This window comes from Saccharothrix coeruleofusca, assembly GCF_017876325.1.
GTDB classification, from domain to species: domain Bacteria; phylum Actinomycetota; class Actinomycetes; order Mycobacteriales; family Pseudonocardiaceae; genus Actinosynnema; species Actinosynnema coeruleofuscum.
The window spans coordinates 2,007,447-2,120,074 of the sequence record NZ_JAGINV010000001.1 but is presented as its reverse complement, the minus strand read 5'-3'; the positions used below and the strand labels follow the sequence as shown (position 1 = coordinate 2,120,074).

The following is a 112,628-nucleotide window of genomic DNA, read 5'->3' as shown; positions in this document are numbered from 1 at the left end:
CCCCGAGGACGGCTCGGTGGTGCACGGCGGCAACTTCTTCGGCCAGCCCGCCGCGTTCGCCGCCGACGTGCTGGCACTGGTGACCGCCCAGGTGGGCAACCTCGCCGAGCGGCAGCTCGACCTGCTGGTGGACCCGGCCCGCAACGGCGGCCTGCCACCGATGCTCGCGGCCGGTCCCGGCCAGCAGCACGGGTTGCAGGGCGTGCAGCTGGCCACCACGGCGTTCATCGCCGAACTCCGCCGCACCGCCACTCCCGCGAGCACGCAGAGCCTGCCGACCAACCTGCACAACCAGGACGTCGTGCCGTTCGGCACGCAGGCCGCGCTGCGCGCCTACGACGGCGCCGCCCTGCTGCGCCTGCTGTGCGGCTCGCTGGCGCTGGGCCTGCGGCAGGCGGCGCACGTCGGCGCTCGCCGCCCCACCGCGCCCGGCTGCGCGCGGCTGCTGGACGCGCTGGTCGAGGCGATCCCGCCGGTCGACCCGGACCGCCCGCTGGACGCCGAGGTCCGCAGGGCCGCCGAGCTGGTCACCGCGCTGGACGCCCGGCTCGCGCCCGCGAGCACCACTCGGCCCGCCCGGTGACCGCCTCCCCGGCGACCCGGACGCGCGACTCAGGGTGCGCGAACGCGCGACTCGCGGTGTCCGGGCGCGCGACTGGCGAGCTTGCCACCGCGAGGAGCGGGGACCTGCGCGACCCCTGGCAGGCGGATGGTGAACTCCGCGCCGCGACCGGGGTGGCCGACGGCCTCCACCGTGCCGCCGTGGCTGGTGACGACCTCGCGGAGCAGGGCGAGGCCCAGCCCGTACCGGCGCTCCCCGGCCCCTGGTCCGCGGTGGAAGCGGTCGAACAGCCGGTCGGCCCAGGCCGGGTCGAACCCGTCACCGGTGTCGGCCACGGTCAGCGCGACCACTCCCCCGGCCCGCCCCATGCTCAGCGCGACCCGGCCGCCCGGCGGGGTGTGCCCGACCGCGTTGGCCAGCAGCTCGCCGACCGCGCGGCGCAGGGCCGAGTCCACGCCCCTGACCAGCAGGGGCCCGTCCGGGCGGTCGACGGTGAGGGTGAGCTGCCGCTCCGCCGCGCGCTCGGCCTCGGCGGCCACCGCGGACTCGGCGACCTCGGCCAGGTCGACCGGTCCGCGGTCGGCGTCGGCGGGGTCCGCGGTGAGCCGCGCGGACAGCAGCAGGTCGTCGATGATCTCGCCGAACCGGCGGATCGAGCCCGCGAGCCGGTCCAGCCCGGCCAGGTGCTCCACCGGCAGGGCCGCCGCCACCGCGCGGCGGCTGAGCACCTGCACCCTGGTGTACGCCCTGGCCACCGGGGTGCGCAGCTCGTGGCTGGCGTCGGTGATGAACCGGCGCTGCTTGGCCAGCGCCTCGGCCAGCGGCGCGACCGCCCGCCTGCCCACGACCACGCCGGTGACCACCGCGGCGAGCAGGCCCACCAGCTCGCCGACGGCCAGCGCGGCCAGCAGGAAGCGCCGGTCGGCCAGCTGGTAGCGCAGGTCGGCGACGGCCTGGACCGCGCCGCCGTCGCGGGCCTGCGTGCGGACCGCGTACGAGGTGCCGTCGCGCTCGACGGTGCGCTCCACGGCCGACCGCGAGGCGCGCACCGCTTCCAGGTCTTCGCGCAGCGGGAACCCGGCGGGCCCCCGCGCCGGAGCGTCGTCGAGCGTGAACAGCCACGTGCACGGGGGCGGGGCCGCCGGGTCGCCGCGCTCGGCGTTGTAGCGCAGCTCCCGCCACACCCGGTCGTCCTGCCGGTGGACCAGCACGCCGTAGGCGATGCAGCCGACCAGCGCGACCACCGCGGTGATCACCAGTCCGGTCAGCGCGCCGACCTTGACCCCCGCCCGCCGGACCGCGGCCCGCTCGGCCTGGGCCCACGACCCGCTCACAGCGCGCCCAGCCGGTAGCCCCGGCCGTGCACCGTGCGCACCACCTGGCGGCCCAGCTTGCGCCGCAGGTAGTAGACGTAGGTGTCCACTATGGAGGGTGCGGGCGCTTCGTGGAAGACCTCGCGGCGCAACCGCGTCCGCGAGTGCACTGCCTCCGGTCGGCTCGCCAGCACCCGCAGCAGCTCGAACTCACGCTGCGCGAGTCCCACCCGCTGCCCGTCGGGCAGCACGACCTCGCGCAGGCCGAGGTCCAGGTGCGCCGCGCCGACGCGCAGCACGCCGGTGGCCTCCAGCGCACGCCTGCTCAGCGCCCTGATCCGGGCGCTGAGCTCGTCCAGGTCGAACGGCTTGACCAGGTAGTCGTCGGCGCCCGCGTCCAGGCCGTCGACCCGGTCGCGCACCGTGCCCATCGCGGTCAGCAGCAGCGCCCTGGCCCGGACCTCCTTGGAGCGCAGCCGGACCAGCAGGTCCAGCCCGCCCAGCACGGGCAGCCCGCGGTCGATGACCACGACGTCGTAGCGGCGGGTCAGGCCCAGGTGCAGTCCCCGCTGACCGTCCGTGGCCACGTCCACGTCATAGCCCTCGTCGCTCAGCGCGCCGCTGAGCAGTTCCACGAGTTCGTCGTCGTCCTCGACCAGCAGCAGCCTGCAAGGGCCGGGTGGTCTTCGTCCGGTGGCCAGCACACCGTCAGAATCCCACCGGACTTGATCTCGTCAAGCGACGAATGGATCACTGTGCGTGATTGACAGCAAACTCCGAAGTTCGGCCTCCCCGCGCCGCCCGACGATCGCGGGGAAGATTCCTCCGGGCCGCTGTCCATTCGGCGGTGTCCCGTTCGTGGTGATGTCGTGCGGCGGCCCCGCCGCACGACAGCGGGACACGACCCTGGGAGTCAGACCGTGAAGTACATGCTGCTGATCATGGCCGGTGCCGTCGACGAGAACGGCGGCGCGGCCGGGTGCTCGGTCGAGGACTGGGTGGCCTACGACAAGCAGGTGCGGGAGGCCGGGATCTTCGTCTCCGGGGAGTCGCTGGCCGACCTGGTCACCGCCACCACCGTGCGGGTCGGCCAGGACGGCGGGCGGATCGTCACCGACGGGCCGTTCGCCGAGAGCCGGGAGCTGCTGGGCGGCTTCTACGTGATCGACGTGCCGGACCTGGACGCCGCGCTGGACTGGGCCGCGCGCTGCCCCGGCGCGCGGGACGGGGCCGTCGTGGTCCGCCCGGTCGCCGGGTTCGGGGGCTGAGCGCGGTGGACGAGCGGACCGCCGGGTCGCCGGTGGCGTCGGTGGAGGCGGTGTTCCGGGAGGAGCGCGGCAGGCTCCTGGCGGCCCTCGTCCGCCGCTTCGGCGACCTGGACCTGGCCGAGGAGGTCACCTCCGAGGCGGTCGAGGCCGCGCTGGCGCGCTGGCCGGTCGAGGGCGTCCCGCCCAGCCCCGGCGGGTGGCTGATGACCACCGCGCGCCGCAAGGCCGTGGACCGGCTGCGGCGCGACCAGGTCCTGGCCACCCGGCTGGCCCTGTTGCGGGTGGAGGCGGAGCGGGCGGGCCCGGTCCCGGCCGCGGAGGCGGGGGCGGGCGGCGAGCTGCCCGACGAGCGGCTGCTGCTGTTCTTCACCTGCGCCCACCCGGCGCTGGCGGCCGAGGACCGGGCGGCGCTGACCCTGCACTGCCTGGCCGGGCTGACCACGCCCGAGGTGGCGCGGACCTTCCTGGTGCGGCCCGCGACGATGGCCAAGCGGATCACGCGGGCCAAGAGGAAGATCCGCGAAGCCCGCATCCCCTTCCGCGTGCCGGGCGCGGACGAGTGGCCCGAGCGGCTGCCCGGCGTGCTCCAGGTGGTCTACTCGATCTTCACCGAGGGCTACGCGGCCAGCGCGGGCCCGCACCTGCAGCGGCTCGACCTCGCCGAGGAGGCCATCCGACTGGCCCGCATCCTGCGCCGGTTGCTGCCCCGCGAGCGGGAGGTCGCGGGGCTGCTCGGGCTGGTGCTGCTGGTCCACGCCCGCCGCGGCGCCCGCACCGGCTCCGACGGCGAACCGGTGCTGCTGCACGAGCAGGACCGGGCCCGCTGGGACCGCCCGATGATCCAGGAGGGCCTGGGGCTGGTGCCCGTGGCGCTGACCGGCGGCCCACCCGGCCCGTACGGGGTGCAGGCCGCGATCGCCGCCCTGCACGACGAGGCCCCGTCGCTGGAGGCCACCGACTGGCCCCAGGTCGTCGCGCTCTACGACGTGCTGCTCGCGCTGGCGCCTTCCCCGGTCGTCGCGCTGAACCGGGCGGTGGCGGTGGCGATGCGCGACGGCCCGCGAGCGGGCCTCGCGCTGCTCGACGAACTGGCGGGCGAGCCGCTGCTGCGCGACCACCACCCCTACCCGGCCGCCAGGGCCGACCTGCTGCACCGGCTCGGCCGCCACGCCGAGGCCGCCGAGTCCTACCGCGAGGCGCTGGATTTGGCGGGCACCGAGCCCGAACGCGCGCTGCTGCGGCGCAGGCTGGAGGCGGCGCGGCGGCGCGAGCGGTGAGCAGGAGGCCCGCTCACCGCAGGCGGGGGGCGAGCAGGAGGCCGGTCACCGCGTCGGTGAGCGCTTCGCCGACGAACGCCCAGTCCGCGGGCACACCGGTGCCTGCGGCGACGCGCTCCTGCTGGGCGCAGGTGTGGATGATCGCCAGCCGCGCCGCCTGGGTGCGCAGCGCCACCTCGGCGGGCGGCAGGTCGGGGGCGAGGGCCCACACCGCGGCCAGGCTCTCCTCGACGTAGGGCACCAGCAGTGGGTCCGCGCGCACGCCGCTGTCCAGCGCCGGGTCGGTGGCGACCTGGGCGGCGAACCGGGCGTACCAGCTGGGCACGCCCAGCTCGGCGAGGTGCTCGGTGTGCGGCAGGACCAGGCAGGCGATGTGCTCGCGGGGATCGGCGGACCCCCTGGTCGCCTCGACCCTGCGCCGCAGGCGTCGCCCGATCGGTTCGGCGTGGGCGAGGGCGATGGCGCGGATCACGTCGGCGCGGGTGCCGAAGTGGTAGGTCAACGCGGAGTTGTTGGCCTGCCCGGCGGCTTCGACGATCTGCCGGTTGGACACCTGCGCGAGCCCGCGTTCGGCGTACAGGCGCTCGGCGGTGCGTAGCAGCAGCGCGCGAGTGGCCTCCGCCTGCTCCTGACGCGAACCCGGCCGCGAAGACGACGTGTCGCTGTTCACGCCGGTCATCCTCTCCCCACCCGGCCCAGCGGTCGCGATGACCTATCTATACAAGGAGTTACGGGGATGCATCCTAAAGTAAGCAGACAATCATCTGACTTAATCAGTACGGTGGAACGCACCCCTCCCGAGGAGCCGACGATGACCACCGCGGAACCCAGGCCCTACCCGTTCACCCCACCGGACCGCCTGGAACCCGACCCGCAGCTGTCGACGCTGCGAGCCCGGCAACCCCTGGTCCGGGTACAACTGCCCTACGGCGAACCGGCGTGGCTGGCGACCCGGTACGAGGACGTCCGGACCGTCCTCGGCGACCCCCGGTTCAGCCGGGCCGCGGCCGCGGGCCGCGACCAACCACGACTGCGCCCCCACCCCACCCCGCCCGACAACATCCTGAGCCTGGACCCACCCGACCACACCCGGCTGCGCAGACTGGTCGCCAAGGCGTTCACCACCCGCCGGGTCGAGCGGCTGCGCCCACGGGTCCAGCGGATCGCCGACGAACTGGTCGACTCGATGCTCACCCAGGGCCCACCGGCCGACCTGGTCGAGGACTTCGCCCTGCCACTGCCCATCACCGTCATCTGCGAACTGCTCGGCGTGCCCCTCCACGACCGGGCGGACTTCCGCACCTGGTCCGACGCCGTGCTGTCCACCACCAAGTTCACCCCCGAACAGATCCGCGACAACGTCGGGAAACTGCGCGGCTACGTGCGGGACCTCATCGCCCAACGCCGCCGGACCGCCACCGACGACCTGCTCAGCGGCCTGGTCGCCGCCCGCGACGACGAGGACCGCCTCTCCGAGGACGAGATGCTGTCACTGGCCGAGACGCTGCTCGTCGCGGGACACGAGACCACCGCCTCGCAGATCCCCAACTTCGTGTACGTGCTGCTGACCCACCCCGACCAGCTGGAACGCCTGCGCGCCGACCCCGGACTGGTACCACTGGCGGTCGAAGAGCTGATGCGCTACGTCCCGCTCGGCGTCGGCGCGAGCATCCCCCGCTACGCCCTGGAGGACGTCGAGCTCAGCGGCGTGCTGGTGCGCGCGGGCGAACCCGTCCTGGCCTCGCTGAACTCCGCCAACCGCGACGAATCCGCCTACACCGACCCCGACCGGCTCGACCTGACCCGCCAGCAGGCCTCCCACGTGGGCTTCGGCCACGGAGCACACCACTGCCTGGGCGCTCCGCTGGCCAGGGTGGAACTCCAGATCGCCCTGCGAGTCCTGCTGCGACGGCTGCCCGGCCTGCGCTTCGCCGAAGACCCCGACGCCTGCGTCGAGTGGAAGCAGGGCCTGTCCCTGTCCGGCCCCACCCGCATGTCGATCACCTGGGACTGACCACCAGGCACCACGCCCCCCGCCGGGCACGGTGCCGGACACGGGATCACCAGGCACCCTGGAGACCTCGGACGGACGAAAGGCGCTCACATGACATCGACCGCGCTCCCCGGCGGGACCTTCACCATGGCCGACGACCTGACCGTCACCAGGGTCGGATACGGCGCGATGCAACTGGCGGGCCCCGGCGTGTTCGGCCCGCCCGCCGACCGCGACGCCGCCGTGGCCGTGCTGCGCGAAGTCGTGGAACTGGGCATCACCCACATCGACACCAGCGACTACTACGGCCCGCACGTCACCAACCAGATCATCAAGGAGGCACTGCACCCCTACCCCGACGACCTGCGCATCGTGACCAAGGTCGGATCGGTGCGCGACGCCCAGGGCGGCTGGCCACGCGCGCTCGCCCCCGAGCAACTGCGCCAAGCCGTGCACGACAACCTGACCAACCTCGGCCTCGACGCCCTCGACGTGGTCAACCTGCGCGTGGGCGGCCTGGACCGCCCCGAACCCGGCTCGATCGCCGAACCCTTCTCCGCCCTCGCGCAACTGCAGCGCGAAGGACTGGTCAAGCACCTCGGCCTGAGCACCGTCAACGCCGAGCAGATCGCCGAAGCGCAGTCCATCGCACCCGTGGTCTGCGTGCAGAACTTCTACAACATCGCCCACCGGGAGGACGACGCCCTCGTCGACTCCCTCACCGCGCAGGGCATCGCCTACGTGCCCTACTTCCCGCTCGGCGGCTTCTCCCCGCTGCAGTCCGAGGAGCTCGACGCGGTCGCCACCCGCCTCGACACCACCCCGCTGGCCGTCGCGCTGGCGTGGCTGCTGCGGCGCTCCCCGAACATCCTGCTCATCCCCGGCACCTCGTCGGTCGCCCACCTGCGCGAGAACGTCGCGGGCGCGGGACTGACCATCCCCGAGGAGGAACTGGCCGCGCTGGACCGCATCGCGGGCTGAGCCGACCCGAGCCCACCCGGCGTCGCGGCGACCCACCACACCGATCAGCGCGGCTCCGCCAGCCGCCGGACCACCCGTGCGCCCAGACTGCCCTCGACGTGCTCGCGCATGATCCGGGTCGCGCCCTCGGCGTCCCCCGCGACCACCGCCTCCAGCAGGGCGGCGTGCTCGCGATCGGCGCGGGCCCGCCGCTCCGGGTCGGGCTCGGTCTCCAGCGCCAGCCTGCGGTAGCGGTCCGCCTTGTCCCACAACCCGTCCAGCGTCTGCGTAAGCAGCGCGTTGCGCGAGGCGTGGTAGATCGCGGCGTGGAACCGGCGGTGGGCGGCCAACGCCTCGTAGGCCGGGTTGCCGGGCAGCGCGCCGAGCCCTCCCGCCGCGTCCCGCATCCGCCGGATGTCGTCCTCGGTGCGCCGCCCGGCGGCCAGGCCCGCCGCGAACGGGTCCAGGGACAGGCGCATCTCCAGCAGGTCGCGGGCTTCCTCCGCGCGCAGCGGCGCCACCCGCGCGTCGCGGTGCGCGCCGAGCTCGACCAGCCCCTCGGCCTTGAGCCGCTTGAGCGCCTCGCGCAGCGGCGTGGTGCTGATGCCGATGGCCTGCGCCAGCGGCCCCTGGTTGATCACCGAGCCGGGAGCCAGCTCACCGGACAGGATCCTGCGCCGGACGTCGTGGTAGGCGAAGTCGCTCTTGGTCTCGATCAGTCCCACGGGTTCGATCACGGCCACCGCCCTCACTGGCCACGGCCAGAGCACCTCGGCATCGGAGGCAGAGATTATAGTCTATGTCGATCTTTTGGCGTCTTCTCGCCGACCAGCCTCCCCATTGGTGTATTTATTCCACACTGAAGTAATAGAGTGATTTGAGGTACTCCTCGTGCTCCGTCGCGCCCTGAGCCGTTCTACGGTTGGGCCAGCTGACGGGAGTGGCTCATGGTGCGGTTGGACCGCCTGGTGAACGTGCTGGGTGGCTACGGGGTGCGGCTGGCGTGCTGCCCGGTGTCGCGGTCGCTGGAACTGCGCAGCGTGGCCGTGCGCGAGCCGGGCGCGGTGGGCGGTGACGTGTTCCTCGCCGTCGGCGCCGAGTCGGTGCACCAGGCGGTGGCCTGGGCGGTGGCCGCGCGGGCGGGCGTGGTGCTGGTGCACGGCGGGGCGGAGGTGGACCGGGAGGCCGCGGCCGTCGGCACCGCCGAGGGGGTCGCGGTGATGGTGGTCGACCCCTCGGTGCCGTGGAGCCAGCTGGCCGGGGTGGTCTACGGGCTGGTGCTGGAGGGCCGGGAGACCGCCTCCGGGCGGGGGCCGACGGACCTGTTCGCGCTGGCCGACAGCCTGGCCGACGCGGTCGGCGGCGCGGTCACCATCGAGGACCGGTCGTGGCGGGTGCTGGCGTACTCGCGGTCGCAGCAGCGGGCCGACGCGGCCAGGTCGGCGACCATCCTGGGACGGCAGGCGCCGCAGCGGCTGCGGGAGCTGTTCGACGCCCGCGGGGTCACCGCCCACCTGGCGGCCTCGGACGAGCCGCTGTTCGTCGAGCGGGACGCCGAGCACGGCCTGACCGGCCGGACGGTGGTGGCGGTGCGCGCGGGCCGCGAAGTGCTGGGGTCGGTGTGGGTGACGTGCGGCGGACCGCTGGAGGGCGCGCGGCGGGCCGCGCTGGTCGACGGCGCCCGCACGGTGGCGCTGCACCTGCTGCGCTCGCGGGCGAGCGCGGACCTGGAGCGGCAGGTGGAGTCGGACCTGGTGATCCGACTGCTGGAGGGCACCGCGGATGCGGCGACGGTGGTCAGCAGACTGGGACTGCCACCGGGGCCGCTGCGGGTGATCGCGGTCCGCGCGCACGTCGGAGCGGAGCGGCACGCACCGCTGCTGCTGGCGTTCGAGCGGGCCACCACCGGCTTCGGCTGGTCGCGGCCGGGGCGCAGCGCACTGGCCGGCAACACGCTCTACACGGTCCTGCCCGGCGAGGACGTGGCGGCGGCACGCGGGTGGGTGGACGCGCTGCGCGCCGCGCTGCCCGCCGAAGTGGCGCTGTGGGCGGGGATCGGCGGGATGGCGGGCGCGGCCGACCTGCCCGCGGGCAGGCAGGAAGCCGACGAGTGCCTGGCGCTGCACGAGGCTCGCGCCCAGGACGCGCCGCCGCCCTCCTACGACGAGTCGTGGGACGACATCCTGCTGCAGCGGCTGCGGGCCGCCGCCAGGGCGGGCCGGACCCCCGCTCGCGGTCCGGTGGCCGAGCTGCGCAGGCACGACCGCGAGCACGGCACGCACTACGCGGCGACGCTGCGGGCGTGGCTGGACGCCCAGGGCGACCCCGCCGAGGCGGGCGAGCGGCTGGGGGTGCACCAGAACACCGTGCGCTACCGGCTGCGCAAGATGGCCGAGGTGACCTCACTCGACCTGGGCGACGCGCGCAAGCGGCTGGCCATGATCATCGACCTCGCGGCCACCGAGGACGTTGTGGAGGACGAACAGAAACCTCCGCCCCGACTGTAGGGAACGGACAACAACCGCCGCCGGTGCGCGGTCCACCCTGGTGCCTACGGGGTTCCGGGTCTGGAGGTGGTCATGGTCGGCGTCGGGCGCAGCGACAGCGGACCGCGCACGGCCGTCGTGGTCGGCGCGGGGGTCGTGGGCCTGTCCACCGCGTGGTTCCTGCAGGAGCGCGGGGTCGAGGTGACCGTGGTCGACCGGACCGGGGTGGCGGCCGGGGCTTCGTGGGGCAACGCCGGGTGGATCGCCCCCGGACTGGCGATCCCGCTCAACGAGCCGAGCGTGCTGCGCTACGGCCTGCGCTCGCTGCTGGACCCCACCGCCGCGCTGCACGTCCCGCTGACCGCCGATCCCTCGCTGTGGGCGTTCCTGGCGCGGTTCGCCGCCCACTGCCGCTGGTCGTCGTGGACCCGCGCGGCGCGGGCCAACCTGCCGCTCAACGAGGAGTGCGCGGAAGCCTTCGACGTGCTCACCGCCAACGGCGTGCACGCGCCCACGGTCGACGCCCCGATCACCGCGGCGTTCCGGACCCCGCAGCAGGCCCAGGGCTTGCTGCGGGAGTTGCGCAGGCTCGCCGACGCGGGCCAGGGCGTCGCCCACACCGAGCTGTCCGCCGAGGAGCTGCGCGAGCACGTGCCGCTGGCGTCACCGGCGCTCACCGCCGGGGTGCGCGTGGAGGGGCAGCGCTACGTCGACCCCGGCGGGTTCGTCCAGGCGCTCGCCCGCGCCGTCGTCGCCCGCGGCGCGACCATCCGGCTGTTCGAGGCCGTCGACATCCGCACCTACAGCAGGGGCGTCACGGTCCACCCGCGCGAGGGCAGGGCCGTCGCGGCCGACGTCGCGGTAGTGGCCACCGGCGCGTGGCTGTCCCGGCTGGCCCACCGGTGGGGCGTGCGGGTGCCGGTGCGGGCGGGTCGCGGGTACTCGTTCAGCGTGCCCGTGGACCGCCCGGTCCCCGGTCCGGTCTACCTGCCCGGCGTCCGGGTGGCGTGCACCCCGTACCAGGGCAGGCTGCGGGTGGCGGGCACGATGGAGTTCCGCGATCCCGACGCCCCCGGCGTGCCCGCCCGGCTGGACGCGATCATCGCGTCGGCCCGCCCGCTGCTGGACGGCGTGCGCTGGGAGGAGCGCGACGACGTCTGGGTCGGTCCGCGCCCGGTCACCCCCGACGGCAGGGCGCTGATCGGAGCGGTGCGCGTGCCGAACGTCTACGTCGCGGGCGGGCACGGCATGTGGGGGTTGGCCCACGGCCCGGTCACCGGGCGACTGCTGGCCGAGCAGGTCACCACCGGCAAGCAGCCCGCCGCGCTGCGCGAGTTCGACCCGCTGCGGTGAGGGGCGCCGCGATGAGCGACACGCACGGCGACCTGACCGACGACGAGCGCGCCGAGCTGGACTGGCTGCGGGCGGAGAACGCCTTCCTGCGGGTCCAGCGCGACGTGCTGATGCGCGTGGCCAGCGGCTACGCCCTGGACATGGAGGCGCTGCTGCGGCGCGGCGCCCCCTCCAGCCACCTCCCCAGTCTGTGAGGCCCGGAGCAGATCAGCGCCCGGACCCCACGGACCCCCCGCCGTCAGGGCGGCCCCTCCTCCGGCCGCCCTGACGGCACCCCTACCCACAACGGAGACGACCATGACCCGCACCTGGCTCACGCCCCAGGCCCACGAGCGGCTGCGCGCCGAGCTCGTCGCCCTGATGACCCCGCACGCCGCCGACGGCCACGACGAGCACGCCACCCTGAACCGGCACCAGCGGGAACTGCGCATCCGGCAGATCCAGGACCTGCTGACCAAGGCGGTGGTCGGCCAGGACCCGCCCGACGACGGGGTCGCCGAGCCCGGCATGGTGCTCACCGTCCGCTACGACGACACCGGTGAGACCGAGACGTTCCTGCTCGGCGCGCGCGACGCCGAGCACGGCGAGATCGAGGTGTACTCCCCGGACTCGCCGCTGGGCACCGCGCTGACCGGGGCCCGCCGCGGCGAGCAGCGCCACTACCCCGTCCCCAGCGGCCGGACCGTGCGGGTCACCCTGCTCGACGCGGTGCCGTACACGCACTTCCTAGAATCGGTGGAACCTGCCAGGCCGTAGCGAGCGAGGGGGCGAGGCGGTGCCGAACGACGAGGGTGGCTCCCCACCCGTCCGCGAGCAGGGCGGCGACCCGGTGTGCTGGCTGGAGCGCGTGTGCCCGGAGTGCGGGCTGTTCGTCGAGGACGAGCCGCCCGCGGTGTGCGGGCGGTGCGGCGCGCCGATCCCCGAGGAGGACGCGCGGTGACCGCCGTGGCGGCAGGCGCCCTGTTCACGTGGCTGGGCATGGTGCTGGCGATCTCGTTCCTGGAGGCGCCGCTGAAGTTCCGCGCGCCGGGCGTGACGGTGCCGATCGGCCTGGGCATCGGCCGGATCGTCTTCCGGGGGCTCAACGCGGCGGAGGCGGTGCTCGCGGCCGTGGTCGTCGTCGCGGTCGCGGCGGGCGACGTGCCCGGTCGGGTCGTGGTGGCGATCGGGGTCGCGGTGGGCGTGCTGGTGCTGCAGCTGGCCGCGATCCGCCCGGTGCTCAACCGCCGCTCCGACCGCGTGCTCGCGGGCGAGACGCCGCCCCGGTCCCGCGCCCACCACGCCTACGTCGCCGCCGAGGTGGTGAAGGTCGCCGCACTGGTCACCTCCGGGGTGCTGGCGCTGTCCGCCGTGTGAGGCGTCCGTTCACAGCAGCACGCCCGGTCAACACGACCCCGCTTACGGGTCTGGTGGCACCCGGCCGCTCCTGGTTGCTTGGAACGCGGGGAGTTCTCTGCCCACGACGCTCCCCGCACCCTGCACACGAGGAGACGACCATGATCGTGCGAAAGGCCGCGCGCGTCGCCGTGGCCGCGCTGGGACTGCTGCTGCCGCTGGTCGGCGTGGCCGCGCCCACCGCGGCGGCACAGCCGCAGGCGCTGGCGCGCACCCTGTACTACGACACCAGCCAGGCCCAAGAGTTCGCCGCGGACTGGGACAAGGCCGCCGCGAACTGGAACAGCTCGGTGAGCAACGTCCGGCTGGTCAAGCGCGGCTCCGGCACGCCCACCAACATCCGCGTCCTCGCCGACGACGGCTGGCCGCGCGCCTACGTCAGCTCGCTGGGCAACGGCACCGTCTACATGGGACGCCAAGCCGTTGAGCAGGGCTACCACCGGCCCCGGATCACCACCCACGAGATCGGGCACATCCTCGGCCTGCCCGACCGGCGGACCGGCCTGTGCGCGGACCTGATGTCCGGGTCCAGCGCCCCGACCTCGTGCCGGAACGAGCTGCCCAACGCCGCCGAGCGGGCCCAGGTGGAGCGGAACTTCGCAGGCAGCCTGGCTGGAGTCGAGGTCCGCGCGGCGGGCTACTCGGGCGTGGAGTGCTTCGTGTACTGACGACCCGCGCGCCGGGACAGCGGCCGACACCGCGCCGGTGTCGGCCGCGCCGCCGGGCGGCGCGCGGTTCAGGCGGGTTGCAGGACGAAGTCGTACCGGGCCTGGACCCACGGCACGGCGGACTCGCCGCCGTCCGGGGTGGGGCCCGGTTCACGCGGCTCGAAGGCCACCACGAGCTCCTGCTTGGTGCCGAACACGACGTCGCTGTCCAGGTACTGCGCGCCTTCCTGGAACAGGTGGGTGATCAGCGGCCGGTACCCGTCCACGGCGAGCAGGAAGTGCACGTGGGCGGGCCGGAAGTGGCTGATCCCGGTCTGCCGGATCAGGTCGCCGACCGGGCCGTCCATCGGGATCGAGTAGCCCTTGGGCGTGATGGTGCGCACGCAGTACGCGCCGTCGGCGCGGGTGCGGTACTTCGCGCGCAGCCGGGCTTCGTCGACCTCCCCCAGCTGGGCTTCGTAGTTGCCGTCGGCGTCGGCCTGCCAGACGTCCAGCACCGCGTCGCCGACCGGCGTGCCGTCCAGGGATCGCACGGTGCCGGTGATGTAGAGCGGCGTCCCGGCCACGCCGTCGGACATGTCCCCGCCGAACCCCAGCTCGGGCGAGCCGTCGACGTGGAACGGCCCCAGCACGGTGGCGGGGGTCGCGGCCGGGTCGAGGCGGTGGTTGAGCTGCACCACCAGCATGCTCAGCCCGAGCACGTCGGAGGCGAGGATGAACTCCTCCCGCTTGTCGTCGCTGATCTGCCCGGTCGCGGTCAGCCACCGGATGGCGGCGGCCCACTCGGCCTCGGTGAGCCGGACCTCGCGGGCGAACGCGTGCAGGTGCCGGACCAGGGCGGTGAGCAGCTCGCGCGTGCGCGGGTCGCGCGCGGTGGCCCAGCGCCGGACGGCCAGTTCGGTGATGTTGTCCTCGGTGACCAGCTGCATTGCTGTCTCCTGCGGTTCGGTCCGGGCGGGTCGTCAGGAAGGGCGGTAGGGGTCCGGGTCGACGGAGGCGTTGTTCAGGTCCACGGACAGGAAGATGTCGTTGCCCACGGGGTGGCGCAGCTCTTCGGCGAGCTGCCCGATCAGTCCGGCGGTGCGGGCCAGCAGCGCGAACCCGCGCAGCAGTTCCAGCGGCAGGCCGAGATCGGCCAGCGCGGCACCGCACACGCCCGCGCCGTTGAGCGGCAACCGCTTGCCGAGCACCCGCGGGTGCACGCGGCCGATCGCCGCGAACAGCGCCAGGTGCGGTCCGAACAGCCCCTCCTCGGCGGCGATGGCCATCAGCCGGGGGGTGCGGGGGTCGCCGTCCTTGTGCACGTGGTGGCCCAGCCCCGGCACGAACCGCCCCGCCTCGCGCCGCGCGCGCACCGTGGCCAGCGCGAGCGCGTCCCAGCCCGCGTCGTCGGTCGGCGGCCCGCCCTCGGCGCGGGTCAGCACGTCGTGCAGGAACCGGCCGCAGTCCTCGGTCACCCCCAGGAAGCGGGAACCGCCGCCGAGCAGGCCCGCCGCGAGCGCGCCCTGCACCGAGTCGGGGGCGGACAGGTAGGTCAGCCGGGTGACGATGGCGGTCGGGGTGAAGCCGTGGTCGGCCAGCGCGGCCAGCACCGCCTCGAACACCCGCGTCTGGCCCCTGCTCGGGCGGCGCTGGGTGGCCAGCCAGAACGCCAGCTCGCCGAAGCCGACCTCGCCCATCACCTCCCGCGCGAGGTCGTGGCCGAGCAGGGTGATCCGGTCCGGGGACGACGCCCCGAGCGCGGTCCGGTAGACCGGTCGGTCAGCCACGGCGCTCCTCCCTCGGAGTGCTCAGCCACGCGCGCAGCTCGGCGCCGTGCTCGTCGAGGTCGGGCGGGGGCAGCCGGTAGACGGCGGGGGTCTCGGAGAAGCGGATCGGGTGCCGCGTGGTCGGCACCGCGCGCTCGCCCTCGCCGACCACGACCACCGGGTCCAGCTCGAACCGCTCCGCCATGGCGAACCCCCCGTCGATGGTGTTGATCGGCCCGCAGGGCACCCCGGCGGCCACGAGCAGGTCGAACCACTCGACCGCGCCGCGCGTGGCCAGCCGCTGGACCAGCACCGGGCGCAGCTGATCGCGGTTGCGGGTGCGGTCGGCGTTGCGGGCGAAGCGCGGGTCGTCGGGCACCTCGGGCAGCCCCAGCACCTGGCACAGCTTGCGGAACTGGCCGTCGTTGGCCGCGGCGACGATCAGGTCGTGGTCGGCGGTGGGCAGCGGCTCGTACGGGAAGACGCTGGGGTGGGCGTTGCCCATCCGGTACGGCACGGTGCCGCCCGCCACGAACGCGGAGCTGTGGTTGACCAGGCCGGTCAGCGCCGAGGACAGCAGGTTGACCTCGACGTGCTGGCCCCGCCCGGTGGCCTCGCGGTGGCGCAGCGCGGCCAGCACGCCGATGGCGGCGTGGTTGCCCGCCATCACGTCGAACACCGAGATGCCCGCGCGGTAGGGCGGTCCGTCGGGGTCGCCGGTGAGGCTCATCAGCCCGGAGATCGCCTGCACCATCAGGTCGTAGCCGGGCACGTGCCCGCCCGCACCCGAGCCGAACCCGGTGATCGAGGCGTAGACGGCGGCCGGGTTGTCCGCGCGCACGCTGTCGTAGTCCAGGCCGTACTTGGCCATGCCGCCGGGCTTGAAGTTCTCGATCACCACGTCCGCGCGCCGCACCAGCTCGCGGGCCAGGCGCGCGTCGGCATCCTCGCGCAGGTCCAGCACGATGGAGCGCTTGCCGCGGTTGACGCCGAGGTAGTAGGTGGAGACTTCGTCGCGCACCGGGGGCACCCAGGTGCGTGTCTCGTCGCCGCGCGGCCCCTCCACCTTGACCACCTCGGCGCCCAGGTCGGCCAGCAGCATGGTCGCGTAGGGGCCCGCGAGCACCCTGGAGAAGTCGGCGACCAGGATTCCCGCGAGCGGTCCCGCGGTGGTTGGGGCAGCACTGTTGTCCGTCATCCCGATCCGCACTGTTGTCCGTACAGCGGACGATCGTCCGTTGAATTGAGCATCGGTCAGCCCGTGGGCGGCGTCAAGACCGGTCAGCCCTGGCCGTGAGTGGTCGCGCTGCGGTAGTCGGTGTAGGTGTAGGGGTTGTCGAGCACCTCGGCGGTGGGGACGTCCGGGTTCATCCCCTTCCGCCACGCCTCCTCGCCGAGTTCCGCGCGCAGGTGCTCGACGGTCCGCTCCACGCGCGAGCGGACCGCCGCCAGGTCGACGCCCACCAGCCGGTGGTCGCGCTTGACCACCCGCCCGTCGACCAGCACCGTGTCCACGTCGCCGCGCTGGGCCTGGAACACGACGTGGCCGTACGGGTTGAGCAGCGGGAACATCACCGGCGACCGCTCGTTGCGGATCAGCACCAGGTCGGCCTTCTTGCCCACCTCGACGCTGCCCAGGTCGGCCTCGCGGCCCAGCGCCCGCGCCCCGCCCAGGGTGGCCCACTCGACGACCTGCTCGGCCCGCAGCGCCGAGTGCGTGACGGTCTCCCCCTCGGCGTGGGCCGCCAGGTGCTCGCGGGCGCGGTCGGCGCTGAGCGTGGCGCGCATGGCGGAGAACAGGTCCCCGCTCCACCACACCGAGGTGTCCATCGACAGCGACACCGGGATGCCGTGGGCGCGGATGGCCCAGGTGGGCGGGTAGCCCTGGCCCGCGCTCTGCTCGCTCTCGGTCGACACCGACACCGAGCCGCCGGTCGCGGCGATGCGGTGGTAGGAGTCGGCGGACAGCGAGGCCGCGTGCACGTAGACCGTCCCCGGCGTCATGAAGCCGTGCTCGTGCATCAGCCGGATGCCGTCGTCCCCGGTGGCGCCCCAGACGCCCGCGTGGGTGGTCACCGCCAGCCCGAGGTCGCGGGCCACCTCGAAGGCGGGCTTCTCGGGGAAGGCCGGGTCGCCGGTGACGTCGAAGGCCAGCTGGAAGCCGAGCATGTCGTCACCGGTGGTCCGGCGGGAGAAGAAGTCCCGGAACTCGGGGGTGGCCGTCCACGACGCGGGCGCGTCGTGGATGTTGCCGTAGGCCAGCACGAACCGGCCGGGCACCGCGCGCAGGGCGTCCACCGCGGCGTCCGCGTGCTCGGTGGTCCGCAGCCCGTGCGACCAGTCGACCGTCGTGGTCACGCCCGCGTCCAGCGCCTCGACCGCGCCCAGCAGGTTGCCCGCGTAGACGTCCTCCGGGCGGAAGACCCGCCCCCACTCCAGGTAGTACCAGACGAAGTACTGGGTCAGCGTCCAGTCGGCGCCGTAGCCGCGCATCGCGGTCTGCCACAGGTGCCGGTGGGTGTCGATCATGCCCGGCATGACGATGCCGCCGGTCGCGTCGATCTCCACCGCGCCGTCGGGGGCAGGCAGCCGCGGTCCGACCGCGGCGATCCGGTCGCCCACGACCAGCACGTCGTGGTCGGGCAGCACCTGGCGCCCGGCGTCGAGGGTGAGGACGGTGCCCCCACGCAGGACCAGGGGGCGGCGGTCGTCGGCGGGCTCGCTCATCCGACTACTCCTCGGCATCGTCGCACGGTCGAGTGACCACGATGCGGACAATCGTCCGCAGGCGCAGTGTTCAACCTCGGCCGGTGCGCGTCAACCCCCGGCGCTCAGGCGACGGTGACCACCGCGTGCGGCGCGGTGTCCAGCCGCGCGAAGTCGGCGCTGATCTCGCCCGCGGTGTGCAGCAGCAGGGGCAGGTGGTGCTCCACCATGCGCTCCACCGAGGTCTCGGCCGCGTGGCAGGTGACGTTCACCCCGGCGACGACCCGGCCCGCGCCGTCGCGCAGCGGCGCGGCGATGGAGCGGATGCCGGGGGCCAACTGCTCGTCGGTCAGCGCCCAACCGCGCGCGCGGACCTCCCGCAGCACCGCGTCGCGCTCGGCGCGGTCGGGTCGCCAGCGCGGCACCAGGCCGGAGCGGGTGGGCTGGGCGAGCACCGCGTCCAGCTCCGCCTCGGGCAGCGCGGCCAGCTGCACCTTGCCCAGCGAGGTCTGCAGCGCCGGGAAGCGGGTGCCGATCTGCACCGCCAGCGAGACGATCTTGGGCACCGCCACCCGCGCGACGTAGACGATGTCGGACCCGTCGAGCTGGGCGATCGAGCACGACTCGTTCGTCCTGGCGACCAGGCGCTCCATGTGCGGCCGCGCGACGTCCCACAGCCCCATCGACCGCACGTAGGCCACGCCCAGCTCGAGCACCCTCGGGGTCAGCGCGAAGCCGCCCTCCCCCTGGCGGACGTAGCCCAGTTCGGCGAGGGTCAGCAGGATGCGCCGCGCGGTGGGCCGCGCCAACCCCGTCGCGCCCGCCACGTCGCTGAGCGACATCACCGGGCGGTGCGGCTGGAAGGCTCGGATCACGTCCAGGCCCCGCGCCAGCGCCTCGATGAAGTCCGGACCGGTGTCGGGACGGGGTGCCATGGCAGACCTCTCGCGTGTGCAGGCCGCGCCACCGCGAGGACGACGCGGCCAAAGACCGTGCGCCCAGGGTAAACGGGCGACCACCGCGCCAGCCGCGCTGCGGGTGCCGCGGAACCCGGCCACCCCGGCTTTGCATGGTCATACAGACGTGTGCATATACTTTCAACCGTGTCCAAGGTACTCACCTCCCTGCCTGTCGGCGAACGCGTCGGGATCGCCTTCTCCGGCGGCCTCGACACCTCGGTAGCGGTCGCGTGGATGCGCGAGAAGGGCGCGGTGCCCTGCACGTACACCGCCGACATCGGCCAGTACGACGAGCCCGACATCGGCTCCGTGCCCGGTCGCGCCACGGCGTACGGCGCGGAGGTCGCCCGGCTGGTCGACTGCCGGGCCGCGCTGGTGGAGGAGGGGCTGGCCGCCCTGGCCTGCGGCGCGTTCCACATCCGCTCCGGCGGCCGGGCCTACTTCAACACCACCCCGCTGGGCCGGGCGGTCACGGGCACCCTGCTGGTGCGCGCGATGCTCGAGGACGACGTGCAGATCTGGGGCGACGGCTCCACCTTCAAGGGCAACGACATCGAGCGGTTCTACCGCTACGGCCTGCTGGCCAACCCCTCCCTGCGGATCTACAAGCCGTGGCTGGACGCCGACTTCGTCAGCGAGCTGGGCGGCCGCAAGGAGATGTCGGAGTGGCTGCTCGCGCACGGCCTGCCCTACCGGGACAGCACGGAGAAGGCCTACTCCACCGACGCCAACATCTGGGGCGCCACGCACGAGGCGAAGGCGCTGGAGCACCTCAACGCGGGCATCGAGATCGTCGAGCCGATCATGGGCGTGCGGTTCTGGGACCCCGAGGTCGAGATCGTCCCCGAGGACGTCACCATCGGCTTCGAGCACGGCAGGCCGGTGACCATCAACGGCAGGGAGTTCGCCTCCGCGGTCGACCTGGTGCTGGAGGCCAACGCCATCGGCGGCAGGCACGGCCTCGGCATGTCCGACCAGATCGAGAACCGGGTCATCGAGGCCAAGAGCCGCGGCATCTACGAGGCGCCGGGCATGGCGCTGCTGCACGCGGCCTACGAGCGGCTGGTCAACGCGATCCACAACGAGGACACCCTGGCCAGCTACCACAACGAGGGGCGGCGGCTGGGCAGGCTGCTCTACGAGGGCCGCTGGCTGGACCCGCAGGCGCTGATGCTGCGCGAGTCGCTGCAGCGCTGGGTCGGCACGGCGGTCACCGGCGAGGTGACCCTGCGGCTGCGGCGCGGCGAGGACTACTCCATCCTCGACACCTCCGGGCCCGCGTTCAGCTACCACCCGGACAAGCTGTCCATGGAGCGCACCGAGGACTCCGCCTTCGGGCCGGTGGACCGCATCGGCCAGCTGACCATGCGCAACCTCGACATCGCCGACTCCCGCGCCAAGCTGGAGCAGTACGCGGGCATCGGCATGGTGGGCAGCAAGCACCCGATGCTGATCGGCGCCGCGCAGGCGGCCTCCACCGGGCTGATCGGCGCGATGCCCGCGGGCGGCGCCGAGGCGATCGCCTCCCGCGGCGAGGCCCCGGCGGACGAGCAGCTGCTCGACCTCGCCGCGATCGAGTCCGGCAACGACTGAGCGAACCGGGCGGGCGGCGTGGTGCCGCCCGCCCGTCACCGCTCGCGTCGGTCCACAAACGCCCGCAGGGCGGCCATCTCGCGGGCAGGCGCCGAGCGCGAACGGGGCCGCGGGGAAATCCGCTCACGTGTTCGTCCGAGCAGGGGTATAACGGTCCGCCGGAGACAAGGAGCAGCGCGATGGACCCCCGCCTCGGCTCTACCGGCGAGTTCTGCTGGATGGACCTCAAGACCCACGACGTCCCCGGCACGGCCGACTTCTTCTCGGGGGTACTGGGTTGGCGGTTCGCCACCGAGGAGGTGGATGGGCGTCCCACGACCACGATCTTCATCGACGATCACCGGATCGGCGGGATGAGCGACCTGGCGAACCCGGTCTACCCGCCCGGTACCCCCGCGCACATCGCCTACTACCTCGCGGTCGACGACGTCGACGGCGCCACCGCGACAGCGGTGCGGCACGGCGCGAGGCTCGTGGTCGGTCCCTTCGACGCGGGCGGGCTGGGTCGTGTGTCCACTCTGGTCGATCCCGTCGGCGCGGCCTTCTCCTTGTGGCAGGCGCGGGAGTTCAGCGGGTGGGCGTTCCCGCCGAACGCGACCGGCGTGCCGGAGCGCATGGTCCTCGCTTGCGCCGATCCGGTCCGGGCGCAGGAGTTCTACCAGCGGGTGCTCGGCACACCCCCGCGCGCCGCGGAGTTCGCCGCCGAGTCCACCTCGGAGTTCACCGCTCCTCGGTGGGAACTCGCCCTCACCGTCGCCGACCTCGACCGCGTCGCCGCTCGCGCACGCGGCCGCGGCGTCCTCTCCCAGTCGCGACACCCGGACCGCCCCACGCTGCGACTGAGCAGCCCGGAGGGCTTGACCTTCCGGCTGCGCTCCCCCGATCCCCGCCCAACGCCCTGACCGACCGCCACGCCCGCGGATGTCACAGCGCCAGCGCCGCCCTGGTCACGTCCTCGGGATACGGGGAGCGCGCGAGGGCTTCGCCGTCGGTGAGCTCCCCCGCCGCGACGGCGGTCCTGAGCGCGACGAGCCGGGCGAGCCCGTCGCGGTGCCGGGCGACGAAGGCCGCGTCGACGGGGTCGCCGTGCCCGGCGACGACGACGCGGGGCGAGAGCGCCAGGAGCGCGTCGAGCGCCGCGGGCCAGTCCGCGAGGTGCGCGTCGACGCCGAAGGACTCGGCGGTCCAGCCGTGCGGGCCGTGCTCGACGACGTCGCCCGCGAAGACGACGCCCACGTCGGGCACGTGCACCAGCACGTCGTGATCGGTGTGGGCGGGGCCGGGGTGGACCAACCGCACCACCCGGCCGCCGAGGTCCAGTTCGGCGTCGGTGCGCAGGAGGCGGTTCGGCGGGGTGATCGTCGTGTTCCGCAGCGCGTCGGCGATCCCGGTCTTGCCCTGGGCGCGGTAGTCGGCGGCCCACTTCAGGCGCGAGGTCTCGCCGTGGGCCGCGAGTTCACCCGCGCAGCCCTGGTGGGCCCAGACCTCGCACGGCAGGAACGGGGTCGTGCCGAAGCAGTGGTCGAAGTGCGCGTGGGTGTAGACCAGGGTCCACGGCAGTGCGGTGATCCCGCGCACCGCCGCGGCGAGTTCCGCGCCTTGCGCCACGTCGCCCCTGCTGTCGACCACCAGGCAGGCGTCGTCGCCGACCACCAGCCCGACGGTGAGGTCGAGTTCGCCGTAGCGGCGCGCGTGCACGTGGTCGGCGACCTCGATCCAGCGTCCGTCGGTCATCGGTGCTGTCTCCTCTTCTGCCGGGATGCGGTGGTGGGCTGATCCGAAGATAGGCGTGGGACCGGTCCCGCCGCGCGAGGCCACTGTGGGCACGAAGTCCGCGGTGCTCGCGGGGACCGGACGGCCCCTGGCAGCCGCGACACCACCGGATCAGGAGGACCTGTCGTGACAAGACTGCTGCGCGCGCTGGCGAGCCTGTCGTTCGCCGCGGGGGTGGCCGCCGTCGCCCTGCCCGGCACGGCGGCGGCGGCGGAGACCGCTCACCTGACCAAGACCCAGCACCTGGCGGCCATCCCCAACAGCGGTATGCCGAGGTCGTGCACGGAGCGCCACCTCTACCTGCGCGAGGGCCGCTACGACTGGGGTCTGCGCATGAACAGCACCACCAGGAGCACTCGCCCCAACCTCGAACTGGGCTCCGGCTGGTACACCTGGGACACCTGCCTGAAGCCCGAGTACGGCTACTACATCCAGACTTCCGTCCTGGACCCGGACACCCCCGGTTGGGCGGACGCGATCACCAGCACGACCTGGACGATCCACTCGTCCACCACCTACACGTGGGGCACGTTCCTCGACCCGCACTTCTAATACCAGGGCGCCGGGTCCGCGCGACGACCGCGCGGACCCGGTGAAACGACCGCCCCCGCCACGGCGATTCCTTCCGGGGCGGTCACCGCTCGCGCGGCGGGTCCGGCCACCCCGTCGGAGTCGTGACACGGCCCCGGCAGGGGGCGATCATGTTCACTCGCGCTCGTTGGTGGGGGTACCGATGGCTGAGAACCCGTTCAACCCGCCCGGCAGGCACCGAGCCGTCGCGCTGGTCCGCGAGTTCGCCACCCGACCGGAGCCGAAGGGCTACCCGACCACCCGCCGCACCCCGGTGCTGATCTTCACCGGCCCGAAGGGCTGCGGGAAGACCGCGCTGCTGGACGCGGTGGAGAGCCACCTCCGGGGCAAGGTGCCCTACGCGCGCGTGAACTGCGGCGCGCTCAAGAGCAGCACCGCGTGGGAGGTGCTGCCGCTGCTGGCCTTCGACCTCAACCGCAACTGCGCGGGCTACCGGGCGATCCCGTTCCCCCGCTTCGTCACCGCCCAGGTCGCCATCTCCGCGCAGGTCGACTCCCCCGGCCAGGCCGCGCGCCTGCGGGTCCGCGAGGCGCTGGAGAACGCCCGGCGGGTCGACCAGCTGCGCACCTTCCTGGACGAGCTCGCGCAGGACGTCAGCGGCGCGGTGCCCGCGGTGACCGGGGTGCCGGGGGCGGTCGCCGCCGCCCGGTACGCGTCGAAGCTGCTGCTGGAGGGCCTGGTGTCGTGGCGGCGGGGCCGTCGCGTCGTGCTCGGCGAGGGGCTGGAGTGGTACGGCTCCGGCAACCAGGCCTACGACGAGCTGGTCCGGCTCAACCTGCTCACCCGCGAGGACGCGACCGAGGCGGACCGCAAGGAGGCCACCGAGCTGCTGTGGGCGGCCTTCCTGGCCGACCTGCGGGCCGCGTTCGCCAAGGGGCGCGCCCGCACCTGGTCGATGAACTGCGTGCTGCTGCTGGACGACCTCGACAGCAGGCCGGGCAGGCTGCTCTACCGCGCGCTCGCCGACGCCCGCCGCGGCGAGCCCGACCCGCTGACCGCGGTGGCCACCAGCGCGGGCGGCGTGGCCTGGCACGTGGCGCCGGACGAGGAGATCCCGTTCGCCGAGGAGGGGAGCTACCAGGACTACCTGGAGCGCAGGCAGGGCGAGTACGAGAGCGACTCCTACCCGGTGGCGCTGCGCGACCTGACCTCGGACGAGGTCAGGGACATGGTCGCCGACGTCGCGGGGCCCCGGCTCAACGCGCGCCGCGCGGTCGCCGCCGAGGTCTACCGCTTCACCAGGGGCCACCCCGCCGCGACCGCCGTGGTCGTCAAGGCCGTCGGCGACAGCACCGGCGACACCCCGCCGCTGAAGCGGCTGCTGGCGGCGCGCTGGCGGGGACCGGTGGACGAGGAGCCGGTCACCGTCGGGGAGCGGCTGCTGCGGGAGCTGCTCGGCTCGCCGACGCCGGAACTGCTGGCCCGCTTGGAGACCTGCGCCGCCGCCAGGGACGTCGAGCAGGCCGACGAACTGGCGCGCAGCGGCCTGGTGCCGCGCCAGCACGGCGGTGTCGAACTCGTGCCCGCCGAGTTGCGGGTCCGCGATCCCGGCACCGGCCGCCAGGTCATGCTGCCCGCCCTGCGGCACCTGCTGCTGCGCCGCCTGGCCGCCGAGCCGCAGCGGTGGACGGCCGCGCACACCTGGTTGCGCGACAACGGCAGGGAGTCCGACCGCTCCTACCACGCGCTCGCGCTGCGGGACGTCGACGCGGTCGTGGAGGGGTTGCAGCGGCGATTACCCGACTCACGGGCGTGGTTCGCCGAGCTGGAGGCGGTCACCACCGCCCCCAACGACCTCGACACCGACGAGAGCGACCCCGCGCGGGTGCTGGCCGCGGCGGGCCGCACCGGTCCGGCGCAGGAGCCCGGTCGCACCACGGCCCGCGTCGTGGCGGCGCTGTGGATCGCGAACGACCCGCTGTCCACAGCGGACCGCGCGGAGCTCTACAACAGCGCGGCGTGGGACCTGCGGACGCTGGCCCAGCAGCCGGGTGTGGCGCGCAACGACTTCCTGAAAGCCGCCGCGCTGGTGGAGACCAAGGCCGAGGCGGGGGACACCGCCGTGCCGGGCCGCCCCCGGCGCCAGGTCACCGCTCGGGAGCAGGCGCCGCCCGACTTCACCCCTCCGGTCCCCAAGCGCGCGTTGCGCCGCAAGCGCGTCCGGCTGGTGGCGGTCGCCGCGGTGCTGGCGCTGGTGGTGGGCGCCGCGGTCGTCGTCGGGGTCAACCTGTTCACCCGCTGCGGCGCGGGCGTGCAGAACCGGGGCGGTGAGTGCGTCGGCGTCACCGACGGCTCGTACGTCTTCGACGACCGGCTCGCCGCGGTGCAGCGGCGGATCCTGGAGGAGAACCGGCGCGTGGAGGCGCTCCCGCACGTCACGGTCGCCCTGCTCACCCCGCTGCTGCCCACCGACGTGGGCAGCGTGACGTGGCAGCGGGTGCGCGCCCAGCTGGAGGGCGCCCACGTCGCCCAGCTGGCGGCGAACGAGGACAAGCGCGAGCCGAAGGTCCGGTTGCTGCTGGCCAACCCCGGCAGCGCGCAGCAGGAGTGGCGCGCGGTGGTGGACCAGCTGGTGGACTCGGCCGAGGCGCAGCGGCTGGTCGGGGTGATCGGGGTCGGCCAGAGCACCACCAACGCCCAGCAGACCGCCCGCGCGCTGTCCGCGGCGGGCATCCCCATGGTGGCCTCCGTGGTGACCGCCACCGGGTTCCACGTCGAGCCGCCCGCGCAGCCGGGCGAACCCGCCCGCTACCTCAAGGGTTTCGCCCGCGTCAGCTCCACCACCGGCAACCAGATCGCGGTGCTGTCGGACTACCTGGCCGAGCAGGGCGTCAGCAGGACCATGCTCGTCTACGACATCAACGAGGACGACCTGTACACCGGCACCCTCTACGACGAGTTCAAGGCGGCCGCGGCGGCGGGCAGGCTGTCCATCGCGGTGGAGAGCCGGTTCGACACCGAGGCGGCGCTGGACACCCAGTTCCGCGAGATCATGAAGGACCTGTGCGGCGACGGCGCCCCGGACACGGTGCTCTACGCGGGGCGGGCGGTGCTGCTCGACGACCTGATCGACAACCTGCGGCAGCGCGGGTGCGCGCGGGAGCGGCGCATCACCCTCGTCACCGGCTCCGACGCGTCGATGCTGCGCACCAGGCCGGACCTGCGCCCCAGGGAGGACCAGCCCGACTTGGCGGTGGTCTACACCCCGCACGTCGACCCGGACGCGGCGCGGAGGATGGGGATCACCGAGTTCGACCGGCTCACCGCCGAGTTCGAGCGGCTCGGCTTCGACACCGCCGACCTCGCCGACGGCTGGGGCGTCATGATGCACGACGCGATGCTGGCGACGACGGAGGCGATCAGCCGCTCCGCCATCGGGGCGAAACCGGGCGAGCTGCCCACCCGCCAGGGGGTGCGCGCCGCGCTGGAGCGCTCCGACCGCGAGCGCAACCAGGTGCTCGGCGCGGGCGGCGCCTTCACGCTGGACGCCACCACCGGCAACGCGGTCGGCCGCAGGCTGCCCGTCATCGAAGTCTCACCCGACGGGGCGTTCCACGTGAAGGCGATCATGCCGGTGCGCTGAGCCGCGCGGCAGCCGTCTCAGCTGGGCTCCGCTCTGGCCCGCACTGAAACTTTCTGCCACGATGTCGAAAGCTTTCGATCCGCCGCCTGGTCAACGAGGATCACGGAGGAAGCCAGTGAAGCACCTGCTCACACGCTTGATCGCACTCGTGGCGCTGACCGCCGGAGCGGCACTGCCCACCACCATCACCGCCACCGCCGCCCACGCCGAGACCGCCGCCGCGGTGCGCGTGATGCCGCTGGGCGACTCGATCACCGACGGCTTCAACGTGCCCGGCGGCTACCGCGTGGACCTGTGGCAGAAACTGGTCGGCGGCGGCTACAGCATCGACTTCGTCGGCTCGATGGCCAACGGTCCCGGCAGCCTCGGCGACCGCGACCACGAGGGGCACTCGGGCTGGACCATCGCCCAGATCGACAGCAACATCACCAACTGGCTGCGCACCCACAACCCGCAGACCATCCTGCTGCACATCGGCACCAACGACATGTACGGCGGCAACCCCGGCGGCGCGCCGTCGCGGCTGTCCACCCTGATCGACCGCATCACCACCCAGGCGCCCGAGGCGCACCTGTTCGTGGCCACGATCGTCCCGCTGTCCTTCGCCGACTCGACCGTCCGGACGTTCAACGCCGCGATTCGCCCGATCGTGCAAGCCAAGGCCGACGCGGGCAAGCGGGTGCACCTGGTGGACATGTACAGCGCGCTGACCACGGCCGACCTCGCCGACGGCGTTCACCCCAACGCGCGCGGCTACAGCAAGATGGCCACCACCTGGTACGACGCGCTGCGGTCGGTGCCCGGCAGCATCAGCGCGCCCTGAGCGCGTCGCGACAAGTCCGGCCACAGCGAGTTCGGCCACAGCGCGGTTGACCGCGCCTCACCGGTCGATCCCAGGGGTGCGGAGCGATCCGCGCCTACCGGATGAGTTCGACCGAGAGGACATCCCCATGGCACGGGCAGTGGGCATCACCGAGCGCGGCGGCCCCGAGGTGCTGGCCGTCGTCGACCGCGACGTGCGCGAACCGGGCGAGGGCGAGGTGCGCGTCGCCGTGCGCGCCGCGGCGGTCAACCCGACCGACGTCGGACTGCGCGAGCTGGGCACCCCGGACCTGCCGCCTCCGTGGGTGCCCGGCATGGACGCGGCGGGAACGGTGGAGAGCGTCGGCCCCGGCGTGCGGCGGCTGCGCGTCGGCGACGAGGTGATGGCGGTGGTCTCGCCGCGCCGCCCCGAGGGCGGGGCGCAGTCGGAACTGCTGGTCGTGCCGGAGGCGTCGGTCGTGCCGATCCCGGAGGGGGCCTCGCTGCCGCAAGCCGCGACGCTGCCGATGAACGGGCTCACCGCCCTGCTCGGCCTGGAACTGCTGGGCCTGCGGCCCGGCGACGTGCTCGCGGTGACCGGCGGGGCGGGGCTGCTCGCCTCGTACGTGATCCCGCTGGCCAAGCGGGCGGAGCTGGTGGTGGTCGCCGACGCCAAGCCCGAGGACGAGGAGCTGGTGCGCGGCTTCGGCGCCGACCACGTCGTCCCGCGCGGCGACGGGTTCGTCCAAGCGGTGCGCGAGCACGCCCCGGACGGCGCGGACGGCCTCTACGACACCGCGCTGCTGCACGAACGGGTGTTCGGCGCGATCCGGGACGGCGGCGGCATGGTGGTCGTCCGCGGCTGGCGGCCCGAGCGGACCGAGCGCGGGATCACCGTCCACCGGGTCATGGTGGGCGAGGCGCTGACCCGCACCGACTGGTTGGAGCGGCTGCGCGAGCTGGCTTCCTCCGGTCGGCTGCGGCTGCGCGTGGCGGGTGAGTACCCGCCCGAGCGAGCCGCCGAGGCGCACCGGCTGATGGAAGCGGGCGGCCTGCGCGGCCGAGCCGTCATCACCTTCTGACCCCACCACGTCGGCAAGTACTACCCGACGCCTCCGCGTGGGCCGCTGACCACTACCCGGTGTTCCGAACGCTCGGTTCGCGGACTGCCCCGGTCAGGGGGTGCGCTGCGCGAGGAACACGAATTCACGACCGGGGCGGTCGGGAGCCTCGCGCACGTCCCGCACCCGGTAGCCGTGCGCCACCAGGCTCGCTTCCACCTCAGCGCGGTCGCGGAAGCGCAGCGTCGAGTCCGAGGTGAGCACCTCGCCGTCGGGGAACCGGTAGGTCTGGCGGAAGGAGACCAGCGGCAGGCTCACGTCGGTGACCTCGCGGTGCTGCGCCACCGGTCCGATCCCCGGCACGTCGAGGGTGAGCCAGGCGGGATCGGCGGCCCAGTCCAGCCAGGCCCGGCGTTCGGGACGTCTGGTCTCGAACACGAGGTGGCCGCCGGGGCGAAGGGCGGCGCGGACCGCGCGCAGCGTCCGGGCCCACTCCTCGTCGGTGAGGAAGACCTGCGCCACGTTGCCCGTCATCACCGCCAGGTCGGCGGCGAGGGCGGGCACCGCGGTGGCGTCGCCGCGCACCCAGGTGATCCGCCCGGCCGGGTCCTTCGACCTCGCGATGTCCAGCGACGCCCCGGCCGGGTCGACGCCCACGACCTCGCGGCCGCTGCCCGCGAGCAGGACCGCCAGGCTCCCCGTGCCGCAGCCGACGTCGAGCACGCGCCGCGCGCCCAGCTCGTCGGCAATGCCGAGGTAGGCCGCCAGGTCGTCGCGCTCCCCGTCGAAGGCGTCGTAGACGGCCGCCAGGCGGGGGTGGGCGAAGATCGCGTCAGGCACGGTCGGCAGCCGGGAGCAGCCGGTAGACCGACACGTGCGAGCCGGATTCCCCGGTGAACTCCGCGCCCGCCCAGTCCGCGTGCCTGCTCTCCAGCTCGAACCCGGCCAGCTGGGCCATCAGGTCCATCTCGGCGGGCCAGATGTAGCGGTGCGGGCTGCGGAACAGACGTGCCTGCCTGCCCTCGCCGAAGCGGAAGTGGTGGGAGACCAGGTGCTGGTTGAGCACGTCGTAGGTGTCCAGTCCGATGTACCCGTCCTCGGTGTGCCAGACCGTGGCCCGCTGCCCCGGCGGGAGCGTGCGCAGGTCCGGCACCCCCAGCTCGACGACGAACCGGCCGCCGGGCACGAGGTGACGTGCCGCGTTGCGGAAGCACTCGACCTGCTCGGCCTGGGTCAGCAGGTTGGAGATGGTGTTGTAGACGAGGTAGACCAGGGTGTGCTCGCCCGGCGCGGTGGCGGTGGCCATGTCGCCGACGACCACCGGCACGGTTGCCTCGTCCACCTTCTCGCGCAACTGGGCGATCATCGGGCGGGACAGCTCGATGCCCGCCACGGGCACGCCGCGCTCCGCCAGCGGGACGGCGACCCGACCGGTCCCGATGGCGAACTCCAGCGCTCGGCCGCCACCGGCGAGTTCGGCGAGGCGGTCGACCATCGGTGTCAGGACCTCGGGGGCGAACACGCCCGTGCCGGGGGTGTCGTAGTTCTCGGCCGCTTCGACGTCCCAGATCTCGTCCTGGCGCATGGCGCCGATCCTGGTGCCGGGCGCGCGTCCGCGTCCAACGGTTATCGACGCGGGCCCGATCAGCCCTCTGTTAACCTCGCCCGCGATGGCTGCCACTCCCCCGTCCTCCCGACGCCTGCCGTTCGTGGTGGCCTTGGCCGCGCTCGTCTTCGTCGTCGACCAGGCGACGAAGTTCTGGGCCGAGTCCGCGCTCTCCGACGGTCGGCGCATTCCGCTGATCGGCGACTTCCTGCGGTTCCGGCTGCTCTACAACCCCGGTGCGGCGTTCTCCATCGGCACCGGCGCGACGTGGGTGTTCACCGTGCTGGCCGCGGTGGCGGTGGTCGTGCTGGTCCGCATGGCGACCCGGCCGCAGCCTCGGGGCTGGCCGCTGGCGCTGGGCCTGCTGCTGGGCGGTGCGACCACCCACCTGTGCGACCGGCTGTTCCGCGCCCCCGGATTCGCGCGGGGGCACGTCGTCGACTTCATCGACTACAACGGCTGGTTCGTCGGCAACGTCGCCGACATCGCGCTGACGGTCGGCGCGGGCGTGCTCGTCCTGCTCAGCCTGGTCCCGCGAGCCGAACACCGGTGACCCCCGCCCGCCGCGGCCAGGCGATGTCCACGGCCCGCGCGAGCACCGCGTCCAGCATCGCCTCGGTGAGCACACCGGTGTTGGTGTTCTGCCTGCTGGGGTGGTAGCTGCCCAGCAGCACCAGCCCCGAGTCCAGGCGGTGTTCGACACCGTGGCCGAACCGCGGCTTGGGCCGCGCCCCGGCCCACCGCGCCACGGCGTCCCACGCGAACCCGCCCAACGCCACCAGCACCCGCAACTCGGCCAGCGCCGCCACCTCCTCCGACAGGTGCGCCAGGCAGGTGTCCCGCTCGACGGGCGTCGGCCGGTTGCCCGGTGGGGCGCAGCGCACCACCGACCCCGCCCACGCCCCCTCCAGGCGCAGCCCGTCGCCGCGGTGCCGGGAGGTCGGCTGGTTGGCCAGCCCGGCCCGGTGCAGGGCGCGCACCACCCAGTCCCCGGTGGGGTTGCCGGTGAAGGCGCGACCGGTGCGGTTGCCGCCGTGCGCGGCGGTGGCCAACCCCAGCACGCAGATCCGCGCGCGCGGGTCACCGAAGCCGGGCACCGGTCGGGCCCAGTACCTCTCCCCCGCGTGCCGGGCCGGTGGCGCGTCGGCGACCTCCCGGCGCCACCGGACCAGCCTCGGGCACAGCGCGCACGACGCGATGCGCTCGCCGACGCGGGTCAGCGCGATCGCCCCGTCCTCCGATCCGGTCACGGATGACAGTGCACCACGACCGGCGGGCGGCTGCCCGCGAGGTCGCGGCTACGCCCCGTTCGAGGTCCGCCGGTCGCGGGCGTGCGGGACACCTCTGACCAGCGCGAGCAGGTCGTCGTGCAGCAGGCCGTTGGTGGCCAGGACCGTCCCGTCGCCGCTGAGCACCGGGTCGCCGTTGAGGTCCGTGATCCGACCGCCCGCCTCCCGCACGATGACGGGCAGCGGGGCCAGGTCCTCGTAGCCCACCGGCGCTCCGGCGACCACGAACGCGTCGAGCTCACCCGCCACCAGGCAGGCGGTGTCGCCGAGCGGGAGGAGGAAGACCTCGCGGTGCAGGGCGAGCAGCAACTGCTCCGACCACGTGCCGGGGTTGGCCGCCGCCGTCCGGGCACCGCCGAGCACGGCCCGGTCGCTGACCCGCACGGGCACCACCCGCGCACCGACCGACCGCAGGCAACCGCGCCCGCGGCCCGCGAACGTGGTCCGCCCGGTGACCGGCTCGTGGATGACGCCGACGGCGGGGCCGTGCTCGTCCTCGACCGCGAGCGTCGTGCTGAACAGCGGGATTCCGCGCGCGAAGCAGTAGGTGCCGTCGATCGGGTCGATCACCCAGCGGCGGCCCGAGGTGCCCTCGCTCGCACCGCCCTCCTCGCCGTGGACCCCGTCGTCGGGGACCTGCCTGGCGAGTTCCGCCCGGATCAGCTCCTCCACGGCCGCGTCGGCCTCGGTGACCTCGCTGCCGTCCGGCTTGAGCGAGACCCGCGCTCCACCGCCGAAGAACCGCTCGGCGGCCAGCGCGCCCGCCCGCTCGGCCAGGTCGACGGCGAAATCCAGGACTTCCCGGTCCACAGGTGGAGCACCGCTGGGGCTCATACCGAGGGGACGCGCGGGCGGTCGCCGGGTTGCCACCACGGGCAAGGGGTCAGGCGTCACCCGTGCGCACGGCGGTGATCACCTTCGTGGCGTAGCGCGCCGTGAAACCTCCGCCCACCTCGTCGACAGCGGCCCCGACGGCTTCCAGCACCCGCGCCAGCCCGTCCGCCGGGAGCCGGGTGAAGACACCGGAGGTGGGCAACTGGTCCAGCCACTCGTCACGGGTGTAGGTCCGCTCCCAGTCGAACCGCCACCGCTCGGGCGCGCCGAACCCGCCCGCTGCCCGCATCCCGTCGGCGGCCCGGTCGAGCAGCGCCTCGTACGCCTCCTCCCGCCGCGTCGCCCGCGGGTCGAGCGGCAGGTCGGGCAGCGCTTGCCGGTAGGCCGCGGCCAAGGCGTCGGTCACCTCGGCGGGCAGCTCGAAGGCGTGCCAGAACGCGGCCAGCCTGCCGCCGGGGCGCAGCACCCCCACCGCCTTGGCCGCGCCCGCGACCGGGTCCACCCAGTGCCACGCCTGCCCGGCGACGACCGCGTCGAACCGCCGGGCTCCGGCGTCCCAGTCCTCGAACGTCGCCACCTCGACCGCGATCCCGCCGCGCCGCGCGAACTCCGCCATCCGCGCGTCGGGCTCGACGCCCAGCACGTGGCAGCCCGCGTCGCGGAACTGCCGGGCCGCTATGCCGGTGCCGCAGCCGACGTCGAGCACGGCTTTCCCCGGACTGGCGGTGACCACGCGCCGCACCAGCGCCTCGGGATAGGGCGGGCGGGTCCGGTCGTAGCGCTCGGCGTCCACCCCGAAGGACTCCGCCATCCCCCGCTGCCGGTGCGGTTCGGGGGGAGGGGACTGCTCAGGAGGTAAAGTGGGCATGTGCCCACCCTAGTGGGCACATGCCCACTCGACAACGGGCTGGCTCACGAGGAGGGAACACGGTGCCGACCGGGGTGGCCATCCGCGATGTCCGCGAGCAGCTGTTCGGCGCCGCCGAGCGCGTCCTGCTCCGGGCCGGGCCCAGCGCGCTGACCAGCCGGGCGGTCACCGAGGAGGCGGGCTGCGCCAAGGGCGTGCTGCACCGGCACTTCACCGACTTCGACGCCTTCCTCGCCGAGTTCGTGCTCGACCGCGCGCGCCTGCTCGACGCCGGGGCCGCCGACCTGCGCGAGCGCGTGGGCACCGGGACCGTCGTGGACAACCTCGCCGAGTTCCTGCCCGCCCTGTTCGGCTCGGTCGCGGTGGCCGTCGTCCCCCTGATCACCTTCCGGGACGAGCTGCGCGCCCGACTGCGCCGGACCTGGCCCGCAGGCGTCCCCGTGCTGACCGAGGCCGTGGGGATGATCGCCGCCTACCTCACCGCGGAGCGCGATCTGGGCCGCATCGCCGCCGACGCCGACGTCGACGGCCTCGCCCCCGCCTTGATCGGGGCCGCGCACCTGCTGTTCGCCGACCGGACCGGCACCGCGCCGACCGCGCAAGCCGTCCGCCGGACGGTCGTCACCGTCATCGGCGGCGCGGTACGCGATCCGCGCTGACTCCTGACCACCACTCGAGGCGGCGTCGCAGGCGTGCCCGTCCAACACTCCCCCGGCTCCGCCCGTGGAGTGTTGGATGGGGAGCATGAGCAACGTCGAGGTCGATCCCGTCGAACTGGTGTGCGCGCACCGGCCCGGCACCGCGACCGTGCTGGAGCCGCGCGAGGTCCCGCTGGGCGGGCCGCGCGCCATGCGGGTCCGCCGGACCCTGCCGCAGCGGGAGCGGTCGCTGATCGGCGCGTGGTGCTTCGCCGACCACTACGGGCCGAACGAGGTGTCCGCCACCGGCGGCATGGACGTCGCACCGCACCCGCACACCGGTCTGCAGACCGCCAGCTGGCTGTTCAGCGGCGAGATCGAGCACCGCGACAGCCTGGGCACCCACTGCCTGATCCGCCCCGGCGAGCTGAACCTGATGACCGGCGGCCACGGCATCGCGCACTCCGAGGTCTCCACGCGGGCCACCACCACGCTGCACGGCGTGCAGCTGTGGATCGCGCTGCCCGACGCGCACCGGAACACCGCCCGCGACTTCCACCACCACGTCCCGGAGGTGGTCGGACCGCCGGGAGCCCGCCTCCGCGTCTTCCTGGGCAGCCTCGCGGGCAGCACCTCCCCCGTGCCGACCTTCACCCCGCTGCTGGGCGCCGAGATCACCCTGGACGAGGGCGCACGCCTGGCGCTCGACGTCGACCCGTCCTTCGAGCACGGCGTCCTGCAGGACACCGGGTCCACCACCGTCGGCGGCGCCGAACTGCGGGGCGGCCAACTGGCCTACCTCGCGCCGGGCCCCGCGCGGTGGGAGCTGGTCAACACCGGCCGTGGCCCGGCGCGGGTGCTCCTGCTCGGCGGCACGCCGTTCACCGAGGAACTGGTCATGTGGTGGAACTTCGTGGCGCGCAGCCACGAGGAGATCGCCGCCTACCGCGAGGAGTGGCAGGCCGGGTCCGCGCGGTTCGGCCGGGTGGAGGGCTACCGCGGCCGGACGGCCCGCCTGCCCGCGCCCGCGCTGCCGCACGCCCGCATCCGGCCCCGCCGCAACCCGCCCGCGTCCGACGCCCCTCGTCCCTGAGCGCCGCGCCGGTCCCGGTCAGGGGGCGCAGGCCGCGGTCAGCGCCGCGACCTGGTCGGCCTTGACCCGCACCCACTCGGCGGGCCTGCCGACCAGGTCCTGCACCGTCACCTCGCGCAAGGTGGTGGCGAGGGCGGCGATGGCCTCGTTCACCGTCGTGTCGGCGGCCCGCGAGGCCAGGTCGGTCAGCGTGACCGCGGCGTCGTGCGCCTGGTCCACGGCCCGTTCCGGTGCGGCGGTGTCGAGGGCGGCCGTGGCCCCGGCCAGGGCGTCCGCGCACACCTGGACGGTCGTCGCGGTGTCGGCCACGGCGTTCGCCGTGTCGGCGGCTTCCTGGACCGCGCCGCAGGCGCTCATGGCGACGACCGCCGTGCAGGCGGCGGCGATGGCGGTGAGACGGATCGGGGTGCGCATGGTGGGTCCTCCCGGTTCTCCAGCGAACCGGAGGTCTCCCCTACCACCGGTGGCCGGTGGCGCCGTGACCGAACCGCTGCCGAGCGGTCGTAATGACGATCACGGGCTGGGTGGGTACTCCCCTCCGCACCTCCAGGTTGGCAAGACACCGCCCTGCTGTCAAGCGAGCCGCGTCCTCGCGGGATGTCGTCGGTTCCCGAGGTCGCGCGGGTTACAGTGCCGCGCATGAGCGAGACGCGGAGATCCGCTTCGGGCGACGTCAAGGTCGTCGCGCAAGCCGCCCTGCTGCCCTTCGGCACCGGGTTGACCGTCCTGGACGGCTACGTGCTGCTGGGCGTCGGCGGCGTGTTCCTCTCCCTCTTCGCCGTCGTGATCTTCCTGACCGCCTGGCGGTCGCAGAAGAAAGCGTTCTGCTCCCCCGAGGTCTCCACGAGGGCCGTGATCACCCTCGCCGTGTGCGTCGCGGTGCTGGCGCTGATCCTCGTCGGGATGACCTGAGGCCACCCCGACGAGGTCTCTCACGGGATGCGCGCCACGCCGCCGTAGCCGAGCGGGGCCGCCACGCTCTTCTGCTCGACGAGGTTGTCCGGACGCCAGTCCGGCAAGCGGACCAGACCCGGCTCGACCAGGTCCGCGCCCTCGAACCAGCGGAGGATCTCGGCGTGCGTGCGCACGTGCACGTACTCGTCCGCCGCGGCGTAGGCGTCCACCAGCCTGCCCACCTCGGCCTGGAGCTCGGGGGCGGCCTGCTCGCTGGCGATGTGCGAGATCGCCAGGAAGCTGCCGGGCGCCAGCCGCTCCCGGTAGGCCGCGATCAGCTCGGCGGGCCGGTCCTCGTCGGAGATGAACAGCAGCACGCCGACCATCAGCAGCGCGACCGGCTGGGAGAAGTCGATCAGCCGCCGGGTGTCGGGGTGCTCCAGGACCTTCTCCGGCGCGCGGATGTCGGCCTGGATGATGGTGGCGAACGGGTGGCCCGCCAGCAGCTGCTTGGCGTGGGCGTAGGCGACCGGCTCGTAGTCGACGTACACCACGCGGCACGCCGGGTCGGTCTGCGCGGCGATCTCGTGCACGTTGCCCACGGTGGGGATGCCCGAGCCCAGGTCGAGGAACTGGCGGATGCCCTGGTCGAGGCAGAACTCGACCACTCGGCGCAGGAACGACCGGTTGAGCCGGGTGACCGCGGGCACCGAGGGCGCGATCCGCAGCACCTGGTCGGCGAACTCGCGGTCCACCGCGAAGTTGTGGGCGCCGCCGAGGAAGTAGTCGTAGGCGCGGGCGGCGGAGGGCACGCTGAGGTCGACGTCGCTGCGTGGCTCGGAGGGTGAGGAGGGCACGGGCGCTGAACCTTCCGGGGACGGGGTGGTGCGGGTCACCCACCTTAGGACGCGCGGTGCGCCCCGAGGCGCTCAGGGCTGCCCGGCGTGGTCCAGGCGGCGCACCAGTTCGTCGTCCAGCTCCAGCTCCAGCGCGCCCAGGCACTCGTCGAGCTGGGCCACCGAGCTGACGCCCAGCACCGGCAGCACCGGCGGGTCGCCGCGCAGCAGCCAGGCCAGGACCACCTGGTTGCGGGTCGCGCCCAGCTCGTCGGCCACCTCGGCGAGCACCGCCAGCCTGCGGGTGCTGTCGGCGTGGTCGTACTGGTCGGGCAGCGGCCGGTCGACGCGGGTGTAGGCGCCCGACAGCAGCACCGAGTAGCCGAGCACCGCCAGGTCGGGCTCTTCGCGCGCGTAGTCCAGCAGCTCGTCGCTGATGTGCGGGTTCACGCCGAACTCCGCGCCCGGTCGCGGTCGCAGGTAGGTGTGGCGCTGCTGGACGCAGGTGAAGCGGGGCAGCCCGGCGGCACTGGCGATCTCGCGCGCTGCCGCGACCCGCCAGGCCGCGTGGTTGCTGCACCCCACCACCCGCACCAGCCCTTCGGTCACCAGCGAACCGAAAGCGGCCGCGGTGGCTTCCAGGGGCGTGCGGCGGTCCTCGATGTGCGCGTAGTAGACGTCCAGGTGGTCGGTGCCCAGGCGGCGCGCGCTCGCGGCGAACCCGGCCCGGACCACCGCGTGGGACAGCCCTTCCGCGTGTCGCGGCCAGGCCGCCCCCGGCGGGTCGGGCAGGGCGCCGACCTTGGTGGCCAGCACGACCCGGTCCCTGGCCCGGCGGGAGGCCAGCCACCGGCCCAGCAGCTCCTCGCTCTCCGCGCCCGTGCCTCCTGCCACCCAGAACGCGTAGGTGTTGGCGGTGTCGATGAACGTGCCCCCCGCTTCGGTGAACCGGTCGAGGATCGCGAACGCGCTCCGCCGGTCGACCTTCGTGCCGAAGTGCATGGTGCCCAGGCACAGCGCGCTCACCGCGAGTCCGCCACCCGCACCGGCCAAGGTCCGCAGCTCCACATCAGCCTCCGCTCTGTCCGTGTGCGGACGACGGTAGGCGCGGGCGGTCCGGTCCTATGATCCATTCGCGTGACGGAATCCCGGACCAATCTGGCGTGGGAGGTACTGCTCGACCTCACCGGCTCGGGTGCCAAGCACGAGCGGCTGACCCGCGCGCTGCGGGCGGCGATCCGCTCGGGGCGGCTGCCCACGGGCAGCGCGCTGCCGCCCAGCCGCGCCCTGGCCGCCGACCTGAGCTGCTCGCGCTGGGTCGTCACGCAGGCGTACGGGCAGCTGACCGCCGAGGGGTACCTGCGGACGCGGGTGGGGTCTGCCACCAGGGTCCGCTGGACCCCGGACACCGACACCGCGCTCCCCGACGCCGACGGCCCGCCGGTCCCGCCGCCGCGCTTCGACCTCACCCCCGGCCTGCCCGACCTGAGGGCCTTCCCGCGCGCCCGGTGGGGTGCGGCGGTCCGCGACCGCGCCCGCCGGACCCCGTTCTCGGACCTGGGCTTCCCGCCGCCGGGAGGGCACGCCGAGCTGCGCCGGGTGCTGGCCGAGCACCTGCGCCGCGGCCGGGGCGCCGTGGCCGACGCGGACGCGGTCGTGGTCGCCACCGGCGTCACCGACGGCGCAGCCCGGCTGTTCCGGGCGCTGCGCGCCGAGGGGATCGCCCACCTGGCGGTCGAGGACCCCGGCTGGCCGCGGCTGCACCACGTGGCGCGGGAGGCCGGGCTGACCGTCATGCCGGTGCCGGTGGACGAGCACGGCATCCGGGTGGCCGAGCTGGACCGCGTCCCGGAGGTGCGGGCGGTGCTCACCACGCCCGCCCACCAGTTCCCGACCGGGGTCGCGCTCACCGCGCGGCGGCGCACCGCGCTCGTGGAGTGGGCGCGCCGCGTGGACGGCGTGGTGGTGGAGGACGACTACGACGCCGAGTTCCGCTACGACCACCGCCCGCTCGGCGCGGTGCAGGGGATGTGCCCGGAGCGGGTGGTGCTGCTCGGCTCGGTCAGCAAGACCCTCTCCCCCGCCCTGGGCATCGGCTGGGTGCTGGCCGCGCCGCGGTGGCGACGCGCGCTGCGGACCAGCGGCACCGCCCGCTCCGGCCCGCCCGTGCTGGACCAGCTGGCGTTCGCCGACCTGGTGCGCACCGGCGGCTACGACCGGCACCTGCGGTCGGCGCGGCAGCGCTACCGGGCCCGCAGGGCCGCCCTGCTCGCCGCGTTGCGCGCCCGGTTGCCGGGGTGCCGGGTCACCGGGTCGGCCGCGGGGCTGCACCTGGTGGTGCACCTGGGGGACGGCGTCGACGCTTCGGGCGTCGTGGCGGCGGCGGGCGCGCGGGGCCTGGCCGTGGTCGACCCGCGCGTCTACCGCGTGTCCTGCCGGGAACCCGCGGACGGCCTCGTCCTCGGCTACGGCAACCTCGCCGACGGGGCGGTCGAGGAGGCGGTGGCCGTGCTCGCCGCGGCTGTGGCCGACAGCCGCCCCGACCGCGCGGGGCGGCCGGGAGGCCGTTGAGCAGGCGGTGGCGGCCCATCCGGTGGCCGCCTACCCGGTGACGGCCCGCTCCGCGCCGTCCAGCTCCTCCAGCCGCCGCAGCAGCCGCTCGGCGTCCTCGTCGCGCTCCAGGTCCCGGTACAGCGCCAGCGCCTCCCGCCACACCGCACGGGCCTCGTCGCGCAGGCCGAGGGCGGCGAGGGGCAGCCCCACGTGGTCGAGGGCGCCCGCGACCATCGCGGGCGGTGGCGTGGTCGCCGAGCCGGGCCTCGTACCAGCCCACCTGGTCGAGGGAACGCGCTTGCCGCACCGGCTGTCCCAGCTCGCGGTAGAGGTCCAGGGCGTGGCGGGCGTGCTCCAGCGCCCGCCGGTCATCGCCCCGCCACTCCCGGACCAGCGCCAGCAACCGGTGGGTGTGCCCGCGCTGGAGGGGGTCGTTCTGCCGCTCGGCCAGCGCGAGGGCCTGGTCCAGGTGCCCGATGGCCTCCTCGTGGCGCCCGAGGTCGGCGCAGGAGTGGCCGAGGGTCCGGTGGGCTCGGCCTCGGCCCTGGCGGCGAGGATGCCCAGCGCCAGCGGGAAGCCGTCGCACAACGCGATCAGCTCGTCCACCGCCTCCCGCTCGGCGGTCACCCGCCCGGCGCCGAGCCTGCCGGTCAGCAGGGCGCGGGCCTCCTCGTCGGTCAGCACGTCAAGGTGCAGCTGGTGGGCGCCGTGCCCGGTGACCAGGCCCGGCAGCCGGTGGCGGCTGGTGACCAGCACGGCGCAGCGGCTCCCGCCGGGCAGCAGCGGGACGACCCGGGCGGTGTCGGCGGCGTTGTCCAGCACGACCAGCACCCGCTTGTCCGCCACCAGGCTGCGGAACAGCGCGGCCCTGGCGTGCGGGTCGGCGGGCACACGGCCGGGCGCGACCCCCCAGGGCGTCGAGGAACCCGCGCAGCGCCACCTCGGGTGGCATCGGCGCGCTGTCCGGGCTGAACCCGCGCAGGTCCACGAACAGCTGACCGTCGGGGAACCGCCCGGCGTGCCGGTGCGCCCAGGTCACCGCCAGCCAGGTCCTGCCGATGCCGCCCGCGCCGTCGCGCGGCGCGGCGGGGTGCACGGCGTCCAGCCGGGCCAGCTCGGCCGTGCGCCCGGTGAACAACCGCGGCGCGGCGGGCAGCTGACGCGGCACCGGGACGCCCGCCCGCGCGGGCGGTCAGCTCGGGTAGCAGCGCGTCGTGCCGCCCGAGCCGCAGGGCGAGGTCCACCCGGTCGGTGTCGGCGGCGAACCGCTCCCGCTCCAGCCCCTCGCGCAGCTCGGCCAGCCACGGCGTGTCCAGGCAGGCGAAGGCCGCACCGCGCCACAGCCCGACCGCCCGCTCCAGCAGCTCCAGCGCCTTCGCCCGGTCGGACTCGGCACGGGCGCGGACCACCAGGTCGCGGAACACGTGCAGGTCGACCTGCCCCAGGTCCACCAGCAGGGCGTAACCGCCGCCGCGCCGCCGGATCTCCACGCCGCTGCCCGCCAGCGACCGCCGCAGCCGCGACACGTAGCTGCTGACCACGCCCCGTGCCCGGTGCGGCGGGCGGTCCGCCCACACGCGGTCGAGCACCTGCTCGACGCCGACCACCCGGTTGGCCTCGGCCAGCAGCACCGCCAGGACGCACCGCTGCCGGTCGTGCCCGAGGTCGACCGGCGTGCCGTCGACCCACGCCTCGACCTGGCCCAGCACCCGTAATCGCGTGGACATGACCTGACCGTAGCGCCCGCGCAGTCCTGCCGCGTTCCAGCGGCAGAACCGGAGCGGCGGTCGTCCCCTCCCGCCTGCGCGAGCACCGCCGCAGCTCAGTCCATTGAGGACGTAGTACTCGGTCGTCCTCTTAGGACAGGCCGGACATCGTCACCTCACTGAAGGAGGTCACCTCCGGGAGCGGGCCGGTGTCCGGAGCAAGCGGGAGGCCAGCGCGGTGAAGCCGGCGGAACGCCGGTTCCGGGCAGGCAGGCCGCCCGCGACGGCGTCGGCGATGAGCGAGCCCACCGTCTCCCTGGCGCAGGCCCGGTTGGCCCCGATGCCGCCGCTGGCCCCACGCTTGATCCAGCCGACGACGTAGGTGCCCGGCAGTCCCCGCACGCGCCCGGCGGAGTGCGGGACGGTGCCGGTGCGCTCGTCGAAGGGCAGGCCGAGCAACGGCTTCCCGCGTTGGCCGACCGCCCGGACGAGCAGCCCAGCCGCGATCTCGACCTCGCCGGACGGGCCGGTGGCGCGCAGCCCGCGCACCCGGTCGTCGCCGACGACCTCCACGGGCTCGGAGTGGAAGCGCAGCACGACGCGCCGCTTTCCGGGCGCGGGCGGGGCGGACCAGTCGACGGCGCGCCGCGTGAGGCCGCGCAGCAGCCCCGCCTTGTCCGCGGGCGCGGCGGCGTCGATGGCCCGCAGCGCGCGGTGGTCCTCGGCGTCGACCACCACTTCGACGCCGTCCCGCTCGATGAGGGCGAGCAGTTCCGACCTGGTGCAGGCGGCGGCCTCCGGGCCGCGCCGCCCCAGCAGCACGATCTCGCGGACCTCGCTCGCCCGCAACCGGGCCAGTGCGTGCGGCGCGATGGCGGTGCCCGCCAGCGCGGCCGGATCGGCGGTGAGGACGCGGGCCACGTCCAGGGCGACGTTGCCGTTGCCCACCACGACCACGCGCCCGGCCGACAGGTCCACCGCGTCGGCGGGCACCTCGGGATGGCCGTTGTACCAGGCCACCACGGTCGTGGCGGCGAGGCTGCCCGGCAGGTCCTCGCCGGGCACGCCGAGCGCGCGGGGCGAGGGCGCACCGACGGCGTAGACCACCGCGTCGTGCCGCGCCGCCAACTCCTCGGGGGTGACGTCCCGGCCCACCTCCACGCCCAGTCGCAGGCGCAGCCGGGGGTGGTCGTGGAAGCGGGCGAAGCTCTCGCCGATCTTCCGCGTCGCCGGGTGGTCGGGCGCCACGCCGTAGCGGACCAGGCCGCCCGCGGCCGGCAGGCGGTCGATGAGGGTGACCCTGGCGTTGGTGTGCAGCAGCAGGTCCTGCACGGTGTACATGCCCGCGGGCCCGGAGCCCACCACCGCCACGTCCAGCGGCGCGAAGTCGGCGGGGATCGCGCGGGCGAACACCGGTGGCCCCCAGGCGTGGAAGTTCGGCGCGGGGTCGGCCGCTTCCGCGATCGGGTCGCGGTCGGCGTAGTAGTCGGCGTTGAGCCGCGCGTAGGTCTTGAGCGGCCCGGTCAGCGCGTCCACGGGGAGGATCGCGTCGACGGGGCAGGCGTCCGCGCACGCGCCGCAGTCGATGCAGGCCCGCGGGTCGACGTGGAGCATCTCGGTGGTGCCGAAGTCCGGCTCGCCCGGCGCGGGGTGGATGCAGTTGACCGGGCAGACCGCCACGCAGGAGGCGTCGCCGCAGCAGTTCTGGGTGATCGCGAAGGCCATGGCCGCTCAGATCAGGTTGGCGCGCTTGTAGAACCAGGTCGCCGCCCTGGTGAGCAGACCGGCGGAGGCGAGGAAGTCCATCAGTCCCGCGCAGCTGGACCGCAGCATCGACTTGTGGTGCTCGTTGGCCCTGGCCTCGCGCAGCGCCCGTGCGGTGTCGAGCCCGGCGTTGGCGTAGACCTTGGCGCTCACCATGTTGGTGACGATGCAATAGGCGGCCATGGCCACCACCAGTGCGTTGAACCGCCTGCGCAGCGGACCCGCTCCACGCAGCCGCTCCCTGGTCTCCGCGCGGGCGAACTTCATGTGCCGCGACTCCTCGACCACGTGGATGTTGTTGATGGTGCGCACGAAGGGCGCCACCCGCTCGTCGCGCATCCAGTCCCGCTGCATGACGTCGAGGACCTCCTCGGCGACCAGGATCGCCGCGTAGGCGGCCTCCCCTCGGGCGAGGGTCTTGAACGCGCGGCCCAGTTCGACCGCGAGCCTGCGCGGCCGGTAGGCGGGAGCGCCCAGCTTCGCGGCGCCGCGCGCGAACATGATGGAGTGCCTGCACTCGTCGGCGACCTCGGTCAGCGCCCACTGGAAGGCCGGGTCGGTCGGGTCCTTGGCGTAGAAGTCCCGCAGCACCATCTGCTGCAGGATCATCTCGAACCAGATGCCGGTGCAGGCGACCGAGGCCGCCTCCTGGCGGGTCAGCTCGCGCTGCTGCTCGGGGGTCATCTCGGCCCAGTAGGACGTCCCGTACAGCGTGCTCCACTCCGGACTCGTGCCGTGGTGGCGCGGGTCGAGCGGGGTGTGCCAGTCGACTTCGCGGACCGGGTCGTAGGACAGCGCCCGCGACGAGTCCAGCAACCTGCGCGCCATCGCCCGGCGCTCGGACGCGCCCGCTCGGTCGTGGGTGTCGGCACTGGTCATGACGGCTCCCTGAATTAATGTTACCTGCCGTAACAGTTACCTAAGGTAACATCAATCATCCGTTCGCGCACCACCCGTCGCACAGCGGGCGGGCGCTCCGCCGGGGGTTGACGCGCACCGGGCGCGTTGGCATGGTCTGAACCAGTTGGTGAGAGCGCTCTCAGCACCTGTTCGGGCGCGCGCGGCCATCAGCCCCGCGCGCCCCCCCTGCGAACGGAGGTACGCGAGCTCATGGCAACGTTGACACGAGTCGTCGCGGTCGCCGCGCTGCTGATCGGCACGGCCACCGCGCAAGCCCCCGCGGCCGGGGCCGCCCCCGAGCCGTCCCCCCAGCTGTCCCCCGGCCTGGTCTCCGCCATGCGGACGGCGTTCGGGCTGACCGAGCAGCAGGCCCTCACCCGGATCGCGAGAGAGGCCAGGGCCACCCAGCTCGCCCCCGCCGCCCAAGCGGCGGCGGGCAGCGCCTTCGCCGGGAGCTGGTTCGACCAGGACAGCGGCGAGCTCGTGGTCGCGGTGACCGACCACGCCGCCGCCGAGCGCGTGCGGGCCCGCGGCGCACGGGCGCACCTGGCGCCCAGGACCGCCGCCGAGCTGGACGCGGTGCAGGACAAGGTCGACGCGCTGTCGGCCGCGGGCGGCGTCCCCACCGCGGTGTCCAGCTGGCACCCCGACCCGCGCACCGGCGAACTGGTGGTCAACGTCCAGGAGGGCGAGCAGCCCTCCGAGGTGGCCCGGTTCCTGGACCGCGCCAAGGAGTTCGGCCCGATCCGGGTCAACACCGAGGGGGTCGCGGCGCCGGTGCCGTTCGCCGCGGGCACCGTCGGCGGCGACCCGTACTACACCGGCAACGTCCGGTGCTCGATCGGCTTCTCCGTGCACGGCGGCTACGTCACCGCGGGCCACTGCGGACGGCCCGGCTCCCAGGTCTACGGCTGGGACCGCTCCTGGCAGGGCGAGTTCGTCGGGTCGTCCTTCCCCGGCAACGACTACGCGTGGGTGCGCACCGGCGGCGGCTGGTGGAACGTGCCGGTGGTGCTCGGCTGGGGCAAGGTGAGCGACGCGCTGGTGCGCGGCTCCTGGGAGGCGCCGGTGGGCACCTCGGTCTGCCGCTCCGGGTCGACGACGCAGTGGCACTGCGGTGTGATCCAGAGCCGCAACGAGACCATCCACTACGCCGAGGGCGACGTGCACCAGATGGCGGGCACCAGCGTGTGCGCCGAGGGCGGTGACTCGGGCGGCTCGTTCATCACCGGCGACCAGGCCCAGGGCGTGACCTCCGGCGGGTACGGCAACTGCTCGTCGGGCGGGCGGACCTGGTTCCAGCCGATCAACGAGATCCTGTCCACCTACGGCCTGACCCTGCTCACGGCCTGATCACGTGTCCGGGGTGGTCCTCGTCGTCGGGGACCACCCCGGACCGTACGACCGGGGCCGTCGGGAGGCCGTCAGGTGGACACCAGCCGCACCGCGGCGATGGCCTCGTCCACCGTCGGGTGCAGCGCGAGCGTCCCGTCGACCTGGCTGACCCGCAGCGGGCGCAGCACGCTGCGGGTGTTCGCCACGACGGCGAAGGCGATCCCCAGCCTGTTCGCCCGGTGGTGGGCGTTGATGAGCACGGCGATGCCCGACGAGCCCATGAAGTCCACGGCGGTCAGGTCCAGCACGACCGCGACCGGCTTGCGGGCGAAGGCGGATTCGACCTCGGCCGAGGCCGCCCGGTGGGTTTCCGCGTCGAGCACGCCGGACACGCGGATCGCCAGGATGGGGCCTGGCAGCTCGTCGGTGGTGGCGCGAAGGGGGATGCGCTCGTTCAAGTCGGGCTCTCCTCGTCGGTGGAGACCACGGCGTACATCATTCGAGCACAATGCCTGACCCGAATACATCTCCGCAGCTGTCGGCATTACGCCGGGTGCGCAACCGACCTTACACGGGGTGGTCGCCCTTACCCCGTAATCGGTTTTTCAAACCCACCGTCGGCTGAGGGACGCCTGCCGCTCAGTCCGGCGGTTCAACCGCACCGGCCTCCTCGGTGACGTCCTGCGAGGTCGGCGTGTCCCGCGGCACCGCGGGCACGTCAACGTCCAACTGCTCCAGGTGCGGGGTGCCCGGTGGACGCGGCGCCTCGGGGCTCAGCGGCGCGTCGTCGGATTCGGTCATGAGGACGGTCCACCTCCTGCTTCGCGATGACGGTTTCCCGGCCCCCGCGGTGTCACGCCGCGGTTTCCGGTGCGCAGTCCTGCAAGGTGTGTCGGCCCAGGACGGTCACGACGTCCTCCAGGCTCCCCCGCCGACGCAGCGCCCGCCGCTGCCGGACGGCGCCGTTGCCGTCGTGCAGCACCCTGGTGAGCAGGGTGTTCACCTCGCGCAGTTCCCCGGCTTCCCGCAGCACCGGCCGGACGTGGCGCAGCAGCGCGCGCAGCAGTTGGACGGTCGGGACGCGGCGGCTGGCGAACAGGTCGATCCCCTTGCCCCCGATGCCGTCGCGGGCCGCGCGCCAGTAAGCCGCGCGCAGCGCCGCGTCGCTGATCGGCAGCGCCGTCTCGCCCCGGCCGACGGCCCGGACGGCGGTGGTCACCAGCGCGCGCACCAGCGCGGCCAGCAGCACCGACTCGTCCACCGTGGCGGGCACGTCGGCCACCCGGACCTCGACGGTGGGCAGGTGCGCCGAGGGCCTGGCGTCCCAGTAGAGCATCCCCGCGTCCAGCAGCGTCCCGCTGTCCACGAGCATGTCGAGCACGGCGTCGTAGTGGTCGGCGCTGGTGAAGTAGGGCGGCGCGCCGGAGCAGGGCCACCGGCCGGTGAGCACCGAGCGCCAGCTGGCGTAGCCGGTGTCCACGCCCTGGTGGATCGGCGAGTTGGCGGTCAGCGCCAGCAGCACCGGCAGCCAGGGCCGCAGGTGGTTGCAGACCTGCACGGCGGTCTCCCGGTCCAGCACGGCGACGTGCACGTGGCAGCCGCACACGCCGTGCTCGGCGGCCAGCAGCCCGTACTCCTGGCCGATGCGGCGGTAGCGCGGGGTGGCGGTGAGCGGCTGGCGGGCGGGCCCGGTCGGGGGAGCCCCGACCGCCAGCAGCCGCCCACCCGCCCGCAGCGCCGCCGCCGCGGCCGCCGAGCGGGCCGCCAGCAGGTGCTCGCGCACGTCGCGCGTCCCCCGGCACACCGGGGTGTTGCTCTCCACCTGGACTCGGGTCAGCTCGGGCTGGAGGTCCACGCCGAACCCGCGCGCCAGCCCGACGACCTCACCGCCCAGCGGCAGGGGCAGACCGGTGTCGGGGGCGACGACGAGGAACTCCTCCTCCACCCCGATGGTCGGCAGGTCGGCGGCGCGGGTGGTCGGGGAACCGGAGTCGGTCATGCTGTCCTCATGGGTTGACGTGGGGTGCCCGCCCGTCCTCGGGCGGCTCACCGGGACGAGGTCGCACCTGGTCGGAAGAAGGCGGCGGGACCGCCCTGGAAAGGGGTCCGCGCGGGCGGACCCGCCCGAGCGGGACACGGCCCGCGTCGGTCAAGCCGTCGGGCCGGGGTCCGCCCAGGAGTCGTCCACCAGGACTTCGACGATGTTCGCGGCGTCCAGCACGACCACGCTGCGGTCGGGCCTGCGCACCGGCACCCAGTGCCGCGCGGTCTCCGGGTCGACCACGGGCGTCCCGCTGATCACACCGCGCAGGAAGGGGGCCGGGTCCAGCACGTCCGGGTTGAGGTAGGTGACGATCGCGCCGCGGGCGGGGCGAGGGGTGGGAGCCATGGGCGAGGTCCTTCGTGCACCGGGGAACCGCGCCGACTGCTTGACGCCCCGGTCGAGTACCCGCACCGCGCCGCCGCAACCGCCCGTCCCCGGATGAAAGGGACGGATGTTCCCCCTCGGGATGCGAAGTGCTGTCACGTGTTGTTATGTTGCGATTCCGGTGGGTCGGGTCCAACAGCGTGGCGCGCCTCGTCATCGCTACGACCTGTGGGGAAACTTCATGGCCTTTGCTTCCAGGGTGCTGCGGGTCGCTCCGGAACCGGCGGTCCGCTCGTCCGTCGCCGTTCTGGTGGTGATCGGCGAGATCGACGCCGTGACCGTCGACTCGTTCCGGCACGAGCTGATCTCCTTCGTCGACGCCCACGATGACGACGTGATCGTGGACATGAGCGATGTGCGGCTCATCGTCGCGGCCGGGGTCCGGGCGCTGCTGCGCACCGCCGACCACCTGTCCGGCAGCGGTCGGCGGCTGCGGCTGGTCTGCGGCCCGGAGGTGCAGCGCACCCTGCACGCGGCACGGGTCGCCGACGTGCTGGAGGTCTTCGAGCGCCGCAGCGCGGCCGTGGGCGCCCAGCACGCCGCCCTGCACCGCGCCGCCGCCTCCCCGGTCCTCGACGGGCAGCAGCCCGAGGAAGTGGACCGGCTGCGCCGCGAGGTCGCCGACCTGCGCGCCAAGCTGCGCACCCGCCCGCTGATGGCGCACGCGCTGGGCATCCTCCGGGAGCGCTACCGGCTGGCCGACGAGGAGACCGCCCGGCGGCTGCTGGGCGAGTCCTCGCAGCGGTTCAACGTCAAGATGCGCGTGCTGGCCGACGCGCTGGTCAACGCACCGCGTCCGACCTCGGTCGACGCCGCGCTGTGGTTCCCCGGCCGCACCAGGCTGCCCGCTCCGCGCTCGGTGCTCACCCCGGTGGACCGGGGGCGCGGTCTGACGCCCCGGACGCTGCTGGCGTCGCTGCTGGACGCGGCGCTGTCGTGCACCGGGGCCACGGCGGGCTGCGTGCACCACGTCGAGCACGGGACCGAGGAGCTGCGACTGGAGCGGCACCAGGGGTTGACCGCCGAACTGGTCGAGGTTCTCGCCCACGTCCTGGGCGGGGAGGTGCCGTGCGCGGTGGCGCTGCGCGACCGGTCATCCGTGGTCGTCCCCGACGTCGCCGCCCATCCCGCTCTGGCGGGCCACCCCGTGCAGGGGCTGATGGTGCGGGCCGGTGTCCGGGCGGTGCGCAGCACACCGGTGCTCACGCCCTCCGGGCAGTGCCTGGCCGTGGTGTCCACCTGCCATCCCCGAGCGGGTCACGTCCCGACCGCGGACGAACTGGCCCGCCTGGAGGCCCTGGCCGCCGAGGCGGGTCGGTGGTTGCAGTGGCACCAGCGCACCACCGTCCTGGACGCGCTGGAACACCTGCACCAGCGCGCGCGGGAGCAGGCGGAACCGGCCGCTCCCCCGCCGCGGCGGGTCGGCTCCACCGTGCACCCGCCGCGACAGCGCCGCCCCGACCACAGCTCGGCCCACCACCGCCTCCCCACCCCCGAAGCACCGGCAAGTACTATCCGACCCGCCTCCGGCGGCCGGTAACTACAACCCGGCGTCCCGAACGCTCGGTTCGCGGTGCCGGAACGCTCGGTTCGCGGGATCAGCCGGGCGGCTCGCGCCGAGTCGGGGGCACGCACAGCGCGCCGAGGAGCGGGATCGCGGCGAGGACCAGCCACGGCGTCGCGCCACCCAGGTCCACCAGGGCGCCCAGCGGCGCCGAGGCCACCAGGACGAGCACCCCGGACAGCGACGACAGCGCGCCGGTGTGCAGGCCGAGCCCGCGGTCGCCTGCGAAGTCGGGCACCAGGGCCCGCGCCGCCGGGACGGCGAGCATCTGCCCGGCGGTGAGCAGGACGACGAACACCGCCGCGGGCAGCGGGCCGTCCCCCGGCAGCAGCGCGGTCGCCACGCAGCCCGCCGCGACCAGCACCAGCCCCGCGCGCAGCGCCGCCCCGGCGGACAGCACCCGCGCCGACCAGCGCGACACCGGCACCTGGCCGAGCACGACCAGCCCGGACGACAACGCGAACAGCCAGCCGAGCGCGGCGGGATCGCCGACCTCGGCAGGCAGCGCCAGGTACATCTGGTTGTAGAGCACGAGGTAGCTGCCGTAGGCGAGGCAGAGCAGCAGGAACGCGCGGTGGCGCGCGATACCGCCGAGCGCGGTGACCAGTCGCGGGTGCCCGGTGGTGGCGGCCGTGCGCGGCATCAGGCGCCAGTGGCCGAGCAGGACGAGCGCGAAGACGCCCGCCCCCGCCAGGCACGCGGCCGGGAACCCGGACCCCAGCGCCAGCACGCCGAGCACCGGGCCGAGCAGCGCACCCGCCTGGCCCGCGGCGTGGAACAGGCCGAGCAGGCGGGTGCGGGGCTCACCGGTGCGGCGCTCCCGGTCGACCGCCTGGCGGGCGATCTCGGTCTCCACCGCCGGTGAGAACAGGGCGGCGGCGAAGCCGATCAGGACCACCGCGGCGAGGACGGACCAGGCGTCGCGGGCGAACGCGAGCCAGGTGAACCCGGCGATCCGCAGCGCGCAGCCCACCAGCACGGCGGGTCTGGGGCCGAACCGGTCGGTCAGCGCGCCGCCGACCACGAACAGGCCCTGCTGGCTGAACGTGCGCAGCCCCAGCACGAGCCCCACCAACCAGCCCGCCAAGCCCAGCTGGTCGCTCAGGTGGGTGGCCAGGTGCGGCAGCACGGCGTAGAAGCCGACGTTGAAGGCGAACTGCGTGACGACCAGGAGCCGGACCAGGCCGGTCGCGCCCACGGCGGTCGTGGTCACCACGCCCGCCGCCCGACGAGCGCGGCCGACGAGACGGCGAACACCGCCAGCACCACCAGCGCCGCGGCGGGGGCCAGCGCCGCCCACGGCGCCCGCTCGACGTAGGGCAGCGACTCGCCCAGCAGCAGCCCCCACTCGGGGGTGGGCGGCGCCGCGCCGAGGCCGAGGAAACCCAGCGAAGCCAGGGCGAGCGCCACCCCCGGCAGGCGCAGCACGGCGTGCCGGGCGACCGGCCCGGCCACGGCTGGCAGCACGTGGCGGGTCAGCGTCCACACCGCCGGGGCGCCGAGCGCCCGCTGGGCGGCGACGTGGGCGGCGGCCCGGTTCTCCTCGACCAGCGCGGCGGCGTGGGCGGCGAGCGCGGGCCAGGACACCAGCCCGACGGCGAGCCACGCGCCCTCGGCTCCAGGGCCCGCGGCGGCCGCGACGAGCAGCCCCGCGATGACCGGTGGCACGGCGTTGGCGGTCTCTGCCGCGGCGCGGGCCACACCGGGCAGGAAGCCCAGCACCAGGGCCACCGCGTACGAGCACAGGCACACCAGGACGGCCGCGCCGAGCGTGGCGAGCGCGCCGTGGCCGACGCGGGCGAGCACGTCCCGGCCGAGCGCGTCGGTGCCCAGGGGGTGCGCCCAGCTCGGCGCCGCGAGGCGGGCGGCGGTGTCCAGGCGGAGCGGTTCGCCCAGCAGCCCGCACCCGACGACGAGCGCGAGCACCGCCGCGGAGGCGGCCACCACCACGCGGTGCCCGCGCCCCCCGGCGGTCACCACCGGCGGCGGGGCGGGCAGGGCGGCGGCGCGCAGCGCGGGCCCGAGGGCCCGGCGGCGAGCCACGGCGGTGACGACGCCGCCCGCGGTGCCGAGCAGGACCAGGGCGAGCACGGACGCCTGGAGCAGCGGGAGGTCCTGCGCCTCGGCCGCGCCGAGCGCGGTGCGGCCCAGGCCCGGCACGGCGAACACCGCCTCGACCGCGACCGCTCCCCCGGTCAGCCCGACGGCGACCAGTCCCAGCTGGGGCAGCACGGGCGGCAGGGCGCGGCGCAGCGCGGCGCGGGCGATGACCGGGGGCGCGCAGCCCCACGACCGCCACAGCACCACCCAGCGCTCCTCGAAGACCGGCAGCAGGGCGTCGTCGACGAGGCGGCCCAGCACGGCCCCGGCCGGGATGCCGAGCGCCAGCGCGGGCAGCACCGCGTGCCGGGGCGCTTGCCAGCCGTAGGGCGGGAGCCAGTCCAGCCACACCGCGCCCACCACCAGCAGCACGGCGGCGAGCAGGAACTCCGGGACCGCGGCGAGCACCGCGGCGGCCGCCCCGCTGCCCCGGTGCGGCACCCCCCGTGCGCCGCGCACCAGCGTCCGCGCGAAGAGCGCGGCGGCTGTGGGCAGCGCGACGGCGAGGGCGGCGGCCATCAGCGTCGTGGAGACCCCCAGCGCGGACAGCACCGACGGCAGCACGGCGTCACCGCTGACCCAGGACCGACCGGCGTCGCCGCGCAGCACGCCCGCGAACCAGTCGCCGAACAGCGCGGCCGGGTGCGCGTCCAGGCCCAGTTCCCGGCGCACGGCGGCCAGCGCCTCCTCGGTCGGCTCCTGCTCGCCCGCGCGGGCGCGCAGCACCGACAGCGCCGGGTCGCGCCCGGCCAGCCACGGCACCAGGCCCACCACCACGACCACGGCGGCGACCGAGGTGACGCGGGTGGCGGCCGCCGCGAGCCCGCTCACCTCAGGTGGGTCGCGGTGGTGACCAGGGTCCGCTCGCGCGGGTCCTTGGCCGAGTCCGCGACGGAGGTCGCGTCGCCCTGGATGACGCGCTCGTGCAGCATCGGGATGGCCGCGTCGGTGCGCAGCACGGCCGCCTCGGCGGCCAGGACGGCCGCCCTGCGGGCGTCGCCCGCCTCGGTGGCCGCCGCCGCGCGCACCAGCTCGTCCACGGCCGGGTCGCACAGCCCCGACAGGTTGAACGAGCCGTCGCAGGTGAAGTCCGACTTCAGGTACGCCACGGGGTCGCCGGAGTCGAGCACGGTCGCGCGGGACAGGATGAACGCGTCGAACTTCCCGGCCAGCGCGTCCTGCTCGATGTGCGCGTACTCGCGCACCACCTGGGTGACGGTGAACCCGGCGTCCTCCAGCCGCTGCTGCACCACCGAGGCGACCTCGGGCAGCTCGGCGCGGTCGGAGAAGGTGGCGAGGGTGATCGCGGCGCCGCGCGGCGGGGCGGGTGCGGTCCGCCCGCCCAGCGGCGCGCGTCCGGCCGCCGCCCATGGCAGCGCGGGTCCGAGCAGACCCTCCGCGCGGTCGGCGCGTCCTTCGTAGACCGCGCGCACGATCTCGTCGGCGTCGACGGCCTCGCGGACCGCGGCGCGCAGCCCGGCGTCGCGGAACGGCCCGGACCGCGTGTTGAGGTACAGGGTGTTGGTGCGCGGCATGGGGACTTCGGTGATGGTGGCGGGGTCCAGCAGCGCGGCCTGGGACACCGGGACCGCCTCGGCGATGTGCGCCTCGCCGCTGCGGATGGCGGCGGCGCGGGCGGCCCCGTCGGGCACGAAGGACACGTCGATGCCCGCCGCCCGCGCCCGCTCGCCCCAGTAGCCGTCGAAGCGGTCGAGGGTGGCGGTGGTGGTGCCGTTGACCGAGACCAGCCGGAACGGCCCGGTGCCCGTGCCGACCGGGCTGACGCGCCCGTCCGGGGTGTAGGCGCTCGGCGCGAGGATCGCCAGCTGCGGCGAGGAGAGCCGGTGCGGCACCAGCGGGTCCGGCTCGCCGGTGGTGACCACGACCGAGCCCTCCCGCGCCTGCGCGGTGAGCGAGACGCCGTCGAGGATGCGCGGCTTGGGTGAGGCGTTGGTGGCGCGGTCGAGGCTGTTCGCGACGGCGGCCGGGGTCAGCGCGGTGCCGTCGTGGAAGGACACCCCGGCGCGGATGGTGAACTCCCAGGCTCGGTCGGAGATCCGCTGCCAGCCGGTGGCCAGGCCGGGCAGCGCGGTGCCCTCGGCGTCGAGGGTGACCAGGGTTTCCGCGGTGGACCAGCGGGAGAGCTTGAACGCGTCGTCGCTGAGCGGGGACAGGCCGGAGCGGGGCGGTTGCAGCATGGCGAGCTTGATGCGGCCGTTCGAGGCGCCCGCGTCCGCCGCGGGGTCGCCCGCGAAGCACCCGGACGCGAGCAGCGCCGCGGTCATGGCCAGGACGAGCGGGGTGGGAGCGCGCATGGGGGCACCTGGTGGGTCGGCGACGGGGAGCCCTCACCTTATGCAGGCGATAACCGTTTTCATAGTCGTTGTGGTTTGGACCATACCGGCAGGGCAGCCGCCCCCGCCGGACGAGTGCGGCCGACTCGGCGCTCAGCTCCACCGCTGCGATCACGATTCCGGATCGCAACCACACCCCGACGGGGACTCGCACGCCGGATCGGGCGACCATGGGGACGTGGACTGCGAAACGTGCCGCGAAGCGCTCTCGGCCCGCATGGACGGCGAGGCCGGGCCCGCGCCCGACGCCGAAGTGGACGCGCACCTGGCCGGGTGCGCCGCCTGCGCGCACTGGAACACCCGAGCCCAGGCGCTGACCAGGAGCATCCGCGTCCGCCCCGCGCAGCCCTCGCCGGACCTGGTGGAGACGGTGTTGGCCGCCGCGCCGCCGCGGCACGTCGCCCTGACCCCGCGCCTGGCGCTGGCCGCGGTCGCGCTGGTCCAGCTGTGGGTGGCGCTGGCGCAGCTGCTCGCCGGAGCCACCAGCGGCCACGGCGGCCACGGCTTCGCCGACCACCTGTTCAACGAGGGCGCCGCCTGGAACCTGGCGCTGGGCGTCGGCCTGCTGGCCGCCGCCGTGCGCGTCCACCGCGCGGCGGGGCTGCTGCCCACCCTGGGCGGGTTCGTCGCCGTGCTGCTCGCGTTCTCCGTGCACGACCTGGTCGAAGGCACCGCGACGGTCGCCCGCGTCGCCTCCCACCTGCCGCTGCTGGCCGGGTTGGTCCTGCTGCACCTGGTGGCCCGCGCGCACCGCTCCCAGCCGACGCCCGGCACCCCGGCGCGGCACGACGACGAGGACCACGACCGCGCCGACGGCCACGGCGGTGAACCGACCGGGCACCAGGGGCAGCGCCGCGGCCGGTTCCGGCACCTGCGTCCCACGGCGACCCACCGGCGGGTCGCCTGACCGCTGGTCCCGCTGGTCAGGCGCGCCAGACGGTGCCGCGGCGCTCGTACTCCAGGAGGGTCTCCACCAGTTGCGCCTGCTTCGCGCCGAGGAAGCGCTCCACCAGCCACAGCCCCACGTCCAGGCCGGAGGTGATGCCGCCGCCGGTGATCAGGTCGCCGTCGTCGACCACGCGGGCGTTGATGACGTTCGCGCCCTGCGCGGCCAGGTCCGCCCTGGCGAGGGTGTGGGTGGTGGCGTTGCGGCCCCTGGTCAGCCCCGCCGCCGAGAGCACCATGACACCGGTGCAGATGCCCGCCAGCAGCACGTCGGCGGCGGCCAGGCGGCGCAGGAAGTCCTGGTCGGCCATCAACCGCCGGACCCCGCTCTGGGTGCCGTAGCCGCCGCCGGGCACCACCAGGACGTCCGCCTCGTGCGGCGACCACCCCTTGGCCACCTCCAGCCGCGTGCCGAAGCTGCAGGTGACGGCGCCCGACCTGCCGGGGGTGACCAGCGTGCTGGTCAGCGCGCCGTTGCTCCTGCGCCCGGCGACGCCCAGCACTTCCAGCGGCCCGGCGAAGTCCTGCTCCTCCACGCCGTCGAACACCAGCACCTGCACCCGCAGCGGGTTGGCCGCCGACGCCACGGGGGCGGCCATCGCCGCACCGCCCACCGACAGCGCTGACGCACGCAGGAAAGTACGACGCTCCACTGCTGACCTCCGTTGGGTTGCCATCACCACAGAGGTCGGACGCGGGAGCCGGTCGGTTCCGGGGACGAACACGCGGGCCGGCTGACCCGGGTCAACGGTCAGCCGGCCCACCCCCCAGTCGTGCGGTCTCAGATCCCCCAGTCCACACCGTCACGTGCCCGCATCGGACTTCTCCCCTCGTCCCCCGCCGGGCGTCGGTCGCCCGACGTGCACCAGGATGCCCGTTGCCGGTGGGCGCAACGTTGACGAAACATTGACTCCGCAGGTCACGACTGTGCTAGACCGTTTCGGTACCGAACGAGGGGACACGGGGTGGCGGTGGACATCCGGCTGCTGGGGCACGTGCGGGCACGCGTCGGCGGGCGGGAGGTCGACCTTGGCGCGGCTCAGCAGCGCTGCGTGCTGGTGGCGCTGGCGGTGGACGCGCGGGAGCCGGTCAGCGCCGACCAACTGGTGCACCGGGTGTGGGGTGACCGGGTGCCGCTGCGGGCCAAGGAGACGCTGCGCACGTACCTCACGCGACTGCGCAAGGCGCTCGGGGACGAGGTCGGGATCGTCCGCCGGGCGGGCGGGTACGTGCTGGAGGTCGACCCGGCCGCGGTGGACCTGCACCGGTTCCGCGGGCTGGTCGAGCGGGCGCGGGCGGCGGGCGGGCAGGCGGACGAGCTGTACGGGCAGGCGCTGGAGCTGTGGCGCGGCGAGCCGTTCAGCGGGCTGGACACCCGGTGGGTCAACGAGGTCCGCGCCGCGCTGGAGCGCGAGCACTGGGCCGCCCTGCTCGACCACACCGACGCGCTGCTGCGCCGGGGCAGGCACGCCGAGCTGGTGCCGGACCTGGTGGCGCGCGCCGCCGCGCACCCGCTGGACGAGCGGGTGGCGGGGCAGCTGGTGCTCGCGCTCTACCGCAGCGGACGCCAGGCCGAGGCGCTGGAGCACTACCGGCGGGTGCGCGACGAGCTGGCGGAGCAGCTGGGCGTCGACCCCGGCCCGGAGCTGCAGGACATGCACCGGCGCATCCTCGGCGCGGACCGGGCGCTGGCCGTCCGCGAGCCGTCCCCGGCCACGGCCAAGCCCCACCAGCTGCCCAGCGCGGTCCGGCACTTCGTCGGCCGGGCGGGCGAGCTGGAGGCGCTGACCGCGTGGGCGGAGGACGCCGCGCGGCACGACGACGCGGTGTCGATCGCCTGCGTCACCGGCATCCCCGGCGTGGGCAAGACGTCGCTGGCGGTGTCGTGGGCGCGCCGCAACCGCGATCGGTTCCCCGACGGCCAGCTGTACGCGGACCTGCGCGGGTTCGACCCGGCGGGCGCGCCGCTGTCGCCGGAGGAGGCGATCCGCGGGTTCCTGGACGCCTTCGGGGTGCCCGCGCACGCGGTGCCCGCCGAACCGGGGGCCAGGGCGGCGCTGTACCGCTCCCTGCTGGAGGGCAAGCGGATGCTGCTGGTGCTGGACAACGCCCGCGACACCGACCAGGTGCGGGCGCTGCTGCCGCACGACGCGGGCTGCCCGGTCCTGGTCACCAGCAGGCGGCAGCTGAGCGGGCTGGTGGCGCGCGAGCACGCCCACCACATCAGGCTGGACGCGCTGGACGCCGCCGAGGCGCGCGACCTGCTGGCGACCTTCGTCGGCTGGGGCCGGGTCGCCGCCGAGGCCGAGGCCGTCGAGCAGATCACCCGGCGGTGCGCGCACCTGCCGCTGGCGCTGTGCATCGCGGGGGCGCGGGCCAGCGCCGAGCCCGGCCTGCCGCTGGCGACGCTGGTGGCGGACCTGAACGCGGAGCGGCGGCTGCTGTCCGCGCTGTCCACCAGCGACAGCGCGGACACCGACCTGCGCAGCGTGTTCTCGTGGTCCTACCGGGCCTGCCCGTCCCCCGGCTCCGCGCGGCTGTTCCGCAGGCTGGCCGACCACCCCGGACCCGACATCGCGATCGCCACCGCCGCCGCGCTCGCGGGCGTCGGCGAGGACGAGGCCCGCGCGGCGCTGACCGAGCTGGCGGAGGCCAACCTGGTGCAGCACCACCGGCCAGGCCGCTACCAGCAGCACGACCTGCTGCGCGCCTACGCCGACGAGGTGGCGCGCGCGGCCGACGACGAGGTCGAGCGCCGGGCCGCGACCACCCGGTGCCTCGACCACTACCTGGCCAAGGCCGCCTCGGCGATGGCGCTGGTCGACCCGCGCGGGTCCGGCGCGTCGGAGTTCCCCGACCGGGCGGCGGCGGTGGCGTGGCTGGACGCCGAGTACCACAACCTCCTCGCGAGCGCGGCGCACGCGGCGGCGCATGGGTGGCACGAGCACGCCTGGCGGCTGCCGTGCGCGTTGCAGTACTTCTTCGACATCCGGGGGCGTGTCGACGACTGGCTGCGCACGCACGGCGCGGCGCTGGAGGCGGCCCGAGAGCTGGCGGACGAGCGCGCCGAGGCCGAGGTCCGCAAGGGCCTGACCATCGTCTGCTGGCTGACCAGCAGGCTGGACGAGGCGCTGGAGCACAGCGGCCGGGCGCTGACCCTGTACCGCCGCTCCGGCGACCGGTCGGGTGAGGCCGAGCTGCTCAACCTGCGGGGGTTGATCGAGGAGCGGGTCGGCCGCTACCACGACGCGCTGCGGCACTTCGGGCAGGCGCTGGCGCTGCGCCAGGGCACCGGACAGCACCGGGGCGAGGCGGTGGCGCTGCAGAACCTGGGCAACGTGCTGGACGTGCTCGGCCGCCTGGAGGAGGCGCTGGACCACTACCAGCGCGCCCTGGTCAGGTTCCGCGAGTCCGGCGAGCGCCGGGCCGAGGCGATCGTGCTGATCAACGTGGGCATCGTGCGGAAGCGACTGGGTCGCCTCGACGACGCCGTGGCCGCGTTCCAGGAGGCGCTGGTGCTGACCGAGGAGGGCGACCACTGGGTGACGGGCAACGCGCTGACCGGGCTGGGCACCGCGCTGGGCGCGCTGGGCCGCCGGGAGGAAGCGGTGGAGCACCACCGGGAGGCGCTGCGGCTGATCCGCGCGGTCGGCGACCGGGCGGCGGAGAGCGCGGTGCTCAACAACCTCGGTGTGGTCCACCTGGCCGAGGGCGACGCGGCGCGCGCCCTCTCGCTGCACCGCGAAGCGCTGGCGCTGGCGGTGCGGGCGCGGCACCGCCACGAGGAGGCCAGGGCCCACGACGGCATCGCGTCCGCGGTGGCCGACCGCGACCCCGCCACGGCGCGGCACCACTGGACGCGGGCGATCGCCGTCTACGACGAGATCGGGGCTCCGGTGGAGGAGCGGATACGCCGCGCCCTCGCGTCCCTGCCCGCCCCGTGACGGCGGTGGTGGGCGGGCACGCGGCCCGCCCACCACGGGTCAGCCGATCCGGTAAGCCCGGATCACGGTCTGCTCCACGGCGTTGCCCTCGGTGTCGGCGGCTTTGGCGCGCAACGACGCGAAACCGCTGTCCGGGTTGGTGACGGTCGCCGTCCAGCGCTCCCCGTCACGGCTGAGCGGCACGGGCGCCCAAGTGCCCCCGTCGTCGAAGGAGACCTCCAGCTCCACCGACTCGGCCGAGGGGACCGCGTCCTGCCGGTGCAGCGCGACCGGGAACGAGAACGGCCCGGCGGGCGCGGCGTTGCCCAGGTCCACGGCGGGCGCGAAGCCCACCGAGAGCAGCGGGAGCGGCCTGCCCGGTCCCTGGCGGAACCCGGAGCGGAACGTCCAGCTGCCGCTGACCTTCGTCGACAGCGGCCACCACGGCTGCTCGCGGCTGACGTCGGCGGTCAGCCGGTACTCGGCTTCCCCGTCGGGCACCGCGAACACCGCGATGCCCGGCTGGTCCTGCGTGCCCACGACCCGGCCGTCGCGGTGCAGCGCGGTCGACCCCCGGTCGTAGCCGAAGAACGGCTCGGCCGCCCTGGCGTGCCCGTCGGCGTCGGTGAAGAACGGCACGGTGATGTCGAGCTTGTTGCCGACGCGCCAGGCCCACGGGTGGTCCTCGCCGAGCTCGTTGCTGGTGGTGCCGGTGAACCGCGGCGCGGCCACCGCCGCGTGCCACCGCATCCGGTAGGACTTGCCGCCCTCCAGGGTCATCACCTCGCGGGCGCGGCCCGAGGCGGCCCACCAGCCGCCGACCTCGACGTGCCAGCGGCCCGGCGTGAAGTGCTCGACCCGCTCGGCGTGCGGTGGGACGGGCAGGCTCCACTGGGTGCCGATCCGGCCGCCCAGTGCCTCCACCCAGGCCGAGGCGGTGGGCGGCTCCTCCGGCGTGCCGCCGTGGTAGGCCATGCGCACCGCGGCGAGGTCGGCGGTCCTGGCCACGGTGGTCAGCCGCGGCGGCAGCTGCCCCTGCGAGGGGTAGGACAGCTCGTAGCGGTGGGCGCTGGCCGTCCGGGCGGTGTAGCTCGCCGTCACCCCACCCGCCCGGACCAGGTCGGCGAACCGCTGGCCCGGCTTGTCGTGCACGTGCAACGTGGGCAGCGCGGCGGGGAACTCGTCGTCGAGCGCGGCCGCGAGCGCCGTCCGCTCCAGGACGCCGACCGCCACCGCCTTGCCGCCCGCGTCCTTGACCGCCCGGATGCGCCGGTAGACCTCCTCGTAGGTGAGCTCCCCCGGCAGCTCCAGCACCACCAGCTTGTCGTGGGCGTCGATCCCGGCCAGGTCCTCGGGCGTGCCCTGGCCGCCGTGCACGGCGGCCAGCCGCTGGGTGCCGGTGGGCTCAGGCGAGCCCCTCAGCCAGTTCGCGGGCACCTCGAACCGCTGCGGCTGCTCGGCGAACAGCTCCAGGCCGGGCTCCTCCAGCCGCAGGTTGTCCGCGTAGCCGAACCACGGCGCGGGTTCGCGCCGCGCCGACTGCGCGTACAGCTCGCTGAACCGGGGGTCGGACATGACGACGAAGCTCGTCGAGGGCCGCTCGGGGTTGGCGGTCGAGGTCTGCAACCGCGTGGTCTGCACGCCCCCGCGCGCCGCGGGCTGGTCGGTGGTGCGCGAGACCCGCTGCCCCTCGCGCGCGTCGAAGACGATCTCGGTGTCGCTCGACAGCCGCACGTCCGGGTCGACGAACGTGCTCGTCGCGGGCGGCGCGTCCGGCCTGGGGGTTTCGACCGAGCCCATCACGGAGTACCTGCCCGCGGGCAGCCGGGTCGTGCTCGGCACCTGGCCGAACCACACCTCGCCGCTGTCCACGTCGGTCACCATGACCACGGCGCTGTCCTGCGGCGCGGGTTGCGCGCCGTCGCGGTTGCGCACCGACAGGGTGAGGTCGTGCTTCTCCGGCTCGTCGTGGACCCCGACCGGGGTGCGCAGCCGGACCGCCCCGTCGGCGGAGGTGGCGGTGAGCACCCCGCTGTGCACGCCGGGCGCGCCGGAACGGGGGGTCAGGATCAGCTCGACTTCCGCGACGCCGCCCGCCGGGACGGTCACCGAGGACGCGGACAGCGCGGCGAGCCCGGCGGGGGACGCCTTGCCGTCGCCGTCGGCGAGCTCCAGCGCCAGCGCCAGGGTCAGCGGCGTGGTTCCGGTGTTGGTGTAGCTCACCGCGCGCCGCTGCGGCTGGGTGTCCGGCCACGCCAGGTAGGCGTTGACCGCGGCGGGTGAGGCGTTCGCCCGCTGGGTGGTCGCCCTGGCCACGTCCAGCAGGCCACCGCCCACGGCGAGCACGCCCGCGCCCGCCACCGGTGCGGCCGTGCCCACCAGCGCAGCCTTGAGCTGGTCACCGGTCCAGTCCGGGTGCTGCTGGGCCAGGATCGCCGCCGCGCCCGCGACGTGCGGCGTGGCCATGGAGGTGCCGGACAGCCTGGTGTGGTGCTCGTCCACCGGCTCGCCGATCCGGCCCTGCCCGGCCCTGGCCGCGACGATGTCGGAGCCGGGCGCGGCGATCTCCGGCTTGACCGCGCCGTCGGTCAGCCGCGGTCCGCGGCTGGAGAAGTCCGACAGCGCGCCGGACTTGGTGACGCTGCCGACCGCGAGCGCCGCGTCGGCCGCGGCGGGGCTGCCGACCGACTCCGGGCTGCCCGAGTTCCCGGCCGCCGCCACGAACAGCGTGCCGTGCCGGGCGCTGAGGGTGTTGACCGCCTGCGCCACCGGGTCGGTCCCGTCGGTGGGGCCGGTGCCCAGGCTGAGGTTGACCACCTTGGCCCCGGTTTCGGCCGCGGCCCACCGCATGCCCGCGATGACGTCGTCGAGTTGGCCGGAGCCGGAGTCGTCGAGCACCTTGCCGACGGCCAGCTTGGCGCCCGGTGCGACCCCCTTGTACCGGCCGCCCGAGGCGGCGCCGGAGCCCGCGATGGTGGAGGCGACGTGCGTGCCGTGCCCGTCACCGTCGCTGGCGTTGCCCTTGCCGCTGAAGTCCTGGCTCGTGGTGACCCGGTCGGCCAGGTCGGGGTGCCGCTCGTCGTAGCCGGTGTCCAGCACGGCCACCGTGACGTCCTGGCCGGTCAGGCCGTTCTGCCAGGCGGCGGGCGCGCCGACCTGCGGGACGCTGGCGTCCAGCGCCGCTTCGACGCGCGCGTTGAGCCAGATCCGGGTGGGACCGCCCGCCAGCCGCGCGCCGCTGGTCCCGCCGCCGGTGACGGCCGACCAGAAGTGGCGCGCGTCGACCTTGCGCTCGGCGACGGCCGCCAGCCGCAGGTCCGGGATCTGCCGCTCGACGGCGGCGCCCGGCGGGGCCGTGGCCACCGCGGCGTCCGGGTACTCGACCAGCAGCGGCACGGTGTCGCTGCGGGCGTCGTCGTAGCGCTGCCGGATCAGCCCGGAGACGTTGAACAGCTCGGCGTCGAGCACCCCGGCCCGCACCAGCGCCACCGCTTCCGCCGGCAGCACGTATAAGTCGGTCTCCGCGCCGCGGCGCTTGCCGTACTGGAGGAAAGCGGTGGCCCGGCCGTCCCGCGACGGCTCGGTGAGCACCGACCAGCGGCCCTGCGCGGTGCGCGAGGCGAGCACGCGGTGCCCGGTGACCAGGGTGACCCACTGCCCGTCCGTCCCGGTCCGCGCGCCCTGCGCCGGGACCGCCCCCGCGCTGCCCGCTCCCAGCGGTGCTGTCGTCGCCGCGGCCACCAGTGCCGCGACGGCGAGCAGCCGCATTCGTCGTTTCATACACACCCCAGTGCGTCAGGAGGGCTCGTCGTCCCTCGCCCACGCACAGACGCCCTTGAGCTGCGCCAGGTTGTCGTTCGCTGCGCGGACAACCTGTTGGGAGCAAGCGGTCGTGACGCTGAGTCACCAGGTCCGCGGGTCAGCGCAGGAACGCGGCGGCCACGCCGGAGTCGACCGGGACGAGCAGGCCGGTGGTCCGGGACAGGTCGCCGCCGGTGAGCGCGAAGACCGCGGCGGCGACGTGCTCGGGCAGCACCTCGCGCCCCAGCAGGGTACGCTTGGCGTAGAAGGCCCCCAACTCCTCCTCCGGCACGCCGTAGACGGCGGCGCGCCGCGCGCCCCACCCCCCGGCGAAGATGCCCGAGCCGCGCACCACGCCGTCGGGGTTGACGCCGTTGACCCGGATGCCGTGCGCGCCCAGCTCCACGGCCAGCAGGCGCACCTGGTGGGCCTGGTCGGCCTTGGTGGCCCCGTAGGCGATGTTGTGGGGTCCGGCGAACACGCCGTTCTTGCTGCAGACGTAGACGATGTCGCCGCCCATGCCCTGCTCGACCATCATCCCGGCGGCGGCCCGGGAGACCAGGAAGGAGCCCTTGGCCATCACGTCGTGCTGGAGGTCCCAGTCCCGCGCCGTGGTCTCCAGCAGCGGCTTGGAGATCGACAGCCCCGCGTTGTTCACCACCAGGTCGACCCCGCCGAAGGCGAGCACGGTCTCGGTGAAGGCGCGCGCCACGGCCGCTTCGTCGGAGACGTCCACGGCCACGCCCACCGCCGCGTCGGTGCCGCCGATCCCCTCGGCCACCGCCGCGGCCCGGTCCGCGTCGAGGTCGGCGACGACCACGCAGGCGCCCTCGGCGGCCAACCGCTCGGCGGTGGCCCTGCCGATGCCCGAAGCGGCCCCGGTGACCAGTGCCACGCGCGTGGCCAGCGGCTTGGGCGCGGGCCTGCGCCGGAGCTTGGCCTCCTCCAGCGCCCAGTACTCGATGCGGAACTTCTCCGCTTCGGGGATCGGGCGGTAACCGGACACCGCTTCCGCCCCGCGCATGGCGTTGATGGCGTTGACGTAGAACTCGCCCGCCACCCGCGCGGTCTGCTTGTCGCGCCCGAAGGAGAACATGCCCACGCCGGGCACGAGCACGATCGCCGGGTCCGCGCCGCGCATCGGCGGCGAGTCCGGGGTGGCGTGCCGCCGGTAGTAGGCGCGGTAGTCCTCGCGGTAGGCGGCGTGCAGGTGCTTGAGCCGCGCCACGACCTCGTCCACGCCCGCCGTGCCGGGCAGGTCGACCACCAGCGGCTTGACCTTGGTGCGCAGGAAGTGGTCCGGGCAGGAGGTGCCCAGCTCGGCCAGCGGCCCCAGCTTCTCCCGCGCCAGGAAGTCCAGCACGGCCGGGGCGTCGGTGAAGTGCCCGACCTGCGGGTGGTCGGTCGAGGCCAGGCCGCGCGCGACCGGCAGCAGAGCCGCCGCCCTGGCGCGGCGCTCGGCCTCGGGCAGCGGCTCGTGGCCGGGCACCACCGCGCCGAACGGCTCGGCCGCGCCGTGCTCGGCCAGGAACCGCTCGGCCGCGCGGATGATCTCCAGCGAGTGCTCCTGGCACTGCTCGGAGCTCTCACCCCACGCGGTGATCCCGTGCCCGCCCAGCACGCAGCCGATCGCGCGCGGGTTGGCCCGCTGGACCGCCGCGATGTCCAACCCCAGCTGGAAACCGGGACGGCGCCAGTCCACCCACAGCACCCGGTCGCCGAAGCACCGCCGGGTCAGCTCCGCCCCGTCGGCCGCGGTGGCCAGCGCGATCCCGGCGTCGGGGTGCAGGTGGTCCACGTGCGGCGCGTCGAGCAGTCCGTGCATGGCGGTGTCGATCGACGGCGCCGCCCCGCCCCGGCCGTGCAGGCAGTGGTCGAGCGCGGCGACCATCTCGTCCTCGCGCTCGACACCGGGGTAGACCTCCACCAGGGCGCGCAGCCGGTCCAGCCGCAGCACGGCCAGCCCGCGCTCGGTCAGCGTGCCCAGGTCGCCACCGGAGCCCTTGACCCACAGCAGCTCCACCTCCCGCCCGGTCACCGGATCGGTGCCCACCCCCTTCGCGGAGGTGTTCCCGCCCGCGAAGTTGGTGTTGCGCGGGTCGGCGCCCAGCAGGTTCGAGCGGGCGACCAGCCGCGCCGCGGTGGTGTCGTCGGTCATCTCGGGCGGCTCCTCGGCAGACGGGGACGGGGTCAGGCCCAACCGGCCTGGCTGCCGCCGACGCGCTCGGCGGCGATCCTGGCGGCGTAGCCGGAGGCGCGGTAGGCGGCCATCGGGTCGCGCGGCAGGCCGCGGGCCTCGCGGCGGTCGGCCAGCAGGCCCCGCACGTCGGTGTGGAAGGCGTCCATCAGCACGTCGTGCGCGCCGATCACGTCACCGGCCGCCTGCGCGGCGGCGAGCGCCCCGGCGTCCAGGAGCAGCGCCTTGGCCAGCGCCTGCTCGACGTTGAGCACCGAGCGGATCTGGCCCGCCACCTTGTCCTCGATGTTGTGGCACTGGTCGAGCATGAAGTTGACCCCGGACGAGGGCAGGTGCGCGTCGGTGGCCACGATCTCGACCATGACGCGGAACAGCTGGAACGGGTCCGCGGAGCCGACGATCAGGTCGTCGTCGGCGTAGAAGCGGGAGTTGAGGTCGAACGCGCCCAGGCGTCCGGCGCGCAGCAGCTGCATCACGATGAACTCGATGTTGGTGCCCGGCGCGTGGTGGCCGGTGTCGAGCACGACTTGCGCCCGCTGTCCCAGCGCCTGGCAGTGCAGCAGCGCGGTCCCCCAGTCCGGGATGTCCATGGCGTAGAAGTACGGCTCGAAGAACTTGTACTCCAGCAGCAGCCGGTGATCGGGGTCCAGCGCCGCGTAGATCCGCTCCAGCGACTCCGCCAGCCGGTCCTGCCGGGCGCGCAGCGAGTCCTGCCCGGCGTAGTTGGTGCCGTCGGGCAGCCAGAGCTTCAGGTCCGTCGAACCCGTCGCGCGCATGACGTCTACGCAGTCGAGGTGATGCGCGACGGCCTTGTCGCGCACGCGCGGGTCGGCGTGGGTGAGCGAGCCGAGCTTGTAGTCCTCGTCCTGGAAGAGGTTGGAGTTGATCCCGCCGATCCGCACCCCGTGCTCCTCGGCGTGGACGCGCAGCCGCTGGTAGTCCTCCACCCGGTCCCACGGGATGTGCAGCGAGACGCGGGGGGCCAGGCCGGTCAGCGCGTGCACCAGGGCGGCGTCGGCGATCTTCTCGAACGGGTCCCTGGGGACGCCGGGGGTGGTGAACACCTTGAAGCGCGTGCCCGAGTTGCCGTACGCCCAGCTGGGCACCTCGATGGTGAACCCGTCCAGCCCGCGCAGCGCGTCCTGCGGCGACATCCCGGCTCCTCTCCAGAGGTTCTCGGCAGCCCGACGGTAGCGAGCATTTAAACGTTTCACAACTACTGGTGCGGCTTCAGCAAAGCACTCAGCACATTCGTTCTGAACTGGTCAGACAGAGTGCTCATCATAGTTGTGACGTTTCAACACCTACTGCCGCCAGTGGTGCGAGGACTCGCGCTGTTCAGTCGTGGGCGACCTCTTGCGGCCGGTTCCGCGCGTCGCGGACGTAGATGACCACCGGTTTGCCGTCGCTGGCGACGCGGCGCTCCAGCTCGAACAGCCCGGTGGCCGCGATCAGCGTGTTGAGCTTGCCGAAGCCGTAGTTGCGGGAGTCGAAGTCGGGGCGCTGCTGGATGATGATGTGGCCGACGTTCGCCAGCGGCGCCCAGCCGTCCTCACCGCACGCGGCCTCGACCGCGTTGCGCAGCAGGCCGGTCAGCACGTCGTCGAGCTCCAGTCGCGCCCTGCCCGGAGGCCCGACCACGGGACCGGCGGGCTCCGGCGCGTCCTGCGGGTAGCCGAGGTTCTCGAAGTAGACGAACTTGTCGCAGGCGGCGACGAACGGCGCGGGCGTCTTGCGCTCGCCGAAGCCGTACACGGTCAGCCCCGACTCGCGCAGGCGCGCGGCCAGTCGGGTGAAGTCGCTGTCGCTGGACACCAGGCAGAACCCGTCGAAGCGCCCGGTGTAGAGCAGGTCCATGGCGTCGATGACCATCGCCGCGTCGGTGGCGTTCTTGCCGCTGGTGTACGCGAACTGCTGGACGGGTTGGATCGACTGCGCCAGCAGCCGGTCCTTCCACCCCCGCAGGTTCGTCCCGGTCCAGTCGCCGTAAGCGCGCTTGACGTGCGCCGTGCCGTACCTGGCGACCTCGGCCAGCAGCGCCTCCGCGATCAGCGGGCGGACGTTGTCCGCGTCGATGAGGACCGCGAGCTTGGCGGTGCTCGCGTCGACGTCGACCACACGACCTCCTCGACCACCGGGCGGGCCGGACTCCGACCGCGCCAGTGTGGCACCGACGGCGGGCGACGAGTCCGCCGATGTGCAAACGGGTTGGCGGCGATCGCGGCGGCGGTAGCGTCGCCCCCCGCTGGTCGGGGTTTTCAGGAGGCACCGTGGCGGAGCTCTTCGTCCAGGCAGGGGACGTCCGGCTCTGGAGCCAGGCGCTGGGCGATCCCGCGCACCCGCCGGTGCTGCCGGTCATGGGCGCCAACGCCTCGGCGATGGGCTGGCCGTCGACCACGCCGACCGCCTGCGCTCCCTCACCCCGGCCCTGACCGGCGCGCTCGACATGGGCACCACCGACCGCCCCGGCCGGAGCACGGCGAGCGCCTGGAGAAGCTGATGGCGCCGGCCGAGCGGGCCGAGGACGAGGAGTCCGAAGTGGAGCGCCGCGTGGAGCTCTGGCGGCTGCTGCACGGCGCCCGGCTGCTGGAGGTCGGCGGGCTCGGCCACTGCCCGCCCGCCGCCGTCCACCGCGTCGTCGCCGACGCGATCCTCCAGCACGCCCGACGTCACTCGTAGGTGGTCAGCACCAGGCAGAGCACGTTCTCGTCCTCGTCGAGGATCTCGTAGCCGTTGACGCTCTCACCGCTCACGGGGAAGACGAAGGCGTTGGCGCCGGTTTCCTCGTCCAGGACCACGGTGGCCCAGTTGTCCCGCCGGAAGTGCGGTCCCCTCGCCGCGATGGCGTCGCGGGCGTCCTCGAAGAACGAGGACGCGGCACCGGTCAGACTCGGTGCGCGCATCGCCTGGCCGTCCCACAGGACGGCGTAGTCCTCGACGAACTGGAAGCCCCCGCCGTAGTCCTCGACGTCCCAGTCCGCCTCGGCGATCCGCCCCGGTTCCGCCAGTGGGATCACCACCGCGCGCACGTCGTAGCGGAACGTGTCGGGGTTCCAGTCGTCACCAGGTGAGGCGTTGGTCCCCACGTACACGGGGTAGGTGCCCGCGGGCAGCTCGTGGTAGACCGCCCCGTCGGTGACGTCGGGGGTCTCCCAGACGACCTCGCCCCGCACGACGACGAGGTCGCCCGCGTGGTCGAACCAGGCGGGCTTGGGGTCGTCGACGAACCGGTCGCCCAGCCGCCACAGCAGTTGTCGCATCTCCACGTGTTCTCCCGCACCGCTGGTCACGAGTTCACCCGCCGCACCGCGATGCGCGCGTCGCGCGAGGCGATGGCGATCACCAAGCCGTCGGACGTGCCGCGCGCGGTCACGGCCTTCGTCTCGCCGCACGTGATCGGCTCACCGATGGGCAGGCCGGTTTCCGCGTCCCAGCACAGCACCGTGCCCCGCGGGTCCCCGCTGACGAACACCGGGCGCCCGCCGACCCGCGCCGTGGCCACGGAGGTGATCGAGTAGCGGGGGTGGTGGCCGGGCATCGGCTCGCCCACCGGTTCGCCGGTGGCCGCGTCCCAGCGGCGGAAGGTGCCGCGGTCGCCGCCGCAGGCCAGCAGGACGCGTCCGTCGTCCAGGGTGGCGGCCGCCGCCGGGCCCCAGAGCCCGCTGCCGGTGATCGGCTCGCCCACCGGCTCGCCGGTCGCCGCGTCCCAGCGGCGCAGGGTGTGGTCGTAGGAGCTGCTGACCAGCAGCGTGCGGCCCTCGACCACGACGGCGGTCAGCGAGTTCAGGTTGTTGGTGTGCCCGGTGAGCACGCCGAGGGAGCGCCCCGTCCCCGCGTCCCAGAGCCGGATGAAGTGGTCCTGGTCACCGCTGGCGACCAGGGTGCGGCCGTCCAGGTCGAACGCCAGCACGCAGGTCACCGTCGCGGTGTGGCCGGTCAGCTCCCCCCTCGGTTCGCCGGTCGCGGCGTCCCACAGGCGGACCACGCGGTCCTTGCCGCCGCTGACGACCAGCGAGCCGGAGCAGTGGACCGCCCAGGCCCCGGCGGTGTCGCTCACGATCGGGCGTCCCACCGGGTGGCCGGTGCTCAGGTCCCAGCGGCGCACCGTGGTGTCGCCCGTGCTGACGAGCAGGACCCGGCCGTCGGGCAGTTCGGTGGTGCACATCTGCTGCACGTGCGTGGTGTGGCCGCTCAGCTCAGCCGTCCGCTGCCCGGTCAGCACGTCCCACCGGCACACCCTGCCGTCATCGGAGCCGCTGAACACCACCGACTCGACAGCCGCCAACGCCCGCACCGGGGCGACGTGCTCGGCGAGGGTTTCCCCGACGGGCGAACCGGTCCGCGCGTCCCAGCGGACCGCACCGCCGTCGCGGCAGCCGCCCACCAGCAGCACGCGGTCGTCCACCTCGACCGGGACCAGCGACAGCACAGCTGCGGTGTGGCCGCTCAGCTCGCCCAGGGGCTGCCCGGTCATCGCGTCCCAACGACGCACGGCACCGTCGTCGGAGGCGCTGAACACCACCGGCCCCACGGCCGCCAGCGCCCGCACCGGCCCGGTGTGGCCGGTCACCGGCTCCCCCAGCGGCTGTCCCGTCACCGCGTCCCACCGCCACAGCGCGCCGTCGGCGAAACCACCCACGACCACCGAGCGGTCCCCCTGCTCGACCGCGACCAGGGACCACACCGACGACGGGCGACCCGGCAGCGGGTCACCCGCCGGTTCCCCGGTCAGCGCGTCCCACCGGCGCACCTCGCCGTCGTCGGAGGCGCTGAACACCACCCGGCCGACGACCGCCAAGGCCCGCACCCACCCGGTGCGGGCCTGTCCCGCCAGCCGCTCGCCGGTGGTCGCGTCCCACCGCGCCAGACGGCCGTCCTGGAAGCCGCCGACGACCACCGCGCGGCCATCGGCAGTGGCGGCGGTCAACGACCACGGCCACCCCGCACCGCCCGGCGGGTCGTCCAGCGCTTCCAGGGTGGTCGCGTCCCACCGGCGCACCGCGCCGTCACCGGACGCGCTGACCAGCACCGCGCGGCCGTCCGCCGCGCGGACCGCGGTCAAGGCGGTGACCGGCCCCCGGTGCGGGCTCGCCAGCACCAGCGGCTCTTCCCGTTCTCTGCTGTGCACGGAGTCGATCTACCACAGCGGTACGACAGGAACGGGTCAGCGGATCCTGGCCCCGTAGACGTGGTCGACCGTCATCACCATGAGCACCCGGCGATCGGCCACCATCACCGACCGGTACTCGTCCCAGTCGGGGTGCTCCCCGGCGGCGCGGCGGTAGTAGTCCACCAGCGCCTCGACCTCGGGGCCGTGCGGGTCGGTCCCCGGCCCGGTGAGCGTCGCCACGCCCTCGGCGGTGGCCCACGCCCAGCCGTCGGGGCTGGTGACCTCCAGCGTGGCGCGCGGGTCCCGGCGCAGGTTCACCGTCTTGGCCCGCCCTTCGGTCATCGAGACGTAGATGACGTCGGCGCGCCGGTCGTAGAAGGGCATGACGGGCGACAGCTGGGGCCTGCCGTCGGACTTGATCGTGGCGAGAACGCCGAGTCGGCTCTCCGCCAGCAGGTCGCGGGGGTTGAACGGCGCTTCGGTCATGTCGGCTCCTCCGAGGACTCGCGGACCTGATCACCCCATCATGGCGCGATCAGGTGAGCAGGGTCGCCGGGCCCAGCCGGAGCACCCCGTCGTCGAGGGGGACGCAGCGCACTCCCCCGCGCCCGCGCAGCGCCTTGAAGGCCCCCTGCGCGATCACGGCGTCCATCCACGCGCACGGGTTGGCGGCCCGGTGCGCCTCGAAGCGCACCGGGCCGTCGCCGGAGTCCAGGGCGAACACGTCGTGCCGGGCCAGCCCGTCCACGTCGAACCCGCGCAGGACGACGTTGCGCCGCACGACCAGCGGACTGGGCGCGGTGGCCAGCCCGAGCTCGTCCGCCACGGCGTCGAGCGCTTCGGCGGCGAAGACGGTGACCGCGGCGAAGCGGTGCGCCGGGTGGTTGAAGTAGCGGTCGCCGACCAGGCCCAGACCCGCCCGCACCACCACCCGGTCGCGGGCGACCGGCTCGGGGTCGGGGCGCGGCCCGTCACCGGGCCGTCCCTCGTAGGCGTGCACGGACGAGACGTGCAGCGCGACGACCTCCACCGCCGTGGTCAAGCGCTCACCTTCAGCGCCCGTCTCAGCGCCCGTCCTCAGCGCTCGTCCTCAGCGCTCGCCGAGCTGCCACTCGGGCCGGACGTAGTGGCAGGTGTAGCCGTTGGGGTAGCGCTCCAGGTAGTCCTGGTGCTCCGGCTCGGCCTCCCAGAAGTCGCCGACCTGGGTGACCTCGGTGACGACCTTGCCCGGCCACTTGCCCGACGCGTCCACGTCGGCGATGGTGGCCTCCGCGATCCGCTTCTGCTCGTCGCCGTCGTAGAAGATCGCCGAGCGGTAGCTGGTGCCGATGTCGTTGCCCTGGCGGTCGCGCGTCGTCGGGTCGTGGATCTGGAAGAAGAACTCCAGGACCTGGCGGTAGCTCAGCTGGGCCGGGTCGAAGACGATCTCGATGGCCTCGGCGTGGGTGCCGTGGTTGCGGTAGGTGGCGTTGGGGACGTCGCCGCCGGTGTAACCGACCCTGGTGGAGACGACGCCGGGGTGGCGGCGGAAGAGGTCCTGCATGCCCCAGAAACAACCACCCGCCAGGACAGCCCTCTCGGTCACAGTGGCCATGTGCTCGCTCCGCTCCTCGATCCGGTCGCTTCCACCCAGTTGAACGCTCCCGCCCTCCGCATCATCCCCGCCGGGGCTGTGATCCGCGCCCCGCGCGGGGCCTCAGGCGGCGACGGCCCCACGCCTGCAAGTACCACCCGTACCCCGTCGGCGAGCGCGTGACTACCTCCCGTTCAGCCCAAAGTGGTCAACCGGTGCGCGGCGACCCGCGCGCCGTCGGTGCGCACCGCGCGGGCGACGGCTTCGGCGCGGGTCCTCACCTCCGGTCGCAGCACCCGTTCCAGCGCCTCGGCCAGCGAGTCGACCGTCGGGACGACGGGCGGGTGCGCGACCCCGATGCCGAGTTCGCCGACCCGCCGGGCGAAGTAGTGCTGGTCGTACTGCTGCGGGACGACGACCTGCGGCACCCCCGCCAGAGCGGCCGTGGTGGTGGTTCCCGCGCCGCCGTGGTGCACGACGGCCGCCACCCGCCGGAAGAGCGACCGCTGGTCCACCTCCCCGACCGACACGCAGTCGGCACCGTCGTCCGGCAGCGACAACCCCGCCCACCCCCGCAGGACGATCGCGCGCAGGCCGAGCTCCCGCGCCGCCCCGACCATCGCCTCGGCGAGCCCCTCCGGGGCGCGGACGCTGCCGAAGCCGAAGTACACCGGCGGTTCACCGGTGTCGAGGAAGACCTCCAACCCGGCGGGCAGCGACCGCCGCTCCGGCAGCAGCCAGGCCCCCGGCTGGAACACCTCCAAGTCCGGGGCCCCCGGCCACGGCGCCAAGGTCGGGTCGGCGGCGAGCCAGGGCGCGTCGGTGAGCATGTGGCCGCGCACGTCGTCGACCGGGGCCAGGCCCAGCGACGTCCGGTGCGCGTTGAGAGCCGCGCCCCAAAGATCGTTGTAGCGCCGGGCATCGGCCTCCCAGAGCCCGCGGTGGTCGTCCTCCCGCGCCGGGGCCTCGCCCAGCGTCCCCATGACCGGCGGCGCGTGGTGCGGGGAGGGCAGGACCGCCGGGCAGTAGCCCGCGTAGACGTAACCGATCCCCCGCCGCTCGGCCACCGAGCGCGCGGCGACCTGGAGCGCCGTGGCCGCCACGATGACGTCGCAGCCCTCCGCCGCCGCCAGCACGGCGTCGAACTGCGCGGCGATCGTCGCCTCGGCCATGTGGCGCCGCTGCCGCGGCGAGGGCGGGGACGACGGGCCGGGCTTCGCGGTCGACCGCAGCTCGGGCCCGACCGGTGTGAAGGGGATGCCGAGACCGCCGATCCAGTCGCCGAAGTCCGGGGGCGCGCACACGCGCGCCTCCTGGCCGAGCCGCCGCAGCTCCAGCGCCAGCGCCAGCAGCGGCTGCAAGTCGCCGCGCGAGCCGATGGTCGACAGCAGGACACGCATCAGGATTTCCCTTCGGACGAGAATGCGAGCGAACCCGTTCGCGGAAACGGATTCTGGGGTACTCCGGGGGGCTTGCCACAAGACCGACCCCGCGCTATACGTTCCAATGGGGAGAAACGCGGCACGTGCCGCATCGGCCGAAAGTACTAGACAGCTTTCGCTTGCGCTGCAACCACTTCGCCGCCGCCCTACGCTGCCGATCATGGTGACGACAACGAAGACATCGCCCCCGGCCACGATCATCGCCGCGTTCTTCGGTTTCCTGTTCTCCACGGTCACCGCGTTCGCGGGCGTGGCGTTCCTGCTCGGCGCCCGGCAGGAGCTCGTCGACGCGGTGCGCACCGCGAACCCGGAGATGACCGCCGAGCAGGCGGAGCAGGCGACCACCGTCACGATGGCGTTCAGCGCGGGCGTGATGGTCCTGGTCGGCCTGGTCTACCTGTGGCTGTCGTTCAAGCTCAAAGCCGGGCGCAACTGGGCGAGGGTCGTGCTCACGGTGATCACACTGCTGCAACTGGCCGCCGTGCTGACCGACCAGGGCACCACCGCGTTCGGCTACGTCAGCTGCGCGATCGCCGTCGCGGCGCTGGTGCTCAGCTACCTGCCCGCGTCCAACACCTACATCGCCGAGGTCAAGCGCTCCGGCTGAGCCGGACGCGCCGGGAGGCGTTCCGGGCCGTGACCCGGAACGCCCCCTCCCCCGGTCACCCCGGCTCAGTCCGAGCAGATGACGTAGGTCCTGAGCTGCCAGTTGTCCGCCACCGCACCGTTCTCGGCGGCCCCCGCACTGCCCGAGGTGGTGGTCAGCGCGGCCGTGGTGCTCAGCGCGATCCTGCCGTCGACGGCGTCACCGGGGGACGCCTCGCTCATCGTCTGGACGCCCACCCCCGTGCGCGCGCGTCCCGCTCTGCTGGCAGACCCTGCTGACGCCCCTGGTCGAAGCGGAGCCCGGCGTGGTCGTGGCCTGCTCGACCCTCATCGTGGGCGCCGCGTTGGCGCAGACGCCGAAGACGTCCAACCGCCAGCCGGGCGTGAGCCCCGGCCGCGCGGTGGCGCGGGCCGTGACGCTCTTCGGTGCCACGGAGGTGCCGGGGATGACGTCGTGCACGAGCACGCTGCCGCTGCCGCCGCTGGTGCGGAAGCCGGTCCCGTACAGCGCCCGGCTTCCCGGACACGACATCGACACCTCCTTGGTGGTGGCGGTGCTCGACGCCGTGCTCGCGGGGACGACCTGCAGGTTCGTGGTCAGCGGCCCGCAACTGGCCCACGCCGAGACGCTCCAGCTGCCGCTGAACGCGCCCAGCTCGACCGCCGTCACCCGCGCCCGGAACGGCGGGCTGCCCTCCGGCACGACCGACTCCAGCGTGACGCTGCCCGCTCCCCCGTCGATGCCCCCGCCGGGACCGTAGAGGAAGGTGCCCGTCGGGCAGTCGACCGTGATCGTCTTGCTCGCCTGCGAGTTGGACGGCGACTGCTCGGTCTCGACGGTGATCGCGGTGACCGCCTGCGCCGACGCCACCGGCAGCACCACGGGTGTCGCGACGACCACCCCCGCCACCAGTGCCGCCTTCCACGACCTGCTGCCCATGCCGCACCTCCTGTCCGCTCGACTCCGGGCTGTCCGCTCGGTTCCGGGGAGAACTCTGCGGCAGGTCCGGCCATGACGGCGGAATCCCGGACACCTCGGGGACGTCGCCGCAGCGTGCCCCCGGTGACTTGACGGGGGTGTCCGAGCTGTCCGAGGATCGCCCCGGCCGACCGGACAGGAAGGCGCACGGGTGATGACCGATGCCGGGCGCACGGCGATCACCCGGCTCGTCGACGAGCTGAAGCGGCTGCGCGACCGAGCCGGGGCGCCTTCGCTGAACCGGTTGGCGGCGCTGACCGCCGCCCTGCCGCACCCGTTGCCCCGCAGCACGATCAGCGACAAGCTCAACGCCCGGTCGTTACCGGAGTGGGAGTTCGTCGCGTCGTTCGTGACCGCCTGCGCCGCGCACGCCGAGCGGTCCGGCGTGGCGCTGCCCCCGACCGCGGTGGACCTGGACCGGTGGGCCGCGCGGCACCTGCGGATGCTGCGCGCGGTCGACGGCGCGCGCGCCGCGAGCAGGTTGGCCGCCTCCGCCCGCGCCGAGCTGGACCGGCACGCCCCGGAGACCACACCGGAGACCGCCCCGGAGCGCGTCGTGGTGGTGCCCCGGCAGCTGCCCGCGGCACCACGGCACTTCGCCGGGCGGACGGCCGAGCTGGCGGCGCTGGACCGGATCGCCGAGGACGCCGCCGAGCCCGGTGGCGCGGTGGTGGTCTCCGCGATCGGCGGAACCGCGGGCATCGGCAAGACCGCGCTGGCCCTGCACTGGGCCCGCCGGGTGGCCGACCGGTTCCCCGACGGGCAGCTCTACGTCGACCTGCGCGGTTACGGCCCCGGCTCGCCCCTGGCGCCCGCCGAGGCCGTGCGCGGCTTCCTCGACGCCTTCGCGGTGCCGCCGCGCGAGGTCCCCACCACCCCCGACGGGCAGGCCGGCCTGTACCGCAGCCTGCTGGCGGGCAGGCGGGTGCTGGTGCTGCTGGACAACGCGCGCGACGCCGAGCAGGTCCGGTCGCTGCTGCCCGGCTCGGCGGGCTGCCTGGCACTGGTGACCAGCCGCGACCGCCTCGCCAGCCTGGTCGCGGTGGAGGGCGCCCACCCGCTGCGGCTGGACCCGCTCCCCCCGGCCGAGGCGCGTTCGGTGTTGGCCGACCGCGTCGGGCCGCACCGCGTGCTGGCCGAGCCCGAGGCCGTCGACCGGATCACCGCCGCCTGCGCCGGGCTGCCCCTGGTCCTGGCGATCGTGGCCGCTCGGGCCGCCGCGCACCCCGACTTCTCCCTCGCCGACCTGGCCGCCGAGCTGACCGGGGCGCGGGCCCTGGACGTGTTCGCGGGCAGCGACCGGGCGGTGGACGTGCGCACGGTGTTCTCCTGGTCCTACCGCGGCCTGGCCCCCGCGGCGGCCCGGCTGTTCCGGCTGCTCAGCCTGCACCCCGGACCGGACGTCGGCACGGTGGCTTCGGCCTGCCTGGCCGGGGTGCCCGCCCGCGAGGCGCACCGGCTGCTGCGGGACCTCGCCGACGCGCACCTGCTGACCGAGCACCGCCCCGGCCGGTTCACCCGCCACGACCTGCTGCGCGCGTACGCCGAGGAGCTGACCGAGGAGCACGACGGCACCGAGGAGCGGCGGGCCGCCACCCACCGGCTGCTGGACCACTACCTGCGCACCGCGGACCGGGCCGCCCGCCTGGTCGACCCGTACCGGGTGACCGCCGAGCTGCCCGAGCAGGCGGCGGGCGCGATCCCGGAGCAGGTGCCCGACACCGCGCGGGCGCTGGCCTGGTTCGCCGCCGAGCACCGGGTGCTGCTGGCGGTCCTGGCGCAGGAGCACGCGGGCTTCGACGCGCAGGCGCACCTGCTGGCGAGGTCCCTCTCGACCTACCTCTACCGCGCCGGGTACTGGCACGACTGGGTGTGCGCGGAGCAGGCGGCGCTCAGAGCCGCCCGGCGCGGCGGGGACCGCCGGGGCCAGGCCGCCGCCCACCGCGGCCTGGCCCGCGCCTACCTGCGGCTGGACCGGGAGGAGGCGGCGCTGGCCCAGCTCCGGCTGGCCCTGGTGCGCTACGCCGAGCTCGACGACCGGGTCGGGCAGGCGCACACCCAGCTCAACCTGGCCGAGGTCTTCGACCGGTTCGGCAGGTACCCGATGGTGCTGCGGCACGCCCGGCTCGCCCTGGACGGGTACCGGGCCGCCGCCCACCCCGCCGGGCAGGCCAAGGCGCTCAACAGCATCGGCTGGAGCCTGAGCATGCAGGGCAGGCACCGGGAGGCCGTCGGCTACTGCCGCGAGGCCCTGGACATCCAGTTGGAGCTGGGCGACCGGGACGGCGCGGCGGACACCCTGGACAGCCTGGGCCACGTGCACCACCGGCTGCACGACCACGCCCTGGCCCGGACGTTCTACCAGCGGGCGGCCGAGCTGTTCCAGGAGACCGGCAACCGCCCCGAGGAGGGCTTCACCCTCGACCACCTCGGTGACGTGCTGGCGGAGTCGGGCGAGCCGGACGCGGCGCGGGAGACCTGGCGACGTGCGGTGGAGCTGCTCGACCGGGGTGGTCCGGCGGAGCGGGTGGACGCCATCCGAGCCAAGCTGGAGCGCGTCGGCCCGCGCTCGTCCGTCACGCGGACGGGCGGCCGGAGCCCGTACGAGGCGTTCTGAGGTCCGTCGCCAGGTGCCGCCCCTGGACCCGAACGCTCAGCTCGCGGTGTCCGAACGCGCGACTGACGGTGCCGGAACGCTCGACTCGTCCGGCGGGGCGGGGCGGTCCTTGGCCATGGTGGACACGACCAGCAGCAGCAGGCCCGCCGCCACGGCGACGGCGACGAAGACCCAGCTGAACGCGGTGATGATGGTGCCGGGGTCGTGCTCGCCGCCACCCGAGGCGATCCCGGTGTTGACGATGGCGCCGAACACGGCCACGCCGACCGCGCTGCCCGCGGACCGGGCGAAGGTGTTCATGCCGGTGACGGTGCCGCGCTCGGCCCAGTCCACCGACGCCTGCGCCGCGATCAGCGTGGGCGACGCGGTCCAGCCCAGGCCGAAGCCGATGACGAACGCCGTGAGCGCCACGGTGATCGGGTTCGGCCACGGCGCGACCACGGCCAGCGCCACCGAGCCGACCAGGGCGATGGCGCTGCCGGTGAGCGCCGTGGCCCGGAAACCCCGCCGCAGGTAGAGGCGCCCGGCGGTGGACGCGGCCAGCGGCCAGCCGAGGGTGAGCGCGGCCACGGCGAGACCGGCCAGCAGCGGGGCCGTGCCCGCCGAGCCCTCCAGGTAGGTCGGCACGAAGCTGGTGATCCCGGTCAGCAGCGCGCCGACGGCGAGCGAGGCCAGGGTGGTGGTCAGGATCAGGCGCCTGCCCAGCACCGCGAAGTCGACGACGGGCTCGGCGGCGCGGCGCTCGACCACCGCGAACGCGGCGAGGGCGACGGTGCCGACCGCGAAGCAGGCGATGCTGGGCGTCGAGGTCCACGCCCAGGCCGTGCCGCCTTCGAGCAGGGCGAGGATCACCGCGGTGAGCCCGACGGTGAGCAGTGCCGCCCCGGCGTAGTCGATGCGGTGGCGGCGCTTCTGGACGGTCTCGCGGTAGAACCGCAGCAGCGCCCACCCGGCGAGCAGGCACAGCGGGATGTTGACCAGGAAGATCCAGCGCCAGGAGGCGAACTGGGAGAACACGCCGCCCAGCGTCGGGCCGACCACCGAGGACACCGCCCACACGCTGGCGATGTAGCCCTGGACCCTGGCGCGCTCCTCCACGGTGTAGATGTCGCCCACGATGGTCATCGCCATCGGGGCCACGGCGCCCGCGCCGAGCCCCTGGACGAGGCGGAACAGGATGAGCGAGGTCATGTCCCAGGCCAGCCCGCACAGCAGCGACCCCAGCAGGAACAGCGCGATGCCCAGCAGGATGACCGGCTTGCGGCCGACCATGTCGGCGACCTTGGCGTAGAGCGGGACGCTGACCGCCTGGGCGAGCAGGTAGATCGAGAACAGCCACGGGAACCGGGTGAACTCGCCGATGTCGGCGACCACCGAGGGCACCGCGGTGGCCAGGATCGTGGCCTCGATCGCGATCAGCCCGGTGGTCAGCATGAGGGCGAACAGGATCGGCCCGCGCTCCGAACGCAGACCCACGGCGGTTGCGGTGCTGTTGGTCACCTAGTCTCCAAGTCGGTCGCTCGGCCCGCTATTCCCGGCGGCGGTACCCGGATACCGCGAGTCGCGCGTCCGGACACCACGAACCGCGCGTTCGGACACCGCGAATCGCGCGTCGGGGTGAGCCAGCGCACACCGGTCAGTCCACTGTGGACATCGTCATCCGGTGAGGCCGGTCTCGGTGACACCACGGACGAGGTAGCGCTGCAGCAGGGCGAACACCAGCACGATCGGCAGGATGGACACCGCCGCCGCGGCGAACAGCAGGGCGATCTTCGGGTTCTGCGCCGTGAGCAGGCTGGACAGCGCCACCTGGACCGTCCACGTCGAGGAGTCCTGCGCGATCACCAGCGGCCACAGGAACTGGTTCCAGCTGCCGATGAAGTCGATGACCGCGATGGCCGCGAAGAACCCCGTCGAGTTCGGGACGACCACCCGCCGGAACACCCCCCACCGGGACAGCCCGTCCAGCCGCCCGGCCTCCTCCAGCGACACCGGGAAGTCGAGGAAGTACTGGCGGAACAGGAACACGTTCAGGGCGCTGAACAACCCCGGCACCACCAGCCCGCGCAGGTCCGACAGCCAGCCCAGGCTCGACACCACCACGAAGCTCGGCACGAAGGTGACCGCGGTCGGCACCATCAGCGTCGCCACGATCGCGCGCAGGACCAGCGGCGCGTGCCGGTACGGGACACGCGCCAGCCCGTAGCCCGCGAGCGAGCACAGCAGCAACTGCCCCGCCGTCTGCAGCACGGCGACCACGGTGGAGTTCAGCAGGCTGCGCGCGAACGGGATCTCCTCGCCGGAGAACACCTCCGCCGCGGTGGACCACCCGGTGCCCAGCCCGTCGCGGACCAGCACGGCGAACGGCAGCAGGAACAGCGCCGCCGCGACCACGAGCGCGGCCCAGCGCGCGACGGCGCCGACGCGGCCCGCCGGGGTGCGGTGGTAGCCGGGGGGACGCATCAGCCCGCCCTCCGCAGCACCCGGCCCGACAGCAGCGTCGCCAGCGCGATCACCAGCGCGAGCACGACCGCGCCCGCGCTGCCCCGGCCCAGGTCCTGCCCGCCGGAGCCGAGCGAGGTGTAGTACAGGTAGACCAGGGGCGGCCGGGCGAACGGCGGGTAGCCCCTGGAGTCGCCGAGGATGTTGTAGAACTCGTCGAACGCCTGGTAGGCGTTGATCAGGTTCAGGGTGAGCACGGCGACCAGCGCGCCGCGCAGACCCGGCAGCGTGACGTGCCGGAAGGTCTGCCACCTCGGCGATGCCCCGTCGGTCCACGCCGCCTCGTACAGGTGCGCCGGGATGCGCTGCAGCGCGGCGATGAACAGGATCATGTAGAAGCCCAGCTGCAGCCACAGCCGGGCGGTGACGAGCACGACCCAGTACAGCGGCGGGTCGACCGTGCCGACCCACGCCTGCGGCTGCCCGCCGAACCAGCCCAGCGCGGTGTTGGCCACCCCGCTGTCGACCCCGGAGAACAGCGACATCTTCCACACCAGCGAGGCCACCACGTAGGAGCAGGCGAACGGCAGGAAGAACACCGACCGGAAGAACGCCCGCGCGACGCGGACCTGGTTGACCAGCAGGGCCAGCGCGAGCGCCAGCACCACCGTGGTGGGGATGACGAACGCGGCGAACACCGTGAAAGTGCCGATGCTGTCGAGGAAAGCGCGGTCGGTGAGCACGTCCGCGTAGTTGCCCAGCCCGACGAACTCGGTCGGTGTCACGGTGTTGCGCGCGTCGAAGAAGCTGAGGTAGGCGCTCCACCCGATCGGCACGTAGGTGAACGCCAGCAGCCCGGCCGCGAACGGGCCGACGAACAGCCAGAACGCGAGCGCGGCGCGCCGCCCGCTCACCTGTCCAGCCGCGCGATCTCGTCCCGCGCCACGTCCAGCGCCGTGCGCAGCTCGGCCGCCGGGTCCGCGCCTTCACGCGCGATCCGGGAGACCGCGTCCGACAGGGCGGTGTTGGCGCGGGCCGACCAGCGGGCGGGGCTGGCGATGCGCCCGCCCGCGGTGACGAGTTCGGCGATCCGCTTGCCCGGCCCGTCGCGCAGCGGCTCGGCCCGCTCCGCCAGGCTCCGCCGGGCGGGCAGGTGCGCGCCGAACGCGGTGGCGAACTCGGTCTGGTACTCCGTCTTGTCCACCCACAGCCACTTGACGTAGGCCTTGGCCGCGTCGACGTCGGCGCTGCGCGCGTTCACCATCGCGCTGTACGCGCCCACCGGCACCGATTCCGCGCCGTCGGCGTCCAGGCGCGGGAACGGCAGCACGCCGACGTCGTCGCCGTGCGCCTCGGTGATCTTGGGCAGGTTCCACAGGCCGGTCCACTGCATGGCGGCGAGGCCGTCGACGAACGCGCCGGGGTCGGCCCAGTCGGTCGGCGCGCCCAGCAGCAGGCCGCCGCCCCGGTGCAGCTCGCGCAGCTTGCCGAACACCTCGGCGGCGCGCGGGTCGTCGAAGCCGGGGGCCTTGCCGTCCTCGGACAGCAGGTCCAGGCCCGCCGACCACAGCAGCGGCGCGGTGAGCACGCCGACGCCGCCGTCGTTGCCCGCGAACAGGCCGCGCACGCCGTCGGTGGTCAACCGCCGGGCCGCGTCCAGCAGCTCGTCGACGGTCCGGGGCGGGGTGAGCCCCGCCTTCTCCAGCAGGCTGGGCCGGTAGTACAGGACCTGGGTGTCGATGGCCTGCGGGATGCCGTAGAGCTCGCCGTCGACCGTCTGCGAGTCCAGCAGCGCCCGGACGAAGTCGTCGCGGGTCTGCCCCAGCAGGTCGCCCAGCGGCACCACCTGTCGCTGCCGCACCCAGTCGACCTTGACCTGCGCCTCGAACACGTCGGGCACGGCGCTGTTCTGCAGGGCGGTCATGATCTTGGAGTCGTAGTCGCCGGGGTTCCACTGCACCTCGACCCGCGCGTCCGGGTAGGCGGCGGCGTAGCGCCGCACCGCGTCCTGGACGCCGTCCTCGCCGTAGGCGTGGTACCAGTGGCGCAGCGTCCCCTCGGCGGACCCCTCGCGGCCCGTGTTGGACCCGCAAGCGGTCAGCCCCAGTAACCCGGCGACCACGAGGAACGACCGACGGTCGAGCTCGACGCCCATCCCGCTACCTCCCCGACTCGGTTGTGGGGAAAGTATCGAACCGGGGTGATCACGTGTCGAGCGTTCCCACCAGGGGGGAGGACCGGTCAGGCCGCGTCGACCTCGTCGAGGAAGCCCAGCAGGGCCTTCGCCAGCTCGTCCGGCGCCTCCAGGGCGGCGTAGTGCCCCACACCTTCGAGTGACACCGCGCGGAGCTGCCCCGAGGTGACCCCGGCGAAGGTGTCGGCCGTGAAGTCGCCACCGCCCGCGCCGACCGCGAGCACGGGCACGCGCAGCGGGCGCTCGGCGGCCAGCGCCGCGATGTCCGGGCCTTCCCGCAGCATCGACCGGTAGAGGCCGACAGCGCCCCGGAGGCCGCCCGGCCGCGAGTAGGTCCTGGCGAACTCGTCGACGTCGGCTTCGGTGATCGCCCCCGGCGTCGCGCACAGCGCCGGGAACGCGAAGCGGGACAGGAACTCGCGCTCCCGCCCGGCCAGCAGCAGCTCGGCGATGCCGGGCGCGGCGAGCACACCGATGTGCCAGCTGCCGCCCCGCGTGACGTCGGCCAGCGCTTCCAGGCCGAAGCCGGGCAGTCCCATCTCGATCGCGGTGAAGCTGCGCACGTGCTCGGGGTGCGCGGCGGCGAGGCGGAACAGGGTCGCGCCGCTGATGTCCTGCCCCACCAGGTGCACCGGGCCGACGCCGAGCAGGCCGATGAGCTGGTGCAGGTCCTCGGCGGCGGTGGCGCTGTCGTGCTCGTCGGTCGCGGTGGCGGAGTCGCCGAAGCCGCGCAGGTCCACGGCGAACACCCGGTGGTGCGCCGCCAACAGCGGGATGAGCTCGTGGAAGGCCCACCAGCTCTCGGGGAACCCGTGGACCAGCAGCAGCGGGGACCCGGTGGTGCCCGCTTCGACGTAGTGCAGCCGGGTTCCGTTGACCTCCACGTGGTGGTGCGCGACCTCGGACAGGGTGGCGGGTGCGGTGTTCATGACGTCCTCAAATAGACAACTCGGTTGTCCATCAATATAGACAACCGAGTTGTCTTTGTCGAGTCGGTCGTACCCTTGGCCCATGTCCCGCTCCGGCGCCGATCTCGCCCTGCTCCTGCTCGGGGGCTTCCGCTGCCTGGTGGACGCGGCCCAGGCCGAGCTGGCCGACCGCGGCCACGGCGACGTCCGCCCCGTCCACGACTTCGCCATCCGGGCCATCGCCTCGGGCGCGGACAGCGCTTCCGAGCTTGGGCGGCGCATGGCGGTGTCGAAGCAGGCGGCGGCCAAGACGATCGCGGTGCTGCAGGAGCGCGGCTACGTGGCCCGCGAGGCCGACCCCGCCGACGCCCGCCGCAAGCGGCTCCGGGTGACCGATCGGGGGTTCGCCATGCTCCGGGAGGCCGAGGCCATCTTCGACGAGCTGCGCGAGCAGTGGGCGCGGCGGATCGGCGCGGACCAGCTCAAGGAGCTCGAAGCGCGGTTGACCGACCTGGTGGGCGCGACGCCCGTGCGCCTGGACACGCCGGGCTGGCTGGCGCGGGACCTGGGCGAGCCGGTCTGAGCGCTGGGCGCACCCGTGCCGACCGGGCGCGCCCAGCGCCGCTCTTACCCGCTGACCGACGCGGAGAAGTTGTTCACCGCCAGGCCCACGCCGCCGTTCCACGGCTCGAAGCCCGCCTGGATGCTCGTCAGGTACCAGGAGTTCGTGATCGCCCCGCGATCACGCACGTCGTTGATGAAGTCCAGCACGTTGAACGACCACGACGTGATCGGCGACGGCGCGACGTAGGAGATCACGTTGTTGCCCCCGTTGTTGCCCCGCCAGACCTCCCAGCCGCGGCCCGCGATGGTGGCGTTGCCCACCGCGCTGCCGATCGGCTGGATCGGGCCCTGCCGGTTGAACCAGATCATGATCTCCATCTGGTTCACCCCGTTGGTCTTCGGCGAGGGGTCGAGCCAGATGTCGTACGAGGCGTTGTAGGTGCCGCCCGCGAACCGGTAGTCGATCGAGGAGGTCGCGCTGCGGATGCGGCTGACCTGCATCGGCAGGTTCGTCCCCGGCGAGCAGTTGGCGTAGTGGCAGCCCGCGTACACCGACGGGTAGGAAAGCGGCGCGCCGTTGGTGGCCGCCGAGCCGTCCTGCTGGGTGATCTGGAACCCGGTCGAGGTGACGTTGATGCACTGGGTGGCGGAGCTGCCCCACCTGTTGTTCTGGACCACGTAGCGGCCCTGGATGGTGGTCGTGCCGTACTGCTGGCAGATCGTCGTGTCGGCTTGCGCCTGGCCCGTGCTGGCGGCGAGCGTGCCCGCGGTCAGCAGGCAGGCCAGCGCGAGGGAACGGACGGTGCTCTTCATCGAACTCCTCCCGAACGGTCCGCGGCGGCGGTGGTGGGGCGTTCTGGGAACGCTCCCACAACCAACCGGGTACCCGCCAGTGCGCATGCCGATGCCGATTCGGTCAGCCCGCTCCCGCGTCGGTGACGGTGCCGACGGCGGTGATCACACCGCCGCTGGGGGTGTGCACCGTGAAGTCCAGCCGAACCCGCTCGGCGGGCTCGGCCTCGGCGTCGGTCACCGTCGGCACGGCCACTTCCGCGCTCAGGCCGTCCCCCGCCATGAAGGCCAGCACCGTGCGCAGCTGCGTCGTGGACAGCGGTCGCGACGGCAGCGGCTCCTCGCCGGAGGCCTGCCTGCGGAACCACTCCGGGTCGACGTCCGCGGTGGACAGCTCGGGCCCGTCCGCCGGAGCCAGGGGCGCGCCCGAGAGCAGGACGGTGCTGTCGACCGCCTCGGACAGCGTCGCCCGCCACGTCAGCGGAGCCCCCTCGGCGGCCTCGGCCGGGGCGATGGTGATGGTCGGCTCCGGGTCGTCGTTGCGCACCGCGAGAGCGCCCGAGTGGCGGCCGACGACCGTGCCCCGGACGGCCTTCACCTGCACCCAGCGCCGCACGTCCCGGCTCCACCGGGTGTTGCCCGCCACCTGCAGCCCGACCTCGATCTCGCGCTGTCCCGGCTGGACGGCCACCAGCCGCTGGCTGTACTCCTGCCCCTGCTCGTTGACGAACAGCCGCACCAGGCCGGGACCGTCACCGGAGACGGCGACCGGGAACCGGACGGTCCGGGTGCCCGAGTCGCCCTCGTCGACGGTCAGCGCACCCACGTCGACCCGAGGCAGCGCCACCGGTCGCGGGTCCGGCAGACCGCGGTCCCAGCCGTGCGCGTCGATCAGCCACGCCCGCCCGGCGCCACCGCGCGGGACGAGCTCCAGCTCGGCGACGCGGTCGAGGTCGACGCCCTGCGCGGGCAGCGGGAGGCGGGCCTCCTGCGCCCAGTGGGCGGACAGCCGCTCGGTGGCGGGCAGCCCGTCCAGCGACACCTCCCCCAGCCGCGCGCGGCGACCGCTGGTGTCGGCGACGGCCACCTCGAAGCGGTTGCCCAGGCTGTTGGGCGGGACCACCAGCCGCAGCGCCAGCTCCCGCGCGCCCGCCAGCGAGACGGCCCGGCCGGGGCGCACGACCGCTGCTCGGCCCTCCTCGGACCACTTCAGCGCCACCGCGAACCGCCCCTGCTCCGACGGGGCGCCGGAGAACCGGTTGAAGTGCGGCGAGGTCAGCGGGTAGTCCTGGTCGCCGCACGAGGCGGCCGGGTCCGCCGTGACCTGCGCGCACACCCGCGCGTCGCCACCGGCGGTGGTCGCCTCGTCGGGCACGACGAACGCCGACCGCGCGCCGCCGACGGCGTGGCCGAGCACGCGCGCCGGATCGGCCGACGGGGCGCGCGCAGCCGAGCCGTCCAGCAGCGGCAGCACGCGCCGGTCACCCTCGACGAACAGGCGCGCCGCCGCCGCGATGTAGGTCGCGCCCGCGGTCTGCTGCTGCGCCGCGGTCAACCGGGTGGGGGTTCCCGGCGAGCACACCGCGTCGATGGGCGGGCTCGCGAAGTCGTCGTACGCCGGGGCTTGCGCCTGGCCGGGAGTCCACTCGGTGTTGAAGTAGTTGTGGTTCGCGCCGACGAAGTACAGCGCGCTGTGCAACGCGGTTCCACGGCTGACCCCGCGGGTCGCGTCCAGGTACATCTGGCCCTGCAGGTCGCTCACGTCGCCGTCGCAGCCGGGCAGGATCGTCACCGAGGGCACGTCCGGCGCCGGGTTGTGCCCGAAGACGGTCGGCCCGATCAGCAGGTCGCCCTTGATCTTCCAGCGCACCGGACCGTCGAAGCCGCTGCCGGGCGGTGGCGGGCTCAGGCTGTCGGTGGCCGCGCGGTTGACGCCCTCGCCGCCGCGCGAGTGGCCGATGAGGAAAACGTTGTCCATGTCGGCGGCGGGCGCGGCGCGGACGATGTCGGGAGCCGATCCCCGGTCCGCGCCCGCCCAGTCGGCCCACTTCGCCAGGTGCGCGCGGACCAGCGCCGACCGCGCTCCCGCTCCCGATTCGACGTCCCCGGCGTCCTGCGCGTTGATCCCGTTGGCCGAGATGGAGACGGTCACGTAGCCCTGCGAGGCGAGCAGTCGCTGCGCCTGGAGGTAGCCGCGGTGGCTGGGCACCGGCTCGGCCCCCTCCCGGCAGGGCCAGTTCAGCAGGATGCCGTCCGCGACACCGGGCTGGTAGCAGGTGAAGTGCCTGCCGTGCAGGAACAGCGCCAGCGGGCGCTTGCCTGGCGCCCCGCTCGGCGCCACCACCACGGCCCGCATCTCGACCGGCGTCGCGTACCCCGGGATGGCCATGGGAGCCAGCTCGTACTCCCCGGCGCGGGTCGGGAAGGGTCCGGGCAGGCCGGGGTCGACCTCGTTCGCGGGCAGCGGCGCCGGTGGCGCCGGTGGGGTCGAGCCCAGTGGGCGCGGCGGCTCCTCGGCGTCCAGCCGCCTGCCCGAGACGCGGACCTGGAGCCGGTCGGGATGGCCGACCTCCGGCGCGTCCAGGGTGTACGAGCGCAGGTCGGTGGAGGGGCGCGGTCGCCCGAGCAGCCGGTCGCCCTCCCAGAACTCGATCGCGGCGGCGCCGGGCGGGATCGGTTCGGGCGAGGTCCAGACCAGCCGCTGGCCCGCGATCGCCCACCCCGCGGGAGGCTGGTCGCCCTGCCGCGAAGCCGCTGCCGCCGGTGTGGCCAGACCCGCCACGAGCAGCGCGCAGACCAGTAATCGGGTCGGGTGCATGTGCCATCCCCTCGGATCGGCCGGTGTGGACCAGTTCTAGCGTCGTTCCGGATCGACCCGCAAGGCAGCGCGGGGCACGCCCGTTCCGCCGCAGCGCCTTCCGCGCACCGCGCCGCCCGGCGGCGGTGATCGCGCGGAGGTGGCCAGTGGGCGGGCGGGCGAAGTAGCGTTCGGCTGTGGCGGAGCGCAACGAGGTCATCGCCGAGCGGTACCGGCTCGTGGCCCCGGTGGGGCGCGGGGCCACCGGGGTCGTCTGGCAGGCGCGCGACGAGCGGTTGGGCCGGGTCGTCGCGATCAAGTTCCCCACCGCGCTGCCCACCGAGGGCGATCCGTCGCAAGCCCTGGAGCGGATCGCGCGGGAGGGGCGGATCGCCGCCCGGTTGCGGCACCCGCACGCGGTCACCGTGCACGACGTCGTGGAGCACGGCGGCAGGCCGTGCCTGGTGATGGAGTACCTGCCCTCGCGGACGCTGGCGGAACTGCTCGACGAGCGCGGGCCGCTGCCGGGGGAGCTGGTGGCGGGCGTGGGGTGGCAGGTGGCGGCGGCGTTGGCGGCGGCGCACGCGGCGGGCGTCGTGCACCGGGACGTCACGCCGTTCAACGTCCTGCTGGGCGACGACGGCACCGCGAAGATCGCCGATTTCGGCGTCGCCCGCGCGGTCGGCGAGGGCGCGGTGGCCGACACCCGTCCCGTCGTGGGCACGCCCGCGTTCCTCGCGCCGGAGGTGGTGGCGGGCCAAGAGGCGGTGTTCGCCTCCGACGTGTACTCCCTGGGCGCGACGCTGTACGCGGCGCTGGAGGGCCACCCGCCGTTCGGGACGGCGCAGGAGCCGCCGCCAGCGGAGGAAGGGGCGTCCCCCCTGGCGCAGGTGCTGCGGCAGCTCCTGCGGCGCGACCCCGCGCAGCGGCCCACCATGGCCGAGGCGCACGGGCTGCTGGACGCGGTCGTCGCGGGACGGCCGCTGCCCGGCTCGCCGCAGGCGGGCGACACGCGGGCGCTGCCCGCACCCCGCCGCGCGTCGTGGCGCGCGATCACCCTGGTGTCCGGAGCCGCGGTGCTGGCCGTCGGCGGGCTGGTCGTCGGCGGGCTGGTCGTCAACGGGCTGGTGGCCGGGAACTCCTCGCGCGGCGGCGACCCGTCCTCCGAGGCCCGACCAGCCCCGACCGACACCCCGAGCACCACGACGACCACCGCCACCGCCGTCTCGTCCGGTTGCACCGCGCGGTTCGAGATCACCAACTCCTGGCCGGGCGGCTACCAGGTCCAGGTGACCGTGCGCAACGCGGGCGAGCGCGCGCTCGACGCCTGGGCCGTGACCTGGCCCCAACCCGAGGGCCACACGATCAGCAACCTGTGGAACGGGGTCCTCACCGCGAACACCGGCACCGCCTCGGTGACGGTCACCAGCGCCGGTTACAACGCCGAGCTGCCCGTGGCGGGCTCCACCACGTTCGGCTTCACCGCCAACGGCCCGGCTACGCCCCGGCTGGACCTCACCTGCACCTCCGGCGACTGACCTCGAAGCCGCCCCCCAGGCGTCGGTGTTTCATCGGGCGTGGGCGGACCCGCGCCCGTATTGTCGCAACTGCCCGATCATGACCCGATCGGGCAGGGGCGGCACGCGCGGGGAGGACCAGTGCTCGACATCGGCGCGCTCACCTGGACCGTCACGATCGGCCTGATCCTGCTCCTGCTCGCGATCGACCTGGTGCTGGCGGCCGTCCGCCCGCACCGGGTGGGCTTCCGCGAGGCCACCGCCTGGTCGGTGTTCTACGTCCTGGTCGCGATCGGCTTCGGCGTCTGGTTCGCCGCGCGGTACGGCGGCGAATACGGCACCGAGTACTTCGCGGGCTACATCGTCGAGAAGAGCCTGTCGGTCGACAACCTGTTCGTCTTCGTCATCATCATGACCACGTTCGCCGTGCCCGAGGAGCACCAGCACAAGGTGCTCACCTTCGGCATCCTGCTGGCGCTGGTCATGCGCGCGATCTTCATCGCGCTCGGCGCCACCCTGCTGTCCCTGTTCTCCTTCATGTTCCTGCTGTTCGGGCTGCTGCTGATCTACACCGCCGTGCAGCTGTTCCGACACCGCGACGAGGACCCGGACGTCGAGGACAACGCCGTGGTCAAGACCGCACGCAGGGTGCTGCCGATCACCGAGGACTACGTGGGGGGCAAGCTCACCACGCGCGCCGACGGCCGCCGCGCGTTCACCCCGCTGTTCATCGTCCTGCTCGCCATCGGCAGCATCGACCTGCTCTTCGCGCTCGACTCCATCCCCGCGGTGTTCGGCGTGACCGAGCACCCCTTCATCGTCTTCGCCGCCAACGCCTTCGCCCTGCTGGGCCTGCGAGCCCTGTTCTTCCTGGTCAAGGGACTGCTCGACCGGCTGGTGCACCTGTCCACCGGGCTCTCGCTGATCCTGGCGTTCATCGGCGTCAAGCTCATCCTGCACTGGGCGCACGTCGACATCGACGCCCGCGTGCCGGAGATCCCCACCCCGCTCAGCCTCGGCGTGATCATCGGCATCCTCGCGGTCGTCACGGTGACCAGCCTGATCAAGACCCGGCGCGATCCCAGCGCCAAGGCGCACCCCGGCTCGCTGCGCGCGCACCGGAAGGCGTCCGACCGCGACCGGCCGGACGCCCGCTGAGCACGCGCCGTCAGCGGCGGCGCTTCTTCAGGTACGCCGCGAGCTCGTCGTAGGCGCCCGCGTCGTTGCCGTACAGGGCGTAGTTGCGGGCGGTCTCCATCCACTCGCCGATGCTGGGGCGCACCGACCTCGCCGCGTCCTGGAGGTGGCGCTGGGTGATCGGCTGGACCCGGCCCGAGGCCATGGACTCCTCCATCGCCGTCTCCGTCGCCTGCTCGCAGACCAGCGCCAGGTCGGCGCCGGACATGCCGTCGGTGCCCTTGGCGATCTTCGCCAGGTCCAGCCGCTCGGTGGGGCGGCCGCGCAGGTGCAGCCGCAGGATCGCCTCGCGGGCCTGCGCGTCGGGCGGCAGCACCAGCACCGTCCGGTCGAAGCGGCCGGGCCGCAGCAGCGCCGAGTCGATGTCCCACGGGTGGTTGCTCGCGGCCAGGACGAACAGGCCCTCGTTGTCGGTGCTCGCGCCGTCGAGCTCGGCCAGCATCTGGTTGACCACACCGCGCATCGACGACCCGCCGCGCAGCTGCGACCGCTTCTGCCCCAGTGCGTCCATCTCGTCGAAGAACAGCAGGCACGGCCGGTTGCGGCGGGCGGTGTCGAAGATGCTCCGCAGGTTGCGCTCGCTGCTGCCGATCCACATGTCCAGCACGTCGCTGAGGCCGATCTCGTAGAAGCTCGCGCCCAGCTCTCCGGCCAGCGCGCGGGCGATGAGGGTCTTGCCGCAGCCGGGCGGCCCCCACAGCAGCAGCCCGCCGCGCAGGGACTTGCCGAACTGCAGGCGCAGTTCGGGGTTGCGCAGCGGGGTGAGGAACGACATGTCCAGGCGCTTCTTCACCTCGGCCAGGCCGCCGATGTCCGCCAGCGTGATCCCGGCCTTGCCGAGCGTGCCGATGGCGGGCTCGGCGACGGCCTCGCTGTCGGTCCACCGCTGGAGGATCTCGTCGGCGGTGTCCGGGATGGCCGCCGCCACCGGAGCCGTCGGCGCCGGTGGCGGGGCGACCGGGGCCACCGGAGCGGTGGCGGGCGGGGCCGCCGGGTCCAGCGCGTCGGCGAGGCGGCCGTAAGAGGCCGCTTTCGCCTCGTCACCGGTCGCCCGTGCGGCGGCAGCGGCGGTGCGCAGCGCCCCGACGTGGTCCGGCACGGCCGCCAGGACGGCGGTCGCGTGGGTGAGGGCCCCGGCCGGGTCGCCCGCCGCCAGCAGCAGCTGCGCGACGTGGGCCCGCACCGGGTGGTTGTCGGGGTCCGCGGTCAGCGCGCCGAGCAGGGCCTCGATCACCGGATCATGCGTCACGCGGCGCACGGTACCCGATGCGGTCGCGTTGACCAGCCGGTTCCGCGTCTCTACGGTATGCCGGACGATTGCGGCGCTCGCCGGGGTGGGGAATGGACGAAACTTCTGCAGTTGCGGTGCGGCGCGGTCAGGCGCTGCTGGAGCTGGGCCGGGCCAAGGAGGCGGAGGGGCACTTCCGCACCGCGCTGGCCGCCTCCCCCGGCGACCCGGAGCTGCACACGCTGCTCGCCCAGTCGCTGCTGCGCCAGCAGCGCTACGGCGAGGCGCGCGACGCGAGCCGCGCGGCGCTCACCGCCGACCCCGAGGACGTGACGGCCCACTCCGCCCTCGCCGGGGCGCTGGCCGGGTTGAAGCTGCTGCCCGAAGCGCTGGAGGTGGTGCGGCGGGCCCTGGAGCTGGCCCCGCTGTCCGCCGGGCTGCACCTGCAGGAGGGCTACGTGCTGCTGGCGCAAGACCGGCCCGCCGAGGCGCTGGAAAGCGTCGGGCGGGCCCGCGCCCTCGCGCCGGAGGACGCCGACTGCGCGGCGCTGCGGGCGGCCGCGCTCTACGAGCTGCACCGGCTCGACGAAGCCGACGCCGCGGTGGCCGAGGCGCTGCGCCTGGACCCGCAGCACGTCGACGCCCACCGCATCCAGGGCCTGCTGGCGCTGCGCCGCGGCGGCGGCGAGTCCGCGATCCGCGCCCACCGCACCGCCCTGCGCCTGGACCCCACCGACTCGGGCGCCCGCGAGGGCCTGTCCGTCGCGCTCAAGTCCCGCAACCCGCTGTACGGGGCGCTGCTGCGGTACGGCTCGTGGCTGTCCTCGCTGCCCACCGGCACGCGCTGGCTGGTGCTGCTGGTGCCGTTCGTCCTGACCCGCCTGCTGCGCCCGTTCGACGGCCAGACGTGGGCCGAGGTGCTGATCGTCGTGGTCGTCGCGCTGGTCGTGCTGAGCTGGGCGCTGGAACCGCTGATGAACTGCGTCCTGCTGCTGGGCCGCGAGCGCCACCTGCTCAGCCGCCCGGCTCGGCTGGCGACCTACGGCTTCCTCGGCTTCGCCTCGGCGTCGATCGCGACCGTCGTGGTCGGCATGACCGCCGGTCCGCCCCGGCTGATGACCCTCGCCCTCGGCCTGGGGCTGTGGGCGATGGCCACCGGTTCCGCGCACACCGTCCGCGCGGACCTGCGCAAGGTGCCCGCGATCGGCGCGGCGGTGGCGGCGCTGCTGGCCGTCGTGGCGTTCGCGGCCACTGTGGCCGGTGCCGAGAGCGCGGGTCTGGTCGTGTCGCTGGTGCTGCTCGGCGGCATCGCCGCCACCTGGTTCACCGTCTTCGCCTAGCTCCGCCCGAAGTCACCCGTTCGGGCGGGCCGGTAGTGGTTACCGGCCCGCCGTCGAGCGTCGGGTGGTACTTGCCGACGGGTGGGGTCAGGGGGTGGCGGGCGGGGATTCGGGCAGGGGGCAGCGGCCCGCGGCCTCCCACCGCTGCTTCAGGTCGGCGGGGATGCTGAGGGTGGTGGACTGGCCGTCGGTGAGGGTGCGAACGCTGCCGCCGAGCAGCAGCGCGCCCGCGCGGTCGAGGATCGTGGTGGCCAGTGCGCTGCTGTCCTCGGTGCGCTCCAGCGCCCGCACCAGGCGGGTGCCCGCGCGCACCACGCCCGCCCACCCGCGCGCGGAGGGGACCTGCATCCAGTCCGCCACCTCCGGCTTGACGACCTGGCGCACCATGGCGGCCACGATGCCGTCGAACACCTTGCCGGGGAACAGGTTCTCGTACAGGTCGAGCAGGTGGCGGGTGAGCACCACGCCCTCCGGCGAGGGACCGTAGGCGGTCTCCACCAGCGCGGCGCTCAGCTCGCGCGCCTCTTCCAGGCTCTCCGGCACGGCCTCGACGGGGATGCCCAGCATGGCGCCCGCCACGCGCCAGACGTAGTAGTAGTCGGCGGCTTCGGCCTCGGTGACAGAGATGCCGATGCGGCGCATCCCCTCCACCACCTGGACGGAGAAGATCAGCAGCGCGCCGACCATGTCCTGCTGGCAGACCGGCACGCCGTCGGCGGCCACGTCCCAACGCCCCGACGTGGTCAGGAAGTGCCGCACGGCGGCGTGGATGAGCCGGGTCTTCTGGATGGTCGGCACGAACGACCCGCCGCTGCCGAAGGCGTCGCGGCCCATCATGTCCATGACGAACTGGGAGGTCTCCGACAACCGCCGGTGCGGCTGGTCCAGGCCGTGGGTCAGGCACAGCGCCCGCGCGCCGCGCGCGTGGGCGTAGCAGTTGACCATCGCGCCGAAGGTGAGCACCGATGCGACGTGCACGCCGTCGTCGACGAAGAACTCGTAGGCCCGCGCCACGCGGTCGTGGTCCACCCACTCCGGTGGGCTGTCGGTGGCGACGAGGAACTCCCGCACCACGTCGGGCAACCGCTCGGGGATGGGCTGGTCGTTGGCGCGGAAGTGCTCCAGCACCTCGTTGACGGCGCCGACCCGGCCGGTGGCGACCAGGTCGGCGATGACGGCGTCGGCGGGCGGGTCGCCCCGGAACTTCAGCGCTTCGACGGCGGCGGTGTCGATCATGGGCGACTCCCCTTCACTCGTGGGACTCCACCCCACACTCCGCCGATTCCCACCGCCAGAACACGATGTGGTGAATCCGCGCCCGAACGCCGCGAGCTCAGCGCTCGGGGGCCACCTCTTTCCGCATTCCCTTCGGCGACCGGGTGCGCCGCCACCACTTGTCGACCTCGACGACGGCGTAGGCCACGACGGCCAGCCCCACCACCGGCAGCCACGCGCTCCACCCGATGGGCGCGGTGTGGAACAGCGCGTTCATCACCGGCGTGTAGGTCAGCAGCAGTTGCAGCACGACGGTGACGGCGATGCCGATCAACAGCCACGGGTTGCGGCGCACGCCCACGCGCGGGCGCAGGTTCTCCAAGGAGCGGCAGTTGAACAGATAGGCGATCTGGGCCGCGACGAACACGTTGACCGCGACGGTGCGCGCCTGGTCGACCGGACCGTCGAAGAGGTGGAAGGCGGCGAACGACCCGGCCAGCAGCACCACGGAGACGAGCAGGACGCGCTGCGCCAGGCTCGCCGTGAGCAGGGGCAGCGACGGCGGCAGCGGTGGGCGGCGCATGACGTCGGGCTCGCGCGGTTCGAAGGCCAGCGTCAGCCCCAGCGCCACGGCGGTGGTCATGTTGATCCACAGGATCTGCACCGGCAGGATCGGCAGGGCGGTGCCCAGCAGGATGGCGGTGAGGATGACCAGGCCCTCGGCCATGTTGGTGGGCAGGGTCCAGATGATGAACTTGCGCAGGTTGTCGAAGACCGCCCGGCCCTCCTCCACCGCGGCGCGGATGGAGGAGAAGTTGTCGTCGGTCAGCACCATGTCGGCGGCTTGCTTGGCGACCTCGGTGCCGCCCCGGCCCATCGCGACGCCGATGTCGGCGCGGCGCAGGGCGGGGGCGTCGTTGACCCCGTCGCCGGTCATCGCCACCACGTGGCCGTCCGCCTGGAACCGCTTGACCAGCCGCAGCTTCTCCTCCGGCGAGACCCGCGCGTGCACGGCGCCGGGTGCGAGGGAGAAGTGCTCGGCGATGGCGCGGGCGGTGCCGAGGTGGTCGCCGGTGATCATGCGGACCTCGATGCCCGCCTCCTGGCAGGCCCGCACCGCTTCCAGCGCCTCGGGGCGCGGTGGGTCGTGCATCGCCTGCAGTCCCAGGAACACGGCCCCGCGCAGGGCTTCCTCGGTCAGCGGGGTGTCCTCGGGAACCTCGGCGCGGGCGAACGCGAGCACGCGCAGCCCCCGGCCCGCCAGCTCCTCGGCGTCGCGGTGGTCGGCGTCGCCGGTGAACTCGGCGATGCGCTCCACCGCCCCCTTGAGGTAGACCACGCCGCCGGTGTGGCGGGTCGCCATGAACCGCCGCTGCGAGGTGAAGGGCAGCTCGTCCACCCGCTCGGGCACGTCGTCGCGGCTGAGCCCGGCCTTGCGGGCGGAGACCACGAGCGCGGCTTCGGTGGGGTCGCCGACCGCGGTCCACCGGTCGTCCTGGCGGACCACGTCGGCGTCGTTGCACGCCAGCCCCGCCAGCAGGACCTCGCGCACGGCGGGGGGCGCGGACGGGTGCCGGGCCACCGGCGAGTAGCCGATGCCGTCGACCTCCCAGCGGTCGCCGCCCGCGACGACGTGGCGCACGGTCATGGCGTTGGTGGTGAGGGTGCCGGTCTTGTCGGTGCAGATGACGGTGGTGCTGCCCAGCGTCTCCACGGCGGGCAGCCTGCGGATGACGGCGTTGCGGCGGGCCATCCGCGCCACGCCGATCGCCAGCGTCACGGTGACCGCGGCGGGCAGGCCCTCGGGGATGGCGCCCACGGCCAGCGCGACGGCGGCGGTGACCATGTCCGCGAACGGCTCGCCGCGCAGCAGGCCGATGACCACGCTGAGCACCGCCAGGCCGAGGATGCCCGCCGTGAGCACCCGGCTGAACCTGGCCAGCTTGCGCGTCAGCGGCGTCCGCACGGTCGTGGTCGAGCCGACCAGCCGGTGCACGTGCCCGATCTCGGTGTCCGCGCCGGTCTCGACGACGACGCCGCGTCCGCCGCCGGTGGTCACCAGCGTGCCGGAGTAGGCCATGTCGGCGCGGTCGGCCAGCGCGGTGTCGTGCGGGACGGGCAGCGGGTTCTTGAGCACCGGCTGCGACTCGCCGGTCAGCGCCGACTCGTCGACGCGCAGCTCCCTGCTGCGCACCAGGCGCAGGTCGGCGGGCACCTGGTCGCCCTCCTCCAGCACCACCAGGTCGCCGGGCACCAGCTCGTCCGAGGCGACCCGCGCGGCCACGCCGTCGCGCACCACGGTGGCCTCGGTGCGGACCATCGCCTCCAGCGCGTCCAGCGCGCGTTCGGCCCTGACCTCCTGCAGGTAGCCGACGATCGCGTTGACCAGGACCACCGCCAGCACCACCGAGGCGTCCACGGTCTCGCCCAGCGCGAAGGTCAGCGCCGCCGCGCCCAGCAGCACGTAGATCAGCGGGTTGTGGAACTGCGCGAGCATCCGCCGCAGCCTGCCGGGGCCGCGGTGCTCGGGCAGCCGGTTGGGCCCCAGCTCGGCCAGCCGCCGGGCCGCCGCGGCGGCGGACAGGCCGGTGTCCGCGTCGGTCTCGGCCAGCAGCACGACCTCGTGCACCGGCATCCCGTGCGGCGCGGCTTCGCGCTCAGCCGTGGCCGACGGCACGACCGACCTCCGGGAAGCTGACGTCGACCACGCCCGCCACCGCGCCCGCGAGCACGGTGGCGACGTGCCGGTCCCGCTCGTCACCCAATGAGTCCACTATGGGCACATGACCGTCCACTGCGGACACCTCCCAGCGGTGCGGGTCGGCGTAGAGGCCCAGCCGGTACCGGACTTCCTTCTCCAAGGTGCGGTCGTCGCGGCTGATCGCCCGCAGCATGTCGCGCCGGGTGACCACGCCGACCAGTCGCCTGCCGTCCACCACGCAGGCGCTGCGCACCCCGTGGCGCAGCATCAACCGGGCCAGTTCGGCCACGTCCGTGCCCGGCGAAGCGCCGACGACCGGTTGGCTCATCACCTCGGCGACGGTCCGGCACGGCACCGGCCGCCCGCGCCACGGCTCCCGCCCCAGCAGCGAGCGCGGGTCCACCGGCAGCCGGTCGCGCAGCGCGTCGGCCTCGGTGACCACCCCGACCAGCGCGCCCCGGTCGTCGACCACCGGCAGGGTGGTGAACCCCCTGGCGGCCAGCAGTGCCGCCGCCTCGCGCGCCGAGGACTCGGGCGAGACGGTGACCACGTCGCGGGTCATCAGATCGCGGACCCTCATCGCCCGGCCTCCCGCGCGCTCTCCTGGGCGCTGTCCTGGGCGCTGTCCTGGGCACTGCCCTGGGCCGGTTCCCGCGCCACCCCGGCCGCGGTCGGGTCGTGGCGGGCATCGCCGGGCGGCAGCACGACGACCGGCACGGTCGCGTGCCGCACGCAGTGGCTGCTGGTGCTGCCCAGCACGACCTGGCGCAACCGGCTGCCGCTGTGCGAGGCCACCACCAGCATCGCCGCGTCGCGGGCCTGCTCCTCCAGCACCCGCGCCGCCAGGCCGCGCACGCACAGGCGCACGACCTGCGGCAGTTCCCGGCCCTCGGCCGCGACCGCGCGCAGCGCGTCGTCCACCAGCGCCTCCGAACGCGCGCGGGCCTCCTGCTCGCTGGTCATCGCCCAGTCGGCCAGCGGCTCGTAGGAGTAGGCGTTGACCACGTGCAGCGGCACCTGACGCCGCACCGCCTCGTCCACCGCCCAGCGCAGGGCGCGCTCACCCGCGGCGGTCCCGTCGATCCCGACCACGATCGGACCAGTGCTCACGACTCCACCTCGCTCGACTCGGACTTGGTCTCGGATTGGCGCAGCACGACCACGGGGCACGCCGCGTGGTGCACGCAGTGGGAGCTGACCGAACCCAGCAGCACCCGTCGGACGGGCCCGGCGCCGCGGCTGCCGACCACCAGCAGCGCGGCCTCCCGCGACGCCTCGACCAGCACGTCGCGGGCGTCGCCCTCGGTCAGGACCGGGCGCACGTCGCCCGCGACGTCGGCCACCAGGTCCGCCAGCACGGCCTGGGCCTGCCCGCGCAGCACCTCCCGGTCCAGCCCCGCCGCCACGGCCGCCGACATGGGCCCGATCACCACCGGGTAGTCCACGTGCCAGGCCAGGACCGCGTCGACCGCGACACCGCGCAGCCCGCCCTCCTCGACCGCCCACCGCAGCGCGGCCCGGCTGGCGGGCGATCCGTCCACGCCCACCACGATCCTGTCGTCCATCTCTTCTCCTCCTCGGCTGTTCTGCTCCCAGCGTCGCAGCGGACGACGACCAAGATCAGTGGCCGCGGTCCCGCCCGCGCGGGACTTTCGTCCCGGCCGGTCCGGGAACCGGGCTCAGGACTTCTTCCCCTCGCGCGGCCGGACGACGGCCAGGGGGCAGCGGGCGTGGTGGAGCAGGGACCGGCTGGTCGAGCCCAGCAGCATCCCGGCGAAACCGCCGAGGCCGTGGCTGCCCACCACCAGCAGCTGGGCACCTTCCGCGGCGCCCAGCAGCGCCTTGGCCGGGCGCTCGTGCAGCACCAGGCGGTTCACCGGGACGTCCGGGTACTTCTCCTGCCAGCCCGCCAGGCGCTCGGCCAGCACGCGCAGCTCCTCCTGCTCGACCTGCGACCAGTCCACGGTGAAGCGGGAGTGGTAGGCGCTGTCGACCAGGAAGTCGGTCCAGGCGATGACGGCGGTGAGCGGGGCGCCGCGCAACGACGCCTCCTCGAACGCGAAGGCGACCGCGTCCTCGCTGGTCGGCGAGCCGTCCACGCCGACGACGACCGGCCCATCGGCCGGGCTCTCGTCGCGGACCACGACCACCGGGCACTCGCCGTGCGCGGTGACCGCCACCGCCACGGAGCCGACGAGCAGGCTGGACAGGCCGGTGTGGCCGCGCGAGCCCAGGACGACCAGCCGGGCACCCCTGGATGCCGACACCAGTGCCGCGACGGGGTGGCCGACGGCCACCGAGGTCTCCACCGGCACGTCGGCGACGGCGCGGGCGGCGGCCGCGGCCTGCTCGACCCACTGCCCGCCCTGCTCCTCGAACGCCCGCTGCACCTCGCGGGCGGCCACGACGACTTCCGGGTAACCGCTGACCGGCAGCTGGTAGGCGTGCACGAGGCGGAGCGGCGCGCGGTGGCGGGCGGCTTGCTCCGCCGCCCACCGGGTGGCCGCCAACGCCGACGCCGAGCCGTCCACTCCAACCACGATCGGGGCACTCATCACAGGGTCCTCTCCATGTCCACCGCTGCCTGCCGCACTCGTGCGGGCAGCCCGCCGGTTGCCGTCCTCGGGTTCCGACGCTAGGCGGTCCGGGCGCGCTCGGCAGCGGTCCTCGGTCCCGGTCCGACAGGGTCCGATGGCCGGGGTGCGACCGGGCCGTGCCGTCGCACCCGGTCTGCTCGGGACCTTCGGCCGTGTGGCTTGCCCGGGTTCCGGCGGACAGTGGTTGACAGGGGTCCGAACAGGTGAAACGGGTGAACGGGATGACGAGTGCGACCGGGGTGCTGGGGCTCGACGAGGCGGAGGTGGCCGAGGTCGTCGCGACTGCGGCACCCGCCCCCGGCGCACGCGGCACGCGGTCGTGGTGGTTCCGCCTGGACGAGGACCGCATCGAGCTGCACGCCGACGCCGGGGACCGCGAACTGCGCCTGGCCTGCGGCACCGCGCTGTTCAACCTGCGCCTGGCGCTGCGCGGGCACGGCATCCGACCACTGGTCACCCTGCTGCCCGGAGCCGACGCGCCCGGCGCGCTGGCCACCGTCCGCCGAGGCGGCCGCCGCGAACTCGACGACGAGACCCGAGCGCTGATCGGGGCGACGGCGGGCGCGGTGGCGGACCGCGCTCCCCTGCTCGACACGCCCGTCCCCGCCGCGCACCGGCACGCCATGGTGCGCGCCGCCGAGCGGGAGCGCTCCTGGCTGCACGTCGTGACCGACCCCCGCGAACGCGCCCTGGTGCGGCGGCTGGTGGCCGAAGCGCACCCCACGCCCGATCACAACCCGCTGATCGCGGTGCTCTGCTCGTTCCACGACGAGCCCAGGGCCGAACTGCAGGCCGGTCAGGCGCTGCGGCGCGTGCTGCTGACAGCCGCAGGGCTCGACCTGTCCGCGACGGTCCTGCCGGGGGTGGCCGGGGTGCGCGAGGAGCTGCGCCGGGCGCTCGGCGGGGTGATCGTGCCGCAGGCCGTGCTGCGCGTCGGACCCGGCTCGCCGGTGCCCCGACGTGCCGGTGGGGCCGGTCCCACCAGGTGGTGAGACCGGCCCCACCGGGCCTGGGCCGTCAGAACCGGATGACCAGCCGCGCGGGCACCCGGCCGTCGAGCACCTCGGCGAAGGAGTCGTTGACCTCCTCCAGCTCGCGGGTCTGGGCCACCACCTCGGTGCGCCCGGCGGCGTGCAGCGCGAACACCTCGGCCAGGTCGGCGCGGGTGCCCACGATGGAGCCGACCACGCTGATGCCCTTGAGCACCACGTCGAACACCGGCAGCTCCAGCCTGCCGTCGGCGGGCAGGCCAACGCACACCAGCCTGCCGCCGCGCCGCAGCGACTCGAACGCCTGCCGGAAGCTGCGCGGCGAGGCCGCCGTGGCGATGGCCACGTCCGCCCCGCCCAGCGCCCGGATCTCGGCGACCGGGTCGCCCTCGGCCGCGTTGACGGTGTGGTCGGCTCCCAGCTCGCGGGCCAGCTCCAGCTTGGCCGCCTCCACGTCCACCGCCACGGTGAACCCGCCCGCGATCCGCGCGTACTGCAGCGCCAGGTGCCCCAGGCCGCCGATGCCGAACACCGCGACCCGCTCGGCCGAGCGCACCCCCGCGACCTTGACCGCCTTGTAGGTGGTGACACCGGCGCACGTCAGCGGGGCAGCGTCCACACTGGACACACCATCCGGCACGGGCACCACGTACCGCGCGTCCGCCAGGGTCTGCTCCGCGTAGCAGCCGTCCACCGAGTACCCGGTGTTGCGCTGCCGCTCGCACAGCGTCTCCCACCCCGACACGCAGTAGGAGCACTCGCCGCAGGCGCGCCCCAACCACGGGATCGCCACCCTCGTGCCGATCCGCGCGGGGTCGACACCCGCGCCGACCGCCTCGACCACACCGACGCCCTCGTGCCCCGGCACGAACGGCGGGCTCGGCTTGACCGGCCAGTCGCCGTTGGCGGCGTGGATGTCGGTGTGGCAGATGCCCGACGCCTCCAAGCGCACCCGGACCTGCCCCGCGCCGGGCTCCGGCACCGGCACCTCCCGGACCTCCAGCGGCGCGCCCAGTTGCGTGACGACTGCTTCCCTCACCGCGACTCCTCGTGATCAGCGCGATTCCACAACCGCGAATCCACAGCGGAGTCTGGTTCGGCGCGGCCACCCGGCGCCCCGGTCGGAAGTCCCGTGCCGACCGTTGCCTTGGACCCTGCCGCCCGCCCCGGCGGCGGCGCAGCCTGGGAGGTGGAGGTGCACCATGCCGCACATCGGCGCCACGCGGATCGACCACGTCACCGCGGCCGAGATCGCCCGCCTGCCCGAGCCCGCACAGCGCTACCTGAGGTTCACGCGCGTGCCCGGACAGCCGGTCGACCGGTCGTTCCAGGCCACCACGCACGGCTTCTTCCGCCTGCGCCCCGACCGGCGCTGGACCGCCTGCACCAGCGAGCAGCACAACAGCGCCGCGGACCTGACCCGCGACTACCGGATGCGGCTCAGGCTCGCCCACCTCGTCCCGGTGCGGGCCGAGGACGGCTACGCGGACGGCCACGGCCGGGTGCACGCCACCGCGCTGGGCCTGTTCACCGTCGCCGACGGCCACGGCCCCGAGTACGACCTCGGCGAGCTGGTCACCTTCCTGGCCGACGCCGTCCTGCTGGCCCCGTCGATGCTGCTGCGCCTGCCCGTCGAGTGGACCGCGGTGGACGAGCACGCCTTCGAGCTGACCCTGGCCGACCGCGGCAACTCGGTCACCGCGCGCGTCACCGTGGACGACCGGGGCGCACCCCGCGAGTTCACCACCGAGGACCGCTGGGCCGACCTGCCCGAGGGCCTGGTCAAGACCCGCTGGTCGGTCCAGGTCGACGGGTGGTGCCTGGTGGCGGGCCGGATGCGGCCACGGCGGGCCACCGCCGCGTGGCGGCTGCCCGACGGGCCGTTCGCCTACGCGCAGTTCGACTACACCGGCGCGGAGATCACCTACAACCCGTGATCCCGCGCTGCGGGCGCGGGGTGGCGGCGGGAGGATCGGCGGTGCCGCCCGCCGCCGCCCGGGACGTTGAGCGCGGCGCAGCAGGGTCTTTGGACCCTGTGCCGCGGCGGCGGTGTCGGCGAAGGTCGTTGGCAGGCGAAGAAGGAGTGGATTCAGTGGCGCGGGTGTTCCTGGTGGACGACCACGAGGTGGTCCGGGTGGGGGTCCGGGAGCTGCTCAACAGCGGCGAGGACCTCGAAGTCGTGGGCGAGGCCGCCTCGGTGGCCGAGGCGCTGGCCAGGGTGCCGGGCAGCGGCGCGGAGGTGGCGGTGCTGGACGTGCGGCTGCCCGACGGCAACGGCATCGAGCTGTGCCGGGAGCTGCGCTCGCGGATGCCGGAGCTGAAGTGCCTGATGCTGACCTCGTTCACCGACGACGAGGCCCTGTTCGACGCGATCATGGCCGGGGCCTCGGGTTTCGTGCTCAAGCGCATCCTCGGCAACGACCTGCAGAACGCGGTGCGCACGGTCGCCGCGGGCGGGTCGCTGCTGGACGCCCGCTCGACCGCGGCGCTGCTCAACCGCATCCGCCGGGAGCGGGAGGAGGGCGACCCGCTGCGCGCGCTCACCGAGCAGGAGCGCACCGTGTTCGACTACATCGGCGAGGGCCTGACCAACCGGCAGATCGCGGAGAAGATGTTCCTGGCCGAGAAGACGGTCAAGAACTACGTCTCGCACCTGCTGGCCAAGCTCGGCCTGGAACGCCGCACGCAGGCCGCGGTGCTGTCGACGAAGCTGCGCAGGGCGGGCGCGCCGAGCAACGAGGAGTAGCCCGGCGCCCGGTTCGCGGTGCCGCCCGATCGCCGGGTTCTCGGGTGGCCGGTCAGGGCAGGGGGACCTGCCAGGTGACGCGGGTGCCGCGGTCGTCCTGGCCGGGGCCCACCACGCAGGTGCCGTCGAGCTCGGCGGCGCGCCGCTCCAGGTTGCGCAGCCCGCTGCGGGCCACCGCGGCGGGCATCCCGACGCCGTTGTCCAGCACCGTGATCGTCAGCGCGTCGCCCGCTTCGACGGTGATCACGACCTCGGAGGCGCGGGCGTGCCGGACGGCGTTGGTGACCGCTTCCCGCACCACCGCCTCGGCGTGCTCGCCGATGTGCTCGGGCACCGAGTTGTCCACCGTGCCCGACATCCGCACGGTCGGCGTGACCGAGGCGTCCTCGGTCAGCTCAGAGACCAGGTCCAGCAGGCGGCGGCGCAGCCCCGGCGCGTCGTCGCTGCCCTGCAGGTCGAAGATCGAGGTGCGGATCTCCAGCACCGTCTCGTCCAGCTGCACCACCGCCTTCTGCACCCGCTCGCGCACCCTCGGGTCGCGGATGGAGGCCACCGCGCCCTGCAGGCTCATGCCGGTGGCGAACAGCCGCTGGATGACGTGGTCGTGCAGGTCGCGGGCGATCCGGTCGCGGTCCTCCAGCACGTCCACCAGCCGCCGCGCCCGCTGGTTCTCGGCGAACTCCAGCGCCACGGTCGCCTGGTCGGCGAACGAGGCCAGCATCGGCACCTGGTCCGCGCCGAACTGGGCCGCGCCCTTGTCCCTGGCCGCCAGCAGCACCCCGGTCACCGCGCTGCCCGCGCGCAGCGGCACCGCCACCGCGGGCCCCACGTCGGCCTGCACGTGCCCCAGCCTGCCCTCCAGGTCCTCGACCAGCATCGGCGTGCCCGAGTCAAGCACCTCCGCCACGACCGATCCGGTGCCGCCGAAGAACCCGCCGAGCATCCCCTCCACCTGCGCCCCCGCGCCCGCGGCCACCCGCAGCCGCGGCGCGTCCACGCCCTCGTTGAGCACGATCAGCGACATCGACGCCGAGGACAGCTCCCTGGTCCGCTGCGCGATCAGGTGCAGCGCGTCGTCGGGAGAGGCGCCGCCCAGCAGCTCGGAGTTGACCTCGGCGGTGGCCTCCAGCCAGCGCTCGCGCATCCGCGACCGCTCGAACAGCCGCGCGTTCTCCACCGCCACACCGGCGGCGGCGGCCAGCGCGCTCAGCACGACCTCGTCGTCGGCGGTGAAGTCGCCGCCGTCGATCTTCTCGGTCATGTAGAGGTTGCCGAACACCTCTTCGCGCACCCGCACCGGCACGCCCAGAAAGCTGTGCATCGGCGGGTGGTTGGGCGGGAAGCCCACCGACGCCGGGTGCTCGCTCAGGTCGTGCACCCGGATCGCCCTCGGGTCCTTGATCAGCAGCCCCAGCAGGCCCTTGCCCTGCGGCAGGTGCCCCATGTGCGAGCGGGTCTCCTGGTCGATGCCGACGTAGACGAACTGCGACAGGTCGTCCCTGGTGCCCAGCACGCCCAGCGCGCCGTAGCGCGCGCCCACCAGCTCCACCGCCGCCTGCACGATCCGCTGCAGCGTCGAGTCCAGCTCCAGCCCCGCGCCCACCGCCAGCACCGCGTCCAGCAGGCGCTGCATCTTGTCGCGGGTCGAGCCGATCTCGGTCAACCGCTCGCGCATCTCGTCGAGCAGCTCGTCCAGACGCAGACCACCCAGCAGGCGGCGCGGGGCATCATCTCCTTGGGCGACCATGATCCCAGCGTTGCACGAGCGCGCGGAACGGGCCAAGTCCACCACTCGGGCAGCGGCCACGCCGGGGTCCCAGCCGGACGTCCTCCCCGCGCGGGCCGCGTGGCGGTGGTCTTGCCCTGCGGGCCGTGGGGCCGCCGCGGTCGTCACACCAGCCGCCGCCAGGCCGGTTCGACCTCGCACCAGCCCTGCTCCCACCGACGCAGCCTGCGCCGGTCCAGCAGCAGGCGGACCACCAGGCACAGCAGCGCCAGCGCGGCGCACAGCGCCGTCCAGGCACCCGTCGCGGCGGCCACCGCGTCGACCACCGCGCCCCTCGCGGTCAGCGGCGCGGGCACCCCCGTCCCGCTCGCGTCGACCCAGACCGGCACGACGCTGCCCGCGAGGACGTCGTTGGCCACCGGGATCTCGTCGCGCCGCGTCGTGCCGTCGGGCAGTCGCCACTCGGCCAGCACGTTCGGCCCCACGACCAAGCCGCCGCCCCCCGCCGAGCTGGGCGCGTCGGCCAGCAGGACCGCGTCCACCTGCCTCCTGCCCAGCAGCTGATCACGAGACGCCGCCGACCGGTCGGCGTAGACCTCCGACCCGAGCGCGGCGGCGAACGGCACCCCGAGCACGGCCACCACGATCGCGCTCGCCAGCAGGACAGCCTCCAGCCGGTCGTCGGCGCGGGCCAGCGGGTTGCGCCAGTCGAACAAGCGGCGGGCCCACCGGGCAACCGGAGTCGCCGCCCGCGCGTTCACCTCCGCCATCCCTCAGGCGTCCAGCGGCTCGTAGAACTTGTGCGGATTCACGTCGGTCACTCCCGGCACGGTCCGCACCAGCGCGGTGACCACCTGCTGCTCCGCCACGTCGTCGAACGGGCCGGTGACCACGACGCGGCCGTCCGCCACCTCGACCCGCCAGCGCCGGGTGCGGCTGTAGGCGCGCAGCAGGCGGTCGACCCTGCCCGCCAGGACGTCGTCCTCCGGGGTCAGCACGCGCAGCAGGTCGTTGCGGCTGATCACACCGACCAGCACGCCGCGGGCGTCCACCACCGGCAGGCAGCGCAGCCGGTGGCCCAGCACCGCGCCCGCCAGCTCAGCGGGCGTGGCGGTCAGCGGGGCGCTGACCACCGGCGCGGTCATCACCTGCCGCACCGTCGCGGCGGCGTCCCGGCCGAGGCTGGCCACCAGCAGGTCGGCTCCGGACACGATGCCGACCAGGTGCTTCTGCACGTCCACCACGGGCAGGGCGGCGAAGCCGTGGTCCACCAGCAGCGCGCTCGCGGTGCGCACGGTCGTGGCCGGGGTGACCGAGACGACCGGCCGGGTCATCACATCTGCGGCGTTCATACCGGTGACGATCCACCCGTCCCGGTGCGCGCGGTAGTGCGGTTGGGCCCTCGCTCGCGGAGTCCTTGGTCCCGATTCGCCCGCGAACCCGGGTCGAGCCCCCGAGGTCCGGCTCGGGACTTCCGGTGCGCATGGACTCCGCTCCGCGGTGACCTTGTGCCCTCCCGCCGTCGCAACCCCGCAGCGCACGCTGGAGCCAGGAGGTGCCGGATGATCGTCGTCGGTGTGGACGGGTCGCCCGCCAGTCGCGGGGCGTTGCGCTGGGCGTTGGACGAAGCGACGCGCACCGGCGCGTCCGTCGAGGCGGTCATGGCGTGGTCACGCGAGCCGGAGCCGGTGCCCGCCGCGTCGCCGGGCGAGCACCCCCGCGGCGATCAGCCCGACCGCAGGCACCCCGCGCGGGAGCTGCACGAGATCGTCGAGCAGGTGCGCGCGCGGGTGCCCCGAGCGCCCGAGGTCGTCGAGGTGACCATCGTCGGCGACGCGGGCCGGGCGCTCACCGACGCGTCCCGGCAGGCGGACCTGCTCGTGGTGGGCGCCACCGGACGCGGCGCGCTGGTCCAGGCGCTGCTCGGCGACGTGCCCGCGACCTGCCTGCGCCACTCGGCGTGCCCGGTGGTCGTGGTGCCGCCCCGGCGCACCTGACCGATCCCGCCCCACGGAGGTGACCCGCCATGACCACCACGACCCCGACCCGGCTGCCGCTGCCGCTGCTGATCGACCAGCTGGCCGCGCACCCCGACCTCACCCGCACCACGGCGTGCGTGGTGCGGACCGATCCGGCCACGGCCTACCGCACCGTGCGCGAACGCCCCGCCCCGCGCTCCCGCCTGTGGGAGCGGCCGGGCTGGAGCGTGCTCGGCGAGCGCCCCGGCGCGGAGCTGGTGTTCGGCTCGATCCTCCCGTCCAGGTCCCCCGCCCGCCCGCGCGAGCTGGAGGCCAGGGACTTCGTGGACTTCGCCCTGCCCGGTCACCTCAAGGTGGCCTGCTCGCTGTCGGTGCTGCCCTACGGGCAGTGCCGCGCGCTGGTGACCTGCGAGTTCCGCGTCACGGCCACCGACCCGCGGTCCTGGCAACGCCTCCGCCACGGCCGAGGGCTGATCAGCCCGCTGCTGGGGCTGCTGCAGCGCGCGATCCTGCGCTCGGTGCGGCGGGACAGCGCCCGCAGTCGCCCGCGTTGAGGGCGCTGTCCCGTGGTGCCGCCCCGGTCGTGGTCGACCGGGGCGGCACCCGCGTGCCCTTCTCCGGTGGCGGTCAGGTCCGCCCGCGCCGGGCAGCCGCGACCAGGAGCGCGCCCGTCAGCAGCGCGAGCAGACCGGCGAGCGCGCGCCAGGACGCGCCGGTGCCGGTGCCCGCCAGCCCGGAGCCCGCGTCCGAGGGCGTGGTGGGCGCGGCGGTGCCCACCTCCGGTGAGGTGGTCGCCAAGGTGGTCGAGTCCGGGTCGGGCTGCTCCGGACCGGGTTCGACGAGCACCAGGCGGACGCCGGGATCGCCGCCCGCGCTGACCGGGAAGTCCTTGCCCGAGACGATCTCCCACGGTCCCACCACCCCGGTGTCGTGCAGGCCGACCGGCACGTCGGAGAACCCGAACCGCCCCTGCTCGTCGGTGGTGTCCCTGACCAGCACCGCACCGGTGACCTGGTCCCTGAGATGGACCTCCGCGCCCGGCAGCGGCCTGCTCGTCAGCGCTCCCGCGACGTCGGACGCCGAGGCGCGGCGCACGGCGAGCAGCCCCTCGACGCGCGCCGCGCGGCGGCCGGGGACGCGGGCGAGCGCGGACGCCCCGGCGCTGCCCTCGCCGAACGGCGGTGAGCCGAAGGCCCCGCTCACCCTGATGCGCCCCAGGTCGGCCCGGTGGTCGTCGACGGGGAGGCGCACCTGGACGGTCCGCGTCCCGCCGGGCGGCAGGGTGACCCCTGGACCGGGGTAGCGCAGATCCCCGAGGTCGACAGCGGTCCCGCCGTCCTCGTCGAAGCTGCCGGTGACGCCGGGAACCGCCGCGCGGCCGCCGTTGGTCACGGTCAGCACCAGCAGCGCGGTGTCACCGTTCCGGTAGGACTGCCGGTCGAACGCGGCTGTCGCGGTGAGGACGTGCTCCGCCACGAGCTCGCCGCGGAGCGGGACGTCCGGGCCGGGGCCGTGCCCCACTCCGACCCGAGGCCGGGGGAACGACCACCCGTTGGCGGCGACGCTGATCGAGTAGCCGCCAGTCCGGTCGGTGACCGCCCGGTGCTGGCCAGGCGACTGCGGCGTGGTGGGCTCGGTCACCTCCGCGCGCCCCTCGAACGCGGACACCCCGACGCAGAGCGCCGCCGTGGACACCAGCACACCCAGATTCCTGAACGAGCGCGACATCTCGACCTCCCGACCCGTTTCGCCCCGTCCAGCCTCCGCCCGCCGCGGCGGTGCGGGCAGAGGCGTCGGTGCCCGGTTCCGGATCGTTCGCCCCTGCCCCACTGGGACTTCCTGCCCCGGCCCGCCTTCCGCGGGTCCTTGGTCCCGCTCCGGACGGGTCGTCGGCCGCTGTACCCCCCGTGCCCGGTGGTGGCCGACTGGGAGGGGGTGGTTCCCCACCCCGCGCGCGTGGCCCGAGGAGGTCGACATGACGAGCACGACGACCCGATCCGCACGACCGCTGGGCGACCTGTTCGCGGTGTCGGCCAACGTGGTCCTGCTGGTCCTGGTGAACCTCTCCCCAGGTTGGCGTGCCGTGCCCTTCCTGACCGAGCGGGCGGGCGCGGTGGTGGTGGTGTTCGACATCGCGCTGGCCGTCGGCCTGGTGGCGGCCATCGCATGCCTGGTCCGGCCGCACCGCCTGGTGCGCCTGGCCTGCGACGTGGTCACCACCGCCTTCGCCATGACCGTGCTCTGGACGACCTGGTCGGTGTTCCCGTTCGCCTTCGACGACCCGGCGGTGGACTGGGCGTCGGTGCTGGCGGTGGGGCTGCCCTCGATCGGCGCCGTCGTCCTGATCGCCTTCCTGGTCCAGACCGCGGCACTGGTGCGCGTCCTGTGGGCGCGCACCGGCCCCGGTGACCAGGAAGGCGATCCGAGTGCCGTCAGGCCGGAGTACCGGTGAGCATGGCCCGCGCCCAGGCCGTGGCGCGGGCGGGTTCGCCGACCAGCAGCGGACCGGGCGTCCCCGTGACGTGGAAGGACATCGGCCGCTCCGGCACCTCGAAGTGCAGGGCCCGCAGCCGCTTGGCGATGGCCTTGGCGGCCGAGCCTGGCAGCCAGCCGCCCCTGAGCCTGGTGTCGAAGGCGTGCGCGGTGACGCGGCGCCCGTGCGGCGCGAGGGCGTCCAACCACTCGCGGACCCCGCGCCCGGCGGAGACCAGCTCGGCGCCTGCCTGGTCGGCGGCGGACTTGCGGGTGGCGGGCCTGCTCAGCCCGAACGCGTGCGTGGGCGCGCCGACCACCAGCAGCTCGACGTCCTCGGGCAGGACGTCGGGGGCGTCGGAGACCTCGACGACCTCGGCGGCCAGTGCGGTGCCGATCGCCTCGGCGATGGCCTTGGTGTTGCCGAACATGGATTCGTAGACCACGAGTGCGCGTGACATGGCGGACCACCTTCCTGTCACCTCCACGGTGCGCCGAGGCGCGGCGGACGGACAGCGGCGAACACCCCGCGACGGCCGGGACCTCCGGCGCGGCCACGTGGGACCGACGGCCCTGTCCCCCGTGGACCCGCCGGGGAAGCCTTGAGGTGAGCGCAGTGCGAGGAGGACCCCATGAAGGCGATGGTTTTCCACGGGCCCGGCAGGCGGGCCTGGGAGGACGTGCCGGACCCCGAGCTGGTCGACCCGACCGACGCGGTGGTGCGGATCACCGCGGCCACCATCTGCGGCACCGACCTGCACATCCTCAAGGGCGACGTGCCCGAGGTGGAGCCGGGCCGGGTGCTGGGGCACGAGGCCGTCAGCGTGGTGGAGCGGGTCGGCGCCGCGGTGACCGGCGTCAAGCCCGGCGACCGCGTGCTGGTGTCGTGCATCAGCGCCTGCGGGCGCTGCGAGTACTGCCGCGCAGGCGGGTACGGCCAGTGCCTGGGCGGTGGCGGCTGGGTGCTGGGGCACCTGGTCGACGGCACGCACGCGGAGCTGCTGCGGGTGCCCTTCGCCGACACCTCCACCCACCTGCTGCCCGACGGCGTCGCGGACGAGGCCGCGGTCATGCTGTCGGACATCCTGCCCACCGCCTACGAGGTGGGCGTGCTCAACGGTCGCGTGCTGCCGGGCCAGACCGTGGTCGTGGTCGGCGCGGGCCCGGTCGGGTTGGCCGCGGTCGAGACCGCGCGGCTGTTCAGCCCCGGCCTGGTGGTGGCCGTCGACCTGGCCCCGTCGCGGCTGGACGCGGCCAAGCAGTTCGGCGCGGACGCGACCGTCAACGCCGCCGAGGACGTCGAGGGCGCGGTCGCGGAGCTGACCGGCGGGCGCGGCGCGGACGTCGCGATCGAGGCGGTCGGCGTGCCGGAGACCTTCGAGCTGTGCGCGCGGCTGATCCGCCCCGGCGGCCGGGTGGCCAACGTCGGCGTGCACGGCAAGGCCGCCGCGCTGCACCTGGAGCGGCTGTGGATTCGCAACGTCACCATCACCACCGGCCTGGTGGACACCGCCACCACGCCCGCGCTGCTGAGGATGCTGGCGGCGGGGCGCCTGGACGCGGAGCGGTTCATCACCCACCGCTTCGGGCTGGACGAGTTCGACGCGGCCTACGACGTGTTCGCGCGGTCGGCGCAGACCGGCGCGCTGAAGGTGGTGCTGACGCGATGACCGCGGTGGAAGAAGCGGTGGAAGAGCGGGTCCGCGCGTGGGCCGGGTTCCGCGGCCAGGCGTGGCGGAACGCGATCGACGTGCGCGGCTTCATCCAGGACAACTACACGCCTTACACCGGCGACGCGGGGTTCCTGGCCGGGCCGACGGAGCGGACCACCGCTCTGTGGCAGGCGCTGACCGGGTTGTTCGCCGAGGAGCGCGAGCGCGGCGTGCTCGACGTGGACGCGCGCGTGCCGTCCTCGATCACCTCGCACGCGCCCGGCTACATCGACCGCGAACGCGAGATAGTCGTCGGCTTGCAGACCGACGCGCCGCTCAAGCGCGCGATCATGCCGCAGGGCGGTCTGCGGATGGTGGAGACCAGCCTGGACGCCTACGGCTACGAGCTGGACCCCGCGGTGCGGGAGATCTTCACCAAGTACCGCAAGACGCACAACGACGGCGTGTTCGACGCCTACACCGAGGAGATCAAACGCGCCCGCAAAGCGGGGATCATCACCGGCCTGCCCGACGCCTACGGTCGCGGCCGGATCATCGGCGACTACCGGCGCGTGGCGCTGTACGGCGTGGACCGGCTCGTCGAGGCCAAGCGGGCCGAGCGGGCCGCGATCGACGCCGTGCCGTCCACCGAGTCGGTCATCCGCGACCGGGAGGAGCTGGCCGAGCAGATCCGCGCCCTGCGCGAGCTGAAGGAGATGGCCGCCTCCTACGGCGACGACATCTCCGGGCCCGCCCGGACGGCGCGGGAAGCCGTGCAGTGGCTGTACTACGCCTACCTGGCGGCGGTGAAGGAGCAGAACGGCGCGGCCATGTCGCTCGGGCGCACCTCCACGTTCCTCGACGTCTACCTCCAGCGCGACCTGGAGTCGGGCGCGCTGACCGAGCGGGACGCCCAGGAGCTGGTCGACGACCTGGTGATCAAGCTGCGGATCGTGCGGTTCCTCCGCACGCCCGCCTACGACCAGCTGTTCTCCGGCGACCCGACGTGGGTGACCGAGAGCATCGGCGGCATCGGCGAGGACGGCCGCCCGCTGGTCGCGAAGACCAGCTTCCGGTTCCTGCAGACCCTCTACAACCTCGGCCCGGCCCCCGAGCCGAACCTGACCGTGCTGTGGTCACCCCGGCTGCCCGAGGGGTTCAAGCGGTTCTGCGCCAAGGTGTCGGTGGACACCAGCTCCATCCAGTACGAGAACGACGAGCTGATCCGCCCCCGCTTCGGCGACGACACCGCCATCGCCTGCTGCGTGTCCGCCATGCGGGTGGGCGAGCAGACGCAGCTGTTCGGCGCTCGGGTCAACCTGGCCAAGGCGCTGCTGTACGCGATCAACGGCGGGCGCGACGAGGTCAGCGGTGAGCAGGTCGGTCCCGCCCACCCGCCGCTGGCGGGCGACCACCTGGACGCGGGCGAGGTCCGCGAGGCGTTCGACCGGATGACCGATTGGCTGGCCAGGACCTACGTGGACGCTTTGAACATCATCCACTACATGCACGACAAGTACGCCTACGAGCGCATCGAGATGGCCTTGCACGACCACCCGGTGCAGCGGCTGCTCGGGTGCGGCATCGCGGGCCTGTCGGTGGTCGCGGACAGCCTGTCGGCGATCGAGCACGCCCGCGTGCGGGTCGTCCGCGACGGGACCGGGCTGGCCGTCGACTACGTCGTGGAGGGCGAGTTCCCCCGCTACGGCAACAACGACGACCGCGCCGACGCGATCGCCGTCGGGCTGGTCGAGGACTTCATGGGCAAGGTCCGGCGCTACCCCGCCTACCGCGACGCCGTGCACACCCAGTCGGTGCTCACCATCACCTCCAACGTGGTCTACGGCAAGCACACCGGCAACACCCCGGACGGGCGGCGCGCGGGCGAGCCGTTCGCGCCGGGCGCGAACCCGATGAACGGGCGCGACCGGCACGGCCTGGTCGCCGCCGCGCTGTCGGTGGCGAAGCTGCCCTACGACCAGGCGCGCGACGGCATCTCGCTGACCGCGAGCATCACGCCGTCGGGCCTGGGCAGGACGGCGCAGGAGCAGGTGGGCAACCTGGTCGGCGTGCTCGACGCCTACACCGACGCGGGCGGCTTCCACCTCAACGCCAACGTGCTCAACCGCGAGGTGCTGCTGGACGCCATGGCGCACCCGGAGCGCTACCCGCAGCTGACCATCCGGGTGTCCGGGTACGCGGTGAACTTCGTGCGGCTGACCCCGGAACAGCAGCGCGACGTGGTCGACCGCACCTTCCACGGGTCGCTGTGATGACGACTGAGGCAACCACCGAGGCAACCACCGAGGCAACCACCGCGGTGACCACCGGGACGATCCACTCCTGGGACCTGACCACGGCGGTGGACGGCCCCGGCACCCGGTTCGTGCTCTTCACGGCCGGGTGCCCGCTGCGCTGCCTGTACTGCCACAACCCGGAGACGCGGTTCGCGCGGTACGGGCGGCGCGTCACCGTCGAGTCGGTCGTCGCCGAGATCTCCCGCTACCGCAGGTTCATCCGGGTCGCGGGCGGCGGGGTGACGATCAGCGGCGGCGAGCCGCTGCTGCAGCCGGAGTTCACCGGCGAGCTGCTGCGCGCGGTGAAGGGGCTGGGCCTGCACACCGCCCTGGACACCTCCGGCCTGCTGGGCGCGCGGGCGTCGGACCGGCTGCTGGCCGACACCGACCTGGTGCTGCTGGACATCAAGTCCTGGCACCCGGCCACCTACCGGCGCGTCACCGGCGGCGAGGTGGCTGCGACCCTGGCCTTCGCGCGCCGCCTGGCGGAGCTGGGCAAGCCGATGTGGATCAGGTTCGTCCTGGTGCCCGGCCTGACCGACGAGTGGGACAACGTCGAGGGCATCGCCTCGTTCGCGTCCACTCTGGACAGCGTGGAGCGGGTGGACGTGCTGCCCTTCCACAAGATGGGCGCGCCGAAGTACGCGGCCATCGGCCTGCCGTTCGAGCTGGCCGACACGCCGGTGCCGGACGCGGAGCTGGTCGAGCGGGTGCGCGGTCAGTTCCGCGCCCACGGCCTGCAGGCGTGAGGCCGGGGACGCGGATCAGGCCAGCAGTCCGCGCTCCCGCAGGTGCTCGCGGGCGTGCTCGATCGCCTCGGGCGTGCTGTCGAACACCGGCAGGCCCAGGTTGTCCAGCGCCCGCCGGTGCTCCTCGCGCACGCCCGAGACCAGCACGGTGACCCCGCGGTGCTCCAGCCGCCGCACCGCGTCGCGCAGCACCTGCGCGCCGGTGGCGTCCACCGCCGACAGCCGCGACATGCGCAGGACGACCACCGCCACCGGGGTGATCTCGGTCAGCTCCAGCAGGAACCGGTGGGCGGCGGCGAACAGCAGCGGCCCGTCGAGCCGGTAGGCGACGATGTGCTGCGCCAGCAGGGCGCGCTCCTCCTCGCGGTGGTCGCCCGGCTCCAGCGGCACCTCCTCCAGCCGCGCCGAGCGCGACACCGCCCGCAGCGCGAACACCCCGGCCAGCAGCAGGCCGACGATCACCGCGGTGACCAGGTCCAGC

106 protein-coding genes and 1 pseudogene (2 of these 107 cut by a window edge) are annotated in these 112,628 nt (G+C 74.3%); 44 read left to right on the top strand and 63 right to left on the bottom strand.

Translation table 11 applies throughout. The features are described from left to right. Positions 1-583: the end of an aromatic amino acid ammonia-lyase gene (locus JOF41_RS09875; RefSeq protein ID WP_307867353.1), read on the top strand. The gene continues 965 nt to the left of window position 1, outside the view; 583 of the gene's 1,548 nt are visible here — the last part of the coding sequence; its start codon lies beyond the left edge, outside the window; it ends in the stop codon at positions 581-583. A gap of 29 nt (positions 584-612) precedes the next feature. Here JOF41_RS09875 and JOF41_RS38195 read toward each other — a convergent pair whose 3' ends face one another. Together JOF41_RS38195 and JOF41_RS09865 are read right to left on the bottom strand one after the other, a co-directional pair. Beyond that, positions 613-1,896: a sensor histidine kinase gene (locus JOF41_RS38195; protein WP_209618003.1), complete on the bottom strand. Its 1,284-nt coding sequence runs from the start codon at positions 1,894-1,896 to the stop codon at positions 613-615. Continuing rightward, positions 1,893-2,540: a response regulator transcription factor gene (locus JOF41_RS09865; protein ID WP_189226396.1), complete on the bottom strand. Its 648-nt coding sequence runs from the start codon at positions 2,538-2,540 to the stop codon at positions 1,893-1,895. The genes JOF41_RS38195 and JOF41_RS09865 overlap by 4 nt, the downstream gene beginning before the upstream one ends. Before the next feature lie 255 nt (positions 2,541-2,795). Here JOF41_RS09865 and JOF41_RS09860 point away from each other — a divergent pair, with 255 nt between their 5' ends. Together JOF41_RS09860 and JOF41_RS09855 are read left to right on the top strand one after the other, a co-directional pair. Then, positions 2,796-3,143, top strand: coding sequence for a YciI family protein (locus JOF41_RS09860; protein WP_209618001.1), 348 nt, complete (start codon positions 2,796-2,798; stop codon positions 3,141-3,143). 5 nt (positions 3,144-3,148) lie between these two features. After that, positions 3,149-4,420, top strand: coding sequence for an RNA polymerase sigma factor (locus JOF41_RS09855; protein ID WP_209617997.1), 1,272 nt, complete (start codon positions 3,149-3,151; stop codon positions 4,418-4,420). Positions 4,421-4,433: 13 nt separating this feature from the next. Here the strand turns inward: JOF41_RS09855 and JOF41_RS09850 are convergent, their stop codons facing one another. After that, positions 4,434-5,090 (bottom strand): TetR/AcrR family transcriptional regulator, encoded by a 657-nt coding sequence (locus tag JOF41_RS09850; RefSeq protein ID WP_307867352.1) that lies wholly within the window; start codon positions 5,088-5,090, stop codon positions 4,434-4,436. A 141-nt stretch (positions 5,091-5,231) separates the two neighbouring features. Here JOF41_RS09850 and JOF41_RS09845 point away from each other — a divergent pair, with 141 nt between their 5' ends. Continuing rightward, complete coding sequence (locus JOF41_RS09845; RefSeq protein ID WP_209617992.1) at positions 5,232-6,434, top strand: cytochrome P450; 1,203 nt, start codon at positions 5,232-5,234, stop codon at positions 6,432-6,434. 90 nt (positions 6,435-6,524) lie between these two features. Continuing rightward, positions 6,525-7,394, top strand: a complete 870-nt coding sequence (locus tag JOF41_RS09840) for an aldo/keto reductase family oxidoreductase (protein ID WP_209617989.1) — start codon at positions 6,525-6,527, stop codon at positions 7,392-7,394. 44 nt (positions 7,395-7,438) lie between these two features. On the opposite strand, the gene JOF41_RS09835 is transcribed toward JOF41_RS09840, so the two are convergent. Further along, the gene (locus JOF41_RS09835; protein ID WP_307867351.1) at positions 7,439-8,110 is read right to left on the bottom strand and encodes a GntR family transcriptional regulator; all 672 of its coding nucleotides are present in this window, start codon (positions 8,108-8,110) and stop codon (positions 7,439-7,441) included. 210 nt (positions 8,111-8,320) lie between these two features. On the opposite strand from JOF41_RS09835, the gene JOF41_RS09830 reads away from it, so the two are divergent. The 7 genes from JOF41_RS09830 to JOF41_RS09800 all read left to right on the top strand — a co-directional run bounded on the left by JOF41_RS09830 (position 8,321) and on the right by JOF41_RS09800 (position 13,275). Further along, positions 8,321-9,880, top strand: coding sequence for a PucR family transcriptional regulator (locus JOF41_RS09830; protein ID WP_189226291.1), 1,560 nt, complete (start codon positions 8,321-8,323; stop codon positions 9,878-9,880). 72 nt (positions 9,881-9,952) lie between these two features. Next, positions 9,953-11,212, top strand: a complete 1,260-nt coding sequence (locus JOF41_RS09825; protein ID WP_209617985.1) for an NAD(P)/FAD-dependent oxidoreductase — start codon at positions 9,953-9,955, stop codon at positions 11,210-11,212. Positions 11,213-11,223: 11 nt separating this feature from the next. Then, a complete protein-coding gene (locus JOF41_RS09820) occupies positions 11,224-11,406 on the top strand; it encodes a hypothetical protein (RefSeq protein WP_189226293.1) in 183 nt (60 codons plus the stop codon). 103 nt (positions 11,407-11,509) lie between these two features. Further along, on the top strand, positions 11,510-11,968 hold the full coding sequence (locus tag JOF41_RS09815) for a GreA/GreB family elongation factor (protein ID WP_189226294.1): 459 nt from the start codon (positions 11,510-11,512) through the stop codon (positions 11,966-11,968). A 19-nt stretch (positions 11,969-11,987) separates the two neighbouring features. Then, positions 11,988-12,152, top strand: a complete 165-nt coding sequence (locus JOF41_RS09810; protein ID WP_189226295.1) for a hypothetical protein — start codon at positions 11,988-11,990, stop codon at positions 12,150-12,152. Next, positions 12,149-12,568 (top strand): hypothetical protein, encoded by a 420-nt coding sequence (locus JOF41_RS09805; protein WP_372448478.1) that lies wholly within the window; start codon positions 12,149-12,151, stop codon positions 12,566-12,568. The genes JOF41_RS09810 and JOF41_RS09805 overlap by 4 nt, the downstream gene beginning before the upstream one ends. Before the next feature lie 140 nt (positions 12,569-12,708). Further along, positions 12,709-13,275: a snapalysin family zinc-dependent metalloprotease gene (locus tag JOF41_RS09800; protein ID WP_209617982.1), complete on the top strand. Its 567-nt coding sequence runs from the start codon at positions 12,709-12,711 to the stop codon at positions 13,273-13,275. Between the two features lie 68 nt (positions 13,276-13,343). On the opposite strand, the gene JOF41_RS09795 is transcribed toward JOF41_RS09800, so the two are convergent. The 5 genes from JOF41_RS09795 to JOF41_RS09775 all read right to left on the bottom strand — a co-directional run bounded on the left by JOF41_RS09795 (position 13,344) and on the right by JOF41_RS09775 (position 18,664). Continuing rightward, positions 13,344-14,204: a dioxygenase family protein gene (locus tag JOF41_RS09795; RefSeq protein ID WP_189226297.1), complete on the bottom strand. Its 861-nt coding sequence runs from the start codon at positions 14,202-14,204 to the stop codon at positions 13,344-13,346. A 33-nt stretch (positions 14,205-14,237) separates the two neighbouring features. Next, positions 14,238-15,044 (bottom strand): citryl-CoA lyase, encoded by an 807-nt coding sequence (locus tag JOF41_RS09790; RefSeq protein WP_189226298.1) that lies wholly within the window; start codon positions 15,042-15,044, stop codon positions 14,238-14,240. Then, positions 15,037-16,221: a CaiB/BaiF CoA transferase family protein gene (locus JOF41_RS09785; protein ID WP_209617979.1), complete on the bottom strand. Its 1,185-nt coding sequence runs from the start codon at positions 16,219-16,221 to the stop codon at positions 15,037-15,039. The genes JOF41_RS09790 and JOF41_RS09785 overlap by 8 nt, the downstream gene beginning before the upstream one ends. A gap of 83 nt (positions 16,222-16,304) precedes the next feature. Beyond that, entirely contained in the window at positions 16,305-17,750 is a 1,446-nt protein-coding gene (locus JOF41_RS09780; protein WP_209617977.1) for an amidohydrolase family protein, read from the bottom strand. Positions 17,751-17,854: 104 nt separating this feature from the next. Beyond that, positions 17,855-18,664: an IclR family transcriptional regulator domain-containing protein gene (locus JOF41_RS09775; RefSeq protein WP_189226301.1), complete on the bottom strand. Its 810-nt coding sequence runs from the start codon at positions 18,662-18,664 to the stop codon at positions 17,855-17,857. 168 nt (positions 18,665-18,832) lie between these two features. Between JOF41_RS09775 and argG the strand changes: the two genes are divergently transcribed. Then, positions 18,833-20,281, top strand: coding sequence for an argininosuccinate synthase (gene argG / locus JOF41_RS09770; RefSeq protein ID WP_189226302.1), 1,449 nt, complete (start codon positions 18,833-18,835; stop codon positions 20,279-20,281). 179 nt (positions 20,282-20,460) lie between these two features. Continuing rightward, positions 20,461-21,183, top strand: coding sequence for a VOC family protein (locus tag JOF41_RS09765; RefSeq protein ID WP_189226303.1), 723 nt, complete (start codon positions 20,461-20,463; stop codon positions 21,181-21,183). A gap of 22 nt (positions 21,184-21,205) precedes the next feature. On the opposite strand, the gene JOF41_RS09760 is transcribed toward JOF41_RS09765, so the two are convergent. Continuing rightward, positions 21,206-22,015: an MBL fold metallo-hydrolase gene (locus JOF41_RS09760; protein ID WP_209617974.1), complete on the bottom strand. Its 810-nt coding sequence runs from the start codon at positions 22,013-22,015 to the stop codon at positions 21,206-21,208. A gap of 165 nt (positions 22,016-22,180) precedes the next feature. Between JOF41_RS09760 and JOF41_RS09755 the strand changes: the two genes are divergently transcribed. From JOF41_RS09755 to JOF41_RS09740, 4 genes are all read left to right on the top strand, one after another. After that, entirely contained in the window at positions 22,181-22,606 is a 426-nt protein-coding gene (locus JOF41_RS09755; protein WP_209617972.1) for a hypothetical protein, read from the top strand. 181 nt (positions 22,607-22,787) lie between these two features. After that, a complete protein-coding gene (locus JOF41_RS09750) occupies positions 22,788-26,228 on the top strand; it encodes a hypothetical protein (protein WP_209617970.1) in 3,441 nt (1,146 codons plus the stop codon). Positions 26,229-26,364: 136 nt separating this feature from the next. Continuing rightward, entirely contained in the window at positions 26,365-27,051 is a 687-nt protein-coding gene (locus tag JOF41_RS09745) for an SGNH/GDSL hydrolase family protein (RefSeq protein WP_229796152.1), read from the top strand. A gap of 127 nt (positions 27,052-27,178) precedes the next feature. Further along, positions 27,179-28,111: a quinone oxidoreductase family protein gene (locus tag JOF41_RS09740; RefSeq protein ID WP_209617968.1), complete on the top strand. Its 933-nt coding sequence runs from the start codon at positions 27,179-27,181 to the stop codon at positions 28,109-28,111. Between the two features lie 93 nt (positions 28,112-28,204). On the opposite strand, the gene JOF41_RS09735 is transcribed toward JOF41_RS09740, so the two are convergent. Beyond that, positions 28,205-28,930 carry a class I SAM-dependent methyltransferase gene (locus JOF41_RS09735; protein ID WP_209617966.1) on the bottom strand — a complete coding sequence of 242 codons (726 nt, stop codon included), beginning with the start codon at positions 28,928-28,930 and terminating at the stop codon, positions 28,205-28,207. Continuing rightward, positions 28,923-29,675 carry a class I SAM-dependent methyltransferase gene (locus JOF41_RS09730; protein WP_209617964.1) on the bottom strand — a complete coding sequence of 251 codons (753 nt, stop codon included), beginning with the start codon at positions 29,673-29,675 and terminating at the stop codon, positions 28,923-28,925. The genes JOF41_RS09735 and JOF41_RS09730 overlap by 8 nt, the downstream gene beginning before the upstream one ends. A gap of 85 nt (positions 29,676-29,760) precedes the next feature. Here JOF41_RS09730 and lspA point away from each other — a divergent pair, with 85 nt between their 5' ends. Further along, positions 29,761-30,249: a signal peptidase II gene (gene lspA / locus JOF41_RS09725; protein ID WP_189226310.1), complete on the top strand. Its 489-nt coding sequence runs from the start codon at positions 29,761-29,763 to the stop codon at positions 30,247-30,249. Here lspA and JOF41_RS09720 read toward each other — a convergent pair. The 3 genes from JOF41_RS09720 to JOF41_RS09710 all read right to left on the bottom strand — a co-directional run bounded on the left by JOF41_RS09720 (position 30,218) and on the right by JOF41_RS09710 (position 32,630). After that, positions 30,218-30,946: a uracil-DNA glycosylase gene (locus JOF41_RS09720; protein WP_209617962.1), complete on the bottom strand. Its 729-nt coding sequence runs from the start codon at positions 30,944-30,946 to the stop codon at positions 30,218-30,220. The genes lspA and JOF41_RS09720 overlap by 32 nt on opposite strands. A 48-nt stretch (positions 30,947-30,994) precedes the next feature. Continuing rightward, positions 30,995-31,795, bottom strand: a complete 801-nt coding sequence (locus tag JOF41_RS09715) for an inositol monophosphatase family protein (RefSeq protein ID WP_209617960.1) — start codon at positions 31,793-31,795, stop codon at positions 30,995-30,997. A gap of 73 nt (positions 31,796-31,868) precedes the next feature. After that, the gene (locus tag JOF41_RS09710) at positions 31,869-32,630 is read right to left on the bottom strand and encodes a class I SAM-dependent methyltransferase (protein WP_209617958.1); all 762 of its coding nucleotides are present in this window, start codon (positions 32,628-32,630) and stop codon (positions 31,869-31,871) included. A 119-nt stretch (positions 32,631-32,749) separates the two neighbouring features. Here JOF41_RS09710 and JOF41_RS09705 point away from each other — a divergent pair, with 119 nt between their 5' ends. Together JOF41_RS09705 and JOF41_RS09700 are read left to right on the top strand one after the other, a co-directional pair. Beyond that, positions 32,750-33,346, top strand: coding sequence for a TetR/AcrR family transcriptional regulator (locus JOF41_RS09705; protein WP_209617955.1), 597 nt, complete (start codon positions 32,750-32,752; stop codon positions 33,344-33,346). Between the two features lie 85 nt (positions 33,347-33,431). Continuing rightward, a complete protein-coding gene (locus tag JOF41_RS09700) occupies positions 33,432-34,418 on the top strand; it encodes a pirin family protein (RefSeq protein ID WP_189226399.1) in 987 nt (328 codons plus the stop codon). A gap of 18 nt (positions 34,419-34,436) precedes the next feature. Here the strand turns inward: JOF41_RS09700 and JOF41_RS09695 are convergent, their stop codons facing one another. Further along, positions 34,437-34,832 (bottom strand): bacteriophage spanin2 family protein, encoded by a 396-nt coding sequence (locus tag JOF41_RS09695; protein ID WP_189226314.1) that lies wholly within the window; start codon positions 34,830-34,832, stop codon positions 34,437-34,439. A 225-nt stretch (positions 34,833-35,057) separates the two neighbouring features. Here JOF41_RS09695 and JOF41_RS09690 point away from each other — a divergent pair, with 225 nt between their 5' ends. Further along, a complete protein-coding gene (locus JOF41_RS09690; protein ID WP_189226315.1) occupies positions 35,058-35,330 on the top strand; it encodes a hypothetical protein in 273 nt (90 codons plus the stop codon). 20 nt (positions 35,331-35,350) lie between these two features. Here JOF41_RS09690 and JOF41_RS09685 read toward each other — a convergent pair whose 3' ends face one another. Beyond that, complete coding sequence (locus tag JOF41_RS09685) at positions 35,351-36,169, bottom strand: SAM-dependent methyltransferase (RefSeq protein WP_189226316.1); 819 nt, start codon at positions 36,167-36,169, stop codon at positions 35,351-35,353. A 72-nt stretch (positions 36,170-36,241) separates the two neighbouring features. Continuing rightward, positions 36,242-37,216: an aldo/keto reductase gene (locus JOF41_RS09680; protein WP_229796154.1), complete on the bottom strand. Its 975-nt coding sequence runs from the start codon at positions 37,214-37,216 to the stop codon at positions 36,242-36,244. A gap of 69 nt (positions 37,217-37,285) precedes the next feature. Here JOF41_RS09680 and pdxR point away from each other — a divergent pair, with 69 nt between their 5' ends. After that, on the top strand, positions 37,286-38,719 hold the full coding sequence (pdxR, locus tag JOF41_RS09675; RefSeq protein WP_209617952.1) for a MocR-like pyridoxine biosynthesis transcription factor PdxR: 1,434 nt from the start codon (positions 37,286-37,288) through the stop codon (positions 38,717-38,719). A 361-nt stretch (positions 38,720-39,080) separates the two neighbouring features. On the opposite strand, the pseudogene JOF41_RS38190 reads toward pdxR, so the two are convergent. From JOF41_RS38190 to JOF41_RS09660, 4 genes and pseudogenes are all read right to left on the bottom strand, one after another. Further along, positions 39,081-39,287: pseudogene (locus JOF41_RS38190) on the bottom strand (tetratricopeptide repeat protein); the annotation flags it as partial. A 91-nt stretch (positions 39,288-39,378) separates the two neighbouring features. Continuing rightward, positions 39,379-40,428, bottom strand: coding sequence for an AfsR/SARP family transcriptional regulator (locus JOF41_RS38790; RefSeq protein ID WP_504739834.1), 1,050 nt, complete (start codon positions 40,426-40,428; stop codon positions 39,379-39,381). Positions 40,429-40,596: 168 nt separating this feature from the next. Next, positions 40,597-42,132, bottom strand: a complete 1,536-nt coding sequence (locus JOF41_RS09665; RefSeq protein ID WP_209617949.1) for an FAD-dependent oxidoreductase — start codon at positions 42,130-42,132, stop codon at positions 40,597-40,599. Between the two features lie 6 nt (positions 42,133-42,138). Further along, positions 42,139-43,050, bottom strand: a complete 912-nt coding sequence (locus JOF41_RS09660; RefSeq protein WP_189226319.1) for an AurF N-oxygenase family protein — start codon at positions 43,048-43,050, stop codon at positions 42,139-42,141. A gap of 231 nt (positions 43,051-43,281) precedes the next feature. On the opposite strand from JOF41_RS09660, the gene JOF41_RS09655 reads away from it, so the two are divergent. Further along, positions 43,282-44,424 (top strand): S1 family peptidase, encoded by a 1,143-nt coding sequence (locus JOF41_RS09655; protein WP_189226320.1) that lies wholly within the window; start codon positions 43,282-43,284, stop codon positions 44,422-44,424. Positions 44,425-44,495: 71 nt separating this feature from the next. Here JOF41_RS09655 and JOF41_RS09650 read toward each other — a convergent pair whose 3' ends face one another. The 4 genes from JOF41_RS09650 to JOF41_RS09635 form a co-directional block, all read right to left on the bottom strand. Next, the gene (locus tag JOF41_RS09650; RefSeq protein WP_189226321.1) at positions 44,496-44,864 is read right to left on the bottom strand and encodes an STAS domain-containing protein; all 369 of its coding nucleotides are present in this window, start codon (positions 44,862-44,864) and stop codon (positions 44,496-44,498) included. A 181-nt stretch (positions 44,865-45,045) separates the two neighbouring features. Next, complete coding sequence (locus JOF41_RS09645; RefSeq protein ID WP_189226322.1) at positions 45,046-45,207, bottom strand: hypothetical protein; 162 nt, start codon at positions 45,205-45,207, stop codon at positions 45,046-45,048. Between the two features lie 52 nt (positions 45,208-45,259). Further along, complete coding sequence (locus JOF41_RS09640; RefSeq protein WP_209617947.1) at positions 45,260-46,405, bottom strand: carboxylate-amine ligase; 1,146 nt, start codon at positions 46,403-46,405, stop codon at positions 45,260-45,262. A gap of 150 nt (positions 46,406-46,555) precedes the next feature. Further along, on the bottom strand, positions 46,556-46,795 hold the full coding sequence (locus tag JOF41_RS09635; RefSeq protein WP_189226324.1) for a hypothetical protein: 240 nt from the start codon (positions 46,793-46,795) through the stop codon (positions 46,556-46,558). A gap of 220 nt (positions 46,796-47,015) precedes the next feature. Here JOF41_RS09635 and JOF41_RS09630 point away from each other — a divergent pair, with 220 nt between their 5' ends. Beyond that, positions 47,016-48,374, top strand: coding sequence for an STAS domain-containing protein (locus JOF41_RS09630; RefSeq protein ID WP_209617944.1), 1,359 nt, complete (start codon positions 47,016-47,018; stop codon positions 48,372-48,374). A 58-nt stretch (positions 48,375-48,432) separates the two neighbouring features. Here JOF41_RS09630 and JOF41_RS09625 read toward each other — a convergent pair whose 3' ends face one another. From JOF41_RS09625 to JOF41_RS09615, 3 genes are read right to left on the bottom strand one after another with little or no spacing between them, the layout of a single operon-like run. Further along, positions 48,433-49,611, bottom strand: coding sequence for an MDR family MFS transporter (locus tag JOF41_RS09625; RefSeq protein WP_307867350.1), 1,179 nt, complete (start codon positions 49,609-49,611; stop codon positions 48,433-48,435). Next, a complete protein-coding gene (locus JOF41_RS09620; protein WP_209617941.1) occupies positions 49,608-51,329 on the bottom strand; it encodes an ABC transporter permease subunit in 1,722 nt (573 codons plus the stop codon). Before JOF41_RS09620 ends, JOF41_RS09625 begins: the two co-directional genes overlap by 4 nt. Continuing rightward, on the bottom strand, positions 51,326-52,813 hold the full coding sequence (locus tag JOF41_RS09615) for an ABC transporter substrate-binding protein (RefSeq protein WP_209617939.1): 1,488 nt from the start codon (positions 52,811-52,813) through the stop codon (positions 51,326-51,328). The genes JOF41_RS09620 and JOF41_RS09615 overlap by 4 nt, the downstream gene beginning before the upstream one ends. Positions 52,814-53,030: 217 nt before the next feature. Between JOF41_RS09615 and JOF41_RS09610 the strand changes: the two genes are divergently transcribed. Further along, entirely contained in the window at positions 53,031-53,759 is a 729-nt protein-coding gene (locus JOF41_RS09610) for a zf-HC2 domain-containing protein (RefSeq protein ID WP_307867349.1), read from the top strand. A gap of 16 nt (positions 53,760-53,775) precedes the next feature. On the opposite strand, the gene JOF41_RS09605 is transcribed toward JOF41_RS09610, so the two are convergent. Continuing rightward, entirely contained in the window at positions 53,776-54,396 is a 621-nt protein-coding gene (locus tag JOF41_RS09605) for a DJ-1/PfpI family protein (RefSeq protein ID WP_244989551.1), read from the bottom strand. A 366-nt stretch (positions 54,397-54,762) separates the two neighbouring features. Here JOF41_RS09605 and JOF41_RS09600 point away from each other — a divergent pair, with 366 nt between their 5' ends. Further along, on the top strand, positions 54,763-57,741 hold the full coding sequence (locus tag JOF41_RS09600; RefSeq protein ID WP_209617933.1) for an AfsR/SARP family transcriptional regulator: 2,979 nt from the start codon (positions 54,763-54,765) through the stop codon (positions 57,739-57,741). A 39-nt stretch (positions 57,742-57,780) separates the two neighbouring features. Here the strand turns inward: JOF41_RS09600 and JOF41_RS09595 are convergent, their stop codons facing one another. The 4 genes from JOF41_RS09595 to JOF41_RS09580 all read right to left on the bottom strand — a co-directional run bounded on the left by JOF41_RS09595 (position 57,781) and on the right by JOF41_RS09580 (position 65,836). After that, positions 57,781-61,488, bottom strand: a complete 3,708-nt coding sequence (locus tag JOF41_RS09595) for a S8 family serine peptidase (protein ID WP_209617932.1) — start codon at positions 61,486-61,488, stop codon at positions 57,781-57,783. A gap of 151 nt (positions 61,489-61,639) precedes the next feature. After that, positions 61,640-63,679: a bifunctional aldolase/short-chain dehydrogenase gene (locus tag JOF41_RS09590; protein WP_209617929.1), complete on the bottom strand. Its 2,040-nt coding sequence runs from the start codon at positions 63,677-63,679 to the stop codon at positions 61,640-61,642. Between the two features lie 32 nt (positions 63,680-63,711). Further along, complete coding sequence (rhaI, locus tag JOF41_RS09585; protein ID WP_209617926.1) at positions 63,712-64,872, bottom strand: L-rhamnose isomerase; 1,161 nt, start codon at positions 64,870-64,872, stop codon at positions 63,712-63,714. Between the two features lie 184 nt (positions 64,873-65,056). Then, positions 65,057-65,836, bottom strand: a complete 780-nt coding sequence (locus JOF41_RS09580; protein WP_189226334.1) for an NYN domain-containing protein — start codon at positions 65,834-65,836, stop codon at positions 65,057-65,059. 152 nt (positions 65,837-65,988) lie between these two features. Between JOF41_RS09580 and JOF41_RS09575 the strand changes: the two genes are divergently transcribed. Next, on the top strand, positions 65,989-66,150 hold the full coding sequence (locus JOF41_RS09575; RefSeq protein ID WP_209617923.1) for a hypothetical protein: 162 nt from the start codon (positions 65,989-65,991) through the stop codon (positions 66,148-66,150). Between the two features lie 67 nt (positions 66,151-66,217). Next, a complete protein-coding gene (locus tag JOF41_RS09570; RefSeq protein WP_209617921.1) occupies positions 66,218-66,397 on the top strand; it encodes a hypothetical protein in 180 nt (59 codons plus the stop codon). Here the strand turns inward: JOF41_RS09570 and JOF41_RS09565 are convergent. The 6 genes from JOF41_RS09565 to JOF41_RS09540 form a co-directional block, all read right to left on the bottom strand. Continuing rightward, a complete protein-coding gene (locus tag JOF41_RS09565) occupies positions 66,388-66,984 on the bottom strand; it encodes a hypothetical protein (RefSeq protein WP_209617918.1) in 597 nt (198 codons plus the stop codon). The two genes, JOF41_RS09570 and JOF41_RS09565, sit on opposite strands and share 10 nt — an antisense overlap. 20 nt (positions 66,985-67,004) lie before the next feature. Then, entirely contained in the window at positions 67,005-68,846 is a 1,842-nt protein-coding gene (locus JOF41_RS38185; RefSeq protein ID WP_209617915.1) for a WD40 repeat domain-containing protein, read from the bottom strand. 36 nt (positions 68,847-68,882) lie between these two features. Further along, positions 68,883-69,314, bottom strand: coding sequence for a PPOX class F420-dependent oxidoreductase (locus JOF41_RS09555; RefSeq protein ID WP_189226339.1), 432 nt, complete (start codon positions 69,312-69,314; stop codon positions 68,883-68,885). A 49-nt stretch (positions 69,315-69,363) separates the two neighbouring features. Continuing rightward, positions 69,364-69,870, bottom strand: a complete 507-nt coding sequence (locus tag JOF41_RS09550) for an MOSC domain-containing protein (RefSeq protein ID WP_209617912.1) — start codon at positions 69,868-69,870, stop codon at positions 69,364-69,366. Between the two features lie 48 nt (positions 69,871-69,918). Further along, complete coding sequence (gene msrA, locus JOF41_RS09545; RefSeq protein WP_189226341.1) at positions 69,919-70,422, bottom strand: peptide-methionine (S)-S-oxide reductase MsrA; 504 nt, start codon at positions 70,420-70,422, stop codon at positions 69,919-69,921. A 173-nt stretch (positions 70,423-70,595) separates the two neighbouring features. Continuing rightward, positions 70,596-71,801, bottom strand: coding sequence for a glycosyltransferase (locus JOF41_RS09540; RefSeq protein WP_209617910.1), 1,206 nt, complete (start codon positions 71,799-71,801; stop codon positions 70,596-70,598). A gap of 202 nt (positions 71,802-72,003) precedes the next feature. Here JOF41_RS09540 and JOF41_RS09535 point away from each other — a divergent pair, with 202 nt between their 5' ends. Then, complete coding sequence (locus tag JOF41_RS09535; protein WP_229796162.1) at positions 72,004-72,450, top strand: hypothetical protein; 447 nt, start codon at positions 72,004-72,006, stop codon at positions 72,448-72,450. Positions 72,451-72,515: 65 nt separating this feature from the next. Here the strand turns inward: JOF41_RS09535 and JOF41_RS09530 are convergent, their stop codons facing one another. Next, positions 72,516-72,671, bottom strand: a complete 156-nt coding sequence (locus JOF41_RS09530) for a hypothetical protein (protein WP_209617908.1) — start codon at positions 72,669-72,671, stop codon at positions 72,516-72,518. Beyond that, the gene (locus JOF41_RS09525; RefSeq protein WP_209617906.1) at positions 72,649-73,389 is read right to left on the bottom strand and encodes a hypothetical protein; all 741 of its coding nucleotides are present in this window, start codon (positions 73,387-73,389) and stop codon (positions 72,649-72,651) included. The genes JOF41_RS09530 and JOF41_RS09525 overlap by 23 nt, the downstream gene beginning before the upstream one ends. A 193-nt stretch (positions 73,390-73,582) precedes the next feature. Here JOF41_RS09525 and JOF41_RS09520 point away from each other — a divergent pair, with 193 nt between their 5' ends. After that, positions 73,583-76,045 carry an ATP-binding protein gene (locus JOF41_RS09520; protein WP_209617904.1) on the top strand — a complete coding sequence of 821 codons (2,463 nt, stop codon included), beginning with the start codon at positions 73,583-73,585 and terminating at the stop codon, positions 76,043-76,045. A 36-nt stretch (positions 76,046-76,081) separates the two neighbouring features. On the opposite strand, the gene JOF41_RS09515 is transcribed toward JOF41_RS09520, so the two are convergent. The 5 genes from JOF41_RS09515 to JOF41_RS09495 all read right to left on the bottom strand — a co-directional run bounded on the left by JOF41_RS09515 (position 76,082) and on the right by JOF41_RS09495 (position 81,610). After that, a complete protein-coding gene (locus JOF41_RS09515; protein WP_229796163.1) occupies positions 76,082-77,545 on the bottom strand; it encodes an MFS transporter in 1,464 nt (487 codons plus the stop codon). 156 nt (positions 77,546-77,701) lie between these two features. Next, the gene (locus JOF41_RS09510) at positions 77,702-78,508 is read right to left on the bottom strand and encodes a carbohydrate ABC transporter permease (RefSeq protein ID WP_189226345.1); all 807 of its coding nucleotides are present in this window, start codon (positions 78,506-78,508) and stop codon (positions 77,702-77,704) included. Beyond that, complete coding sequence (locus tag JOF41_RS09505; RefSeq protein ID WP_189226346.1) at positions 78,508-79,401, bottom strand: carbohydrate ABC transporter permease; 894 nt, start codon at positions 79,399-79,401, stop codon at positions 78,508-78,510. The genes JOF41_RS09510 and JOF41_RS09505 overlap by 1 nt, the downstream gene beginning before the upstream one ends. After that, complete coding sequence (locus tag JOF41_RS09500; RefSeq protein ID WP_209617891.1) at positions 79,398-80,642, bottom strand: ABC transporter substrate-binding protein; 1,245 nt, start codon at positions 80,640-80,642, stop codon at positions 79,398-79,400. The genes JOF41_RS09505 and JOF41_RS09500 overlap by 4 nt, the downstream gene beginning before the upstream one ends. Positions 80,643-80,728: 86 nt before the next feature. Next, positions 80,729-81,610: an alpha/beta fold hydrolase gene (locus JOF41_RS09495; protein WP_209617888.1), complete on the bottom strand. Its 882-nt coding sequence runs from the start codon at positions 81,608-81,610 to the stop codon at positions 80,729-80,731. Positions 81,611-81,692: 82 nt separating this feature from the next. Between JOF41_RS09495 and JOF41_RS09490 the strand changes: the two genes are divergently transcribed. After that, positions 81,693-82,172, top strand: a complete 480-nt coding sequence (locus tag JOF41_RS09490; protein ID WP_189226349.1) for a MarR family winged helix-turn-helix transcriptional regulator — start codon at positions 81,693-81,695, stop codon at positions 82,170-82,172. 44 nt (positions 82,173-82,216) lie between these two features. On the opposite strand, the gene JOF41_RS09485 is transcribed toward JOF41_RS09490, so the two are convergent. Then, positions 82,217-82,966 carry a GH12 family glycosyl hydrolase domain-containing protein gene (locus tag JOF41_RS09485; protein WP_209617886.1) on the bottom strand — a complete coding sequence of 250 codons (750 nt, stop codon included), beginning with the start codon at positions 82,964-82,966 and terminating at the stop codon, positions 82,217-82,219. Positions 82,967-83,069: 103 nt separating this feature from the next. Beyond that, a complete protein-coding gene (locus JOF41_RS09480; protein WP_209617882.1) occupies positions 83,070-85,763 on the bottom strand; it encodes an alpha/beta hydrolase family protein in 2,694 nt (897 codons plus the stop codon). A 176-nt stretch (positions 85,764-85,939) separates the two neighbouring features. On the opposite strand from JOF41_RS09480, the gene JOF41_RS38180 reads away from it, so the two are divergent. Both JOF41_RS38180 and JOF41_RS09470 read left to right on the top strand, forming a co-directional pair. After that, the gene (locus JOF41_RS38180) at positions 85,940-87,280 is read left to right on the top strand and encodes a protein kinase domain-containing protein (RefSeq protein ID WP_189226352.1); all 1,341 of its coding nucleotides are present in this window, start codon (positions 85,940-85,942) and stop codon (positions 87,278-87,280) included. A 120-nt stretch (positions 87,281-87,400) separates the two neighbouring features. Then, on the top strand, positions 87,401-88,417 hold the full coding sequence (locus tag JOF41_RS09470) for a TerC family protein (RefSeq protein WP_209617880.1): 1,017 nt from the start codon (positions 87,401-87,403) through the stop codon (positions 88,415-88,417). A gap of 10 nt (positions 88,418-88,427) precedes the next feature. Here the strand turns inward: JOF41_RS09470 and JOF41_RS09465 are convergent, their stop codons facing one another. After that, complete coding sequence (locus tag JOF41_RS09465; protein ID WP_209617877.1) at positions 88,428-89,705, bottom strand: AAA family ATPase; 1,278 nt, start codon at positions 89,703-89,705, stop codon at positions 88,428-88,430. Between the two features lie 68 nt (positions 89,706-89,773). Between JOF41_RS09465 and JOF41_RS09460 the strand changes: the two genes are divergently transcribed. Continuing rightward, complete coding sequence (locus JOF41_RS09460; RefSeq protein WP_372448477.1) at positions 89,774-91,024, top strand: tetratricopeptide repeat protein; 1,251 nt, start codon at positions 89,774-89,776, stop codon at positions 91,022-91,024. 87 nt (positions 91,025-91,111) lie between these two features. Here the strand turns inward: JOF41_RS09460 and JOF41_RS09455 are convergent, their stop codons facing one another. From JOF41_RS09455 to JOF41_RS09430, 6 genes are all read right to left on the bottom strand, one after another. Continuing rightward, positions 91,112-92,260: an oxygenase MpaB family protein gene (locus JOF41_RS09455; protein ID WP_189226356.1), complete on the bottom strand. Its 1,149-nt coding sequence runs from the start codon at positions 92,258-92,260 to the stop codon at positions 91,112-91,114. A gap of 97 nt (positions 92,261-92,357) precedes the next feature. Next, positions 92,358-94,916: a cation-translocating P-type ATPase gene (locus JOF41_RS09450; RefSeq protein WP_307867348.1), complete on the bottom strand. Its 2,559-nt coding sequence runs from the start codon at positions 94,914-94,916 to the stop codon at positions 92,358-92,360. Next, complete coding sequence (locus JOF41_RS09445; RefSeq protein ID WP_209617872.1) at positions 94,897-95,520, bottom strand: CBS domain-containing protein; 624 nt, start codon at positions 95,518-95,520, stop codon at positions 94,897-94,899. The genes JOF41_RS09450 and JOF41_RS09445 overlap by 20 nt, the downstream gene beginning before the upstream one ends. Beyond that, a complete protein-coding gene (locus JOF41_RS09440; RefSeq protein WP_209617869.1) occupies positions 95,517-96,050 on the bottom strand; it encodes a universal stress protein in 534 nt (177 codons plus the stop codon). Before JOF41_RS09440 ends, JOF41_RS09445 begins: the two co-directional genes overlap by 4 nt. Beyond that, the gene (locus tag JOF41_RS09435; protein WP_189226359.1) at positions 96,047-96,505 is read right to left on the bottom strand and encodes a universal stress protein; all 459 of its coding nucleotides are present in this window, start codon (positions 96,503-96,505) and stop codon (positions 96,047-96,049) included. The genes JOF41_RS09440 and JOF41_RS09435 overlap by 4 nt, the downstream gene beginning before the upstream one ends. 114 nt (positions 96,506-96,619) lie before the next feature. Continuing rightward, a complete protein-coding gene (locus JOF41_RS09430) occupies positions 96,620-97,495 on the bottom strand; it encodes a universal stress protein (protein ID WP_189226360.1) in 876 nt (291 codons plus the stop codon). A 263-nt stretch (positions 97,496-97,758) separates the two neighbouring features. Between JOF41_RS09430 and JOF41_RS09425 the strand changes: the two genes are divergently transcribed. Beyond that, a complete protein-coding gene (locus JOF41_RS09425; RefSeq protein WP_189226361.1) occupies positions 97,759-98,529 on the top strand; it encodes a nitroreductase family protein in 771 nt (256 codons plus the stop codon). A gap of 25 nt (positions 98,530-98,554) precedes the next feature. Here the strand turns inward: JOF41_RS09425 and JOF41_RS09420 are convergent, their stop codons facing one another. Next, on the bottom strand, positions 98,555-99,565 hold the full coding sequence (locus JOF41_RS09420; RefSeq protein ID WP_189226362.1) for a zinc-dependent alcohol dehydrogenase: 1,011 nt from the start codon (positions 99,563-99,565) through the stop codon (positions 98,555-98,557). 163 nt (positions 99,566-99,728) lie between these two features. Between JOF41_RS09420 and JOF41_RS09415 the strand changes: the two genes are divergently transcribed. Both JOF41_RS09415 and JOF41_RS09410 read left to right on the top strand, forming a co-directional pair. Beyond that, positions 99,729-100,463 (top strand): DUF6544 family protein, encoded by a 735-nt coding sequence (locus JOF41_RS09415; protein ID WP_209617866.1) that lies wholly within the window; start codon positions 99,729-99,731, stop codon positions 100,461-100,463. A gap of 155 nt (positions 100,464-100,618) precedes the next feature. Beyond that, the gene (locus JOF41_RS09410; protein WP_189226364.1) at positions 100,619-101,272 is read left to right on the top strand and encodes a response regulator transcription factor; all 654 of its coding nucleotides are present in this window, start codon (positions 100,619-100,621) and stop codon (positions 101,270-101,272) included. Positions 101,273-101,324: 52 nt separating this feature from the next. On the opposite strand, the gene JOF41_RS09405 is transcribed toward JOF41_RS09410, so the two are convergent. The 3 genes from JOF41_RS09405 to JOF41_RS09395 all read right to left on the bottom strand — a co-directional run bounded on the left by JOF41_RS09405 (position 101,325) and on the right by JOF41_RS09395 (position 104,350). Further along, complete coding sequence (locus JOF41_RS09405) at positions 101,325-103,019, bottom strand: GAF domain-containing sensor histidine kinase (RefSeq protein WP_209617863.1); 1,695 nt, start codon at positions 103,017-103,019, stop codon at positions 101,325-101,327. 143 nt (positions 103,020-103,162) lie between these two features. Then, complete coding sequence (locus JOF41_RS09400) at positions 103,163-103,768, bottom strand: Rv1733c family protein (RefSeq protein WP_209617861.1); 606 nt, start codon at positions 103,766-103,768, stop codon at positions 103,163-103,165. A gap of 3 nt (positions 103,769-103,771) precedes the next feature. Continuing rightward, the gene (locus tag JOF41_RS09395; RefSeq protein WP_189226367.1) at positions 103,772-104,350 is read right to left on the bottom strand and encodes a CBS domain-containing protein; all 579 of its coding nucleotides are present in this window, start codon (positions 104,348-104,350) and stop codon (positions 103,772-103,774) included. A 210-nt stretch (positions 104,351-104,560) separates the two neighbouring features. Here JOF41_RS09395 and JOF41_RS09390 point away from each other — a divergent pair, with 210 nt between their 5' ends. Beyond that, positions 104,561-104,995: a universal stress protein gene (locus tag JOF41_RS09390; protein ID WP_209617858.1), complete on the top strand. Its 435-nt coding sequence runs from the start codon at positions 104,561-104,563 to the stop codon at positions 104,993-104,995. 29 nt (positions 104,996-105,024) lie between these two features. Next, the gene (locus JOF41_RS09385; RefSeq protein ID WP_209617855.1) at positions 105,025-105,531 is read left to right on the top strand and encodes a hypothetical protein; all 507 of its coding nucleotides are present in this window, start codon (positions 105,025-105,027) and stop codon (positions 105,529-105,531) included. A 73-nt stretch (positions 105,532-105,604) separates the two neighbouring features. On the opposite strand, the gene JOF41_RS09380 is transcribed toward JOF41_RS09385, so the two are convergent. Continuing rightward, the gene (locus JOF41_RS09380) at positions 105,605-106,705 is read right to left on the bottom strand and encodes an SH2 domain-containing protein (RefSeq protein WP_209617853.1); all 1,101 of its coding nucleotides are present in this window, start codon (positions 106,703-106,705) and stop codon (positions 105,605-105,607) included. A 247-nt stretch (positions 106,706-106,952) separates the two neighbouring features. On the opposite strand from JOF41_RS09380, the gene JOF41_RS09375 reads away from it, so the two are divergent. Further along, positions 106,953-107,429: a hypothetical protein gene (locus JOF41_RS09375; protein ID WP_189226371.1), complete on the top strand. Its 477-nt coding sequence runs from the start codon at positions 106,953-106,955 to the stop codon at positions 107,427-107,429. Here the strand turns inward: JOF41_RS09375 and JOF41_RS09370 are convergent. Further along, positions 107,410-107,910 (bottom strand): flavodoxin family protein, encoded by a 501-nt coding sequence (locus JOF41_RS09370; protein WP_209617849.1) that lies wholly within the window; start codon positions 107,908-107,910, stop codon positions 107,410-107,412. The two genes, JOF41_RS09375 and JOF41_RS09370, sit on opposite strands and share 20 nt — an antisense overlap. Positions 107,911-108,081: 171 nt before the next feature. On the opposite strand from JOF41_RS09370, the gene JOF41_RS09365 reads away from it, so the two are divergent. The 3 genes from JOF41_RS09365 to pflA are packed head-to-tail and all read left to right on the top strand — an operon-like array spanning position 108,082 to position 112,147. Beyond that, the gene (locus JOF41_RS09365; protein ID WP_209617846.1) at positions 108,082-109,119 is read left to right on the top strand and encodes a zinc-binding dehydrogenase; all 1,038 of its coding nucleotides are present in this window, start codon (positions 108,082-108,084) and stop codon (positions 109,117-109,119) included. Beyond that, positions 109,116-111,374: a formate C-acetyltransferase gene (gene pflB / locus JOF41_RS09360; protein ID WP_209617843.1), complete on the top strand. Its 2,259-nt coding sequence runs from the start codon at positions 109,116-109,118 to the stop codon at positions 111,372-111,374. The genes JOF41_RS09365 and pflB overlap by 4 nt, the downstream gene beginning before the upstream one ends. Next, positions 111,374-112,147, top strand: coding sequence for a pyruvate formate-lyase-activating protein (gene pflA, locus JOF41_RS09355; RefSeq protein ID WP_209617841.1), 774 nt, complete (start codon positions 111,374-111,376; stop codon positions 112,145-112,147). Before pflB ends, pflA begins: the two co-directional genes overlap by 1 nt. Before the next feature lie 15 nt (positions 112,148-112,162). On the opposite strand, the gene JOF41_RS09350 is transcribed toward pflA, so the two are convergent. Then, a protein-coding gene (locus JOF41_RS09350; RefSeq protein WP_209617838.1) for a SulP family inorganic anion transporter crosses the window boundary here: on the bottom strand, positions 112,163-112,628 show its 3' end. Its footprint extends 1,142 nt past the window's final position; 466 of the gene's 1,608 nt are visible here — the last part of the coding sequence; its start codon lies off the right edge, out of view; it ends in the stop codon at positions 112,163-112,165.

Excerpts from the sequence above, each read along its gene's own strand:
- JOF41_RS09635 (WP_189226324.1), bottom strand. The coding sequence starts at position 46,795 with ATGGCTCCCACCCCTCGCCCCGCCCGCGGCGCGATCGTCACCTACCTC.
- JOF41_RS09750 (WP_209617970.1), top strand. The coding sequence starts at position 22,788 with ATGGCTGAGAACCCGTTCAACCCGCCCGGCAGGCACCGAGCCGTCGCG.
- JOF41_RS09490 (WP_189226349.1), top strand. The coding sequence starts at position 81,693 with ATGTCCCGCTCCGGCGCCGATCTCGCCCTGCTCCTGCTCGGGGGCTTC.
- JOF41_RS09365 (WP_209617846.1), top strand. The coding sequence starts at position 108,082 with ATGAAGGCGATGGTTTTCCACGGGCCCGGCAGGCGGGCCTGGGAGGAC.
- pflB (WP_209617843.1), top strand. The coding sequence starts at position 109,116 with ATGACCGCGGTGGAAGAAGCGGTGGAAGAGCGGGTCCGCGCGTGGGCC.
- JOF41_RS09800 (WP_209617982.1), top strand. The coding sequence starts at position 12,709 with ATGATCGTGCGAAAGGCCGCGCGCGTCGCCGTGGCCGCGCTGGGACTG.
- msrA (WP_189226341.1), bottom strand. The coding sequence starts at position 70,422 with ATGGCCACTGTGACCGAGAGGGCTGTCCTGGCGGGTGGTTGTTTCTGG.
- JOF41_RS09510 (WP_189226345.1), bottom strand. The coding sequence starts at position 78,508 with ATGCGTCCCCCCGGCTACCACCGCACCCCGGCGGGCCGCGTCGGCGCC.
- JOF41_RS09530 (WP_209617908.1), bottom strand. The coding sequence starts at position 72,671 with ATGAGCGAGGCGTCCCCCGGTGACGCCGTCGACGGCAGGATCGCGCTG.
- JOF41_RS09570 (WP_209617921.1), top strand. The coding sequence starts at position 66,218 with ATGGCGCCGGCCGAGCGGGCCGAGGACGAGGAGTCCGAAGTGGAGCGC.
- JOF41_RS09455 (WP_189226356.1), bottom strand. The coding sequence starts at position 92,260 with ATGATCGACACCGCCGCCGTCGAAGCGCTGAAGTTCCGGGGCGACCCG.
- JOF41_RS09430 (WP_189226360.1), bottom strand. The coding sequence starts at position 97,495 with ATGAGTGCCCCGATCGTGGTTGGAGTGGACGGCTCGGCGTCGGCGTTG.
- JOF41_RS09425 (WP_189226361.1), top strand. The coding sequence starts at position 97,759 with ATGACGAGTGCGACCGGGGTGCTGGGGCTCGACGAGGCGGAGGTGGCC.
- lspA (WP_189226310.1), top strand. The coding sequence starts at position 29,761 with ATGGCTGCCACTCCCCCGTCCTCCCGACGCCTGCCGTTCGTGGTGGCC.
- JOF41_RS09445 (WP_209617872.1), bottom strand. The coding sequence starts at position 95,520 with ATGAGGGTCCGCGATCTGATGACCCGCGACGTGGTCACCGTCTCGCCC.
- JOF41_RS09730 (WP_209617964.1), bottom strand. The coding sequence starts at position 29,675 with ATGCGCCAGGACGAGATCTGGGACGTCGAAGCGGCCGAGAACTACGAC.
- JOF41_RS09820 (WP_189226293.1), top strand. The coding sequence starts at position 11,224 with ATGAGCGACACGCACGGCGACCTGACCGACGACGAGCGCGCCGAGCTG.
- JOF41_RS09710 (WP_209617958.1), bottom strand. The coding sequence starts at position 32,630 with ATGGCGGAGTCCTTCGGGGTGGACGCCGAGCGCTACGACCGGACCCGC.
- JOF41_RS09435 (WP_189226359.1), bottom strand. The coding sequence starts at position 96,505 with ATGGACGACAGGATCGTGGTGGGCGTGGACGGATCGCCCGCCAGCCGG.
- JOF41_RS09825 (WP_209617985.1), top strand. The coding sequence starts at position 9,953 with ATGGTCGGCGTCGGGCGCAGCGACAGCGGACCGCGCACGGCCGTCGTG.
- JOF41_RS09555 (WP_189226339.1), bottom strand. The coding sequence starts at position 69,314 with ATGACCGAAGCGCCGTTCAACCCCCGCGACCTGCTGGCGGAGAGCCGA.
- JOF41_RS09500 (WP_209617891.1), bottom strand. The coding sequence starts at position 80,642 with ATGGGCGTCGAGCTCGACCGTCGGTCGTTCCTCGTGGTCGCCGGGTTA.
- JOF41_RS09595 (WP_209617932.1), bottom strand. The coding sequence starts at position 61,488 with ATGCGGCTGCTCGCCGTCGCGGCACTGGTGGCCGCGGCGACGACAGCA.
- JOF41_RS09540 (WP_209617910.1), bottom strand. The coding sequence starts at position 71,801 with ATGCGTGTCCTGCTGTCGACCATCGGCTCGCGCGGCGACTTGCAGCCG.
- JOF41_RS09640 (WP_209617947.1), bottom strand. The coding sequence starts at position 46,405 with ATGACCGACTCCGGTTCCCCGACCACCCGCGCCGCCGACCTGCCGACC.
- JOF41_RS09690 (WP_189226315.1), top strand. The coding sequence starts at position 35,058 with ATGAGCGAGACGCGGAGATCCGCTTCGGGCGACGTCAAGGTCGTCGCG.
- JOF41_RS09390 (WP_209617858.1), top strand. The coding sequence starts at position 104,561 with ATGATCGTCGTCGGTGTGGACGGGTCGCCCGCCAGTCGCGGGGCGTTG.
- JOF41_RS09370 (WP_209617849.1), bottom strand. The coding sequence starts at position 107,910 with ATGTCACGCGCACTCGTGGTCTACGAATCCATGTTCGGCAACACCAAG.
- JOF41_RS09655 (WP_189226320.1), top strand. The coding sequence starts at position 43,282 with ATGGCAACGTTGACACGAGTCGTCGCGGTCGCCGCGCTGCTGATCGGC.
- JOF41_RS09380 (WP_209617853.1), bottom strand. The coding sequence starts at position 106,705 with ATGTCGCGCTCGTTCAGGAATCTGGGTGTGCTGGTGTCCACGGCGGCG.
- JOF41_RS09775 (WP_189226301.1), bottom strand. The coding sequence starts at position 18,664 with ATGGCACCCCGTCCCGACACCGGTCCGGACTTCATCGAGGCGCTGGCG.
- JOF41_RS09765 (WP_189226303.1), top strand. The coding sequence starts at position 20,461 with ATGGACCCCCGCCTCGGCTCTACCGGCGAGTTCTGCTGGATGGACCTC.
- JOF41_RS09525 (WP_209617906.1), bottom strand. The coding sequence starts at position 73,389 with ATGGGCAGCAGGTCGTGGAAGGCGGCACTGGTGGCGGGGGTGGTCGTC.
- JOF41_RS09375 (WP_189226371.1), top strand. The coding sequence starts at position 106,953 with ATGACGAGCACGACGACCCGATCCGCACGACCGCTGGGCGACCTGTTC.
- JOF41_RS09760 (WP_209617974.1), bottom strand. The coding sequence starts at position 22,015 with ATGACCGACGGACGCTGGATCGAGGTCGCCGACCACGTGCACGCGCGC.
- JOF41_RS09830 (WP_189226291.1), top strand. The coding sequence starts at position 8,321 with ATGGTGCGGTTGGACCGCCTGGTGAACGTGCTGGGTGGCTACGGGGTG.
- JOF41_RS09780 (WP_209617977.1), bottom strand. The coding sequence starts at position 17,750 with ATGAGCGAGCCCGCCGACGACCGCCGCCCCCTGGTCCTGCGTGGGGGC.
- JOF41_RS09645 (WP_189226322.1), bottom strand. The coding sequence starts at position 45,207 with ATGACCGAATCCGACGACGCGCCGCTGAGCCCCGAGGCGCCGCGTCCA.
- JOF41_RS09385 (WP_209617855.1), top strand. The coding sequence starts at position 105,025 with ATGACCACCACGACCCCGACCCGGCTGCCGCTGCCGCTGCTGATCGAC.
- JOF41_RS09615 (WP_209617939.1), bottom strand. The coding sequence starts at position 52,813 with ATGCGCGCTCCCACCCCGCTCGTCCTGGCCATGACCGCGGCGCTGCTC.
- JOF41_RS09520 (WP_209617904.1), top strand. The coding sequence starts at position 73,583 with ATGACCGATGCCGGGCGCACGGCGATCACCCGGCTCGTCGACGAGCTG.
- JOF41_RS09840 (WP_209617989.1), top strand. The coding sequence starts at position 6,525 with ATGACATCGACCGCGCTCCCCGGCGGGACCTTCACCATGGCCGACGAC.
- JOF41_RS09480 (WP_209617882.1), bottom strand. The coding sequence starts at position 85,763 with ATGCACCCGACCCGATTACTGGTCTGCGCGCTGCTCGTGGCGGGTCTG.
- JOF41_RS09630 (WP_209617944.1), top strand. The coding sequence starts at position 47,016 with ATGGCCTTTGCTTCCAGGGTGCTGCGGGTCGCTCCGGAACCGGCGGTC.
- JOF41_RS09590 (WP_209617929.1), bottom strand. The coding sequence starts at position 63,679 with ATGACCGACGACACCACCGCGGCGCGGCTGGTCGCCCGCTCGAACCTG.
- JOF41_RS09815 (WP_189226294.1), top strand. The coding sequence starts at position 11,510 with ATGACCCGCACCTGGCTCACGCCCCAGGCCCACGAGCGGCTGCGCGCC.
- JOF41_RS09415 (WP_209617866.1), top strand. The coding sequence starts at position 99,729 with ATGCCGCACATCGGCGCCACGCGGATCGACCACGTCACCGCGGCCGAG.
- JOF41_RS09845 (WP_209617992.1), top strand. The coding sequence starts at position 5,232 with ATGACCACCGCGGAACCCAGGCCCTACCCGTTCACCCCACCGGACCGC.
- JOF41_RS09405 (WP_209617863.1), bottom strand. The coding sequence starts at position 103,019 with ATGGTCGCCCAAGGAGATGATGCCCCGCGCCGCCTGCTGGGTGGTCTG.
- JOF41_RS09495 (WP_209617888.1), bottom strand. The coding sequence starts at position 81,610 with ATGAACACCGCACCCGCCACCCTGTCCGAGGTCGCGCACCACCACGTG.
- JOF41_RS09400 (WP_209617861.1), bottom strand. The coding sequence starts at position 103,768 with ATGGCGGAGGTGAACGCGCGGGCGGCGACTCCGGTTGCCCGGTGGGCC.
- JOF41_RS09535 (WP_229796162.1), top strand. The coding sequence starts at position 72,004 with ATGGTGACGACAACGAAGACATCGCCCCCGGCCACGATCATCGCCGCG.
- JOF41_RS38790 (WP_504739834.1), bottom strand. The coding sequence starts at position 40,428 with ATGTCCACGCGATTACGGGTGCTGGGCCAGGTCGAGGCGTGGGTCGAC.
- JOF41_RS09700 (WP_189226399.1), top strand. The coding sequence starts at position 33,432 with ATGAGCAACGTCGAGGTCGATCCCGTCGAACTGGTGTGCGCGCACCGG.
- rhaI (WP_209617926.1), bottom strand. The coding sequence starts at position 64,872 with ATGTCGCCGCAGGACGCGCTGCGCGGGCTGGACGGGTTCACCATCGAG.
- JOF41_RS09695 (WP_189226314.1), bottom strand. The coding sequence starts at position 34,832 with ATGCGCACCCCGATCCGTCTCACCGCCATCGCCGCCGCCTGCACGGCG.
- JOF41_RS09605 (WP_244989551.1), bottom strand. The coding sequence starts at position 54,396 with ATGGCCGCCCCCGTGGCGTCGGCGGCCAACCCGCTGCGGGTGCAGGTG.
- JOF41_RS09665 (WP_209617949.1), bottom strand. The coding sequence starts at position 42,132 with ATGGCCTTCGCGATCACCCAGAACTGCTGCGGCGACGCCTCCTGCGTG.
- JOF41_RS09395 (WP_189226367.1), bottom strand. The coding sequence starts at position 104,350 with ATGAACGCCGCAGATGTGATGACCCGGCCGGTCGTCTCGGTCACCCCG.
- JOF41_RS09795 (WP_189226297.1), bottom strand. The coding sequence starts at position 14,204 with ATGCAGCTGGTCACCGAGGACAACATCACCGAACTGGCCGTCCGGCGC.
- JOF41_RS09740 (WP_209617968.1), top strand. The coding sequence starts at position 27,179 with ATGGCACGGGCAGTGGGCATCACCGAGCGCGGCGGCCCCGAGGTGCTG.
- JOF41_RS09660 (WP_189226319.1), bottom strand. The coding sequence starts at position 43,050 with ATGACCAGTGCCGACACCCACGACCGAGCGGGCGCGTCCGAGCGCCGG.
- pflA (WP_209617841.1), top strand. The coding sequence starts at position 111,374 with ATGACGACTGAGGCAACCACCGAGGCAACCACCGAGGCAACCACCGCG.
- JOF41_RS09485 (WP_209617886.1), bottom strand. The coding sequence starts at position 82,966 with ATGAAGAGCACCGTCCGTTCCCTCGCGCTGGCCTGCCTGCTGACCGCG.
- JOF41_RS09785 (WP_209617979.1), bottom strand. The coding sequence starts at position 16,221 with ATGACGGACAACAGTGCTGCCCCAACCACCGCGGGACCGCTCGCGGGA.